At 60.1% G+C, this 110,887-nt stretch carries 95 protein-coding genes, 2 tRNA genes, 5 pseudogenes and 1 riboswitch; of the genes and pseudogenes, 49 read left to right on the top strand and 53 right to left on the bottom strand.

The window, feature by feature from the left end; genetic code table 11:
* Positions 1 to 249 (bottom strand): transposase (locus G442_RS0113815; protein ID WP_154660384.1); only part of this gene is annotated, 249 nt, incomplete at its 3' end.
* Between the two features lie 53 nt (positions 250 to 302).
* Positions 303 to 1,005, bottom strand: a pseudogene (locus tag G442_RS26580) (IS5 family transposase).
* 397 nt (positions 1,006 to 1,402) lie between these two features.
* Here G442_RS26580 and G442_RS26585 point away from each other — a divergent pair.
* From G442_RS26585 to G442_RS26220, 7 genes and pseudogenes are all read left to right on the top strand, one after another.
* Positions 1,403 to 1,924 carry a sigma-70 family RNA polymerase sigma factor gene (locus G442_RS26585; protein ID WP_051292331.1) on the top strand — a complete coding sequence of 174 codons (522 nt, stop codon included), beginning with the start codon at positions 1,403 to 1,405 and terminating at the stop codon, positions 1,922 to 1,924.
* Between the two features lie 14 nt (positions 1,925 to 1,938).
* Complete coding sequence (locus G442_RS0113835) at positions 1,939 to 2,772, top strand: FecR domain-containing protein (RefSeq protein WP_161628370.1); 834 nt, start codon at positions 1,939 to 1,941, stop codon at positions 2,770 to 2,772.
* Between the two features lie 542 nt (positions 2,773 to 3,314).
* The gene (locus G442_RS0113840; protein ID WP_170230083.1) at positions 3,315 to 5,555 is read left to right on the top strand and encodes a TonB-dependent receptor; all 2,241 of its coding nucleotides are present in this window, start codon (positions 3,315 to 3,317) and stop codon (positions 5,553 to 5,555) included.
* A gap of 197 nt (positions 5,556 to 5,752) precedes the next feature.
* Entirely contained in the window at positions 5,753 to 6,628 is an 876-nt protein-coding gene (locus G442_RS22385) for a formylglycine-generating enzyme family protein (RefSeq protein WP_084440609.1), read from the top strand.
* 23 nt (positions 6,629 to 6,651) lie between these two features.
* Positions 6,652 to 8,049, top strand: coding sequence for an arylsulfatase (locus tag G442_RS22390; protein ID WP_051292332.1), 1,398 nt, complete (start codon positions 6,652 to 6,654; stop codon positions 8,047 to 8,049).
* Between the two features lie 52 nt (positions 8,050 to 8,101).
* Positions 8,102 to 8,453 (top strand): annotated as a pseudogene (locus G442_RS0113855) (transposase); the annotation flags it as partial.
* A gap of 86 nt (positions 8,454 to 8,539) precedes the next feature.
* A pseudogene (locus tag G442_RS26220) lies at positions 8,540 to 9,184 on the top strand (IS6 family transposase).
* A gap of 293 nt (positions 9,185 to 9,477) precedes the next feature.
* On the opposite strand, the gene G442_RS24475 reads toward G442_RS26220, so the two are convergent.
* From G442_RS24475 to G442_RS0113890, 5 genes are all read right to left on the bottom strand, one after another.
* Complete coding sequence (locus G442_RS24475) at positions 9,478 to 9,723, bottom strand: HigA family addiction module antitoxin (protein ID WP_084440610.1); 246 nt, start codon at positions 9,721 to 9,723, stop codon at positions 9,478 to 9,480.
* 318 nt (positions 9,724 to 10,041) lie between these two features.
* Complete coding sequence (locus G442_RS0113875) at positions 10,042 to 10,353, bottom strand: CcdB family protein (RefSeq protein ID WP_026398476.1); 312 nt, start codon at positions 10,351 to 10,353, stop codon at positions 10,042 to 10,044.
* A gap of 3 nt (positions 10,354 to 10,356) precedes the next feature.
* Positions 10,357 to 10,617, bottom strand: a complete 261-nt coding sequence (locus G442_RS0113880) for a type II toxin-antitoxin system CcdA family antitoxin (RefSeq protein ID WP_026398477.1) — start codon at positions 10,615 to 10,617, stop codon at positions 10,357 to 10,359.
* A 336-nt stretch (positions 10,618 to 10,953) separates the two neighbouring features.
* Positions 10,954 to 11,670 (bottom strand): NADPH-dependent F420 reductase, encoded by a 717-nt coding sequence (locus G442_RS0113885; protein ID WP_026398478.1) that lies wholly within the window; start codon positions 11,668 to 11,670, stop codon positions 10,954 to 10,956.
* Positions 11,670 to 12,260: a cupin gene (locus tag G442_RS0113890; protein WP_026398479.1), complete on the bottom strand. Its 591-nt coding sequence runs from the start codon at positions 12,258 to 12,260 to the stop codon at positions 11,670 to 11,672. Before G442_RS0113890 ends, G442_RS0113885 begins: the two co-directional genes overlap by 1 nt.
* Before the next feature lie 312 nt (positions 12,261 to 12,572).
* Between G442_RS0113890 and G442_RS0113895 the strand changes: the two genes are divergently transcribed.
* Both G442_RS0113895 and G442_RS24480 read left to right on the top strand, forming a co-directional pair.
* Positions 12,573 to 13,055 carry a hypothetical protein gene (locus G442_RS0113895; protein WP_026398480.1) on the top strand — a complete coding sequence of 161 codons (483 nt, stop codon included), beginning with the start codon at positions 12,573 to 12,575 and terminating at the stop codon, positions 13,053 to 13,055.
* An 85-nt stretch (positions 13,056 to 13,140) separates the two neighbouring features.
* A pseudogene (locus tag G442_RS24480) lies at positions 13,141 to 14,209 on the top strand (IS3 family transposase); the annotation flags it as partial.
* Positions 14,210 to 14,543: 334 nt separating this feature from the next.
* On the opposite strand, the gene fghA reads toward G442_RS24480, so the two are convergent.
* Positions 14,544 to 15,392, bottom strand: coding sequence for an S-formylglutathione hydrolase (fghA, locus tag G442_RS0113905; protein ID WP_026398481.1), 849 nt, complete (start codon positions 15,390 to 15,392; stop codon positions 14,544 to 14,546).
* Between the two features lie 383 nt (positions 15,393 to 15,775).
* On the opposite strand from fghA, the gene G442_RS0113910 reads away from it, so the two are divergent.
* From G442_RS0113910 to G442_RS0113930, 5 genes are all read left to right on the top strand, one after another.
* Positions 15,776 to 16,651: a bestrophin family protein gene (locus G442_RS0113910; RefSeq protein ID WP_026398482.1), complete on the top strand. Its 876-nt coding sequence runs from the start codon at positions 15,776 to 15,778 to the stop codon at positions 16,649 to 16,651.
* A 254-nt stretch (positions 16,652 to 16,905) separates the two neighbouring features.
* Entirely contained in the window at positions 16,906 to 17,496 is a 591-nt protein-coding gene (locus G442_RS0113915; RefSeq protein WP_026398483.1) for a CarD family transcriptional regulator, read from the top strand.
* 18 nt (positions 17,497 to 17,514) lie between these two features.
* A complete protein-coding gene (locus G442_RS22405) occupies positions 17,515 to 19,137 on the top strand; it encodes a tetratricopeptide repeat protein (RefSeq protein ID WP_051292333.1) in 1,623 nt (540 codons plus the stop codon).
* Between the two features lie 203 nt (positions 19,138 to 19,340).
* Entirely contained in the window at positions 19,341 to 20,840 is a 1,500-nt protein-coding gene (locus G442_RS0113925; RefSeq protein ID WP_026398484.1) for a SulP family inorganic anion transporter, read from the top strand.
* Between the two features lie 326 nt (positions 20,841 to 21,166).
* Positions 21,167 to 22,522 (top strand): TadE/TadG family type IV pilus assembly protein, encoded by a 1,356-nt coding sequence (locus G442_RS0113930; protein ID WP_026398485.1) that lies wholly within the window; start codon positions 21,167 to 21,169, stop codon positions 22,520 to 22,522.
* Between the two features lie 221 nt (positions 22,523 to 22,743).
* Here G442_RS0113930 and G442_RS26225 read toward each other — a convergent pair whose 3' ends face one another.
* The 9 genes from G442_RS26225 to G442_RS0113975 all read right to left on the bottom strand — a co-directional run bounded on the left by G442_RS26225 (position 22,744) and on the right by G442_RS0113975 (position 31,844).
* Positions 22,744 to 23,727 carry a hypothetical protein gene (locus tag G442_RS26225; protein WP_051292334.1) on the bottom strand — a complete coding sequence of 328 codons (984 nt, stop codon included), beginning with the start codon at positions 23,725 to 23,727 and terminating at the stop codon, positions 22,744 to 22,746.
* On the bottom strand, positions 23,724 to 24,677 hold the full coding sequence (locus G442_RS0113940) for an MlaD family protein (RefSeq protein WP_026398487.1): 954 nt from the start codon (positions 24,675 to 24,677) through the stop codon (positions 23,724 to 23,726). Before G442_RS0113940 ends, G442_RS26225 begins: the two co-directional genes overlap by 4 nt.
* Entirely contained in the window at positions 24,677 to 25,375 is a 699-nt protein-coding gene (locus G442_RS0113945) for a hypothetical protein (protein ID WP_026398488.1), read from the bottom strand. Before G442_RS0113945 ends, G442_RS0113940 begins: the two co-directional genes overlap by 1 nt.
* A gap of 51 nt (positions 25,376 to 25,426) precedes the next feature.
* Positions 25,427 to 26,374, bottom strand: a complete 948-nt coding sequence (locus G442_RS0113950; protein WP_026398489.1) for an MlaE family ABC transporter permease — start codon at positions 26,372 to 26,374, stop codon at positions 25,427 to 25,429.
* Positions 26,371 to 28,695 carry an adenylate/guanylate cyclase domain-containing protein gene (locus tag G442_RS0113955; RefSeq protein ID WP_026398490.1) on the bottom strand — a complete coding sequence of 775 codons (2,325 nt, stop codon included), beginning with the start codon at positions 28,693 to 28,695 and terminating at the stop codon, positions 26,371 to 26,373. The genes G442_RS0113950 and G442_RS0113955 overlap by 4 nt, the downstream gene beginning before the upstream one ends.
* Before the next feature lie 184 nt (positions 28,696 to 28,879).
* Positions 28,880 to 30,301, bottom strand: a complete 1,422-nt coding sequence (locus G442_RS0113960) for an MATE family efflux transporter (RefSeq protein ID WP_051292335.1) — start codon at positions 30,299 to 30,301, stop codon at positions 28,880 to 28,882.
* 365 nt (positions 30,302 to 30,666) lie between these two features.
* Positions 30,667 to 30,741 (bottom strand) — tRNA-Thr (locus tag G442_RS0113965).
* A gap of 84 nt (positions 30,742 to 30,825) precedes the next feature.
* A complete protein-coding gene (gene dksA, locus G442_RS0113970) occupies positions 30,826 to 31,239 on the bottom strand; it encodes an RNA polymerase-binding protein DksA (RefSeq protein WP_026398492.1) in 414 nt (137 codons plus the stop codon).
* Positions 31,240 to 31,355: 116 nt separating this feature from the next.
* A complete protein-coding gene (locus G442_RS0113975) occupies positions 31,356 to 31,844 on the bottom strand; it encodes a flagellar assembly protein FliX (RefSeq protein ID WP_084440612.1) in 489 nt (162 codons plus the stop codon).
* Between the two features lie 219 nt (positions 31,845 to 32,063).
* Here G442_RS0113975 and G442_RS0113980 point away from each other — a divergent pair, with 219 nt between their 5' ends.
* The 5 genes from G442_RS0113980 (at position 32,064) to G442_RS0114000 (ending at position 37,713) form a co-directional block, all read left to right on the top strand.
* Complete coding sequence (locus G442_RS0113980) at positions 32,064 to 33,158, top strand: flagellar basal body P-ring protein FlgI (RefSeq protein ID WP_051292351.1); 1,095 nt, start codon at positions 32,064 to 32,066, stop codon at positions 33,156 to 33,158.
* Complete coding sequence (locus G442_RS24485; RefSeq protein WP_084440613.1) at positions 33,155 to 33,559, top strand: rod-binding protein; 405 nt, start codon at positions 33,155 to 33,157, stop codon at positions 33,557 to 33,559. The genes G442_RS0113980 and G442_RS24485 overlap by 4 nt, the downstream gene beginning before the upstream one ends.
* The gene (locus tag G442_RS0113990; protein ID WP_026398496.1) at positions 33,552 to 33,953 is read left to right on the top strand and encodes a flagellar protein FlgN; all 402 of its coding nucleotides are present in this window, start codon (positions 33,552 to 33,554) and stop codon (positions 33,951 to 33,953) included. Before G442_RS24485 ends, G442_RS0113990 begins: the two co-directional genes overlap by 8 nt.
* Positions 33,954 to 34,325: 372 nt before the next feature.
* The gene (locus G442_RS0113995; protein WP_026398497.1) at positions 34,326 to 36,752 is read left to right on the top strand and encodes a TonB-dependent receptor; all 2,427 of its coding nucleotides are present in this window, start codon (positions 34,326 to 34,328) and stop codon (positions 36,750 to 36,752) included.
* Positions 36,753 to 37,005: 253 nt separating this feature from the next.
* A complete protein-coding gene (locus tag G442_RS0114000) occupies positions 37,006 to 37,713 on the top strand; it encodes a MarC family protein (protein WP_051292336.1) in 708 nt (235 codons plus the stop codon).
* Positions 37,714 to 37,727: 14 nt separating this feature from the next.
* Here the strand turns inward: G442_RS0114000 and G442_RS0114005 are convergent, their stop codons facing one another.
* Both G442_RS0114005 and G442_RS0114010 read right to left on the bottom strand, forming a co-directional pair.
* The gene (locus G442_RS0114005) at positions 37,728 to 38,309 is read right to left on the bottom strand and encodes a uracil-DNA glycosylase family protein (RefSeq protein WP_026398499.1); all 582 of its coding nucleotides are present in this window, start codon (positions 38,307 to 38,309) and stop codon (positions 37,728 to 37,730) included.
* A gap of 25 nt (positions 38,310 to 38,334) precedes the next feature.
* Positions 38,335 to 39,036, bottom strand: a complete 702-nt coding sequence (locus G442_RS0114010; protein WP_026398500.1) for an NAD-dependent deacylase — start codon at positions 39,034 to 39,036, stop codon at positions 38,335 to 38,337.
* A gap of 250 nt (positions 39,037 to 39,286) precedes the next feature.
* Between G442_RS0114010 and G442_RS0114015 the strand changes: the two genes are divergently transcribed.
* Positions 39,287 to 40,525 (top strand): NAD(P)/FAD-dependent oxidoreductase, encoded by a 1,239-nt coding sequence (locus tag G442_RS0114015; RefSeq protein ID WP_026398501.1) that lies wholly within the window; start codon positions 39,287 to 39,289, stop codon positions 40,523 to 40,525.
* 396 nt (positions 40,526 to 40,921) lie between these two features.
* Positions 40,922 to 42,709 carry a putative bifunctional diguanylate cyclase/phosphodiesterase gene (locus G442_RS22410; RefSeq protein WP_146882504.1) on the top strand — a complete coding sequence of 596 codons (1,788 nt, stop codon included), beginning with the start codon at positions 40,922 to 40,924 and terminating at the stop codon, positions 42,707 to 42,709.
* Between the two features lie 93 nt (positions 42,710 to 42,802).
* On the opposite strand, the gene G442_RS0114025 is transcribed toward G442_RS22410, so the two are convergent.
* Together G442_RS0114025 and G442_RS0114030 are read right to left on the bottom strand one after the other, a co-directional pair.
* Positions 42,803 to 43,753: a homoserine O-succinyltransferase gene (locus G442_RS0114025; RefSeq protein WP_026398502.1), complete on the bottom strand. Its 951-nt coding sequence runs from the start codon at positions 43,751 to 43,753 to the stop codon at positions 42,803 to 42,805.
* A gap of 43 nt (positions 43,754 to 43,796) precedes the next feature.
* A riboswitch (SAM-I-IV-variant riboswitch) is annotated at positions 43,797 to 43,903 on the bottom strand.
* A 322-nt stretch (positions 43,904 to 44,225) separates the two neighbouring features.
* Positions 44,226 to 45,044 (bottom strand): JAB domain-containing protein, encoded by an 819-nt coding sequence (locus G442_RS0114030; RefSeq protein ID WP_026398503.1) that lies wholly within the window; start codon positions 45,042 to 45,044, stop codon positions 44,226 to 44,228.
* 213 nt (positions 45,045 to 45,257) lie between these two features.
* Here G442_RS0114030 and G442_RS0114035 point away from each other — a divergent pair, with 213 nt between their 5' ends.
* The gene (locus tag G442_RS0114035) at positions 45,258 to 46,433 is read left to right on the top strand and encodes a glycosyltransferase family 2 protein (protein ID WP_026398504.1); all 1,176 of its coding nucleotides are present in this window, start codon (positions 45,258 to 45,260) and stop codon (positions 46,431 to 46,433) included.
* 327 nt (positions 46,434 to 46,760) lie between these two features.
* Here G442_RS0114035 and G442_RS0114040 read toward each other — a convergent pair whose 3' ends face one another.
* From G442_RS0114040 to G442_RS26230, 12 genes are all read right to left on the bottom strand, one after another.
* Entirely contained in the window at positions 46,761 to 48,317 is a 1,557-nt protein-coding gene (locus G442_RS0114040) for a SpoVR family protein (protein WP_211229152.1), read from the bottom strand.
* The gene (locus G442_RS0114045; protein WP_026398506.1) at positions 48,314 to 49,627 is read right to left on the bottom strand and encodes a YeaH/YhbH family protein; all 1,314 of its coding nucleotides are present in this window, start codon (positions 49,625 to 49,627) and stop codon (positions 48,314 to 48,316) included. The genes G442_RS0114040 and G442_RS0114045 overlap by 4 nt, the downstream gene beginning before the upstream one ends.
* A gap of 26 nt (positions 49,628 to 49,653) precedes the next feature.
* A complete protein-coding gene (locus G442_RS0114050; protein ID WP_026398507.1) occupies positions 49,654 to 51,600 on the bottom strand; it encodes a PrkA family serine protein kinase in 1,947 nt (648 codons plus the stop codon).
* A gap of 580 nt (positions 51,601 to 52,180) precedes the next feature.
* Positions 52,181 to 53,005, bottom strand: a complete 825-nt coding sequence (locus tag G442_RS22415; RefSeq protein WP_051292339.1) for an MBL fold metallo-hydrolase — start codon at positions 53,003 to 53,005, stop codon at positions 52,181 to 52,183.
* 72 nt (positions 53,006 to 53,077) lie between these two features.
* Entirely contained in the window at positions 53,078 to 53,905 is an 828-nt protein-coding gene (locus tag G442_RS0114065) for a TatD family hydrolase (protein ID WP_026398508.1), read from the bottom strand.
* On the bottom strand, positions 53,902 to 55,449 hold the full coding sequence (gene metG / locus G442_RS0114070; protein WP_026398509.1) for a methionine--tRNA ligase: 1,548 nt from the start codon (positions 55,447 to 55,449) through the stop codon (positions 53,902 to 53,904). Before metG ends, G442_RS0114065 begins: the two co-directional genes overlap by 4 nt.
* Positions 55,450 to 55,702: 253 nt before the next feature.
* Entirely contained in the window at positions 55,703 to 56,710 is a 1,008-nt protein-coding gene (locus tag G442_RS0114075; RefSeq protein ID WP_035376669.1) for a DNA polymerase III subunit delta', read from the bottom strand.
* Between the two features lie 2 nt (positions 56,711 to 56,712).
* Positions 56,713 to 57,372, bottom strand: coding sequence for a dTMP kinase (gene tmk / locus G442_RS0114080; protein ID WP_026398511.1), 660 nt, complete (start codon positions 57,370 to 57,372; stop codon positions 56,713 to 56,715).
* 270 nt (positions 57,373 to 57,642) lie between these two features.
* Positions 57,643 to 58,983 carry a D-alanyl-D-alanine carboxypeptidase family protein gene (locus G442_RS0114085; RefSeq protein WP_035376681.1) on the bottom strand — a complete coding sequence of 447 codons (1,341 nt, stop codon included), beginning with the start codon at positions 58,981 to 58,983 and terminating at the stop codon, positions 57,643 to 57,645.
* A 9-nt stretch (positions 58,984 to 58,992) separates the two neighbouring features.
* Positions 58,993 to 59,862, bottom strand: a complete 870-nt coding sequence (locus G442_RS0114090; RefSeq protein WP_035376682.1) for a septal ring lytic transglycosylase RlpA family protein — start codon at positions 59,860 to 59,862, stop codon at positions 58,993 to 58,995.
* A gap of 74 nt (positions 59,863 to 59,936) precedes the next feature.
* The gene (locus tag G442_RS0114095) at positions 59,937 to 61,004 is read right to left on the bottom strand and encodes a lytic murein transglycosylase (RefSeq protein ID WP_051292340.1); all 1,068 of its coding nucleotides are present in this window, start codon (positions 61,002 to 61,004) and stop codon (positions 59,937 to 59,939) included.
* Positions 61,005 to 61,006: 2 nt separating this feature from the next.
* Entirely contained in the window at positions 61,007 to 61,471 is a 465-nt protein-coding gene (locus G442_RS26230) for a hypothetical protein (protein WP_246789458.1), read from the bottom strand.
* A gap of 198 nt (positions 61,472 to 61,669) precedes the next feature.
* Between G442_RS26230 and G442_RS0114105 the strand changes: the two genes are divergently transcribed.
* Both G442_RS0114105 and G442_RS0114110 read left to right on the top strand, forming a co-directional pair.
* Complete coding sequence (locus G442_RS0114105; RefSeq protein WP_026398516.1) at positions 61,670 to 62,326, top strand: DedA family protein; 657 nt, start codon at positions 61,670 to 61,672, stop codon at positions 62,324 to 62,326.
* Positions 62,327 to 62,369: 43 nt separating this feature from the next.
* Positions 62,370 to 63,551: an ATP-grasp domain-containing protein gene (locus G442_RS0114110; RefSeq protein ID WP_246789459.1), complete on the top strand. Its 1,182-nt coding sequence runs from the start codon at positions 62,370 to 62,372 to the stop codon at positions 63,549 to 63,551.
* A gap of 350 nt (positions 63,552 to 63,901) precedes the next feature.
* On the opposite strand, the gene G442_RS0114115 is transcribed toward G442_RS0114110, so the two are convergent.
* Complete coding sequence (locus G442_RS0114115; RefSeq protein WP_246789460.1) at positions 63,902 to 64,486, bottom strand: MlaD family protein; 585 nt, start codon at positions 64,484 to 64,486, stop codon at positions 63,902 to 63,904.
* Between the two features lie 94 nt (positions 64,487 to 64,580).
* On the opposite strand from G442_RS0114115, the gene G442_RS0114120 reads away from it, so the two are divergent.
* The 3 genes from G442_RS0114120 to G442_RS0114130 all read left to right on the top strand — a co-directional run bounded on the left by G442_RS0114120 (position 64,581) and on the right by G442_RS0114130 (position 67,366).
* On the top strand, positions 64,581 to 65,432 hold the full coding sequence (locus tag G442_RS0114120) for an undecaprenyl-diphosphate phosphatase (RefSeq protein ID WP_026398519.1): 852 nt from the start codon (positions 64,581 to 64,583) through the stop codon (positions 65,430 to 65,432).
* A 225-nt stretch (positions 65,433 to 65,657) separates the two neighbouring features.
* On the top strand, positions 65,658 to 67,232 hold the full coding sequence (locus tag G442_RS0114125) for an amino acid permease (RefSeq protein ID WP_084440615.1): 1,575 nt from the start codon (positions 65,658 to 65,660) through the stop codon (positions 67,230 to 67,232).
* Positions 67,233 to 67,291: 59 nt separating this feature from the next.
* Positions 67,292 to 67,366, top strand: a tRNA-Met gene (locus tag G442_RS0114130).
* Positions 67,367 to 67,388: 22 nt separating this feature from the next.
* Here G442_RS0114130 and G442_RS25180 read toward each other — a convergent pair.
* Positions 67,389 to 67,541: a hypothetical protein gene (locus G442_RS25180; protein WP_154660380.1), complete on the bottom strand. Its 153-nt coding sequence runs from the start codon at positions 67,539 to 67,541 to the stop codon at positions 67,389 to 67,391.
* On the opposite strand from G442_RS25180, the gene G442_RS0114135 reads away from it, so the two are divergent.
* Positions 67,535 to 68,407: a glycosyltransferase family 2 protein gene (locus G442_RS0114135; RefSeq protein ID WP_026398521.1), complete on the top strand. Its 873-nt coding sequence runs from the start codon at positions 67,535 to 67,537 to the stop codon at positions 68,405 to 68,407. The genes G442_RS25180 and G442_RS0114135 overlap by 7 nt on opposite strands.
* A 173-nt stretch (positions 68,408 to 68,580) precedes the next feature.
* On the opposite strand, the gene G442_RS0114140 is transcribed toward G442_RS0114135, so the two are convergent.
* The 8 genes from G442_RS0114140 to G442_RS25585 all read right to left on the bottom strand — a co-directional run bounded on the left by G442_RS0114140 (position 68,581) and on the right by G442_RS25585 (position 77,381).
* Positions 68,581 to 69,510, bottom strand: coding sequence for a LysR family transcriptional regulator (locus tag G442_RS0114140; protein ID WP_026398522.1), 930 nt, complete (start codon positions 69,508 to 69,510; stop codon positions 68,581 to 68,583).
* Entirely contained in the window at positions 69,510 to 70,337 is an 828-nt protein-coding gene (gene xdhC / locus G442_RS0114145) for a xanthine dehydrogenase accessory protein XdhC (RefSeq protein WP_026398523.1), read from the bottom strand. Before xdhC ends, G442_RS0114140 begins: the two co-directional genes overlap by 1 nt.
* Positions 70,330 to 72,711: a xanthine dehydrogenase molybdopterin binding subunit gene (xdhB, locus tag G442_RS0114150; RefSeq protein ID WP_051292341.1), complete on the bottom strand. Its 2,382-nt coding sequence runs from the start codon at positions 72,709 to 72,711 to the stop codon at positions 70,330 to 70,332. Before xdhB ends, xdhC begins: the two co-directional genes overlap by 8 nt.
* Entirely contained in the window at positions 72,704 to 74,185 is a 1,482-nt protein-coding gene (gene xdhA, locus G442_RS22420) for a xanthine dehydrogenase small subunit (RefSeq protein ID WP_051292342.1), read from the bottom strand. The genes xdhB and xdhA overlap by 8 nt, the downstream gene beginning before the upstream one ends.
* Positions 74,186 to 74,313: 128 nt before the next feature.
* Complete coding sequence (locus tag G442_RS0114160; protein ID WP_246789461.1) at positions 74,314 to 75,084, bottom strand: HAD family acid phosphatase; 771 nt, start codon at positions 75,082 to 75,084, stop codon at positions 74,314 to 74,316.
* The gene (hydA, locus tag G442_RS22425; protein WP_051292343.1) at positions 75,081 to 76,517 is read right to left on the bottom strand and encodes a dihydropyrimidinase; all 1,437 of its coding nucleotides are present in this window, start codon (positions 76,515 to 76,517) and stop codon (positions 75,081 to 75,083) included. Before hydA ends, G442_RS0114160 begins: the two co-directional genes overlap by 4 nt.
* Positions 76,518 to 76,797: 280 nt before the next feature.
* On the bottom strand, positions 76,798 to 77,208 hold the full coding sequence (locus G442_RS0114170; protein WP_026398526.1) for a GFA family protein: 411 nt from the start codon (positions 77,206 to 77,208) through the stop codon (positions 76,798 to 76,800).
* A complete protein-coding gene (locus G442_RS25585; protein ID WP_161628372.1) occupies positions 77,205 to 77,381 on the bottom strand; it encodes a hypothetical protein in 177 nt (58 codons plus the stop codon). The genes G442_RS0114170 and G442_RS25585 overlap by 4 nt, the downstream gene beginning before the upstream one ends.
* A 112-nt stretch (positions 77,382 to 77,493) precedes the next feature.
* On the opposite strand from G442_RS25585, the gene ileS reads away from it, so the two are divergent.
* The 12 genes from ileS (at position 77,494) to G442_RS22435 (ending at position 94,080) form a co-directional block, all read left to right on the top strand.
* The gene (ileS, locus tag G442_RS0114180; RefSeq protein ID WP_026398527.1) at positions 77,494 to 80,424 is read left to right on the top strand and encodes an isoleucine--tRNA ligase; all 2,931 of its coding nucleotides are present in this window, start codon (positions 77,494 to 77,496) and stop codon (positions 80,422 to 80,424) included.
* 14 nt (positions 80,425 to 80,438) lie between these two features.
* Positions 80,439 to 80,957, top strand: a complete 519-nt coding sequence (gene lspA / locus G442_RS0114185) for a signal peptidase II (RefSeq protein WP_026398528.1) — start codon at positions 80,439 to 80,441, stop codon at positions 80,955 to 80,957.
* A 42-nt stretch (positions 80,958 to 80,999) separates the two neighbouring features.
* The gene (locus G442_RS0114190; protein ID WP_026398529.1) at positions 81,000 to 81,542 is read left to right on the top strand and encodes a DUF3035 domain-containing protein; all 543 of its coding nucleotides are present in this window, start codon (positions 81,000 to 81,002) and stop codon (positions 81,540 to 81,542) included.
* 250 nt (positions 81,543 to 81,792) lie between these two features.
* Entirely contained in the window at positions 81,793 to 82,725 is a 933-nt protein-coding gene (gene msrP, locus G442_RS0114195; RefSeq protein WP_026398530.1) for a protein-methionine-sulfoxide reductase catalytic subunit MsrP, read from the top strand.
* A 370-nt stretch (positions 82,726 to 83,095) separates the two neighbouring features.
* Positions 83,096 to 83,740, top strand: coding sequence for a protein-methionine-sulfoxide reductase heme-binding subunit MsrQ (msrQ, locus tag G442_RS0114200; RefSeq protein ID WP_026398531.1), 645 nt, complete (start codon positions 83,096 to 83,098; stop codon positions 83,738 to 83,740).
* Positions 83,741 to 83,769: 29 nt separating this feature from the next.
* Positions 83,770 to 85,155 (top strand): amidohydrolase family protein, encoded by a 1,386-nt coding sequence (locus G442_RS0114205; protein ID WP_026398532.1) that lies wholly within the window; start codon positions 83,770 to 83,772, stop codon positions 85,153 to 85,155.
* 338 nt (positions 85,156 to 85,493) lie between these two features.
* Positions 85,494 to 86,201 (top strand): HAD hydrolase-like protein, encoded by a 708-nt coding sequence (locus G442_RS0114210; RefSeq protein ID WP_035376670.1) that lies wholly within the window; start codon positions 85,494 to 85,496, stop codon positions 86,199 to 86,201.
* 224 nt (positions 86,202 to 86,425) lie between these two features.
* Positions 86,426 to 87,520: a branched-chain amino acid aminotransferase gene (locus tag G442_RS0114215; protein ID WP_026398534.1), complete on the top strand. Its 1,095-nt coding sequence runs from the start codon at positions 86,426 to 86,428 to the stop codon at positions 87,518 to 87,520.
* 247 nt (positions 87,521 to 87,767) lie between these two features.
* Positions 87,768 to 89,081 (top strand): aspartate aminotransferase family protein, encoded by a 1,314-nt coding sequence (locus G442_RS0114220; protein ID WP_026398535.1) that lies wholly within the window; start codon positions 87,768 to 87,770, stop codon positions 89,079 to 89,081.
* A 55-nt stretch (positions 89,082 to 89,136) separates the two neighbouring features.
* Entirely contained in the window at positions 89,137 to 91,287 is a 2,151-nt protein-coding gene (locus tag G442_RS22430) for a phosphocholine-specific phospholipase C (protein WP_051292344.1), read from the top strand.
* 232 nt (positions 91,288 to 91,519) lie between these two features.
* Entirely contained in the window at positions 91,520 to 91,723 is a 204-nt protein-coding gene (locus G442_RS25185) for a hypothetical protein (protein WP_154660381.1), read from the top strand.
* 170 nt (positions 91,724 to 91,893) lie between these two features.
* Complete coding sequence (locus tag G442_RS22435) at positions 91,894 to 94,080, top strand: TonB-dependent siderophore receptor (RefSeq protein ID WP_161628373.1); 2,187 nt, start codon at positions 91,894 to 91,896, stop codon at positions 94,078 to 94,080.
* Between the two features lie 128 nt (positions 94,081 to 94,208).
* Here the strand turns inward: G442_RS22435 and G442_RS0114235 are convergent, their stop codons facing one another.
* From G442_RS0114235 to G442_RS0114255, 5 genes are all read right to left on the bottom strand, one after another.
* Positions 94,209 to 95,534: a lactonase family protein gene (locus tag G442_RS0114235; protein ID WP_026398536.1), complete on the bottom strand. Its 1,326-nt coding sequence runs from the start codon at positions 95,532 to 95,534 to the stop codon at positions 94,209 to 94,211.
* Between the two features lie 35 nt (positions 95,535 to 95,569).
* Complete coding sequence (locus G442_RS22440) at positions 95,570 to 96,085, bottom strand: DUF2147 domain-containing protein (protein WP_246789462.1); 516 nt, start codon at positions 96,083 to 96,085, stop codon at positions 95,570 to 95,572.
* Entirely contained in the window at positions 96,066 to 96,533 is a 468-nt protein-coding gene (locus G442_RS0114245) for a DUF1178 family protein (RefSeq protein ID WP_026398537.1), read from the bottom strand. Before G442_RS0114245 ends, G442_RS22440 begins: the two co-directional genes overlap by 20 nt.
* 34 nt (positions 96,534 to 96,567) lie before the next feature.
* The gene (gene grxC, locus G442_RS0114250) at positions 96,568 to 96,828 is read right to left on the bottom strand and encodes a glutaredoxin 3 (protein WP_026398538.1); all 261 of its coding nucleotides are present in this window, start codon (positions 96,826 to 96,828) and stop codon (positions 96,568 to 96,570) included.
* A gap of 167 nt (positions 96,829 to 96,995) precedes the next feature.
* Entirely contained in the window at positions 96,996 to 97,814 is an 819-nt protein-coding gene (locus tag G442_RS0114255; protein ID WP_246789463.1) for a ComF family protein, read from the bottom strand.
* 104 nt (positions 97,815 to 97,918) lie between these two features.
* Between G442_RS0114255 and G442_RS22445 the strand changes: the two genes are divergently transcribed.
* Positions 97,919 to 98,809: a methyltransferase domain-containing protein gene (locus G442_RS22445; RefSeq protein WP_035376671.1), complete on the top strand. Its 891-nt coding sequence runs from the start codon at positions 97,919 to 97,921 to the stop codon at positions 98,807 to 98,809.
* Between the two features lie 59 nt (positions 98,810 to 98,868).
* Here the strand turns inward: G442_RS22445 and G442_RS0114265 are convergent, their stop codons facing one another.
* The gene (locus G442_RS0114265; RefSeq protein WP_026398540.1) at positions 98,869 to 99,258 is read right to left on the bottom strand and encodes a YidB family protein; all 390 of its coding nucleotides are present in this window, start codon (positions 99,256 to 99,258) and stop codon (positions 98,869 to 98,871) included.
* A 351-nt stretch (positions 99,259 to 99,609) separates the two neighbouring features.
* On the opposite strand from G442_RS0114265, the gene map reads away from it, so the two are divergent.
* Positions 99,610 to 100,410, top strand: a complete 801-nt coding sequence (gene map / locus G442_RS22450; protein ID WP_051292347.1) for a type I methionyl aminopeptidase — start codon at positions 99,610 to 99,612, stop codon at positions 100,408 to 100,410.
* Here the strand turns inward: map and G442_RS0114275 are convergent.
* Both G442_RS0114275 and nagA read right to left on the bottom strand, forming a co-directional pair.
* Complete coding sequence (locus tag G442_RS0114275) at positions 100,403 to 101,008, bottom strand: glutathione binding-like protein (RefSeq protein ID WP_026398541.1); 606 nt, start codon at positions 101,006 to 101,008, stop codon at positions 100,403 to 100,405. The genes map and G442_RS0114275 overlap by 8 nt on opposite strands.
* Positions 101,009 to 101,097: 89 nt before the next feature.
* The gene (nagA, locus tag G442_RS0114280) at positions 101,098 to 102,207 is read right to left on the bottom strand and encodes an N-acetylglucosamine-6-phosphate deacetylase (protein WP_026398542.1); all 1,110 of its coding nucleotides are present in this window, start codon (positions 102,205 to 102,207) and stop codon (positions 101,098 to 101,100) included.
* On the opposite strand from nagA, the gene G442_RS25190 reads away from it, so the two are divergent.
* The 5 genes from G442_RS25190 (at position 102,187) to G442_RS22455 (ending at position 105,576) form a co-directional block, all read left to right on the top strand.
* On the top strand, positions 102,187 to 102,345 hold the full coding sequence (locus tag G442_RS25190; protein WP_154660382.1) for a hypothetical protein: 159 nt from the start codon (positions 102,187 to 102,189) through the stop codon (positions 102,343 to 102,345). The two genes, nagA and G442_RS25190, sit on opposite strands and share 21 nt — an antisense overlap.
* Before the next feature lie 273 nt (positions 102,346 to 102,618).
* Positions 102,619 to 103,614, top strand: a complete 996-nt coding sequence (gene galE / locus G442_RS0114290) for a UDP-glucose 4-epimerase GalE (RefSeq protein ID WP_026398543.1) — start codon at positions 102,619 to 102,621, stop codon at positions 103,612 to 103,614.
* On the top strand, positions 103,607 to 104,044 hold the full coding sequence (locus G442_RS0114295) for a cytidine deaminase (protein ID WP_051292348.1): 438 nt from the start codon (positions 103,607 to 103,609) through the stop codon (positions 104,042 to 104,044). Before galE ends, G442_RS0114295 begins: the two co-directional genes overlap by 8 nt.
* A 51-nt stretch (positions 104,045 to 104,095) precedes the next feature.
* Complete coding sequence (locus G442_RS0114300; RefSeq protein WP_246789464.1) at positions 104,096 to 104,818, top strand: trypsin-like serine peptidase; 723 nt, start codon at positions 104,096 to 104,098, stop codon at positions 104,816 to 104,818.
* A gap of 155 nt (positions 104,819 to 104,973) precedes the next feature.
* Positions 104,974 to 105,576 carry an acetate uptake transporter gene (locus tag G442_RS22455; RefSeq protein ID WP_035376672.1) on the top strand — a complete coding sequence of 201 codons (603 nt, stop codon included), beginning with the start codon at positions 104,974 to 104,976 and terminating at the stop codon, positions 105,574 to 105,576.
* A gap of 69 nt (positions 105,577 to 105,645) precedes the next feature.
* Here the strand turns inward: G442_RS22455 and cynS are convergent, their stop codons facing one another.
* A complete protein-coding gene (cynS, locus tag G442_RS0114310) occupies positions 105,646 to 106,101 on the bottom strand; it encodes a cyanase (protein ID WP_035376673.1) in 456 nt (151 codons plus the stop codon).
* 411 nt (positions 106,102 to 106,512) lie between these two features.
* Here cynS and G442_RS24490 point away from each other — a divergent pair.
* A pseudogene (locus tag G442_RS24490) lies at positions 106,513 to 106,747 on the top strand (IS5/IS1182 family transposase); the annotation flags it as partial.
* 52 nt (positions 106,748 to 106,799) lie between these two features.
* Entirely contained in the window at positions 106,800 to 107,321 is a 522-nt protein-coding gene (locus G442_RS25195; RefSeq protein WP_146882502.1) for a hypothetical protein, read from the top strand.
* A 665-nt stretch (positions 107,322 to 107,986) separates the two neighbouring features.
* Here G442_RS25195 and G442_RS22460 read toward each other — a convergent pair.
* The coding region (locus G442_RS22460; RefSeq protein WP_154660383.1) for an autotransporter outer membrane beta-barrel domain-containing protein at positions 107,987 to 110,887 on the bottom strand (2,901 nt) is incomplete at its 5' end.

A 110,887-nucleotide genomic window follows, 5' to 3' on the forward strand; every position in this document is an offset into this window, starting at 1 on the left:
CTTCGCCTGTTCAAACAGAGCCTGCCAGACGCCGAGCTTTGCCCAGCGGATGAAGAGTTGGGCTGCCGTCCACCAGGGGCCGAGTTCAGCAGGAATGGAGCGCCATTTCGCGCCGTTCTGATGGCGCCAGAAAATCGCTGACATGGTCCGTCGCAGATCGCGAGGCGGGGTTTTGCCTTTCGGACGAACCGTCTCGATCAGAGGTTCCCAGATCGACCATGCATCATCGGAAAATACAGACTGTATCATGCTCATGACAAAGAGCTATGCAGTGCGCTCCGTCTTTCAAGACCTAACAGGCCCTAGTTAAGGAGGATGATCACTGAAGTGAACTGCACGGCTGCGAGGAAAGTTGATTTCAGTTTGTCGTAGCGGGTTGCGATAGCGTGGAACTGCTCGAGTTTATTAAAGAATTCTTCGATCACGTTTCGCTCCCTGTAAAGAGCAAAGTCTGTTTCCCGTTGCACCGTCCCGTTTCTTTTGGGCAGGATGACCGGTGTACTTCGACGTTGTGTCAAATGGTCTATCGGACTGCCTGCGTGGTAAATCTTGTCGGCGAGAAAGGCATTAAGCTCGACTTTTTCCAGAAGCGGCTCGGCCTGAGTGATGTCGGCGTCCTGACCCTGTGTGATATCGAGGTCCACCGGGTCCCCAAGCGCATCGCAGGTGACATGGATGTTGTGGTCAGACCGCTCCGGGATCGTTCGATGGCCTGATGCGCCTGGACAATCGTACAGTCGATCATCATGTGTTCATTGTCGTGATCCGCCGCCAGATGACGAAATATCCTCTCGATAACACCACTTTCGCACCAGCGACGCACGCGCCGGTGGACATTCTTCCTGTTGCCGAAGCGCAAAAGAAGATCACGCCACGGTAGCGATACAACACGGCCTCTACGAACAGACGATTATCCGCAGTTGTTCCGCCAACATGGTCTTCACGACGGGGAAGAACGTCTTTTATCTGTTCCCACCGGTCATTGCGCAAGCCATATCGCCGCATCTGTTGCTCCCCTGAAACCGGAGAAACAATCAGAACGGCCAGCCAGAAAGCACAACTCTCACGACACACGCTCAGCGATCAACTGACGGCACGCCGTACGGCTTCACCCCACATAGCAACACAGGAGACTCGGGTCCATAAGGTGAACTTCGCGGCGTGTCTGCCGCGAAATGCCGTCTAATGTGAGGGAGGGCGAATGCGCGTCTGCACAGCTCACCGACGACGCTCCAGAGATTTTAAAAAACACATATTTGTCGTTATATTAATATACTGTATAATGATATCGTATGATAAAAATTAAACTACTATATTAAGTGCATAAATGTATGAGCCCCACTACCTACACACAGGGTGCGTGCGCGTATGCACGTCGCGGCTGCCGTGACGGCTATCCGTTATGACTGAAGGAGCGTTCCGAAGCGTGGAAGGGTCACGCGAACTGGCGGCCCTTTTCAGACAAAATTTCCCGTGGCTCGCACGTTACCTTGGACGCAAGCTCGGAAGCGCCGAACGTGGCGAAGATGCTGCGTCGGAGGTCTTTGCGCGGGTCGCGCGCAGCCGGAACGTTGACACTCTCCTGTCTCCGCGGGCCTACCTTCTTGTTGTCGCGAGGCGCCTGATCGGGGAGCTCCGAGGGCGAGGTATGTTGGAACAAACCTATCTCGAGGCTTTATCCCGCGTACCCGAAACATCCAGCGCTTCACCTGAAGTGGTCGTCAGCCATCTTCAGGAAGTCCGCGCAATCGACGCCGCGCTTGCTACACTGGCACCACGAGCGAGATTGGCCTTCGTAATGCATCGTATGGATGGAAAAACACATGCAGAAATCGCGAAGCACCTAGGGGTTTCGATCAGCATGGTCCGAAAATATATTGCTATATCAGAACAGAAATGCCGTGCAAATTTGAGCGACGCATAGAAGGACTGCCCCCAATGCCCGACAATATACCGTCCCCAGATGCTCTAGATCGCACATTAGCCGAAATGCGGCGACAACTGGGCGCGGCCAAAGTCGGAAAAGCATACGAGCGGCGTATCAACCGTCGCAGCTTTCTGATGAGGACGGCGACAGCAGCCGCGCTCGCAGGCGGCGGAGTATATGTCGCCAGAGACAATGACATCGACTTGCCGGGCATGGGGGCAGACGTTCATACGGCGACCGCACAAATCAGTCGGATTGAGCTCGCCGCGTCGTCACGGATTACCCTGGCGCCGAGAACGGCTGTCGACATCCGTCACGAGCAAGGCGTCTCTCTTGTCCGCCTCAGGCATGGGACCGTTCTGTTTGAACCTGGCGAATCACGACTGTCCGCTGCTATTCGTGTGGAAACACGAATGGGCGCGGTCGAGACGATTTCAGCGCCTTTTCAGGCGAGCGCGTCGTCTCACTCGCTCGCTGTTTCAGCTGCGGACACTCCGGTCGCGGTACACGGTCAGAAGGGGCAATTGGTGCCTATCCCAGCGGGTTGCACGGTCGCAATGTGCCCGTCGGGCATGCTCAGGACTACGTCGCTGTGGGACGATGTGAGAGCGTGGACCGGAGGGGACCTTGTCGTCGAAAGCGGCACGCTTCGCGATATTGTAGTTGGCCTGCGTCCCTACTGGGATGGACACATCGTGATGTCGCCGAGGGCGGCGGACATACCCGCTGCAGGCGTGTTTTCGCTTCTGCAGGTCGACCGCACCCTGGGACAGCTCGGCGCCGACTTCCCAATCCAGATTAGTCACCTGCCGTTCAGGACCGTTCTCCTCACAGCGATATCCTGATCACATAAACACGATATAAATTAGTATATTTATTTTTTTCTCTTTTTGGTGTCAGTTTTTTTATCTCACCACTCTCTATGGTTGAAACAACCTAAACGTGACCGAGAGTGCGGAAAGATATGACAAAAATCAGGCGATGGAATCGGGTCGTCGCATCGCTGATGATAGCAGGGGTAGCCGGGCGGCACGCGCTGGCGGAAACACCGAGGGCTTATCATTTTGCTTTGCCTTCGGCGCCTCTAGCCGAAACACTGATCCGCATTTCGGCGCAGAGTCACTCGCATATAGGCTTCTCACCGACGCTCACAGCGGGCCTTAAGGCCGGTCCAATCCGAGGATTCCTGACCCCATTGCAGGCGGTGAACGCAGCACTGGCGGGAACGAATCTCTCGCCCAGAACACAAGCCGACGGAAGTCTGGCGATCGGGCGGGAGGCTACGACTGCCAAAACCGCGCCCAACCCAGGCCCCGAGCCAGCGGCGCCACAATCTTCCGCAGCCGTGCGCAAGGCCGAGAACGTCGAGCACATAGAGGCCCGCGGAATGCGCTCCACACGCATTCACCTGCAGAACAAGCCTGTCGCCTCTACAACAGTCGACAAGCAGCAGATTGAGCTTAACCAGATCACGAACCTGCAGGAAGCTATACGGCTTCAGCCAAGTGTACAATTTCAGTCGGCGAACCTGCGTAATACAACCATTAACATCAGGGGCCTCGGAGCCGCTTCGACGGGCACAGATGGCCTCGAAAACGGCGCGGCCGTCTACATCGACGGCATATATCAGGCGCGGCCGGGTACCGCGCTTTTTGACATTCCAGAGTTGGAAAGCGTGACCGTTCTTAAGGGACCGCAAGGCACGCTGGGCGGCATCGATACGACGTCGGGAGCAATCCAGATCGAAACGCGACTCCCCTCATTTCGACGCAGAGCGGAGCTGGAAGCGCAGGCGGGAAATTACGGCGAATATATGATCAAGGCCGATTACTCCCAGGCTTTAGGACACTCTGAAAAAGCCGCGTTCAGCGTGGATTATTTCCAGTCTGCTCTCGGTGGGTACGTTAAAAACATTTACACTAACAACACAATTTATGGGTATCTGGATCGTGGCGTGAGAGGGCAACTTCTCCTTCGTCCCGACGATGACGGCAATCTCCAAATTCGTATTGTCGGCGGATATAACCATAACTCCAACAGTATGGGCGTAGGACTTTACAACGGCACAGTCACCCGCTACGGCAACGGAAACCCGATCTCCAGCACCTACATTCAGGCGGCTCAGCGCGTAGGTTACAAGATTCCCACGGCTAACCCTTATGGGTTGGGGACCGATATCAACAGTCAGCAAATGATCCGGTCAGAGGACGCGAACCTGAGCATGCATGCTGACTACAATTTGCACGGCTATACCTTGTCATCCATCTCTGCCGGATCGATATGGAATTTCTATCCAAGCCTGGATTCGGATTCGACGGGTATAGACATTTACGCAGCCAATCAGGCCCAAAATTACCAACGGCAATTCACGCAAGAATTTCGGATCACGTCGCCATCTCATCGCCGGTTCGAGTATAGCGGGGGCCTGTTCTATTTGTGGCAGGAAGTCAAAGACCATTCGCGCAAAACGTATGGTTCGCAGTACGCGGCCTACAGCGCGTCTGCGTCGGCAACTCCGGAATCCATCGCCCTGACGGACAGGGCATTGAACGGGCTAAGCGTCCTCTCCAATGAAAAGCCAACTACGAACGCGTACTCCGCTTACGCCAACGCGACATGGCACGCGTCGCCTCGTCTGGATATAACGGGAGGCTTTCGGTACACATATGAGACAAAAAACGGAAGCTTCCTCCAGTATCTGAATGGCGGAGGAAATGTCACGGGTCTGAATGCCTCGCAAAAAGCAACCGTGCTACAACAGCGCGCCGCACAGCTTGCTGCCGACCCGTATCAGGCATTGAAGCACGACAATGGGCTGGTCTCTGGCCAGATGACGGTCAGTTATCACGTCACTCCCACCCAATTGGTCTATGGCACTTATTCGAGGGGAGAAAAATCCGGAGGCGTGCTCCTGATCGGGCTTGCGTCCAATGTTCCCGCGACTGTCAAATCGGAATATCTAGACAACTATGAGATTGGGTATAAGAGCACTTTCCTGAACGGAAAAATCACTTTCAATGCAGATGCGTTCTGGATGGTGGATCACAATTACCAGACGTCGATAGTCCAGTATAACAACGCGGGTCTCGCGCTGACATACCTCGCCAACGCCAAATCTGCTATTACGCGAGGCTTCGAGGCGGATCTGCGCTACAACCCGACTTCGAATCTCTCCATGTTCGCATCCGCCACTTACGACGACGCATATTATAATTCATTCGCAAGCGCCCCCTGCGCGATAGAGAACTCGTATAATAAATCTTGTAATTTTACAGGCTCTCGCCTGGCTCTCGTTCCAAAATGGGTCGGAGTTCTTGGTTTTGATTATCAGCATGCTGTCGGACATGTCGGAGGCGTCAACCTCATGGCTTACGGCGGCGCGACATACACAATGCAATCCTCGTTCTTCGCCGCCACCAATGATTCAATCTACAGCCGGATTAATGGTTACGCACTGTTGAATCTGACCTTCGGACTTCGTAGCGAAGACCGAAAATGGGACGTCTCTGGCTGGATTCATAACGCCACGGATAAAAAGTACTTCACACTACTGGCTGGAGGTTCACCCCTTACGGCTCAGGTGGGTATGCCGCTCGCATTTGGTGGCACTGTCCGCCTGCGTTTGTGAAAGCGCCATTGTTCATGCCTGAAAGCCAAATAGAGAAACCGGTGAAGCCGTGCTGCTCCCCTACCCGGGACCAGATTACGCCGACGCCGCCACCATCAGTTACTGGTAGGCCGGTAGCCCGTCCCAATGGTGTCAACTGCGGTCGCCCCTCCCAAGAAGGAACGTCGCGCCGAGTTACCGCTTTCGATCCATCCGACATGGCCTTCATTCCGGGAGGCCTTTACGAGATCGGATACGAAGGCTCGCAGGCGCACATTGCGGACGGAGAGGGACCAGTCAGACAGATTGAGATAAACGCCTTCCTCATGGATCGCTTCTGCGTGACCAACCAGGACTTCGCTGTCTTCGTGGCCGCCACCGGTTACAAAACCGAAGCAGAGCGCCTTGGCTGGTCGTTTGTGTTTCACACCGACGTGCGACCTTCCGCCCGTCGCGACGTATTGTCGGCAAGGTTGCCCGGCGCACCCTGGTGGCGCGCAGTTCGCAGCGCCTTCTGGAGACGACCAGAGGGAAGAGGGTCGCACATCACCGGGCGGGAGCGACAGCCCGTCGTGCATGTTTCCTGGAACGATGCGCAGGCTTATGCAGTCTGGAAAGGAAAGCGCCTGCCCACAGAGAGTGAATGGGAGGTCGCCGCCCGGGGTGGATTAAGTGGCGCCGTATACCCGTGGGGCGACGAATTGACGCCTAATGGACACCATCGAAGCAATACCTGGCAGGGAATTTTTCCGGATGCAGATGTAGCCAAGGATGGCTATGCGGGAACCGCGCCTGTGGACGCGTTTGAGCCTAACGGCTACGGGCTGTTCAACATGACCGGGAATGTGTGGGAGTGGTGTTCAGATTTCTGGAGCACAAACTGGCATATGGCTGCAACCGATGCGACGCGAAAAAACCCGCAAGGGCCGAATGACGGGATCGATCACGTCATTCGCGGCGGTTCTTATCTGTGCCACGCTTCCTACTGCAATCGCTACCGTGTCGCCGCAAGGACACGCACTGGGCCCGATAGCTCTTTATGCCATCTTGGCTTTCGCTGTGCTGCCGATGTTGCGAATGCGCACGAAATTTGATGAAAACAATGACTGGAAACTCAATGACGACGCTTACCCGACGCGCACTTTTATCCACCACCGCGCAAGCGACGATGGCGGCGGCGCTTCCATCCATTGCGCACGCCGGTCCTCAGCCGCGGCGACGTCCAAATATAATCTATATCATTGCTGATGATCTCGGTGTTTACGACCTCGGTTGCTATGGTCAAAAGAAGATCCGCACTCCCAATATCGACGCGCTGGCCGCCAACGGCATGCTCTTCAACAGCGCTTACGGCGGCGCCCCGATTTGTTCACCGTCGCGCTGCGCTCTTATGACAGGCAAGAACATGGGTCACTCAACAATTCGCGATAATTTTGCTCTACAGGGCGGGATTATCGGAAAACGCGGAAAAGAGTCTGTTAGACGCATCGGCCTTGCTCCCGGTGAAAAAACGGTGGCGACTGCTATGGCCGAAGCAGGATATATGACCGGATTGGTCGGTAAATGGCATCTTGACGGATACGACCCCAACGCAATCCCCACACGGCACGGTTTTCAGGAGTTTCATGGCTGGTTGACCCAAACGGAAACAACTCAGGGTTACTTTCCAACGCAGTGGTATTCCGGAGAAAAACTGGGGAACATTCCAGAGAACGCCAACGGGAAACAAGCTGTCTATGAAACAGACATATGTACCGATCAGGCTTGTGATTTCATACGCAAGAATCAAAAATCGCCTTTCTTTCTGACCTTAGCTTACAACGCCCCGCACAGTCCGCATATCACCCCCACGACCGGATCCTACGCAGGACATCCGTGGGGCGAGTATGAAAAAAATTATGCAGCAATGATTGAGTTTCTCGATGCCGGCGTCGGCGCCGTGGTGCAGACGGTTCGGGAGGCTGGTCTTGAAAAAGATACCGTGATTTTTGTGTCCTCCGACCACGGTCCTCGGTCGGAACCTACTGCGGAACAAACTGAAGTGGTGGAATTTTTTGATTCGCATGGATCTCTCCGGGGATACAAGCGCGACCTTTACGAAGGGGGAATTCGGGTGCCCTTGATAGTTTCATGGCCGGGGCACATTCGGGCTGGTTCAGTCAGCGATGAGCCGGTTTACCACCCTGATTTCCTGCCGACCGCAGTCGCACTTGCGGGCGACGGTCGTTTGTATCCGGATATGGATGGAGCGGATATCTCTCCAGTTCTTCTCGCTCGTGGGAGAATCGCATCCCGCTATCTCTATTGGGAAACATATGAACCATCTTTTTGGCAAGCTGCGCGACATGGGCGCTGGAAAGCCGTGAAACCTGTCGGGGGAGGAAAAATCCAACTTTTCGATCTTCTTGAGGATCCGTCGGAAATCAAGGATGTGTCGGCAGAAAACTCGGCCATTGTTGAGAGTTTTGTACGTTACTTTAAAGAGTGCCGTGTGGCATCGCCAAATTATATTTAGCAGTTAGCACTACAGTTGCTTTTTGTGTTGAGTTCTGAATCTTTCGGCAACTATGATTCAGGATATGATGAGTGGCGGCGCGTCAGTTGAAGAGACGCTGGGTTTGTGGGCGTCCGGGCTTCGGTCCGCCAGGGAGCGGATCACGCCGTTGTTTACGCAGAAGCGTGTTGCGGCCTCTGCGTGTGCCTGCCTGGACGTTCTGATTGGCTATGAACCACGCAAGACGGGCTGGACGCGAGCGGAAGTCGCAGGAGATCTTGGTCCATGGCGGCAGCAGGCGCTTCTGGGGGGCGGGCACTGATGATGGCGTGCTGGTCATCGATAAGACCGGTTTTCTGAAGAAGGGTCAGGCGTCCTGCGGTGTGGGGCGGCAATATACGGGCTCTGCCGACACGATCACGAACGGTGATGTCACATAAACGCAGGCATGGTAAGCGGGCGGCATGAGCACGACTGCAGCAAGCTATAAACGCATCGTTTTCCACGTGAGTTGATTGCGCATACAGTGTGGCTGTATTTCCGGTTTCCGCTGAGCTTTCGTCTGATCGAAGAGATGCTTCTCGAGCGCGGGATTGTCGTGTCGTATGAGACGATCTGCCGTGGGAGGAGGAAATTCGGTGCGTATTTGCCCGGTCGTTGCGCCGCAAACCCGCCAAACACGGGGATATCTGGCATCCTGACGAAGTCCGTATCGTGATCGGCGGCCAGCCGCACTGGCTGTGGCGTGCTGTCGATCAGGACGGCTACGTTCTTGATGAAATCCCGCAAAGACGACGCAACACGAAAACGGCGAGGCGGCTGCTGACACGGCTTCTCAGGAAGCAGGGCGCCGGACCAGAACGCATGATTACCGACAAACTGAAATCATACGGAACAGCAAAGCGTCAGGCCGTGCCCTATGTGGAACACAGATCTCACAAAGCCTGAGCAACATGGCGGAGAATTCGCATCTGCCCTTGCGAAAGCGCGATCGCGCCATGCAACGGTGCGAGGCTGTCTGCGCTTCGTCGCAGTCTTCTCCGCCGTGCGTAACGCCTTCGTTCCACCAGCCTCAATCAACAACGCCATAGCCCGACATCTGCACCTTCTCAGCGCGTTTGCTCAATGGAATGGCGCGATCGCTCTCCCCGCCTGAAAAATCACTCAAACGCCTTCCAATACCACTCGCCAGTTAACGTGACAGCACCTCACAACGTATATTCGTCCCAAGAAGAATCGAAAACATATTTGCACAGCAGAAAGACTGATGGCAGATAACCGCAAGATATGACCGCTGCGCCCATACATTCATGTCAGCAACCCATATCGCAGCAATTGTCATCTTCTATCTCAAAGAACACGTCTTGAGTGCAATTACAGCGCACCATGATGGGATGACGCCGCTGCATGCAGTGTGGGGATGTTCGACACGTCGACGGCGCGCGCGGCCTACCACTCATCATATGCGGCCTGCATCCGGATCCAGAGACCAGGCCCATTCCCGAAGAGTTTGCCCAAACGCACCCCGACTTCAGGGCTGACCGGCTTGCGCTCGGCGAGAATGTCATAAAGATGCTGCCGGGAAATCCCGAGCAACCGTGCAATCTCGGCTTTGCTCCGCTCTGTGGCGGGAATAACGTCTTCGCGCAGCAATGCGCCTGGATGCGTCGGGCAGCGACTAACGATGCGAGCCATGCTTACCTCTTAATGGTGTTGTTCAAAGTCAAGAACATAGGCGTCGCCGCCTGAGAACTCGAAGGTAATGCACCAGGGCCCGTTTACATGAACGGTATAACGGACCGGTGTATATCCCCTGAGAGCATGAAAATCGAACCCGGGCAGGTTCATGTCTTATGCACTTGTTGACGCATCAAGTGCATCCGGCCGACGCAGAATCCGTTTCTCACACTTTGACATTCAGATGCCGTGAGCAGGAGCCATCCACACCATCTGCTTTACGAAACGCGGTTCGGTAATGCCGTATGACCGAAACGAAGAGCCATACCGGAACTGTCAGGCCCGGCTGACAAGTTCGTCGATCGCGTGCAGTAGTGCATCCCGCTCGGATTCGATTACGAAGCCCAGCAACGGACCCAGTCGGTTCGCCGGCACCGTCGCAAGGTCGAACGGGTTGGCGAAAACCGCCTTCCCTTCCACAGTCATATGTGGGGTCAGAGCGTGATCTGGCGGGGCGCCCGGCGTCAGTCGGACAAGGGGAATGACAACTCGTCCCACACTGCGGTCAAGACGGCTGCTCTGCACCTGAACCACGAACAGAATGTCGCGATTGCGGCCGGGATTAGGGTAGATGGCGAATTGCGGCATGAGTTACAGCGTCGAAAACTCATCACTGAGGAAGCCATGCACGCTGTGTAGGGCATTAACGGCGTCCAGTACACTATTGAGCTGCCTCGCTGCTTCGTCGCGCTGCGAGCGAGCGCTCTGGACATAAGAAGCCAATAATTCCTCGACGGTTCCTGAGACGTTAGGCGTCAGGCTGCGGACCTGAGCAATCAGGTCCGAGTTGAGCGACAGATTGATCGGGCGTCGCGGAGCATTGGTGTCATATGTAGCGTAAGATGAAGTCATCGACGTTCTCCTTATGCGCATAGTATGCGCATAGACCGCTGTGCGCAAATTTTTATCTGCCATGACAGCGCCCGGTTAGCTTCCGCTCTTCAGACACCGAACAGGAGGCGAGACTGTCCAGTTTGAGAGGCGGTAGCCACAATAAGCAGGAACGCTGCGCGGGACTGGTTTTGGTCATCTCTCTCCGATAACCGACCTTCCGATTACCCCCAAAGCCGTAACCGCGACGCGTCAAATTCCGCTAAAAGCCTTTAAACAGGTTTCATTTGCATGCACATCGCCCGGGTCGAGAACCTTGCGGGGATAGAGCTGTGACACCCCCCTGCCGCACGACATCTATGGCTGAGACAACGCCGCTTTCAAGCCAGCAACGTCCTTCTTCACTTCAAAGGCAGGGCCGCCGGGCTGAAACAGGACCGAACTGGCGAGGTCGCCCGTGACGACCGGATCAAATCCCGCGGCCCGCACAAGCCCCGAGACATTGTCTACAGCTGCAGGATCATCCCCTGCGACCGGAATGGCGAGCCTGGGCTCCGCACGATGCGCCTCGGCGCCGAGGGCGCTCATATCAATCGAGTTGAACCCGCGCACGACATGTGCGCCAGGAAAATACCGCTGAGTCGTTGGGCCGGCGCCATCGCGGGCGGCAGTCTCAGCGATCGCTCCATCCCGAAAGGAATAGAAATTGCTTGGATCGAGTAAAGTTTTACCCTTCACCAGCGCACCCAATTTCTGACCAAGCGCGGGGATAGCACGATACGGCACAGCCAGCACAACGACGTCGCCAAACTTCGCCGCCTGCTCCGGCGTGCCAGCAGACGCGAGGGGGCCGAGTTGCACAGCCGCAAGCTTCGCCTCGTCCAGCGAGCGGGCCGAAAGCATTACCGGATATCCAGACCCGATCCACAGGCGCGCAAGCGTCGTACCCACCTGCCCTGCCCCGATCATGCCAATCTTTAGGCGAGGCGGTTCTGCGTGCCCTCGATATGCGAAAGCAAGAATGGCTGCGGCAGATATCATGCCGAGCGCGGTACGGCGTTTTAGGGCTTTCATTAGTATTTCCATAATCTGCTGAGCGCACCGTCCACCCCCTGCACGGGGTCCGACGAAGGAAAAGGCAAACTCGCCAAACGGGTTCGCTGGTCATTGTCAGGCGCTCTCCTGACAATGTCGAATTCCTGACCCGGAGGGTAGGCGCCGACAACTTCGAAGGCCGCATCAGAACCAAGATTCATGTGCCCGACGCCAGCGGGCAGAACAACGATATCTCCTGCCTGTACTTGCACCTCACGCGCCCCGGGGCCGCCAAGAATAAGTCTTGCCGATCCTCCGGAAAATCCCAAAACCTCATGTCCTAGTGTATGATAGTGGTGAAAAGAATAAACGCCATTTCGCCACCGGGGCGGCCATCCGTTAGCCTGAAACAAGACCTCAAATGCGGCCGCAGGATCCTCCCCACCCACCGACATGGCGTTACGATACATGATGACCGGCAATGCCGGATTGTTCGGCACCCAATCATTCGCGCGCAGAATAAAGCTCTCCACGTTCGCCGGTGTCGCCCCGGCGGTCGGTCTGACATGCCCGCCGCCAAGGGAGAGCCCCAGCCCAGCCAGAACCGAATTGAAGGCGCGTCGCTCCATGGCTCATGCTCCTTGCTTGATCCACGCAGTGTTAGTCGTTTTCCGAACGAATTCAACACACCTCGCCATGGCTTATCCAGGTCAGAGCGCCGTCAGCCTGCACGCTCCGACTCATGATCCCGAATTGCTGGCGTGCATCTTATAAGCGCAATGAGCATACCCCACCGAAACAGCACGTTAACACAAGGAATTCATCGAGACTGCTGCCAGTTTGCGATATGTAGCAATCGTTTTCTCAGGCGTGGTCGGATGCGTATTTGACCTCCTGATCATACAATGGAATGTTTCATGTCGGTTTAAACGGAGTTCAGTGTGAAGAATATTTTTCTGGTCGCCGCCATAATCTCTCTTCCGGCATGTACTGAGCAGGCCGCCGTTAATGAACATAACAAAGCATACAAGGAGTGCGACAGAATTCAAAAAAACACTCCCGAAAACTACTATTCACATGCAAAATGTCTCAATAATGCCGATACTATTATGGCGACGAAAGCGGGTTACGATCAATCCGTGATTACGTCTATAAAATCGTCAAGAAACGCAATCGCAAAGAAGTTGGATTCTGGAGCAATCGAAAAAAACCAGGCGCAGGCCGAATTTCAAAAATCTGTTTCAGAAACAATGGACCATGCTGCATCGGATGACGCCAACCTCGGCAAGCAGAGCGCTGAAATAACAATCGGCACCAGCACGAACCTCTCAAAGAGGAATGACACGGCAGGCGACGCTGGCAAAGTTGCCGCCACTCCCGGGGGAGGAGTCGCAGGTGAAGCAGACCAAAATGGCGGCAGCTGACCAGACCCAGCCGAGTGTGGACTTGCTACGGTTTTGTGCCGGTTGACTGGGCGTTTTAAGTTCGCATCGGTGGATATGCGAGACCATGGCGGTGACGCACACAGAAGAATTTCGCCGTGAAGCGGTAAGGATTGCACTTGAGCAGCGGTTCGTCACGGACCCGCGTGGCGGCAGAGTTGGGGATTGGCAAATCAACATTGGGACACTGGGTTTCGCAGTAACGGGCCTCTTATCTGTCAGCGCCTTAGCCGCAGGCCGTCTTGTGCGGGAGAACGAGCGCCTACGCCTAGAGAACCGCGTTCTGCGGGAGAAGAGGGAAATCTTAAAAAAGCCGCGCAGTTTTTCGCGAGCCAAAAGGCATGAGGTTCGCCCTCGTCCGTGAGCATCGCAGCCGTTAGTCGATCGCGAGCCTGTGTCGTGTGTGCGTGTATCGACACGTGGTTATCGCGTGGATTTCCAGGCCCGTTTGCCAACGCCAGCGCACCGATTTGAAGGTTCTGGCGCACATCCGGGAGCATTTTGTCCTGAGCAACTCCACCTATGGTCGTCCTCGGATCACCATGGAACTCACGGAGGCGGGGCTCGATGTCGGCGAATGTCGTGTGGGGCGGCTGATGAAACTCAACGGGATTCGCCGAATGCGCACCAGTCGCCACACGGTCACAACTGACAGCCGTCATTCCCGTGGTGTTGCTGCCAATGTTCTGGACGGCGACTTCCTGGCCCACGCACCCAACCGAGAATGGGCAGGCGATGTCAGCTATATATGGACCACCGAAGGATGACTCTACCTCGCCGTGGTCATCGACCTGTTAAGTCGATGCGTCATTGGCTGGGCGGCAAGCGACCGGATGAAAAAGGATCTCGCTATCCGGGCGCTCGATATGGCGGTGCGACTGCGCGATCCGTCGCGTGGCTGTATTTTCCACTCTGATCGCGGCAGCCAATATTGCTCACACGATTTCCAGAAAAAACTGACGGAATGCTGGATGATGCCAACCATGTCCGGCAAGGGAAACTGCTTTGACAATGCCGCCGTGGAGACCTTCTTCAAAAGTCTGAAGACCAGGTTGCTCTGGCGACAGACATGGCCCACACGGCGTCTTTCATTTCTCGGCAACATCAACCCTCTCGCTTTCGAGGCTAAAGCCGCCGGCGCCGCGATCACGCAGGCGTTCCAGAAGGCGACGCATCTGGCGCGTCGTGATCCCCAGAAGATCAGCCGCCTGTCGTGCGGGATCCGCACAGCACCTCGGCCAGCGCGCCAACCCGGCGCAGATCTCGATCATTCATCAGCACCAGTCCCATGTCCGGCCTCCCAAACCGCACACCCATGGCGATGCCACACTAACGCCAAAACCGGCAGGGAGGACATTTCTATTCGGCCCAAAGAGGACATTTTAATTCGGCGCTAACATTCACGCGTCGAATAATTTAGACTATTACCAACTAAAAGACGTGCGCGACACCGGATTCTGACTACCGAGCTTACGCGGTCAGGATCGCGGCGTGGTGCGTCACGTGATCTTCGATGAAAGACTGTATGAACCAGTACGAGTGGTCATAGCCCTCGTGAAGACGCACGCTCATTGGCTGACCCGCCAATTGGGCGGCTTTCTCGATCTCTTGCGGACGTAATTGAGTGTCGAGAAACTGGTCGGCTACACCCTGATCGATCAGGATCGTATGTGGGTGACGATGGCCTGATGCAATGAGCAACGTAGCATCGTGATCGGCCCAGCCTGAGCGGTTGGCGCCGAGATAAGCCGTGAACGCTTTTTCTCCCCAGGGAACGGCGGCAGGATGAACGATCGGCGCGAAAGCAGAAACCGACTTCCAGAGTCCGGGCGCCCGAAGCGCGTGCACAAGCGCACCGTGTCCACCCATGGAATGCCCCATCAAGCCCAGTCGTTCGCCGTCTATGGGCATGACGGTGGATGTAAGTTCAGGCAGTTCCCGGCTCAGATAACTCCCCATGCGATAATGCGCCCGCCAGGGCGTCTGCGTCGCGTCAAGGTAAAAACCGGCTGCCAGCCCAAGGTCCCAACTGTCTCCCTCCCCTGCGACACCAGCGCCCCGAGGCGAAGTGTCGGGAGCGATGACTGCGAAACCACGCTCTGCAGCGAATCGGATTATTCCTGATTTAGTAAGAAAAGTTTCATGATTGCATGTCAGTCCAGCCAACACGTAGAGCGCAGGAACGCGCTGACCGCTTTGCGCCCGAGACGGAATAAAGGCGCCGAAGCGCGCTACCAGCCCCAACTGGTCCGACTGATGGCTGTAAAATCCGACACGCCCGCCTGCGCAAATATGCTCGGAGTGGGTTGTGAGCGCCATAGTCAGATCTCCCTCTCTGATCGATTCAACATACTACGCAGGAAACCGAGCGATGGCATGCTCAATTATCCGAGCGCCGTGAGGAACATCCAGTTTCCAGGCGAGAACGCCAAACGTTAGGAGCCAATGTTTAGCGTGACCCACGAATGACAAACTATGGCCTGACGCCAGAGACGCGAAAGGCGGCATTGCGAAGGACGCCAGCCTGTGCGAACGCCTTGACCGGGCAGCGGCTTGGAAGCTTGACCTCATCCGTCGCCCCGTAGAGACGAGAGTGCGCGCAGGCCTGATTTCGTGAAATTCTGTCAACACGCGCACGACCAGACGACACTTGAATACGTTAGGGCGTTGATGCAATCGCCCACAGGAGGACGGACAGCGGAATGATCGTCAATAAACGTATCGGTTTAAGCGTGCTGCTACGCGAAAGCATGTGGACGCTTCTAGTGCTTGGCGCGTGGGACTTTCTCGTAGTCATCCTGTTTCAGGTTTTTCATCAGGAGTGGATGGAGCAGCCAGCCCTTCCGATCTCTCTGATCGGATCGGCGATCGCCCTGTTTATGGGCGTTCGCAACAACAGCGCCTACGCAAGATGGTGGGAAGGGCGAGCATTATGGGGCTCCATCACCAACAATAGCCGTTCGCTCGGACGCCAGGCGGGCACTATTCTGGGCGGGCGTGCGGACCTCGTCATGGCGATGGCGGCCTACCCACATGCCTTGCGGCAAGCTCTGGGCAGCGTCGACGCTTCCGAGGACGTGAACCGACTGCTGCCTCAGGACATGGCGGAACGAATAAAAGGCTGGCGCAATCAGCCCAATGGTATCCTCTTCCAGATCGGCCTCGGCGTGACCGAGGAATCCACGAAGCTGGGCATCGACGGGGCTCTGCACGGCCAGATTGATCGCATTCTGTCTGACCTCGCCAATGCACAGGGAGGGCTGGAGCGGATACGCAACACACCCCTGCCCGTCCAGTTTTCGGCGGTTCCAAAAGTGTTGGCGAACGTGTTCTGCATCGTCCTGCCCCTGTCAACGGTACAAACGCTGGGCTGGATCACCCCTCTCGGCTCGTCGCTTGTGGGCCTGCTATTCGTCGTGCTGGACAAGATCGGAGCGGATCTTGAAGATCCTTTCATCGATTCCGTGCATGCCCTTCCGATGGAAGCCATGGCCCGAACGATCGAGATCGACCTGCTGCAGTCCATAAAGGAAACTCCGAAGCCACCCCTCGCCCCCGCAGGCGGAGTACTGCGCTGAGCCCAAGCGGGAATCGCATCGCCCTGCGGACGCTTCGGAGTTTCAAGAGGGACGCCTTCTCCAAAGTTTACGTCAGCAAAGGCGGACGACTAACCTTTGTCCGCCACGGCGCCCACAGGGCCGAAAGAAAGGGGTTTTCAGCTGTTACTGAACTCGCTGCGGAACTGCCGACGTACAGGGAGGACGGGAAGCCCGGTATCCGGTCAGCAGGCCACCCAAGACATGAGCGTGTTTTTGTGCTAGGGACAAGTCCCATGAACACATTCAGATCTCCCCCCAAAGGCGGGGTTACGGACGCCATGGCGCGTACGGCGGCCGCCACCACAGCTGCTCAAGCGAAAACCAAAGTCAAGGACGAAGACCCTTTCAAAGAGGGCGATTCGATTGTCTATGCGGCGCACGGCGTAGGGCGCGTCGATCGCATCGGCGTGGATGAGATCGCGGGAACGCAACTGGAGGTGATCCAGATTTCCTTCCCGGGCAACCAGATGACGCTCCGCATCCCTCTGACGAAGGCTCGGAAAGCTGGCCTGCGGAAGATCGTTTCGCGCGAGATTGTCGACAAGGCGATGGCGATCATCAAGGGCAAGCCGCACGTCAGCAAAGGCATGTGGGCGCGCCGCGCGGTCGCATATCAGGAGAAGATCAACTCGGGCGATCTCGTCCAGATCGCAGAGGTTCTTCGTGATCTTCGCCGCAATGTCGACAGCCTCGACGGCAGCTTCAGCGAACGCAAGCTTTTCGAAGCTGCGCAAGAGCGCTTCGTCGCGGAGGTCGCTGTGCTGGAGAAGAAAGAGCCGGCCGACGTGCTGCAGTCTTTGACGGCGGTCATGAAGGCGGCCTGACGGAGCAATCGGCGCGTCATGACGCGGTCTTCTCCGCCCTCTCCCGAGCATTTGGGGCCCAGCGTCGTCGACGCTATCGTGCGTCGGGCCTACGCCGAAGTTCAGGAGGGTCGCTTCGAAGCGACGCGTGACGCCCTCCTGCCCTATTCAGGGCAGGGCGACCACCGCGTCGATCTGCTGCTCGGGTTCGCATACGCCGGAAGTCGACAATTCGATCTTGCCGCGCCACTGCTTGTCAACGCGGCTTTGGCCAATGTCGGCGCCAAGCATCCCGCCCATGACGTTGTAGAACTTTTCGCACGCTTCGACATGCGGCCGGACGCAGAACGGGCCGTGCGCGCCATGCTCGCCTTGACGCCCGAAGATGCACGCATTCACGACGCGCTGGGCGACGTGCTATGTCAGATGGGGCGTTTTGACGACGCCATCGGCGTTCTCGAACATGGCCTGCGCCTCCGCCCATATAATCCGCTGACGCTCAACCTGATGGCGATCGCCCGTGCGGAGCGCGGAGAGACCGAAACGGCGCTGGCGATGTTCCAGTCCGTGCTCAAACTTACGCCGAATAACGCCAGCGCGCTCTCCAATCTCGCGTGCCTGCTTTCCGCTCTCAACAGGCCGGAGGAAGCGCTGGACCTGTATCGGTCGGCCATCGCCGAAAAGCCGACTGACGCACAGATACGGCTCAACCATTCCGTGGCGCTGCTCAAGGCCGGGCGTTTCGCGCAAGGATGGTCCGAGCACGAGTGGCGCCTCAAGCTGCCGAATCATACCAGCCTCCCGCAAGACAAGCTTCTCCCGCCAATCGGACCAGACGTGGATATTCGGGGGAAGCGCATCCTGATCACGCAGGAGGAAGGGCTGGGCGATACGCTGATGTATCTGCGCTTCATCCCTGCCCTCGCCCGTCGTGGCGCGATCACGCACTTATGGGTACCAGATTCTCTGGAGCATGTGTGTCGGCGTGTGGAAGGAGTCGCCATAGTGCAGGTCGGGGGCGACGTTCCCCCATTCGACTGGCACTGCCCGTTCATAAGCCTGCCGCGCGCGCTGGTGGGAACGCCTGACGCCATGGGCGATCCGGTCCCGTATCTGAGCGCCGATCCGACCAAGGTGGCCGAGAAAAGCCGCCTGCTCCCGCGTAACGGCAAGCTGAATGTCGGTCTGGTGTGGGGCGGATCGCCGCGCCCACATCATACCCCCGCACATATGGTGGACCGGAAACGATCAGCCTCGCTGGCGGCGATGGCCCCGCTGGCTGCCGTAGAGGGCGTCAATCTCATCAGTCTGCAGAAAGGCCCTTACGCCAGGGAGGCGTTCGATCCGCCGGAAGGCATGCGGCTATATGATCCGACTGACGAACTGCATGACATGGACGACACGGCGGCGCTGATGATGGGGCTCGACGTACTGGTGTCTGTGGACACCTCCGTCGTTCATCTGGCGGGCGCATTGGGACGTCGCGTGTTGCTGATGGACCGTTTCGACAATTGTTGGCGATGGTTGTCTGGACGGGAGGACAGTGTCTGGTATCCAGATTTGACGATCATAAGGCAGGATCGTCTGGGCGACTGGTCTCCGGTGGTCGAACGGGTGGGCGTCGCGTTGCGGAAGATGGTCGCAGAGCGTCAGTCTGCGTAAGAGAGGCCGGAGGCTGGACATCGGCTCCGCTGATCGCCTTCGCCCCGCGCGACATGAAAACGAGGGCCATCATCGACTACTCTGTCGTTACAGGCGACATCCATGGACGCAGCCGGCTGGCCGCAGGTTCATTTCATTGTTTTTCATGGTTTTTTATTCGCTCAGGCGCCCCTGAGCGAACAAGGTTCTAAAGGAATTTTGTCATGGCTCTGGCGTCGCTCATGAGCGGCTGGCGCGGTTCGACTGTGTCTCCTGTACGCGAATGTCTGGCCGGAATGGTCGCGACGTTCGCACTGATCCCGGAAGTGATCGCATTTGCGTCGGCCGCAGGCGTCGACCCTTCGGTCGGCCTTTACGCCTCCTTCGTCATCAGCGTGGTCATCGCGTTCGCTGGCGGACGTCCCGCCATGATCTCCGCCGCTGCAGGGTCGGTCGCGCTGGTCGCGGCCGGACTGGTGCATACGCACGGAGTGCAATACCTCTTCGCGGCGACGCTGTTGTGCGGCGCAATCCAGGTGGCCTTCGGCTTGCTGCGGGTCCATGTCCTGATGCGCTTCGTGGCGCGTTCAGTTCGCACGGGATTCGTAAACGCCCTGGCTATCCTGATCTTCTACGCCCAGACACCGCATATGATCGGCGTATCGTGGCAGACATACGCGCTGATCGCGCTGGGTCTCGCGATTATTTATCTCGTGCCCAAGGCATTTACGGCCATACCCTCCCCGCTCATCTGCATCGTGGTTCTTACCGTGATCGTCACGATGTATCCGATGCCGGTGGAGACTGTGGCGGACCTTGGCCGCCTTCCGGACGGCCTACCGACGCCGGGCTTCCCTCACCTCCCCCTGACTTTGCAGACGCTGGGCGTCGTGGCCCCTTACGCGTTCGCTATGGCGATGGTCGGGTTGCTCGAAAGCCTGATGACCGCGCGAGTCGTCGACGACATGACGGGAACGACGTCGAACAAGCGCCGCGAGAGCGTCGGACTTGGGCTGGCCAACTTTGCAGCCGGAGCGTTCGGCGGAATCGGCGGATGCGGGATGATCGGTCAGACAGTAGGCAATGTTCGTTACGGCGGACGGGGACGCCTCTCAACATTGATGGCCGGGGTTTTTCTGCTCGTCCTGATCGTCGCGCTTCGTCCGTTCATCGCTCGCATACCGGTCGCGGCTCTTGTCGCCATCATGATCATGGTGTCGATCAGCACGTTCTCATGGGCGTCGTTGCGTGAATTGGTCGCGCATCCGAAACTGGCGAGCACGGTGATGCTCAGCACCGTTGCAGTCGTGGTCGCAACCAGCGACCTTGCTGCGGGCGTCGCCGTAGGCGTTTTGCTGAGCGGCGTATTCTTCGCTTCCAACGTCTCATCCATGCTTCGCGTGGAAAGGACGCTCGATCCCGTCTCTGGCGCGCGGAAATACGTCGTGCGCGGCGAAATTTTCTTCGCATCAGCAGAGCTTCTGGAGGAATCGATCGATTACGACGATTCTGCCGAACCATCCGGCGCTGCCCCCGCTCCGCCTCGAGATGTCGTTATCGACCTTCGGGGCGCCCATCTTTGGGACATCACATCTGTTGGTTCAGTGGAGACCATCGTGGAGAAACTTCGCGCTCGGGGGCACGGCGTGACATTGCTTGGCCTGAACGAGGCCAGCGAAGCGCTGCTGCGGCGCCACGGGGATGTCGACGCCACAATAGCCTGATTTTGACCCCTCTCCCCTTTCTTCGGGGAGGCATGGCGGGGCGCATCGGTGGATGTCCGCACGTCGCGCTCTTCCATCACCCTTTTTTTACCTTCGGGGCCTACGGCTAGTTCCGAAGGTTTCGCGACATTCGGGCGCAAGCACACTGCGTCGACCCACCATTCGTGAGCCCTTTCTGACCGTTCTATGTCGACCCGGCATCCGTCGGCTCAGCAACTACCGATCGGCCAGCCCAAACTGCGGCAACGAAGTCAGGGTTCATGTCCAAGCGCCGAAATCGTCAACTGCCTAACGGGTTGCATCGCCTCCGGAAATGCGTGTGTGAGATGCTGCTCAGCCTGGCGCGGGCGCGCGGCGGCAATGTCGTCATACTCACCGCGTTCTGCGCATTGCCTGTGATAACGGCGATGGGCGCCGCGATTGATATTTCACGCGTGCGTGGCGCACAGACGTCGCTGCAATCGATCAGCGATGCTGCCGCCCTTGCTGCGGCGAAGAGCGGAAATCTTTCTGTAGCAGCTGCGGAATCTTCCTCCGGCAGGACATCCGACGCACAGGCGGCAGCCTCATCTGCTGCGCAATCTTTTATCAGCGGCAATTATTTGACGTCAGGCCTGATATCTTCCCCGGACCTGAGCATCTCGACAACAGTGAGCGCCGCGAATGTTGTAACGGTGACAATAACCCTGACCTACAACCAGTCATTGTTGTTCGGCTCGATCTTCGGAATCAGCTCGACGCCGGTGACTGTGACATCAACCGCTACGGTCGCTCTCGGCAGTTCCTACTATCAGGTCGTGTTTCTCATCGATGTCTCGAACTCGATGGGGATCGGCGGCACCTCGACCGCGATCGCCGCATTGCAATCGAACAAGCAGATACAATGCGCGTTCGCCTGTCATGACCCCAATTCTTACTCATCCGTCACCACCAACTGCGTAGCGTCGTCAGGAGGCGGCAATCGCCATCATGGGGGCTCATCCAACAGCGCAAGCGTGTGCGACAAACGCGCAATTGCAAAGGCCGCGGGAATTTCCCTGAAAATCGATTATGTTAGTCAGGCTGTCGAAGACTTCATCACTCAGTTGGATGAGTACACCGGAAACGACACCACACATTTTACCGTCGCCATAGATACATTCGGCACGAACTTTACGCAGGCGCTGGCTCCGACGACGAACCTTTCGTCAGCGCTGACCGCCGCCGAGAACATCGACATCGAGACGGTATTGCCATGGGCGACGTACAACTATGGCTACACGTACACCCAGAAAGCTCTCAGCTCAGCTTTGTCATCAATCACGAATGTCGGCGACGGCTCATCTCCGACGAAGATGCGAACATTTCTGGTCTTTTTGTCAGACGGGGCTGAGGACCTCCCCGGCCCTTATGTCGATTACGGGCGGTCGCTGGACGTCGCTTACTCCAGCCAATGCGACGCTTTGAAAAATTCCGGAATCAATATTTTTTCTATATGGGCGCATTACTATCCGATTCCAACAGATTCACAATACTCAACGCTGGTGGCGCCGATCAGTGCGAATCTCGGCCCGACAATGCAGGCTTGCGCGTCCTCTCCCGACCAGTATTTCGAGGCGTCGGACGGCCCCGCGATCCAAAGCGCAGTAAGTTCAAGCTTCGTAGCAATTGCGGCTGCGGTCGGCCTGCATCTTTCAAAGTAGAGATGGCGGCCGCCCCGATCATGAAGCGTCAGATCGGAGGCGGTTTATACCAGGTCGGCGCACGCTGCCCGTGATGATGTTTAGGATGTAGCGTCGTGTGTTCCTGCTCGTCAGAACATGCCGCGGGGAGAAGAGCCACTGCGACCAGCGCGACCAAACACAGCCGCCTTATCGCACCGCTTACCCTCGTCCCAGACGAAGTCAAAATCCAATTGCCGATTTTAAGGGGGGGTAATGTCATCTGTCATCTTCTTCGCGTCGAACGGCTCAAGCGCAAAAGGTATCGCCGCTTCCTGCGAAAGTTGCAACGCGAGAGCGTCCGGAGCCTGGGCGCCATCCGAGCGCGCCGCTACGCTTTGAGCCGCACGCGCCAGCAGAGACGCCGCCACATCGTTATGACCTGCCGCGCGAGCGGCATGGGCTTCGACCACCAAAGCGCGCGCCATAGCGCGATACTCGCCAGTACTCTGGCGCGATGCAACGGACTCAGCAGCCAGAGACATGGCTTCTGATGGCGACGAGGAAAGCGACGCGCGGGCGCGAAGTTCCGCGAGATCCCCTTTTAGAACCGCCGTATGCGGGCGGGGTGCGCTCGCAAGCGTCTGAATACTGGCGGCGAGCGTCCTGATATCGCCTCGATCCGAGGCAATCAGGCCGCCGAGAAAAGCAGCGCGAAGCGCCACGTCATGAATAGAACTCGTACGAGCCTGCGCCGCGCTGCGCGCAGCCTCATCATATCGTCCAAGCCGGTAAAGCGCCGCAGCGCTCACAAGGTTCAGACCTCCTGTGTCCGGGCGGGTAACGCCTGCTTTCCCTTTGGTCCCGCGCTCCGGCGTCACGACGTCAGATGAAGCGCGCAAAGACAACGCCTCGCGCGCTTCGCGCACAGTAGCAAGGGCGTTCTCAGGCTCACCTGCCGCAAGCTGCGTGACAGCCAGATTGAAAGACGCATCTGCGATCGCAGCCGCATCGTCATGGCGCACGGCCAGCCGCGTGGCCATCCGATACTGTTGCTCCGCCACCGAATAACGCTCGATAGCGAGGGCGTTCTGGCCGGAATCCATAGCCTGAACGTATTCGTCATTCTGCTGCTTCACCGTGTCGTCCGGCTGTGCGCCGCCGCATCCCAATAGAGACGACGTCAAAAACAGAGCCGCCACAATCGGGACGCCGACAAACCGCGAGCGGGGGTGAATCGTCCTCATGGGGACACCGTGCGAGCGGGCAGACGGTGTTCCGTGGAAGTCGTGTGGCCACCCAGAAGCCACAAACCGCGCAACTGCTCCGTCAGTTTCTGAAGATTATAGAGCGACATCTGGGCCTGGGTCATCAACGCAGGGAAATCGGCAAGACTTTCATCGACGTTCCTGGCGATTGAAGGCAGACGCGGCGTAGCATTTTTAAGATCGTTGGTCGCCGACTGCACATTCGCCATTGAAGCGTCGGATTTCGCAAGAATGGCCTTCACCTGCTCTTCTTCCGGGCGCAACCGGTTGATGACGTCGTTCAGGGACACGATCGTCGATTCTGCCTGCCTGATCAGCTGGTCATTCGTAAGAAGCTCTCCGACGTTCCCCTTGCCCGCGTGGATATCGGTGACGATGGCGTCGAGTTCGCCCGTCATATGCCGAGCATTGGCGATGGCTGGCATGACCTGCGCCTGAATGTCTTTCAGGGTCTGGGTGATCATATCAGTGGGGCTAGGCTCTGTTGTCGCGTTGATGACCGCGTAATTCCAGTTCATGGGCTCGCCCGAACCGCGCGTCAGATCCAGATAACTGGCGCCGGCCACCACGAACTGCTTTCGAATGACAGCTTGGCTATCGCGGCGGATGAAGGGCTCGACCTGAGGATCGAGATCCACGATCGCATACATCGCCCCCGACGGATTCAACCGGATGGCCCGGATCGTTCCCGCGTGCGCGCCGAGAATCTGCACATCGCCGCCGACCGTAAGCCCGCCCACGCCTGAATTCGGCAGAATGACGCGCAGGCTGGCTGGCGGGCTAAGCCAGTCACTGAGCACGCCCGCCTCGACGACTGCGCCCGCAAACAGCAGGGTGCTGATCAATACGAGCAGCCCGACCCATTCGTCGGCATAACGAAGACGGATGAGAGGGCGGCTTCTGTTCTGCCGTAATCTGATCTGGAACATCAGCGTATCCGTACCGTTAGCAATCCGTCGTCCGCAAGCCGCCACTGGGAGGTCACCGCGCGACGATACTCACGCCACGTCGATGAAGTTCGGCCGAACCAGATAACCGACGCGCCGCGGTCACGCGCCTCGGTCAACGATTCAAGGAATGGCGTCGACAGATCGACCGCAGTGGTTTCAAGGGGATCTTCAAGCAGCAACAACCTTGGTTTTCCAAGAAACCCCCTGACGCAGGTCATGCGAGCCAGATCTGCGTCGGACAATCTTCCCGGCGCATCTACTGGAATGCCCGGAAGTCCGAAACGTTCCCCAAGCCGCACGGCCTCTGCCGTAAGGTCCTCTATGGAACGGTTCGTGTGGTGAAGTTCCTTGAGCATCATCTGCATATGCGCGCCAAACAAGCCGCTCCAGTTTGGACGACGCGTAATGCGCCCGATTCGTCCACGCAGGGCGTTCGCACGGCGGTCACCCAACGCGCTCCAGTCCAGACCAAGAAAACGCACAGTTCCGGCCCGAAGATCGAGCATTCCTGCACACAAATCAGCGAACATGGTGGCTCGTCCCATATCGCGCGTTTCAATGACCATGCACTCGCCCGGCATCAGCCTCATGGTCAGCGGCAACGGCGGCAAAGCCGCGCCTTCCTGCAACAAGGTCGCCCCGGACAACTCCAGCACGGCGCCAACCGTCCGTTTCATGGCGTGCCCAGCCAATTGAGGCGACTCTTCTTGCGACACAGCCGGTCTCCCTCACAATTTCAGGCTGAACAGGACGCTTACGGCCATGACGATCAGCATTCCTCTCGAAAAGCCCCGCGGCAACATTGTCGACACCGTGTCTTCGCTGCTCGCCGTCAGACCGCTGACGCAACAACCGAGCCCCACCAGAAATCCAACGACGATGAACTTCAGCGGGATGAGGATGTAATCGGCTGGCGTCATGGCCGTGACGACGTCGTAAAAAAACGACCAGATGGAGTTAGAAATCGCCCCAGAGGCACGACTGACGACATAACCGGTAGCAAGCGACGCTACGGAGAACAGTATGCCAAGCGTAAAGCCCGACACGGTGAAGGCCAGAGTACGCGGCAGCACCAGTAACAAGAAAGGATCGACGCCTTCCGCCTGCATCGACTTGACCTGCCCGCCGGTCGTAAGCATCCCCAATTCGGTAAGCGCCAGCATCCCGCTGCGTCCGAGCATAAGCACGCCCACCAGAATGGGCGCGATTTCACGTACGATAACGGTCACCAGCAGCGGGCCCGTCATCTTCGACATCCCGGCGAACCCAAGCCAGTAGATAGCCTGCGACACGCCCCCTAACCCGGTCAGCGTGCCAGTGACGAGCGTCGCCACAAGCCCCCCGCCAGCGACCTCACCAAGCGTCGTACGAAATTCGTAACGGACGGTCCGACGCCAGGTGTTAGGACGAACGCTTTCGTGCAGAACGCCCCAAATCGTCCCCAGCATAATCAGGAGAAACCACACCCGATGACGGGTTACGCTGCCGATGAAGGCCAGAAACACCCGTATCTTGCCGGAAAGGGCGTTCTCGTTCGGTTGATTATCGTCGCGAGCGTAATGCGCGACGCACTCCTCGTCAGGACGTTCGGCGCCGCCAGCCGTCCCGGCAAAAGCCTCCCCGTCGCGCTGGCTCCCGCCGTCGGTTGGCGGCGTGTCTGGCTGATCGTCGCTCATCGCCGCGTGGCGAGCACGTAGACGCGCCCAATTCCCGAACCTGGCGCATAGAACGAACCACGGCTGCGGAACAGGTAACGATCGCGCAAGGCCTGATAGACCCGTTCGGTCACCTCAATCGTGCCGACGTCCGGGGCGCCCTGCGCCATCAGCTCAGCCAGAGTGACAGTCTCCCCCCAGAGATTGAACGTTTTAGGTTCCTGCCCCAACTCACCACCCAGAGCCGGACCAAAATCCATCCCGATGCTGAAAATGGGTTCGATATTCGCTGCCGAGAGCAGCATCACGCAGCGCTCACGCAGCGCTAGCGCCGCCTCAGCCAAACGTCTGATCGCACTGGGGTCCGGTTCCGCAGTGCACCCCGCGACGCAGATCAACCTGTGACCAGCCACCTTGACCGAGAAAAGCTCGTGCGTCCGCGCGATATTCTGAACTTCCGTGGCGATCTGGTCGATCAGCTTGAGAAGCGCCTCCGGCCTCTCCCCGCTCTCCATCACCGGATCGCTGAAGGTGATCACCATCACAGCGACGCTGGGAAAGGCGCCCGGCGTCGTCTGGCCGGCCACCACAGGCGGACGCACAAGCGCTTCATCGAACCTTGGCGTGGACAATCCAGCAGGAGCAGGCGCGAGAAGTTCGGACTCACTCGTCACGGCAGTCGTTTCGGCCGCGGCGCCGAACCTGACGGCCGCGAGCGCCGCAACGATGTCGACAAAATAAACCAGATGCGGCGCAAACACGGCGTCCTCGAGCGTCATCATACCTATCACGCCGGAAGCTCCGTGGCTTGTTCCCCGGATCGGATGCACGATCAGAGACGTCGTTCCGGCCTCACGCATCATCAGGCGGGAGAAACCAGCGGTTTTCTGATCCCTGCTGGCCACCGCAACGTTCACCGCTTCGCCCGCATCCAGAAGTTTGAAAAACTCTTCCAACTCATTGCGGGAAAGTTCGAAACCACCGGAATGAGCGTCAAGCGAACTGTCGTAACTGTCGTCGCATATCAACGCCGTTCCATCGTGAAGCAGGCGCCAGATCGCGACCCGCCGGGCATGACTGGTTCTCGCTAACGCCTCGGTCAACGACAGAGGTTCGCTGGCCCCGTCAAAAAGGTCCGGAGTATCAGCCAAACGTTGCAGTGCATCCGCTTCGGAGGCCGTCTGCATTTTCTGCCGCTTCAACTCCCGATTGGCGCGATCGGTCTTTCTGCTCTGATGCGCCAGAAGTCCCGCGAGAATCGCGGCAAGTGCGACAATGATAGCCGAGAACTGGATGCTCTCACGTCCGCTGGTCCGCGCAAATGCAGCGAAGTCGCTTTCCGGCGCGACCATCAGCAAAACCCAGCCATCGGTCGTCGGCAGATTTTCAGCGATGCCTATATAGTTTTTGCCGCCGGACTTGAATGCATGAGATCCAACGCCCCGCACCCGGAAACGGTCATACACCTGCAGAAACGTGGATTGCGTCTTGGGGTCCAGAAGCATCTGAGACGGATCGCCATGGGCGCGAGCGACAATCCGGGAGAAATCGTGCCCGGCGATAATATGCCCGGTGCTGTCCAGGATAATCGCCTTGCCGCTTTTGCCAATCTTGAGGCCATCGATGAACTGGCTCAACAGATTCAGCGACGTATTGATCGCGAACACATACTTGCTGCCGTCAGTTCCCGTGAGTCCGATTGAACTGGTGATGACCAGTTGCTTCGTCGTCTCGTACAATGTCGGCGACGACCATGAAATCTCGTCCTTGCCAATGGCGCTCTTGAACCAACCGCGGTCGCGTGGATCGTAGTGATCGGCGGGATTTTCTTCTGAGCGAAGCAGCTTGCCGTGCTCATCATAAAAATCATGATGGAACACACCGTCCGCACCATCGGCTCCGGGGCGTAATTGGGTGTACTCCATCCCCTTTCCGTGCGGATCCCGCTCGATCAGAATGAAGCCCCCCTTCTCATCCCCCAGGTAAAAAGACTGCAACTGTGGCACCAGGCGGAGCATCGAGCCGCCATAGGCGTAGAATGCGATATCTTTCGACGCCGACCGAGCGTGGCCAATAAAATCCTGCGCGAAGGAAGCGCCTGTCGTCGCCGCAGACAGATACCCCGTCACGTCCTGCACGACATATCGCTGCACTGAGTCGAGCAGATCATGCGTCAGACCCAAAACCCCGGCTCGGGTCGAACGATAGGTATGCAGGCCGATCCCGCCGATGGTGGCAAGGATCAACGCAACGCTGAGGAGGGGTACGCCAATTTGAACGAGGCGTTGTCGGGTTGTCCGGCCGGTCTGTTCAGTCGGATCGACAATCTCGTGCGAGGCCAAGAGTCCGGCTTCCTCTCACTGGGGCGCCTGCTCCTGACGGGGGGCGCAATGGACGTCAGTCGGCGGCAATCTATTCATAACAGGGCCATGCGTCACGCGGTGGTGAACACGGCAGCCCTGCGGTTCACAAGGGAGTCAACGACGAACCATCCCCGAGGTTCGATCGAACATTGGAAACAGTGCGTTACGTAATAGGCGTTAGAGACCGATGACGCCAGCGGATCGCCCAGTAAAGTGCCGTAAAGACGAACATGGCGGAAAAACTGGCCGGATAACCGAACCACACTCCCGACGCGCCATAAAGGTGAGCCGCGATATATCCGGCAGGCAATTCGACGCAGATGATCGCGCCAAGAAGAAGAGCCATCGGCCCAACCGCGTCACCGCTGGCGCGCATGGCGGACCCGAGCACGCCAGCCAGCGCGAGCGGCGTTGCGCTCCACATCACGACACGAAACGCATGTGACGCAAGAGCAACCACATGCGCGTCGGAAGTGAACAGCGACGCGATCAACGCGGGATCCAACGTCACGAACGCCGCAAGCCCTCCGGCCAGCGCTAACGCCACGCAAAAACCGAGGCGCAACACCGCGCGCGCTTCCTTTTCGTCACGCGCCCCAATGGCGTGAGCGGAAAGAACGGAGACAGTGATACCGACCGCCATGCCGGGATATTCAATATAGGTGAGCGTCTGGACGAACAGCCCGTAAGCCGCAGTCATATCGGATCCGAAGCTGTTGATCCTGCCAACCAGAGCGATCTCCGCAACGCCCATTGTCATGATTTCGACCATCGTGGGAAAGCCGAGCAGCAGTATCGGACGAAGCACCCGCCACGGAGCAAAAATTTGCCGCGCCATTTCAAGATCTGGCGCCAACGCATGACGGGACAGCCTGAGCCAGATACCGACAACGATCAGGGCCACGACCCAGCCGATAACGGCCGCCGCCGCGGAACCGGCGACGCCAAGCACGGGCGCTCCGAACCTCCCCTCGATCAGGATGGGCGTCAGCAGGAGCGATGTCAGAATCTGGACGATCATCATCACCAGAGGACGCACGCTGTCGCCAGCGCCCCGAAGGATGATAGCCGTAACCACCAGTAAAATGAGCCCCGGCGCGCCCATCAGAATCGCAGCGGCGTATCGGACCGCATGATCCAGAACGTCCGCAGGAGTCCCAAAAAGGACCAGCAAGGGGCGGATGGAGACCTGACCAAAGACGCAGATCGCGAACCCTAGCGCAAAAGCGACGCCCAGCGCCGCCGACGCGACAGTGCGCGCTTCGCCCTGATCGCCCGCGCCCCAGTTCTGGCCGACCAGAATGCTCGCGCCCGTCCCCAACCCCACGGCGCAGGAGATAAACACGAGAAACATCGGATAGAATGCACTGGCCGCGGCCAGATCATGCGGTCCCAACAGGCGACCGACATAGATATTACCGATTGTCCCCGAAAGCGATTGCAGGACGGTGTCAAAAAGCACGGGCGCCATGAACAGGAAGAAACGCCACGTCAGCCGGCGACCACGCCCCTTGGACGCAGCGATGTCGACGGTGACGTCCCGGGCGAGTTGTTCGTCCAGACCTGTTGGAACGATATCGGTCATGATCTTCCGCCAATGGCCGCAGTCCCGTCACCTGGCGGGCGACCATTCCGATCATCGGCAGCGCTGTCCTGGAGCGTTGAGGCGAGCGGCGTCACGCCCCGGTGAATATCCGATCCGGATACGGCATCTGTAACACATCGTCCATGAGTCTTGCATGTGCATGATGTGATTGATGATTGGGAAGACGACATAGGCAACGCTCGCCCGTGGCCACGGCAATCGAACTCGTATTCGCAGGGTCTCCGGTCGCTTTGCCTGGACGGGCCAGCGACAAACCAAGCAGGCTCAGCCATTTCACTGTGAGTTCCATGCGCCACCCGACACAGAAACTCATATCGATGCAATTAAAATATCTAATGAAATCATGGTGCTGCTGGACAGGATTGAACTGTCGACCTCTCCCTTACCAAGGGAGTGCTCTACCACTGAGCTACAGCAGCGCCGGAGTGAGGGGGTAGCTACAGCCTGTGGCTCTTCGCCGCAACCCTCGAAACCACCGTTTCGGCAGATTTTTTTCGCCGAGGTCAGTCGTCGCGGTGGATTTTCTCCATCCGTTCGTGACGTTCCTGCGCCTCGATCGACAGAGTGGCGATCGGACGTGCGTCAAGGCGTTTCAGGCCGATCGGCTCGCCAGTTTCCTCGCAATAACCGTAGGATCCATTGTCGACGCGTTGCAGCGCCAGATTGATCTTGCCGATCAGCTTGCGCGCCCGGTCACGGGTTCGAAGCTCAAGCGCGCGATCAGTTTCAACGCTGGCGCGGTCTGTGACGTCTGCTTCGTGAATCCCGCCTTCAGACAGGCTGGCCAAGGTGCCTCCGGCCTCCTTGAGCAGGTCGGCCCGCCATTTCAGCAATCTTTGCCGGAAGTATTCAACCTGCAGGGGGTTCATGAATTCTTCGGCTTCGGATGGCGTATAATCCGGAGGAAGTGTGATCATGAGTGGCGTCTCCGCTCATGGGCCGGAAAAAGCCCAATAATGCGCGGCTTATACCCTCGCCTTTCCGCCCCGCCAAGCACGAATCGCACAGAAGGTCCTCAGCGACGAAAGGCGGTTCACTTGCTCGATAACGAAAACGACCCGTCGCTCGTCGGCTCATGAACGCCGGGCGCGCGCAGGCGCGCAGCCCATCGCTCGGCTTTCGCCGCTTCGACAGCGACGCGCACCCGGATCTCTTCAATGACGTCATGCAGGCCTGCCTCCGCGACGGGAGGCGCGCGTTCAAGAAGCCGGTTCAGGGAAGTGAACGCGAAACACACGTCGCCGTCATACAACAAGGCCAGTTGCAGGGACCGAAGCGCGTCGGTGGCGTCCTTTCCCCACGTCATGTCGGCTCGTGTCCTGCTTGCAGGAACTCGCTCATCACCCTGCGCCTCCAGTTCCTGGAGGGCGAGTAGACCCGACGGCGCAAGATTCGTGGAAGAGGCGACGGCCATCTCTTCATTGGGGCCGTCGAGCGTGAATCCCGGGACCACAGATTTCCTCGGGGTGATTTTCCTCCCCGTATAAAGTGGCGCGCGTCCGATAGGATGAAGCGTGGTCATAAAAACTACCCGACTGGCGATCGACGTGACCTGCGACGGCCTTCACTAACCGCTGAAGCGCCTCTCTCCGACATCGTCCGTCCCGTCATGCTCGTTGAGGAATTGTTTGCTCTTCGTCCGCATAGTGTCCTCTGAAAAAGTTGACGAGTGGCAAAAATCGGCATGTTCCTTCCCTTAGGCAAAGCGCAGATTTACCTGACGCCTGCACGGCGTCGCGTAATGGCGGGGTTGATGGTCGGATGGGCCTGTCTCTTCAGCGCTAGCGCGCAGGCCGCGCGGGTTCGCATCAAGGATATTGCCGATTATGAAGGCGTGCGAAGCAACCAGCTTATAGGATACGGGCTTGTCGTCGGCCTCCATGGAACCGGCGACAAGCTGACGAACGTGCTGTTTACCCGCGAAACGCTGATCAGCATGCTCAACCGCCTTGGCGTGAACATCCGCGATCAGGAAATCCAGCTTCAGACGCACGACGTTGCGGCCGTGATGGTGACGGCCGACCTCCCGCCGTTTTCGCATGGCGGCGGGCGAATCGACGTGACCGTTTCCGCAACTGGCGACGCCAGCGATCTTACGGGGGGAACGCTTCTGGTGACGCCATTGATGGCCGCCGATGGCGAGGTCTACGCAGTCGCACAGGGCTCTCTCGCGACCAATGCTTTCGCTGCGAGGGGCGCGGCGGCGTCAATCGTGCACAACATCCCGACCAACGGGCATATCGCCAACGGCGCCATTGTCGAGCGTGAGGTTCCCGTTGACCTTGCGAACAGAAAACTCATTCACCTGTCATTGAGAAACCCGGATTTCACGACCGCGACACGCGTCGCGCAAGTGATCAATGCGGCGTTGCGCGGCGCCGTGGCCTCAGTCGAAGACCCACGCACGATAGCGCTCGATCTCAGCGCCAGAGACCGCATGGAAGCGCTGTATCGGATCGGAGACCTGATGGTCGAACCGGATACGCTCGCCAAAGTCGTCGTCGATGACGCCAGCGGCACAATCGTCATCGGAAACGATGTCCGTATCAGCACTGTCGCAATCGCGCAGGGCAATCTGACAATCCAGGTGACGGAGACGCCTATGGTGTCGCAGCCTGGGCCACTTTCGAACGGCACGACAGCCGTGGTTCCTCGCACGAACATAAACGTCAACAACGGCAACAACGCCAAGTTGGGTGTTTTGCGAAACAGCCCCACTTTGGGAGACCTCGTCGCTGGCCTTAATTCTCTCGGCGTCGGGCCGCGCGACATGATTTCCATTCTTCAGGCCATCAAGGCGGACGGCGCCCTGCAAGCGGATCTGGAAGTTCGATGACCATCATTTCGGCCACCTCCTACGGCGATGCACGTTCGGACAATCGCGGGACGGCGTCCCCTCTGCCCCAATCCGCAAAGGCGCCCACAAATTGGAACGCAGATGAGGCTACTTCCGCCGGAACCCTGCTCCTTCCGGGCTCGGCAGAAGGTCCCGTCGACGCGAAAGCCTGGAAGGCTGCGACCGACTTTGAGGCGATGACGACTGCACAATTTCTTCAACCAATGTTCGCAACAGTGGATGAATCGAAAGAGCTTTTTGGCGGAGGCGCCGGAGAGGCGGCGTTCAAACCAATGTTGATCACCGAAATGGCCAAGGAAATGGAGAAAAGCGGCGGCCTTGGGCTGGCGCGCTCGATCTACCGGCAGATTCTGGCGATGCAGGAAAAAAAAGATGACTGACAATATGCTTGTGGCGATCGAAACTGTTCTTTCGGTGGTCGAGGAAGAGAACGCGAATCTTGCCGCAGGCGATATTCCGGCCGCGACTGCACTGCTGTCAAAGAAAGAGGCCGCACTTGCAGGACTGTCGCGATTAGCTCCAATTTGCGAGCGCGCGGATGGCTCCACTGACGCCTGCTGCGCCGTAGAAGTCTCGGATGCGGTGACACGTCTCAACGACACGCTAGAGCGTAACAAGGAATTGCTGCAACAGGCCATGACAATTCAAAGTTATGTTGTTCGTTTGCTCAGCGACGCTGCGTTGGCGGCTCCGCACTCGACCCATTACGGTCAGAGTGGATCATATATGACGCACGGCCGAGTCTCCGCGAGGGCATTTAGGAGCAATGCGTGACGCCCAAGCGGCTGCTATCTACTTGCTTTGAAATACTGGAAAACTTACATTGAAAATATAACAAGAAATATCTTCGCATACAGTTGATTTACGCCAAACAATAGGAAGAACACTCAGCCCCTACGGGGTAAATAGCTTCAACGGCCTTGTTTATTTCCCGAATAACTCGACCACGAGGCAGGCTTTCGCCGCCTCTTGTGTACCGACCGCTCCCAGAAAGAACAGCGTCACTCGTTCGCATACGCACTGACGCCATAAATCCCCCCGCCGCCCCAACCAGCGTCATAAAACGATCACAGGACTCGTTGCCCCCGCAAATCTATCTTCCGCCGCCGCAGGGGGTATCCCTGGGCGAAAGAGCTGCGGACACCGATGAAATTAACATTAGCGATTACCACGTGCCTTACCGGGGCGGCTGTTTTGTTTGCAACGACTGCGTCTTATGGCCAGAGCCCGACGACGGCGCAGCACAAGGCGAAGCGCTCGACAAACCGAAGCCACGCATATCAGCCTCCGGTGTCGACTCAGCCCAATGATCGTCCAGTCACGACGGCAGCCCACTCTGCGCACCCCGCACCTAACTCATCTGCGTCGCGCGCGGAGGCCGCCGGAAGCGAATCTATCGTTGTGCTCGGTGCTGGCGCATCGAAAGAGACGCAGACCATCAGCCACACCGCGATCCAGCAATATGTCCCCGGCACCAGCCCTTTCAAAGCGTTATCCAAGCTCCCGGGCGTGATGTTCACGTCGTCAGATCCGCTTGGGTCTTACGAGTGGTCGCAGCAGATCATCATTCGAGGCTTTGATCAGAGTCGCCTCGGCTTCACGATGGACGGAATTCCGCTTGGAAACCTCGCCTATGGCAACGACAACGGTCTTTCCATAGGACGCGCACTCCAGACCGAAAACAATGGCCCGGCTACCCTGACCCAGGGCGCAGGATCTATCGGCGTCGCCGCCTCGAACGACCTTGGCGGTGCGTTGCAGTTTACGTCGATCGATCCGACCAAAAAATTTGGAGTCGATGTATCCGGCACAGTAGGTTCAGCCGCAACGTGGCGGACATTTGCCCGCGTCAACAGCGGCGAACTGCCAGGTGGCGGACGGTTTTATGTCTCTTACGATCATCAGGGCGCGAACAAGTGGAAGGGTGACGGCGTCCAGATTCAGGATCAGGCCAACGCCAAATTCATTCAGCCCTTTGGCGAGCACGTAAAACTGACCTTGTTCGGCGACTGGTCCAAGCGCGCAGAGAACGATTATCAGGATCTGTCGCTCTCGATGATCAGACGTTATGGGTACAGACTGGACAATATCACCGGGAACTATTCGCTCGCCAAGCAGATCGGGTCCGCATACCAAAACGGAACGGCGTTTCCGGCTGGGATCGAGAATCAGGACACCACCTATTACAACGCGGCCGGACTTCGTCAGGACGCAATGGGTTATGGCAAGCTCGATTTCGACATCACCGACCGCCTCAAAGGCTCGATCACGGGATACGGTCATACAAACTCCGGCGAAGGCGTCTGGGTGACCCCTTACAACGCCACGCCCGCAGCGCTCGGCGGTTCGCCCCTTTCAGTCCGCACAACGGAATACGATATTCACCGCGCAGGTTTTATCGGTAGCCTGACATACAAAATCGGCAACCATACGATCGAGGGCGGTTTCTGGTTTGAAAACAACAACTTCGAACAGGCTCGCCGGTTCTACCCCCTGGGTCAGAACGGCACGCCTGATTCAATCCATTGGTACAAAGGTAATTCCTTTGAGACCCAATGGCAGAGCGCGTTCAACACCAGGACGTATCAGGTTCATATTGGGGACACCTGGCGCGTCACGCCCAACCTGAAGGTCAATTACGGCTTCAAGTCCCTTATCGTCGATAACAACGCGCGAGCCATGAACGGCAACTATCTGGGCACGCCTCTCGCCACGACCTATCCTTCGGGTTCACTCAACAGCACCAACGGCTTCCTGCCGCAGGTCGGCGTCAATTATCGTATCAATCAGAACAACGAACTTTTCGCAGACTACGCCCGCAACATGGCGGCGTACGACAGCGCCCAGACTTCCGGGCCATTCTCAACAACCACCGCCGGCTTTCATGTCCTCAAAGGAAAGCTGAAACCGGAAATGTCGAACACGGAAGAACTGGGTTATCGCTTCCACAACCGCGTTATTCAGGCGTCAATCACTGGATATTACGTCGAGTTCCAGAACCGTCTGCTGGCAGTAACGCAAGGCGTGGGCATTCAGGGCAACGCGTCGGTTCTCTCCAATGTCGGCGGCGTCACCGCGCGCGGCGTGGATATGGCCTTCAACTGGATATTCGCGCGCAACTGGTCACTGTTCGGGTCATACGCCTTCAATAATTCGTTCTATAATAACAATGTTTATTCCAACGGCGTGATGTCGGCTCGGATCAAGGGCAAAAACGTCGTCGCGATGCCCCGTAACCTCGCCAACCTGCAGCTCGGCTACGACGACGGCGCTATCTGGGGCAACGTGCTGATGCAGTTCCAGGATCGCCGTTACTACACCTACACGAACGACGCGTATGTTCCGGGCAACGTGATCTTCAACCTTAACGTCGGCTACCGCTTCCAGAGCTCCAACTGGTTCCTCCGTGGGCTCGATGCGCAGGTCAACGTCACCAACCTGTTCGACAAGCACTATGTTGCGACCGTTGGCAGCAACGGTTTCGAGAACTCCGATCCTTCGGGCACTTTCCAAACGCTTCAGGCCGGGGCGCCGCGTATGGTGTTCTTCACACTTCGCAAGCACTTCGATTGACCTGCCCATGTTCTTCGGAGCATCCACGCCGGAGAACATGCATCGCTCATCAGCAATGCGCCTCGCGATATCTTTGCGCACTTCCCGTTACCCTCACTTGCGCACCTGATGAATAGCGCTTGCGCGAAACCGACGGCCCGCTACAAATCAACGATCACCTTTTGTAGCGGGCGGACGTGACTATAGGCCGTATGATCGATTTCGAGACTGAGGCGCATCATGCCGTCGGTTGGCGGAGACGCTCGTGGCGGTAATGCCCCACGTTCCTGTTCACCCGGTCGAAACAGCGCTCATCGTGCGGGACAGCTTTCTGCTCGCCTTCCCTGCCCTGTTCTCCATCGTCAATCCACTGGGCGCCTCAATTATCTTCCTGCAGGCGACAGGAGAACGCTCACGCGTAGAGCGCGCCACGATTGCGCGGACTGTGGCTCTTTACTCGTTCGTGCTGCTGCTGGCCTCTGTATGGATAGGCAGCGCCGTGCTGAGCTTTTTCGGCGTCACCATCAATGCGCTGCGCGTCTCGGGCGGCATGGTGGTCGCAGTTCGTGCGTGGGCGATGTTGCAAAGCCCAGAAACAACAGAAGCTCGCCGCGAAAAGCAGGCTCTGGAAGCAGGCCGCCCCATAACCTCTCCACAGTGGAACGACATCGCTTTCTTCCCATTGACCATGCCGTTTACGGTCGGCCCAGGAAGCATCGCCGTGGCGATCACGTTGAGTTCGGGTGACGCCGGATCACATTTTCTATCCTATAGCACTGGAATTTCCCTTGCCGCTGGGGTCGTGGCGATCACTGTCTGGATCGCTTACGCCTATGCCGAACGCCTGACGGAAATTCTCGGCGTCACGGGAACCCGTATTCTCAGCCGCCTCGCAGCTCTGATCCTTCTGTGCATCGGCGTGCAAATCGCGGCCGGCGGCGTCATTGGCTTCGCGCGGGACGTGCTCACGCCACCGGCGTGAAGGATGCAGTCCAGTCAGTCTAGCGCCTGCCTCACCGCTTCGCGCAGCGCCGGCAACACGTCTTCTCCAAACCACGGAGAGCGGCGCTCCCAACCGGTGGTCCGCCAGGACGGATGCGGCAGCGGAAAGTAACGCGGGAGGAAAGAGCGAAAATCCAGCACCCGTGCGGTGACGTTTCCCGGCCCTAAAACATGGTTCTGGGCATAGGCGCCGACCAGCAGCGTCAGACGGATATCGGGCATAAACGCCAGAACCCTGTCACGCCAGAGCGGCGCACATTCCGGCCGTGGCGGCCTGTCGCCGCCACGCGGCAGACGCCCCGGGTAACAGAAACCCATAGGAAGGATCGCGACGCGCCGTACGTCATAAAACATCGCGTTATCCATCTGAAGCCACTCCCTGAGGCGGTCCCCCGATGCATCGGTGAACGACTGTCCGCTCGCGTGCACCTTTGTGCCGGGCGCCTGCCCGGCGATCAGCAGACGCGCAGTGGTCGATACGTGAAGCACCGGGCGCGGACCGAGAGGCAACTCGCCAGCGCACACCGTGCAGGCGCGGATATCCCGCACGAGCGCCTCCAGCGCCGCCTCGCTCACCAGACCACACCTGCAGGGACGTGTGTCATGCAGTCAGAAAATCCCGGACGAAGCGTGGGACTACCTTCGTGGCTGCGCCATAATCCCCCTCGTCGAACAACGCAGCCGCGTCGGACGGGACGAGATTCAGTTCGATGGTATGCGCATGTCCGGACGCCTCCTGCACGAAGCCAGCCGCCGGGTAGACAGTCGCCGATGTGCCAATGGCCACAAACACGTCGCAACAGCGCAGGGCGCGGAGGATGCGCTCCATATGGAGAGGCATTTCTCCAAACCAGACGACGTCGGGGCGGAGCGTCATCTCCTGACACGCCGGACACCGCGTGGTGCGATCGCAGTCGTCGGTCCACTCAGGCGTCACGCCACAGTTCATGCAGCGCAGGCGTAAAAGTTCGCCATGCATATGGATGGGGGCTCGTGATCCGCCGCGTTCATGCAGGTCGTCGATATTCTGGGTAACAAGCAGGAACGCATCCTCCGGCTCGTCGCGGTAAGCGTTCTCAAGCTCCGCCAACGCCTGATGCGCGGCGTTTGGCGAAACGCCGCGCAACTCCTGTCGCCGTTTATTATAGAACGCGTCGACCATAGCTGGATCGCGAAGGAAGCCTTCAGGAGAACACACGTCCTCCAGCTTGACCTGCGACCATATCCCACCGTCATCGCGAAACGTCTCAAGCCCCGATTCCCGGCTGACGCCTGCGCCCGTCAGTATCACGATCCGCTTCATGCACGCGTGTCCGTAGTGATGTCTCTCGCCCGAACGTCGCACGACGAGCATAGACCGCCAACAGCGGCGGCAAGCCTGCGTTCATCGCTTCCTGCGAGGGTGAGGCCTTTCGCCCAGACTTTATCAGTGCGATATCGTTACGAGACGACCTGCTGAGGCGGCGCACCCGATTCGACAGGTCGCGCCTTTCTTTTGTGTTCAAACGCCGGACGCGTGCTGCGCCGCGTCATATCAAGCGGCTGGAGTAAACATGGCGGGTAGAAGCGTACTGGTTCTTGGCGGCGGCATGTGCGGCGTCGGCGTTGCGTGGCATCTGCTGCAACGGGGATTTGAAGTCACCCTCGTCGACCGCCGGGGGCCCGGCGAAGAAACGTCCTACGGGAACGCCTGCCTTATACAGCGTGAGTGCGTCGAGCCGCATGAATTCCCTCACGATATACGGATGCTCGCCCGCATCGGTCTCGGACGTGACAATTCGGCGACGTATCATTGGGACGCGATGCCGGGGCTGGTCAGGCCTCTGGCGCGTTACTGGCTGAACAGCCGACCGGGTCGTTATCGCTCGATCGTCCGCAGCTATGAGGCGCTGATCCGCCATTGCCTGTCCGAACACGCCCCGATGATCGAAGCTGCGGGAGCCGAGGATCTGCTTGCGCGCGTAGGGTTCAAGCAGCTTATTCCGACCGAGGCTGATTTTGACGCCCAGACAACGTCGGCCCGTCGGCTGCAACGGGAGTTCGGAGTCAATTCCGTCGCTCTCGATGCAGATGCTTTGGCTGCCAGCGAACCCGCCTTGCGGGTCAGGATGGCGGGCGCCATTCACTGGACGGATCCGTGGCTAGTTCGCGATCCGGGCGAACTCGTGAAGCGATACGCGGCGCTGTTCGAGCGCGAGGGCGGCAAGATCGTGCAGGGCGACGCTATGACGCTAGCCCGCAAGGGCTCGTCCTGGACTGTCGGCACAGATGCGGGATCGATCGACGCCTCCTCGGCCGTGATAGCTCTGGGCCCCTGGTCAGATCAGTTGATGACGAAGCTGGGATACGACTACCCGCTGTTCATCAAGCGCGGCTACCATCTGCATTACAAACCCGACGTTCGTCTCAACACGCCCGTGATGGATCCGGTCGCTGGCATGGTGGTGGTGCCCGCCAAACGGGGTACGCGCGTCACGACCGGCGCGGAATTCGCAAAACTGGGCGCCGCGCCCTCTCCCAGACAACTCGTCGGCGCTGAAGCGCGCGCGCGCGAACTCTTCGATCTCGGACGAGCGGTAGAAGACGCCCCGTGGCTCGGGAATCGTCCATGCACGCCGGATATGCTGCCTGTCGTCGGCGCAGCGGCTTCCCATCCGGGGTTGTGGCTGCACTTCGGTCACGCGCATCAGGGCTTCACACTCGGCCCGGCTACAGGGCGACTGCTTGCCGAAATGATGAACGGGGAAACGCCTTATATTGATCCCCATCCGTACACACCGTCGCGGTTTTGAGCAGACCGGGCGCGTCGCGATCTGTCGGCGCGCCCGCATTCGGTAGTTTTTCGTTATTTTTTTTGCCGATGTGATTTTAAATTAAGATTTTTACAGGAACGTTGGGTCGAGTTTCTCGACGCACCACTAAAAAACCATTTACAACAAGAAAGTATCAGGCCTCGGCGCCGCCGTGAAGTCGCATCTAGCGGCCAGTCTGCCCAGGGTAAAATTTTACGTATCTTGTCAAGTGCATGCTGCATAGTTCAAAACCCACCCGGAGTTCCCGTTGCTGTCAAAAAAATAGACTTGTCTCAAGCTATCTTTTGACGGCGTCGTCGGCTGAATGTGCATGGAAACTTTCATGGCCAATGGCGACATGAGCCCCTTCATACATCCCAAAAAGAGACCGAACACTTGATTGCAGACCGCTTCAACCGTCGACGCGCTATGGCCGCCAGCGGCAGCCTGAGCGCCGCGACCTCCCACGCAGGAAGCATGCGCCCGGAGGCATCTTCCCGATGGCGCGATGGCGAACGGTTGCAGGCTATGCTCGACACTCTTCCGGTCGCGGTCATGACGGTCGACGCCTCCAATTTCTCCGTGACCTACGCAAACCGCCTGGCGGAGCATTCCCTCGCGACGATTTTCAATGCGCCGGCCGTCGATCCTGGTGGTCTCGTCGGTGCTGGCCTCGACATTCTCTACAGGGACCCCGAGTGGCATAAAGCCCTGTTCGCCGACGCAGCCAACTTGCCGCACAGCGAACGCATCCGCATCGGCTTCGAAGTGATCGACATGCGGGCCACTGCTCTGGAAGACGCGACAGGACGCTATATCGGGCCGATGCTCATGTGGTTCCTCGCCACCCGCGAAGTCGCCGCCGAAGAGAGTATCCTTCTACTCGCGCATTACGATTCCCTGACCGGTTTGCCGAATCGCGCGACCTTCTTTGAACGCATAGAAGAGCGTCTCGCCGTACCTGAGCCAGAATTCGCCCTGCTTTACCTAGATCTGGACGGTTTCAAATTCGTTAACGACTCATATGGGCACGTCGCGGGCGACGATCTGCTCAAGCTCGTCGCGGAACGTCTTATCACGGAAGCCGGACGCCGCAACGCCGTGGTGGCGCGGCTTGGCGGCGACGAATTCGCGCTGATCATCGACGATACGCATCATGAATCCCTGATCGCTTTCGCACGCGCACTGATCGAAACCCTCAGCGCTCCTTATCGGCTGTCATCTGGCGTCGTCGTACAGATCGGAGCCTCCGTCGGCCTCGCGATCGCTCCGGATCATGGCTCAGCCGCCGATGTCCTGATCGCGCACTCCGACATCGCACTTTACAACGCCAAGGCTGCGGGACGCAGAACAGTCAAAATTTTCACCGACGCCATGGCCGAATGCCTTCTCGAACGCGTTCGACTTGAAAACGACCTCCGCGAGGCGCTCGAGACACGCTCCGGCATGTTCGTATTCTACCAACCGATAACGAACCTTGAATCGGGTCAGGTCGTGGCCCGAGAGGCTCTGGTTCGCTGGCATCACGCCCAACGTGGATGGGTATCCCCTGGAGAGTTTATCCCCGTCGCCGAGCAGTGCGGTCTTATCCATCAACTTGGAGAATTCGTTCTGCTCGAAGCGTGCAGAACGGCGCAGACCTGGCCCAACAAGGAGACGGTCGCGGTCAATGTTTCCGCCCGACAATTAGGTCAGGGAACGCTCCTGCCCGTATTGGAACGGGTGCTTACCCAAAGCGGGCTGGAGAATCACCGGCTCGAACTTGAAGTGACCGAGACAGCGCTGCTCAGCGAGGAAATCGACTGCGTGTCGGAGCTTCGGGCAGTGCGCGCCATGGGGGTGCGCGTAGCTCTCGACGATTTCGGAACCGGGTTTTCCTCTCTCTCTCACCTTCGCTCGTTTCCTTTCGACAAGATCAAGATCGACGGTTCGTTCGTGCGAGAAGCCGCTCACCGTCCCGAAAGCGCGGCCATCGTCAATATGATCGCACGACTTGGTCACACGCTCGGCGTGACGACGGTGGCCGAAGGCGTCGAGACGCAGCAACACCTGCAACAAGTGCGCGATGTGGGTTGCGTCGAGGTGCAAGGATATTTTCTCGGGCGTCCAGCGCCTGAGGAGGCCGATGCAAACGCCGTAGCGAACCTGAACTGCGGCGCGCTTTCGCTGGAACGCAGCCTGTAGGATCAAATCGACGGACCGACTCGGAACATCTCAGGCTATAAAGCGGCCCCGTATCCGCGTAGCAATGCTTGCAGATACGCCTACCTGATCGCCTCACGCGCGCCCGGCCATCTCCTGCGAGCGCTGTTCCCGTCCAACAGCTGACAAGTCGAACGGAGTCGTCTGGTAGATATGGTTGATCCAGTTCGCCGCCAACAGGTGCGCATGGCTGCGCCAACTGTTCGACGGTTTACGAGAAGGGTCATTGTTGGGGAAATAATTACAGGGCAGCGCCGTCGCCGGGTCCAACTCCCTGTCCCTGAAATACTCGCTGGCCAACGAGCGGGCGTCATACTCCAGATGGTTGAACATATGGAGCATGCGATGCGGCCGGTTATCGAGCATGCACAGCCCCGTCTCCGCGCTTTCGGCCAGAACCTCGAGACCGCAGGCGGACGGAATGTCCTCGCGTCGCACTTCCGTCCAGCGGGAAACGGGTATCGCCGCCTCGTCAGAGAAGCCCACGAGATACGGAGACGCCGGCGCCAGGATGGCGTGATCGAATATCCCGAACGCCTTTTCCGGCAACAGGTGCTTCGGCATGCCATGGAAATGCCGCGCCGCAGCCTGAGCCGCCCAACAGATTGTCAGCGTGTGATGCACGTTGGTCTGCGTCCAGTCGAAAATCCGCCGCAACTCGTCCCAATACGTCACAGCTTCGAAAGGCAGGCGCTCTACCGGCGCTCCCGTCACGATGAAACCATCGAAACGTTCCTGACGAACGGCGCTCCACGGACGATAGAATGATGTCATGTGATCGGCTGCGGTATGCCGCGACACGTGGCCGGTGATGCTCACAAGGCTTAACTCGACCTGCAAAGGCGTCGCGCCAATAAGCCGCGCAATCTGCGTTTCAGTGCTGATCTTGTTGGGCATGAGATTAAGCAGGCCTATGCGGAGCGGCCGGATATCCTGGCGGATCGCGTCAGTTTCCCCCATGACCATGACGCCCTCCGCCTCCAGAGTGGCGCGGGCCGGGAGATTATCAGGGATCTTTATAGGCATCTTGTCCTGCGTCGTCCTGCTTTTATCTGGACTGACGCTGTGGCGGACTCCGTTTGATTGCCGGCGTGGCCGCATCCTCCCTTTCGGAAGCGCCACCTTGCCCGGACGGCAGGTTGGCGTCGGGCGTCGGCCCAACTCTTGATGTGCCGCCAGTGATAGTGCGCCGGGCCGCGCAGTCAAGCTGCGCCGCCTCTGACGGCGATCATTCATGCGTTCAGCGAATATCTGGAGCCTGACCGATTCATCGTCGGAACACGAAGCGACGCCATATTTATTCGGGCGCTCCCCGTGCGCCCGACGCGTCAACAGCCGTTTGTGCAGCGGATTTGCGTTACGTTTACCGCCGGAGCGAGCCTGCCCCGACAAGATCATTCGCCCGACGAAGACCCCGTTTCGCAAGCATTTTCATGACCGCTCTTCGGGCGGTTTCTCCATGCGACGCCCAGCGGGATGAGAATCGGCCAGTGGGCGTCTACAACAACCCGGCGTCCGAGAAACTAAGCCAACGTCCATTTCCAACGATGATATGATCGCGCACCGTAAGACCAAGCACAGCCGCCGCGGACGTCACCTGTCGCGTCATGGCCACGTCGTCCTGCGACGGGGTCGGGTCGCCGCTCGGGTGGTTGTGGACCAGCACGATGCACACCGCGCCTACCTCCAGTGCCCTTCTCACCACTTCCCTTGGGTAAACTGGTGTGTGGTTGACGGTGCCTCGCGCCTGCGCCTCGTCCGCGATGAGGCGATCGTCCGAGCCGAGGAACAGAACGCGGAACTGCTCTATCGTCTCCCGCGCAAGAACGGCGGAAAGGTAGGCATACAAGCGTTCCCGATTCGACAGGACATCAATGTCCTGCAGCCCGGCGCGATGGACGCGTAGCGCAGCGTCACGCACGACGCACAGGGCTGAAATGAGGTGCGAGCCAACGCCCGCGACAGAACGCAAAGCCTGTTCCGAAGCCGTCAAAACGGCGGCGAGAGAGCCGAAGCGTGACACCAGCGTTCCCGCGAGCGCTTCAGGGCGTTCGTTCCTGGGCATTGCGAGCGAGATTATTGCGGCAAGAGCCGACACGTCGTCCGCTGGTGGCGCTGTATCATCAAGAAGCCGTCTCCACGCTTCGGCAGGAAGCGCAGGTTCGCCGTAGCTGTCGCACGGAGGTGGGACGCGCTCGCTCCACAACGAAGCCTCGGTATTTCCCGAAGGACGCGCGTGGGGAAGATGACCGATGGCGTAATCAGCTTTTTGCGGGGCGATCCGCATATCGGCAAACCCGCCGGCTGTCTTGGTCATGCGGACGCTGGCTCCTGTAACGCACGGGCATTAAGTGTTCAGAAACTTCAGGTGAAACGCAAGCGACCGGGCACCGCGCCGAACACACGGCCGGATCGTATCGTTTTATAGAATATAGCCTGTTTTTAGAAAGCGTGACCAGCGGCGCCGACCATGCAATCTTTCCTCATCATCCCGCGCGCGCCCGTCGCTCTGCAAAACAAGGGAGAGAGAATGTCTCCGCCCAAAATCGACGTCCTTATGTCCGCCTACAACGCTGGACGCTTTATCGAATCGACAATCGACAGCATTCTCGCCCAGACCATCAGGGATTTTCGCCTTATTATCGTCGACGACGGCTCAACGGACGATACGCCGGATATTCTTGAGCGTCTTGCTGCGAAGGATACGCGGATCGTCGTGCTCAGACAGGCGAACGGCGGAATCGTCTCCGCGCTAAACGCCGGCCTCGCGCTTTGCGTCGCGCCGTATCTCGCGCGCCATGACGCGGACGATCTGTCCGACCCGAACCGTTTTGCAATGGAACTCGCCTATCTGGAAAGCAATCCCGACTGCGTCGCCGTATCCGCACGTGCGCGCCATATTGACGCCAATGGCGCCCTGCTCGGCACAGTCTCGACAAGGAAAGATCCAGACAAGGCGGACGCGCGCGCCATCCCTGCGGTGGAGCCTTATATCTTGCAACCGCTTTTGATGGCGCGCCTGGCTGCCGTGAAGGCCGCCGGTGGTTACCGTCTCTTGCAGGTGGCTGAGGACTCCGATCTCTACTGGCGTCTTCGCACCGTTGGGCGGTTGCACAACCTGCAGGATTGCCTCGGCTCCTACAGAATTCACGACGACAGCATTTCGAGTTCCTCGATCGTTCGCGGTCGACAGGCGGCGATGTGGTCGCAGCTTGCCGCGCTCTCGGCGCAACGGCGGTTGGAAAACAGACCGGACATCGATTTTAACGAGACGCTGCTGCGCGGCATCAGCCAGACCGCTTCGCTTCAGGACATGATGACGCTGACCGCTGCACGAACATCGAGCGATGAACGCCGCTGGCTTCGTCTGGCTGTTTCGGCAAAACTTCTAGAACTTTGCTATTACCGGCCTTTCGAGCCTGACGGGACCGACGTTACGTTTATCAGACAGGCGGTTGCGGCAGGACAGACGACCTGCGGGTCCGCCAATTATGGAGCCTTCCAGGAAGCCCTTATGTCGGCTGCGATCCGCATGGCGTTCGCAGGACGTTTCAAAGATGCGTTCCGTTTGGCCGGTTGGAGAAAGGCGCCAACGTTGCTTGCCCGGATCGCGTTCAGGGTCGCCCTGCCCCCTTCGCTGAAGGACCGAATCAAAGCCTTGCTCGGACGCCCCGGCGCGCGACCGGCGGTGGAAGCCGCCGGGTAAGTCGCGTTCGAAACCACCGCAGGAGAGGTCCGTCACTCGAAATATATGATTTATGGGCGCCGGACTATTTTAGACCTTGATAACCGCCGTTCGAGAATCGCGGCGAAAAAGGAGGCCTCGTTTTCAGAAGTGACCGGTCGATCCGTGGTTGAAATTCCGCTGGGACAGCCCAACGATTCAATGTCACTTCACCCGTTTCCGATTCCTTCTCTCATCCAGACGCAACATCAAAGCACGAGGCCCATGCTCGAAGGCAACTCGCCTCCGATGCCGAACAACTGCTTACTCACGTACGGGAACGAGATTCAGCGCCGCAATGCCGCCCAGTCACCCACCAGTCGACGCGTTCGCCTCGTGCGACGCCAGAACCTTGCCGCTCGGCGCGTCGATTTCGTCCAGAACGACCCGATAGCCCCAAAGATTGGCCAACCCCCTCAACGTAAGCTTCATATCGTCTTCAGCCAGCAACTGCCCGCTCCTGGTCCTGTGTTCGAGGCGAAGGGTACGGTCTCCAAGGATATCGACATCCACGATTTCAAGCTCGGCATAGAATGTGGACGGGTCGTATGACGCGGCGACAGTCCTCCTTATGTCGCGATAGCCATGTTCGTCGTGAATGGCGTCGACCAGCAGATAAGGTTCCCGGGTATCGTCCAGAAGGCGGAACATGCGGAATTCGCGCATGACGCGTGGCGACAGAAACTGCAGCACGAAGCTTTCGTCCCGATATTCCGCCCAGGCGTGCCGCAACGTTCCTAGGGGATCGCCATTACCCGCGATGTCCGGGCTCCAGCGCCGGTCCTCCTCGGTCGGGTCGACGCAAACACGCGCGATGTCCTTCATCATCGCGAAGCCGAGCGCATACGGGTTGAAACTGGTTGATCCCTGCTCATAACCCGGTTGGGTGATCACGTTCGTAGTCGAATGAATCGCCTCCATGAACGCAGCGTCATCGATACGGCCAAGTTCATGCAGACGAGTCATGATCCGGTCATGAACCCAGGTCGCGCAGCCTTCGTTCATCAACTTGAGTTGCGGTTGAGGGTAAAAATACTGCGAGATCAACCGCACGATACGGATGATCTCGCGCTCCCACGCCGCCAACCTCGGAGCGTGTTTTTCAAGGAAATACAGTATGTTTTCTTCGGGCAGTCCAAATTTCCGACGCAGGGCGTCGCGCTCGTGCTCACGCGGCGGGGCGGCGCCTTCCGAAACAGGAAGGGTGCGCCAGAGATCGTTGTAAGACCGGTCCTCATGCGCGCGCCGCTCTCGGGCGCGGTCCTGCTCCGCCCGCAAGTCGATCCGCCTGGCGCCGCTGTGCCGATGCACGCCCTGATTCTGCAACGCGTGCGCGGCGTCAAGAATGCGCTCTACCGCCTCCTGCCCATGCGCTTCCTCGCAGCGCGCGATATAACCGCGTGCGAACTCCAGATAGTTCAGAATCTGCGACGGATCCGTCCATTCCTGAAAAAGCCGGTTGTTTTTGAAGAAATGATTATGGCCGAAGGCCGCGTGCGCGATGACCAGCGCCTGCATCGTCGCGCTGTTCTCCTCCATCAGATAGCTGATGCAGGGGTTGGAGTTGATCACCACCTCGTAAGCCAGTCCCATCAGGCCGCGCCGATAGGCATTTTCGTGGCTGACGAAGCGCTTCCCGTGCGACCAGTGCTGATAGGTCAGCGGCATGCCGCTGGTGGTGTAGACATCAAGCATCTGCTCGGACGTGATGATCTCGATCCGGTTGGGGAAAACGTCGAGGCCCAACTCTTTTTCGGCTATTTCCTCGATGGCGTCATAGCAGTCGCGGATAATGCGGAAATTCCATTCCGCTCCCTGATACAGCAACCCTTTACCGCCCGTCGCCTTCTCCATCGCTCCACTCATGCGCCAGCCCCCTGCGTTGCAGGACGTCGTGCGAACAACTCCCGGAAAACCGGGAATATCTCCTTGCGATCAGAAACCTGTCGGATCGCAAGATGCTCATTCCGCGCCGCGATCCCGCGATAGGTGCGCCACAGATCGGTGTCGCCCCTGATGATCGCCCCTGATCCCATCACTTCGATGTAGGCGTAGTACTGCACGAGCGGCAGCACTCCACTTTCCAGAAGCTCAGCTGTCCTTGGCGTGTCGGAGGTGGAATTGTCGCCATCGGACGCCTGAGCGACATAGATGTTCCAGTGCTGCGACAGATATCGCGCTTTCTGCACCCGGAGCAATTCTTCCAGCGCCGTCGAGACCACAGTGCCACCGGTTCTTGGGTCGTTGAAGAACGTTTCCTCATCGACCTCTTCAGCTGTTTCCGCGTGGCGGATGAACACGACGTCAAGCGTCTTGTAACGTTTCTCGAGAAACACGTGCAGCAGCAGGAAGAACTGCTTCGCCAGATCCTTCATCCGTTCCGTCATCGAGCCCGAGACGTCCATGACGCAGAACATCACGGCCCGCGTCGAAGGCTTTGGCGTTTGCGCAAACCGCCTGTAGCGCAAATCGACAGGATCGACCCACGGGATGCGGTTCAGCCGCTGCCGCAGCACGCTTCGCCGTTCCCTCAGCACCTCGAGTTCATCAACGTCGGCGGCTGAGAGCGGGCGGCTCTCCTCGAGGGCGGCGATACGCGCCTCGATTTCGATCAACTCCTCCGGTTTCGGACGTCCGAGGCCAATACGACGCGCCATCGAGTAACGCATGGTGCGCCCGAGATCGAGTTGCGATGGGGAGCCATCGTTACTCAGACCCGCGCGGCTCGGCGCCGTTACCTCTGTCGTCGCAATCTCTCGTTTCACCAGATCAGGCAGTTCGAGGTCGCCGAAGAAAAGGTCCAGAAACTCATCACGTGACAAGAGGAACCGGTAACTGTCTTCCCCCCCACCTTCGTCGCTGGCGTTGCCGCCTCCCGAGCCACCCTTGCCAGAGCCTCCTGGCGGCCTGCGAATCTTGTCTCCACGGGAAAATTCGTGGTTGCCCGACAGGACGATGTTGCGAGACCCCGACGTAAAAATACGATGAAAGCTGGGCTCATGCAGCGCATCAGCTGGAATCGACACAGCGCTTCCCTGCCCGGCCTCCCTGATTTTCCCATTCGCAACAGCGTCGCGAACGGCGCGTTGCACCGCATCCCGCGCCCTTGTCAGAGCGCGTCTTCTATTTTCCAGATGTTTACCGTGCGGGTTCGAGCGTCTGTCGATGATTTCCAAGGGGCATGACCTTCCGAAAGCGACACTCAGGCAGATTGCTTCACGCGCATATACCATTCGACCAGACGTCGGACCTGCCGCTCCGTGTAACCACGCGCCACCATACGCTCGACGAACTCGTCGTGTTTTCGTTCGGTCTCCCCGTCTTTCTTCGATCCAAAACTGATGACAGGCAGAAGATCTTCCACCTGGCTAAACATACGCTTCTCGATCACGTCACGGATTTTTTCATAGGAAGTCCACGACGGGTTCCGCCCCCCGTTCGACGCCCGCGCGCGAAGCGAAAACTTCACGACTTCATTACGAAAATCCTTCGGGTTGGCGATTCCCGCAGGTTTTTCAATCTTCGTCAGTTCTGCATTAAGAAGATCGCGATTGAGCATCTGCCCGGTGTCCGGGTCCTTGAAATCCTGGTCTTCTATCCACGCGTCGGCATAGTCGAGATACCGGTCAAAAAGGTTCTGTCCGTAGTCGTTGTAGCTTTCCAGGTAGGCCTTCTGGATTTCGTTGCCAAGAAATTCCGCGTAACGGCCAGCCAGTTCCGATTTGAGCGTCGCGAGATAGTTCGCCTCCACCTCCGCCGGAAACTGCTCCCGTCTGACCGCATGCTCCAGCACGTACATCAGATGCACCGGGTCGGCCGATATCTCGGTCGAGTCATGATTGAACGTTGCGGAGAGCACCTTGTAGGCGAAGCGCGTCGAAATGCCGTCCATGCCTTCGTCGACGCCTGCGGAGTCCCGATATTCCTGCATAGTGCGGGCCTTGGGATCCGTCTCGCGGATGTTCTCTCCGTCATAGACGCGCATCTTCGCATATTGTGTGGAATTCGGATGAGATTTCAGACGCGAGAGAACCGCGAACCGCGCGAGCATATCGAGCGTATTCGGCGCGAGAGGAGCCTCACTGAGCGCAGACGACGTGATCAGCTTCTCGTAAATCTTCGACTCTTCCATCACTCGCAGGCAGTAGGGCACCTTGATGACGCAGACACGGTCAAGGAACGCCTCGTTCGTGCGGTTGTTACGGAAGGTCTGCCACTCCGCCTCATTCGAGTGCGCCAGGATAACGCCTGTGAAGGGAATGGAGCCGATATTCTCTGTGCCGACATAGTTCCCCTCCTGCGTCGCCGTCAGCAGGGGATGAAGCATCTTGATCGGCGCCTTGAACATCTCCACGAATTCGAGGACGCCCTGATTGGCGCGGTTGAGTCCCCCGGAAAAGCTGTAGGCGTCGGGATCGTTCTGGCTGAAATGCTCCAACTGCCGGATATCGACTTTGCCGACCAATGCCGAGACGTCCTGGTTGTTGTCGTCCCCCGGCTCGGTCTTGGCTATGCCGATCTGCCTCAGCTTGGACGGATGCAGCTTTACGACCGTGAAGCGCGAAAGGTCGCCGTCGAATTCCTCAAGCCGTTTCAACGCCCAGGGGCTGGCGATTCCCGTCAGCACCCGCCGGGGAATGCCATAATCCCGCTCGAGCGCCTCTCCCATCGAGAAGGGGTCGAACAGACCTAGCGGACTCTCGAACACCGGGCTGAGATGCCTACCGGCTTTCAGGATGTAGATGGGTTCGCGCTCCATCAGGGTCTTGACCCGCTCGCCCAAAGACGACTTGCCGCCCCCGACCGGGCCAAGCAGATAGAGAATCTGCTTCCGCTCCTCCAACCCCTGCGCTGCGTGGCGGAAGAAGCCGACAATCTGCTCGATCGTCTCTTCCATGCCGTAAAAATCTTCGAAGGCCGGATACACGCGCACCGTGCGGTTCATAAAGATGCGGGACAGACGCACGTCGCGGGAGGTGTCGACCATCTCCGGTTCGCCGATCGCCTTGAGCATGCGCTCGGCGGCGCTGGCGTAGCAGGAAGGATCGTCGCGGCAGAGTTCCAGATAGTCTGAAAGGCTCATTTCAGTCTCGCGATGGCGGTCGCGCATCGCAGTGGCGAGAGAGAAAACGTTCGACACAGAAGCCATCAATATCGATCTCCGCGAGGGCGGATGACACTGTTCATGTCATCGCGCCGAATAAGAACGGTGGTCCAGAATCTCCTGTCCTGCGCGCGGCGCGGCGCAACATGTCCTGTCGTGCTGTTTCGTTCGGGGCGAGCCAGACGGGCTTTCCTCCGCTCGGCCTTCGGCGCGCTTGCCGCCTGCGTCGGCCTGTTTCTCCCTTTCCATGTTCGCCATGAAGACATTATGAAAAGCGCTCGGACGATCTTGTCTTTATGAGCAAAAACAGGCAAACGATCCGGTTCGATCTGACCTTTGTGTGGTCACGCTATCGAAACCCCGCCGCCATTTTCAAGAAAAATCGCGAACGCCCCTTGCGGGTCACAAGATAATTCGGCGCGAACGTCGAGTATTCGGCTTAAAATTCAAAGGCTTGATAATTATTCATCCGGTCCCCGCTCTTGGGGGCCGCGTATCTTGCGAGTCGCGGAACATGTGGGCGGACGAAACGGGAGTCGGCAAGCCTGACCGCCGCTTTCAAGCTCCACGCGCCGCTCCCGTCTTCATGGCTGCGGCGCCTGTCAGGCCCTGGCGTCAGACGCCATCATTCCACGTCAGGACGTTGCGGCGACAGCGCTCCGCCTTCCACTGAGAAGGTCATTCCGTCGAAAGCCGCTTCGATTCCGTCGGGCAGTTCACGCTGCATCCACGCCCAATCCATGGCAGTTCCAAGATGCGTGAGAATCGTGCGCCGAGGGCGGATACGTGCCGCCCATTCTACAACACGCTCGAGCCAGCCATGGGCGGAGTGCGGCTTGAGCTGGAAGCAATCCACCATCCAGGTGTCGACGCCTTCAAGAAGCGTCAGGACATCATCCGTAAAAGAAGCAACATCTGTGCAGTAAGCAAACGAGCCGCAGCGGAAGCCCAGTGAGTTCAGCTTTCCATGATCCTGCTCGAACACGGTCAGCGAAAGTCCTGCTATGTCCAGAACCTGCCCGGCCATGATTGGCCGCGCCACGACGCCCGGCCGGAAGAAATCTTTCGTGGTCCATGGTCGGAATGCGTAATCGAAGCGCGTCCGCACCTCATCCAGCGTCGCCGAAGTTCCAAATGCCTCGATCGCCCGCCCGGCGGCCCAGTTAAGCGGCCTCACGTCGTCCAGACCCGCGATATGATCAGCGTGGGCGTGCGTGTAGAAAATCGCGTCGATGACGCCAATTCCATTCGCCAGCAGCTGGGCGCGTAAATCCGGACCGGTATCGACCAGTATGCGCCGTCCATCCGGCCCGGTCAGGACGATGGATGATCTCGTCCTGCGGTTCCGCGGTTCAGCAGGATCGCAGGAACCCCACTCACCACGCCCATCTGGCCCTCCGATCTGCGGCACGCCCGACGAGCCTCCGCACCCAAGAACCGCGATGTTCAACCGTATGCTCACCGCGCCTTCCGTCCGTCAGTCACACATACGTCCTCTTCGCAAAATTTGATGGCGTCGCTTTTAAGGCGCCGGTCGTCGAGCTTTGGTGAACAGGCGATGAAAATTCGCGGTCGTGACGTCCGCGAAGGCCGCAGGCTCGAGCCCGACCGTATCCGCCACCGTCGCGGCAGTGAAGGCGACGTAAGATGGCTCATTACGTTTCCCACGCTTCGGCGCCGGCGCGAGATACGGAGAATCCGTCTCCACCAGCAGGCGATCGTGCGGCACGATACGCGCGATGTCGCGCAGTTCCGAAGACTTCGGGAATGTCGCGATTCCCGAAAAACTCAGATAGCCGCCAAGAGCGAGCGCCCTGCCCGCCAGATCCGGCCCGGACGCAAAGCAGTGCAGCAGGAACGGAAAAGCGCCGCGCGTCTCCGTCTCGTCCTCCAGAACCGCTGCGACGTCGTCGTCAGCCTGACGCGCGTGAATGACCAGCGGCAGGCCGGCCAGACGAGCGGCGTGGATATGCGCCCGGAAACTCGCTTGCTGAAGCGGGCGCATCTCCGGCGCCCCATGAAAATAATCGAGCCCACTTTCCCCGATCGCCACGACTTCCGGCGCGTCGGCGAGTTCCGCTATCCGCGCGGCTTCTGGCGTCTCTTCTTCATCCACATGGTCCGGATGCGTGCCGATCGAGCACCAGATCGCGAGGTCAGGTCGGGAGTGACGGGTCAGCGCCTTCTGCTCATGTTGGAGAGACAGCCGCGTGCCGATCGTCACCATGCCGTCCAGCCCGGCTTCCCGTGCGCGATCCAGCAGCAAAGGCAGTTCCTCGTCCGAAAAATGATCGAGGTGACAATGCGAGTCTATCAAGCCCGCAGTATGACCCGTCCCCTGAGCCGTCATTGGGCAGTTCCTGCTTCAGGCTCGACGAAGCGCGGGAAAATACCTTCGGGCTTCGGAAGAACGCGGCCGCCCGGAAGCGGCGCATCCAGCGCGGCAAGCGTCCGCTCATCCGTCGTGACGCCAAGCTGGGTCAGCATCTTGTCCATGCTGTCCGGCATATATGGCTGCAGGACCGTCGCGATGACGCGCAGGGCGTCGGCCAGAACGCGAAGGACCGCTTCCATTCTCACCGGGTCGGTCTTCTTCAGAGCCCACGGCGCCTGATGGTCGATGTAGGCGTTGCAGGCGCGGATCAGCTTCCACGTTTCCTCCAGCGCGTCCGTAAGGGCGATGCGGCCGATCTGCTCCGCCATCACCGACGGCAAGATCGATGCCTGGCCGAACAGATGCGTATCCGCTTCCGTAAGCGGGCCGCGTTCCGGCAGGACGCCGCCGCAATTGCGTGCGATCAGCGACAGCGTCCGCTGCGCCAGATTGCCTAGGTCGTTGGCCAGCTCAACGTTCATTCTGGATATCAGGGAACGTCTGGAAAGGTCTGAATCTCCACCGAAAGGCACTTCGCGAATCAGGAAGAACCGCACTGCATCGAGACCGAACTCCGCGACAAGATCACGCGGGTCGATCACGTTGCCCACGGACTTGCTCATCTTCTCGCCCTCGACCGTCCACCAGCCGTTCGAGAACACCATCGACGGAAGATCGATCCCGGCGGCCATCAGGAAGGCGGGCCAGTAAACCGTATGGAAACGGGCGATGTCCTTGCCGACCATGTGCAGGTTCGCGGGCCAGAACACCATGCGGGGCGCCGACGTATCGGGATACCCCAGGGCAGTCAGGTAATTGGCGAGAGCGTCGAACCACACATACATGACGTGGTCTTCGTCGCCCGGCACCGGCACACCCCATTTGAAGCTGGTGCGGCTGATCGACAGGTCGCGAAGGCCCTGCTTCACGAAGCTGACAATCTCGTTCTTCCGTCCGACGGGACCGATAAATTGCGGATGCTTGTCGTATAGCTCCAGCAGTCGGTCCTGATACGCTGACAGCCGGAAGAAATAGGATGGTTCGCGCATCCATTCGACCGGCGCGCCAGATGGGGCGACCTTCGTTCCGTCAGGTCGCGTGACCAGTTCGTCTTCGCCGTAAAATGCCTCGTCGCGCAGGGCGTACCAGCCCTCGTACGCTCCAAGATAGATATCTCCGCCGGCGGCGACTTTCTCCCACAACGCCTGCGCTCCCGCCTTGTGGCGGGGCTCCGTCGTACGAATGAAGTCGTCGTAAGAGATTCCCATGACGTCGGCGACCGCGCGGAACTCGGCGGCGAAGCGGTCCGTGAACGCCTGCGGATCTTCCCCGGCGGCCAGAGCGGCCTGCTCGACCTTCTGACCGTGTTCGTCCGTGCCAGTCAGGAAAAACACGTCCTTGCCGGAAAGACGGTTGAAGCGCGCGACGATGTCGGCGGCGATCGATGTGTAGGCGTGGCCGATATGGGGCGCGCCATTCACATAGTAGATCGGGGTGGTCACATAGAAACGGCCGCTCATGTCTGCTCTTGGCTTCCCGGTTGCTTTGGTCGATGGGTTACGTGCGAGGCGAGGCGATTCGCCGGACCTGCTGCATGTTTGTCGATAAAAGTCACTCATACCGGATGCAGACGCCTCTCGCGAGGCCCGGCGGCATGTTCTCCATGCAGCCGCCGTCTTCAGACGACGGTTCAGCTGTCAGCTCAACAGATTACCACCGCATTCCATCCCCCATGGACAGCGCAGACGCCCGGAGACCGCCCACTCGTCGCAACTAGCGCCCGCCAGCGACAGACAGCGCCTCGATGACCGCTTCATGCTTATCCAGATTAAAGCGTTCCGTCTCCGATCGGATGCGGCCCACATTCGTCCAGCGTTCAGCCAGCGCCGCGCTTTCCTCCAGCCGTCCGGCCCGCCGCGTCGCCGCCGCCAGAACGTCCGCCAGAAGCGTGAAGAAAAGCGGGAATCCCACGTCGCTGCGGGCTATTCCCTCTGCAACGTCGAGCATCCGCGCGACGCTCATGCCAGCCAACGCTTCCTGAGCGACACCAGCCAACGCACCGCCTTTGTCAGCAAGCAACGCGATCGCGCGCCCCGGCGATCCCTGCGCGAGCGGGAGCACGCGCTCGATCTCGGACGGCTCAGCATCGCTCGCCTCGCGCATCAGAACGGCGCGCACCGACGCCTCGTCCAACGGCGGCACAGTCAACGTCCGGCACCTGCTGCGAATAGTGGGCAGGAGGCGGCCCGGCGTCGCACAGGTAAGCAGCAGAATCGCCCGATTGGGCGGTTCCTCAAGCACCTTAAGCAGCGCGTTCGCCGCGTTGCGGTTCATCGCGTCGACGTTGTCGACCAACACCACCCGCCACCCGCCCTCGGCGGCCGTGCGATGGAGAAAGGCGCCAATCGGCCGAATCTCATCGGCGACGATTTCACCACGAAAACGTTGCTTTTTCTCGTCGTAGCTGCGGCCGATGGCCAGAAGGTCCGGGTGGGAGCCCGCCGTCACCTGCCTGCCCGCCGAAGACGCCGCATCTTCCGCGTTCAGCAGGATTCGGGCCATGCGAAAGGCCAGAGCCGCCTTGCCTACGCCCTCCGGTCCGGTCAGCAACCAGGCGTGATGAAGCCTGCCGGTCGTAAACGCATTTCTGAAGGCGCTCAGGCTGGCCTCATGTCCCGTCAGGGACAGAGAAGCTCTTCGCGCCTTGTCGAGCGGGCGCTCTTCCGTCGCTATCGGAGCCGCGCTGGCGGCCCTGGACCGCGAACCTCTGGGCGCGGCCATCTCTACCGCGCCTTCAGAAAAGATTCGATCCGACTGGCGACGGCGGCGGTGATGGTCTCCGGGCTGTCGGCGTCGGAGGATACGCGAAGAAAACGCCCCGGCTCCGACGAAGCGACTGCGGCGAATCCCTCCGCCACCCGCAAGTGAAAAGACGGATCAGCCTGCTCGTAACGATCGAGAGTCGCCACACCGCCGGTTACGGCCGCCGCACGGGCCTCGATCCGGCGACGCCCTATGGCTGGAGCGACTTCAAACAGGATAGTGATATCCGGGACGAGTCCAACCTCGCGGCTCAGACGCGCGATAAGCGCGAGGACGTCCGGATCGGCGCGTCCCTGCCCATATCCTTGGTACGCCATCGTTGAGTCAAAAAAACGATCGCACAAAACGATCCGTCCCGCCTCGATCGCCGGACGGATCACGTTGTCGACGTGATCACAGCGAGCCGCGAAATGGGCCATGATTTCAGCACGCAACGAAAACGCGACGCCGCCGAACAACAGCAGTTCCCGCAACGCCTCGGCCGCAGGCGAACCGCCGGGTTCCCGGGTCGTCAGCACGTCATATCCCATGCGGGTCAGCACCGGGGCCAAAGCGCGAAGCTGCGTAGACTTGCCCGCGCCTTCGCCTCCTTCGAGTGTGATGAAAGCGCCCCGCGTCATTGCTGCTCCATTACCCACCGCACCATCGAGGCGAAGTTTGTTCAGTTTTTGTCGCCGCCTTTGCAGAGCGATCGAATGAGTAGAGGAAAATTGTTGATAAATTGATTTAAAAACAATTTTTTACAAATTTTTCTTCATAAAAAAATTAGCCGGGTGCAACGCCAACGGAAAGAGCCGACGGCAAATGGGACTATTGTAAGCCGCCCTACATGGCGTGATTTTTTATTTCAAAAACAACGCCATGCATAACTACACCCTGGTTACGTCTCTTCAGTGTCCGCCCAATCCCAGGCGATAAGCGACACGCCCGCCAAAACCGAGCTTCCTCGTGCCATCGCTTGCGATCAGTGGAACGGAGAGAGACGTCGCCGCAGGCGGTTGGGGGGCGATCGGCGCCACGCCACCCGCAGCTGGCGCCGGGCTCGGCGCTGGCGGAACTGCCGCTGGAGCGCCTGCGATCGTCACGGTCAGGCGTCCGATCTCCTGCCCCGCCGCAACCGGCGCGATCAACGGGGATGAATAATCCACGCCGACCTGAACGCGAGATTGCCAGCCATGAGGCAGAACCATGGTGACGTCACGCGCCACAGCGACCGGCACGGTTCTCGCTTCGCCCATCCAGACCGGCGCCTGATCTACGATCTGTCCCTTACGGACGATCGTCGCGGTCTCAAAATTCGCGAACGCCCACGACAACAGGCGTTCTCCCTCATGCGCGCGCTCATTCGAAGAGGCCATGCCGTTCAACGCCATGACGACGCGACGATCGCCACGAAGTGAGGACGCGCAAAGCCCAAAGCCGCCAGCGTCGGTGTGTCCGGTCTTCAACCCGTCGGCCAGGCCCTTGTCGACCAGAACGTTACGGTTGCCCTGACTTATCTTGTTGAACTTAAAATCTTTTTCTGAAAAATAATGGTAATACTGCGGAAAATCCCTGATCAGATGCGTCGCAATGGTGGAAACGTCTCTCGCGGACATGTAGTGGCCTTCAGCAGGCCAGCCGGTCGAGTTCATGAAGTGGCTGTTGGTCATGCCGAGCTTCGCGGCGGTGTCGTTCATCAGCGCGACGAACTGCTCCTCCGACCCCGAAATACCCTCCGCCAGCACGATGCACGCGTCGTTGCCCGACTGGATGAGCATTCCCTGAATCAGTTCCTCGACCGCCACGCTTTCGCCGAGCGGCACGAACATCTTCGAACCCTGCATACGCCAGGCGCGCTCGCTGACCGGCAGGGACTGGTCAAGCTTCAGCCTGCCGGACTGCAGCATTCCGAACACGACATAGGCGGTCATCATCTTGGTGAGGGACGACGGCGGCATCCGCTCGTCCGCCGCCTTCTCCATCAACACGATGCCGGAATTGAAGTCGACGATGCACACCCAGCGGGCGACGGTGTCCACCGGCCCAATTGGCGTCGTCGCAGGCGGACCGCCCGCTGCAACGGCAGCAGCGTCGTCATCGCCTGCCTTCGACGCTGCGGGCTTGTGCGCAGCATGACCGCCACGACGCGGGTGCGCGGCCAAAGCCGCTTCAAGGTTTCCAGAAACGCCGGAAACGCCACCGGCAAGGGCGGCTGCGCCGCTGGCGAGAAGTATGCGTCGGGTCTGCACGTTCAAATCCTATTCGACGACGATATGAGCGCCGGTTAACCCGATCGCCAGTGCGCGGTCCAGAGCAGCGTCCGCCTCGTCCACCCCGTTGAAGGGGCCGACGCGCACCGTCCAGGCCGGACCGCTTCCGGCTGAACTGGGCCACACGGTTCCCCCGGCGCGAATCGCCTCCATCGAGGCGTAACGCCGCTGGGTGAAACGTCCAGTCTCTACCCATAGTCCACCGGGGCGTGGAAATCCCTGCCGATATGACACAGGAAAACGAGGCAAGGCGATTACGCCCGCCACAGCGGCCTCAGACGCGCCAGCCCTCGGGTCGGCAGGCGCAACGCCAGACAGAGACCTCCCCGGCGGCGGCAGGTCTTGCCGCGTTACGGTCGTGACTGGCGCCGCCTGCAACGCCAGCATGGGGCCGCCCGGCAGCGTTTCGGCGTATCCTCGACTTGACGCCTCGATCTCTTCCACTTCCACGCGCGCAAGCCCGGCGCCCATGCCCAGAGCCGCCGCCGCGCGAGGCGTGAGCGAGATCAGTCGTCCCCGTCTGGCTGGACCACGATCATCGAGGCGCACGTCGATCTCACGCCCATTTTCCAGATTGCGGACAGTGACGTCCACCGGCAGTTGCAGCGTCGGGTGCGACCCCGCCATCGCCTGCGGATCGTAGACCTCGCCGTCGGCGGTTGTCCCCGCGGGGCGGGTCCCCGCGTCCACCACGGCGAGCCCCGTTTCCCGATAGGAAAATTCTTCACGCGGATACCGCCAGAGGCCGTCCGCCTGATAGGCCGCGCCCACGACGTAGTGCGGATGCGCGATCGGCGGCGGCGAGACTTGGCGGCAGGAAACCAGACCAAGCGCCGACGCGCCAAGTGCGCTGCTCAACGTCAGGCTCCCCGCGCCTCGCCTCACGGCTTGTCGGGGCGCACCTGGCGCCCGACGCACGGCGCCAGCGGAAATCATGTCGTCATCAGGCCCATCAGACCGACGCCCAGTGCGTAATAGTCTGAGGGGTTGTAGCGGCGAATCACATCGAAATTATGATAAACCATGAACGCCTCGCCGCCCGGCCCGTCAGGCCGCACGATAGCGCCAGTCACATCTTCGTGCGAAAAACGGCCGCCGTCCTGACGCCGCACTCCAGCCGCCATCCATTGAGCCAGCGAACGCTTATGCTCGCGCCCAATGTCCGCCTGCTGCAACGTGTCCGGCGCCTGAACCGGCTGCCCCCACGGTTCGCCAGACAGCCAGCCACAGCGTGAAAGGTAGTTTGCGATAGACGCCAAAACGTCGGGCACGCTTGTCCAGATATTTGCAGGACCATTGCTACCGAAAGAATGAGCGTAGCTCAGATAGGCGCTGGGCATGAATTGCGGCTGCCCCATCGCCCCGGCGTAACTTCCAACCATGCCGGATGGCGGGATGCCACGTTCATTCAGTATTTTCAGCGCCTTGAGCAACTCAGATCGGAAAAACGCAGCGCGGCGCCCGTCGAAGGCAAGCGTCGCAAGAGCGTCGATGACATTGAAATGGCCGGTCAGCTTTCCGTAGTAGGACTCAAGCCCCCAAATTCCCATAATGGGCGTCTCGTCCACGCTGAAGCGCGCGGAAACCTGGCTGATCAGCGCCCGATTTGTCGCGTAGGCTGCTTTTCCGGCGTCTATTTTTCCGGTGCTGAGCACTTTGGCTCGATACTGCGCCCAGGTAAGCGTGAACTCCGGCTGATGGCGATCGAGCTCCAACACCTTCGCATTCGGTCGTTGCGTCAGCGCCAGCGCTTCGGTCACCAGCGACGACGACAGGCCCATGCCGACCGCCTGGCTGTGGACCCCGGCAAGAAATGCGTCGTAAGCGCCCGCACCGCTGGGCGCCGCCGCGCGATGAGCGACTGCCCGCGCAAAAACCGGTCGAGGCGCGACAGACAGAGCCGCCACGCCGCCCAGCAGAGCGCGCGAAACAGCCCGCCGTTCGATCTGCTTACGTGTTCCGGCTTGCGCTGACGCGTTGAGAGGCTCGGACGTGGACATCGTCAGTTCTCTTCCGGACGAAGGATGCGGCGTTCACAGACGCCATACATGATGAAATGAACGAAGGGATTGAGCTGCGCCGCGAGCACGTCGGGATTCGCTTCCAGATACGCGTTGCAGTCGAAATGCGGGTTTGGGTTCCGCCCTTCCCGCCAGCCGCACTCCATGAAATGCGTCGCGGGATCGACACCAGCGGCCGCAACGTCAGGGTAGGCCGCCGCGTACCATTCTCGGTCGAAGTAGAACAACGCGGTGGGCGTTCCGTCACGCATCGCACCGGGCGCTGGCGAACCCTCGTCGGCAGCAGGCGCAACGCGCTTGCCGCCGAATGCGGCCGGAACGCCTTTTCCACGCGACGTTCCCGGTTTCGGATCGAGTTTTGTGGTTGACGGCTTCTGCTTGAGGGCCCGGGCGGCGGAAGCGCGTGTAGAGGGGCGAGATGAGGTTCTGGATGTAGCGGATTTCAAAACATGATCCTGTCGCTGCATTGCTCAGCACGCCACCATGCAAGGCGCGCGCACCCGCTCTGTGTCCCCAGATTTATGGCGGAAGCGCGGCGACGCAGCAAGGGAGCGCACGGATCACGCGAGGGATCTGCCTCACGCTCTGCTCAGGCGCCCCGGCGGCGATTGGCCAGCGAACGCCCGATCGTGCAAAGAGCGCGCATGTCGCTTCCTTCCCTTTCTTCCTGGCTGGCCGTTTCTGTCCACGACCCTGCGTTGCAGGCAGTGGCGATTCTACTGGCGACTTTCATCCTTGAGGACGGCGCGACCTTGCTTACGGCGATCGCTGTTGGCGACGGCCTTATCGCGTGGCCGCTCGCTCTTTCGGCGCTATACGTGGGAATCATCATCGGCGACGCCGGTCTTTACGGGCTTGGCCGCCTGGCCGCTTTCTGGCCGCCCGCACGGCGTTGGGCGCCTGCGGAAAAGACTCGTCAGATGCCAGTGACCACCGATGATTCAGGCGGGTGGTCGGCCCAGATCAAAAGGCGATTCGCTCCCACCGCCCCGGAAGGTGGAGCTCTCTGGTGGCGCGGAGCCGCGTTGTTCCGGGTGGTGTTCATCTGCCGGTTCATTCCCGGAACGCGTCTTCCCGTCTACACGGCGTCCGGGTTCTTCGGCGCAGGGTTCCTCATCTTCATGCTGGCGACCGCAATCGCCACGCTGTTTTGGACAAGCGCGCTGTTTGCGCTATCGCTTCACGTCGGCAGACCCCTACTCGACGCACTGGGGGCATGGCGCTGGCTCGGCGTCATTGGTTTTCTTGCCGCGATTGTTTTTGTCGGCCGGCATATTTCTGGCGGCGGAAAACACGCCTGACGACGAGAACCTCGACCGATCGAAACACGATACGGATTTGCTCATGACCTTTATGCCCCGCGCGCCCCGTGATTTCGCAGCCTCTTCCGACGTTCCTGATTACGGCGTTTTGGCTACCCGCGCGTTGCAGGGCAAAGCGTCGCCAAAACACGAGAGTCGGTCGGCGGCAACTCGTGAAGCTGGCGGACCGGTCAGCTTTTTCGAGTTCTGGCCCGGCTGGCTGTTTTATACGCCCATCGTCGCCTACTGGATCATGATGGGTTTGCGTTATCGCGATTTTGGCCTGCCTACGGCGGCCAATCCGCGGATCGCGACTGGCGGGCTGTGCGGAGAGAGCAAGACATCCATTCTGGACATGGCCGGCCCTGTCGCACGTCCGTGGATCGCACCCTACGTCATTCTCGACACGGATTCTGAGGATCTAAAACGCGCCGAGACCGCTCTGGCGGCGGCGTCCCTTAGCTTGCCCGTGGTGGTGAAGCCCGACATCGGATGCAACGGAACCGGGGTCAAGCTCGTGCGAACGCGGAAAGCGTTGGCCGACGCGCTGGCGGCTTTTCCTCGTGGAGTGCGTCTGATCATCCAGCGGCTGATTCCTTACGAGCACGAAGCCGGGCTGTTCTACATTCGACATCCCGACGAGCCGACCGGACGCATCAGTTCCATCACCTACAAGGACGTGCCGTTTCTCACAGGCGACGGGGTTTCGACAGTCGAACAGTTACTGCTCTCCGATCCGCGCACACGCCTGGTGCCGCATCTTTATCGCGAACGCCTGTCCGAGCGCCTGACTGAAGTGTTGCCTCAGGGCGCAGGGCTTCCCCTGGTGTTCACCGGCAATCACTGCAAGGGATCTGTGTTCCGCAACGGCGCAACCGACATCACGCCTGCGCTCGTGGCCGCGCTCGACCGGATCATGACCGACATTCCTGACTTTCACTTCGGGCGTGTAGATGTGAAATTTGAGTCAGTAGAAGCACTCCGCCGGGGCGAGGGCTTCGAAATCATCGAGATCAACGGTGTCGGTTCAGAAGCGACGCATATATGGGACGCCGCCACCACGTTGCGGGAGGCCTACGCCACGCAGTTTCACCACTACGGCGAGAGTTTTCGGATTGGCGCGAAGAAGAAACGAGCCGGCTGGAAATCCTGTTCGGTCAGAGAAGGCGTAAGGCTGTGGCGCGAACAGCGACGCCTGATGCGCTCCTACCCACTTAATGACTGACTGTAATCAACTGGTTTTATTGAAAAATATACTTACCAGTTCCGTGCTTGAAGAGCCTCTGAACATTGCGGCGCGGCCTGCTCGTGGTGACTCATTCGACCTCCCGTTCGCTTAATTTTTTCTTTCAAAATATATACGCAAAACATTGATTTTAAATGATTTTAACTTTTACAGCTTAATGATCAGAAGTGCGCCTAAGACTCACTTTACTCCCCGAGAGGGGTGGAAGAGCCGATTCAGACACTTTCAACTTCGCGTTTTCTCATACAAAAGGCGATACAGAATATTATTCATGATAAATTAATTAACTAAGGGATTTTCTTTAGACACCAGTTCATTTCATTTTCAGGTTAATCCGGCAAACCGCCGTTACCAAAAATGTAATTGCTCACCTGCTGCTCGAGACTCATAGGCTCGCGTGTATTGCCAAGCACGTCCCCCGCCTTGGTCAATACGGAGGAAGCGCCCGGTTCGATGATCAATGCGTTGTCGCCCGACATCGTGGCGCTGCCTACGGAGAGCGTGCTGTCTGTCGGGAAATGCAAACGGTCGTCAACCTCAAACGCCACCTCCGCCATTGCGCTGGCCGGATTGAGGCGAATCGTATCGACGCGACCCACAGGAACGCCGGAAATCATCACATCCGCCCCGGGGGCAAGACCATTCGCCGAAATGAAGCGGGCAGAGAGAGGGTAACGTTTCGCGCCGAAGCCAGTCTGCAGGCCATGCGCGTACAAGGCGAATCCAGCGGTAAGCGCGATCACTGCCGTGCTGAACAGCAGCGGACCGCCTTTTCTGCGTATCGCCATGAGATGTCGTCCCCTCGTCAAACCGACGCCAGCGCGTCTCACGGCGGAGTAAGCGTGAGCGCCCCCTTCGCCGTCAAGCGTCGCACCGTCCAGAATCGGCGCGCCGACAGGTATCGCTCCCTTCAAGGGCGGTCTAATACTTATGCCCGGCGGTCCTGCACGGAAGCGCCCCGGCGCGTCCACGCCGTGTCCATTAGCCCCTCACAAACCGGATTGCCGCATGACGCTGATACAGGCCCTCGTGATCGCTATTCTCCAGGGGGCGACGGAGCTCTTCCCTGTCAGCAGTCTCGGGCATGCGGTTCTGCTTCCCGCGCTTCTTCACTGGCCCTTCAACGAAAACGACGAGACTTTCCTCCCGTTCCTCGTGATGCTCCATCTAGGGACCTCGGTCGCGCTGTTCGTGTTCTTCTGGCGTGACTGGGCAGCGATTTTCCGCGGCCTTTTCGGGTTCGACAACGCGCAGCGACGGGTGGAGAGCCTCAAGATCATCATGTTGCTGGTCATCGCCACAATCCCGGCGATCATCGTGGGCGGCCTGTTCGATCATCTTCTGAAGCATCTGTTCGGCGCGCCTATGGCCGCTGCGGGCTTTCTCGTGCTGAACGGATTGCTGCTGCTGTCCGTCGAGCGCCTGCGCGGCCGGATTGGCGCAGATATCTCGGATCGCCCCATCGCCAGCCTGACCTCGCGCGACGCGCTGATCATCGGCTGCTTCCAATGCCTGGCCCTGTTCCCGGGCCTCTCCCGCTCCGGCGCGACGATCGCGGGCGGCCTGCTGCGTGGCCTGCATCATGACGTAGCGGCGCGTTTCTCATTCCTGATGGCCGAGCCGGTTATCCTAGCGGCGACGGCGCATCAGGTGATGAAGATGCGCCACATGACCATCAGCCACGAGCAGATACAGATCGGTCTGATCGCGGCGATCGTCTCCGGAATCACCGCACTGATCAGCACGGCCGCGCTGATGCGGTATTTCCGCAATCACGACAACTGGGCGCTCGCGCCGTTCGCCTATTACTGCATCGCGGTCGGTCTGGGCGCGCTGGCGATACTCGGCGGCGCGCTGTAAGACCGGCCACGCCGCGCAACGGCGACGCTTTCGCCCGCCCGCTTCCCCTGGCGTGGCGTTGGGCAGCGTCGTTCTTCGTTTGCACGTTTGTTCCTGTAGGATAACGTTCCGATGGAGCGCGGCGGCGACGTCGTGCGTGCGGGGCTGACTCCAGTTCCCGTGATTGATGCGGCCGCCACCCTGTAAGCGGCGCTCTCGCGCATAGATGGAGACAAGTCGACGACCATGCCCAGCCCACAGCCCGGCCTGCGGTCCGACGGCGCGCCCGCCTCGCCGACCGACAAGAGTTTTTTCACCCGGGGCGCGCTCCGGAAGTCGGTCGAGACGATTGAAAGGGAGAACGAGAGTCACGGCCTTCGCCGCAGCCTCGGCCCCGTGCAGCTGACCATGCTTGGCGTCGGTTCGACCATCGGAGCGGGCATCTATGTGATGACCGGCACGGCCGCCGCCAATTACGCCGGACCGGCCATCCTCCTGTCTTTCGTCATAGCGGGCCTCGCCTGCCTGTTTACGGCGCTGTCCTATGGCGAACTGGCTTCGGCAATGCCGGTCTCCGGATCCGCCTACAGCTACGCCTATGTCTCGTTGGGCGAACGTGCGGCGTGGTGGGTCGGCTGGCTGCTGCTACTGGAATACGGAATCTCCTGCGCTGGCGTAGCGTCAGGCTTTTCAGGCTACGCCGTCAGTCTTCTCGGCGATCTGGGCGTCCATGTGCCCGCCGCCCTGCATACGACGCTCATCCAGACGACGATGACCCCAGCCGGGATGCGCGCCTCCGTGGGGCAGCACATCGATCTTGTCGGCGCAGGCGTGGTTCTGTTTGTCACTGTGTTTCTGGTGATGGGTGTCGAGGAATCGGTGCGCATCAACACGGCGATCGTCATTCTGAAGGTCGGCGTGTTGCTGATTTTCATGATCGTCGGCCTTCGCGCCATCCACCCGGCTTATTGGACGCCCTTCATCCCGCCGTCGGAAGGATCATTTCATTACGGAATTCCCGGCATTTTCCGCGCAGCCTCCATCATCTTCTTCGCCTATGTCGGCTTCGAAGCCGTCTCGACGGCCTCCTCCGAAGCGCGAAACCCGCGCCGAGACATTCCGATTGGCGTTATCGGGTCTCTGTTGATCTGCACCGTCGTTTACATCTGCGTCGCGGCCGTGCTGATCGGTGTGGTGCCATGGAGAACACTGGACGTCGCAGACCCGCTGGCGCTCGCAGTCGACGCGATTGGTTGGCCGTGGCTGGCGCTTCTCGTGAAAGTAGGCGCGGTGATCGGACTGTGCTCCGTCCTGTTCGGGCTGCTGTACGGCCAGAGCCGGATTTTCTTTACGATCGCCCGTGACGGGTTGCTGCCCCCCGCCTTCTGCATCCTGCATCCCCGCTTCCGCACCCCGTGGAAGGGCGCGATCATTCTTGGCGCGACCGTGGCGCTCGCGACGGCCTTTCTTCCGATCGACATCATCAGCGATCTGGTGAGCATCGGCACGGCGTCCGCCTTTGGCGTGGTGTGCCTGACCGTCATATGGGACCGGAACGCACGTCCCGACGCGATTCGGCCATTTCGGGTGCCGCTGGGCGGCGTCCGGATTCGCGGCGTGTGGATCGGCATTGCGCCTGCTCTTGGCATAGCTTTCTGCCTGATCATGGTCGGGCCGCTGTTCATCGATGTGGTGAGGGATCTGCTCGCGGGGAATCCGACGCCTGCGATTCTCCTTACCTGCTATTTCGCGTTGGGCGCCGGAATTTACCGCTATTACGGGCTGAAACACTCGCATCTTCGGGCTTCGGCGACGTCATGAAGCCTCTGCGCCTTGACTTGGCCGGGCCACGCGGATAGTTCACCCACCACCGGCGCGATGGCGGCGTAGCTCAGCGGTAGAGCAGGGGAATCATAATCCCTTGGTCGGCGGTTCAAATCCGTCCGCCGCTACCATCGGCCGGGAATTTCTTAAATTTCAGACGACTATTTCAACCAATGTCGAGCCATCGCGGCTTGACGGCTGAGCGTCGCGTCCCTTTGCTCGGTGAGCCGGGGCGATCAATTGCGGGAACGTGGCGGCGGACGCGGCAGGCGTCGAAACAGCGCGCAGCAGGCGGTCCCATGTCATCACGGTCTCCCCTCGCTATCGTCACCATGACCTATAATGAAGGCGACCTGGTCTCTGTCTGGCGCCGTCATTACGCGGCGCAGGTCGGGGATGCCCGATGTTACGTCATCGATCACGGCTCGACCGATGGAAGCGTTTCCGATCTGGGAGATGTGAACGTCGTGCGCATCCCCCGATCGCCGCAGGATGACAAGATGCGAGGAGGGTTCCTCTCCTGCTTCTGCGCCTCTTTGCTGTGCTGGTACGACGCGGTGGTCTACGTCGACATTGATGAATTGCTGGTAGCTGACCCCGCGCGATACAACTCACTACTCAGCTACGCCGCGTCCGTGGAGCGGGACGGCATCAGAACCGCCATAGGCTTCGACGTCATCCACCCGTCCAGCGAAGAGCCGACGATGGACTGGAGCCGCCCGGTCAGCGAACAGCGTCGGTGGCTGCGGTTTTCAAGCGCCATGTGCAAACCCGTTCTGATTCGCCAGCCTGTGTCATGGGCGCCGGGTTTCCACTGCATCGACGCGCCCCCGCGCTTCGACAATCTCTATCTCTTTCACCTTCGTTACGCCGACCGCGACGCCGGGCTGGCGCGTCTGGCCCGCACGCGCACACAGCCATGGAAACGACATGACGCCGGGATGCACCAGCGCATGGCGGATGATCGCTGGGACGCCATGCTTTCCGGTATGGCGGGGCTGGAACGTCGTGACGACATTGTTCTGGGAGAGAACGATCCGGCCCTGCGCGAATGGCTTGCGCGCGTGATGGAGAGCGCAAAGTCCCGAACTGAAGAACTTTACAAGATCGATCTGCACCTTTCTGGCGACGCTCTCTGGCGGCTGCCGGACCGATTTGTCGGGACGTTTTAGGATACCGTCCGATCGGATGAAATGGACGGGGTGGATCGATTTCCCCGCAACGAAGAGGCGGTTCCGCCCGTTTGCGGGATGAACCCGCCATCACAATCTGCCTTATTGCGGCAGAGGCCTCGGACGCCATTAAAGAGCACTGCGGGCAAACTACCTAGCGGAACCAGTTCTCCCTACGACACCCCTCCGGCGGTTTCCTCCAACGCCTCTCGCATCTCTTCCACAAGACTTTCAAGCGCCGGAGGCAACCAGCGGGCTTCCCGGACATAGACGCCCAGATCAGTCACCGCGTTCGCATCGTCCAGAGGCACATGCACCAGCCCGGTGTCGCCCGGCTCCAGCGCCAGAGGCGACTGGAACGCGATCCCCGCGCCCGCCGCCGCCATCCGGTTCATCAACTCAATCGAACCCGTCTCCAGCACCACGTCCAGTTTGTCCCAGTAAGGCCGAAGAAGCGGCTGCAGAACCCATTGCAGCGAAAGAGAGCGTGACGGAAGGATCAGGCGATGCGTGACGCATTCCGCCATCGTCACCGCCGCCTTCCCCGCGATCGGATGGCCAACGGGAGCCAGAACGCCCAGAGGGAAATTGACTCTTGCGACCGGCATGAGGTCGTTCGTCGGCGGCATCGAGAAGGCCACCCCCAGATCAGTCCGCCCCTGCGCGAGCGCGTCGGCAATCATGTCAGGCGCCCCGGGCTCTACATGAAGGTTGACGCCGGGATGACGCGTCATCATGCGCTGGAGCACACGCACGAGCAGGCCGCCCATAACCCCGGACACGGCCATGATCCTGATGCTCCCGGCCCTCGCGCCCCTGAGCGCAGCAAGGCGTTCGTCGGTGCGCGTGGCGTCCTGAACGACCGTGACGATATGGCGGGCGACAAGTTCCCCGGCCGCCGTCAGGGCCATGCCGCCCGGCAACCGATCGAACAGCGGCGCGCCGATCTCCGCCTCCATCTGCCCCAGCTGCCGCGTCAACGCGGACGGCGTCACGTTGAGTTGGCGGGCGGCCTCGCGAATGGAACCGTGCTCACGCACGGCGTCAAAATACAAAAGCGCCCGGTCATGCAACCGCAGCACGCGTCCAAGACGCCAGTCCATTACAACGCTCTCTCCAAAAGTTGGGCGTGCAGCAGGCGTTCGACGATTTCGGCGGTGACAAGGGCCGCGATCACTTCGGGCCGCTTGTCGCGCACGCCGCGATCGCCGATCGGACAGACCAGCGTTACGATACGCTCGTCAGACAGGCCGATTTCGCGAAAACTGCTTTCGAACTGACGGCGTTTCGTCACCGAACCGATCATGCCGACATAGGCGAAATCTCCACGCTCAAGTAGCGCCGCGACGATCAACGCGTCCAGAGCATGGCTGTGCGTGAGCACGAGGGCGCCTGAACCCGAGGGCGCGTCAGCGACGATGCGTTCCCAGTCGCCAGTGTCCTCGATTTCCACGCCTTGAGGAATAGTTCCGAATTCCTCAGACCGTGAGTCCGCCCAGATCAGGCGCAGAGGCAGCGCCGACAATGATGACGCCAGCGCACGACCGACATGGCCCGCCCCGAAAAGGATCAGCGTGGGACGCCGCGCACGTTCCTGCAGGAGCGAGCGTTCGAGCGCATCAAAACCGTTCGCGTCGAGCCGTTCGATGCGCAGATCGACGCGCCCGCCGCAGCACTGTCCGATTTCCGGTCCCAGAGGCACAGACAACGTCCTTGGTCCCACGTCGGAACAGAGCGCCTCTCGCGCCGCGCTCGTCGCGCGCCACTCCAGCTCGCCGCCGCCAATGGTGCCGCTTGTGGAGTCAGCGTTCACCAGCATGAAGGCTCCGGCCTCGCGCGGCGATGAGCCCTGCGCTCGCATGATGGTCACACAGGCGACCGGACGGCTGGCGTCCCGCCAGCGGCGCAGCGCTGCGAGTTGCTCATCCATCTGAAGGCGCGGAAGCCGGGCGGGAGGCCGCGACCTCCCGCAATCTGGCGGCGCAACGCAGGATCATCTCGGGCGTAGCTGGCGCGTCGAGGCGCGGGCATGTGCGGTAATCGTCGATGCTGGCCAGCGCGTCAGAAATCGCATGCAGGACAGAGAAACCATGCACGAACGGGGGTTCGCCCACTGCCTTGGAGCGGAAGATCGTCTCCTCGCGGTTGGGGGCTTCGTCGAGCAGCCTTACGTTGAAGATGCGAGGGCGATCGGAACAGCCGGGGATCTTGTAAGTGCTCGGCGCATGCGTCCGCAGGCGGCCGGAGGCGTCCCACACCAGTTCCTCGGTCGTCAGCCAGCCCGCGCCCTGCACGAACGCGCCCTCCACCTGTCCTATGTCTATGGCCGGATTGAGCGATCGACCCGCGTCGTGAAGGATATCGACCCGCTCGATCCGCATCTCCCCGGTCAACAGATCGACCGCGACCTCCGAACAGGCAGCGCCATAGGCGAAGTAAAGAAAAGGGCGGCCGCGGCCGGTGTCCTGATCCCAGTGAATTTTCGGCGTTTTGTAAAAACCGGTGGAGGACAGGGAAATCCGTGCGAAGTAAGCCGCTTTCACGAGTTCTGGAAACGGGATGGTGCGATCGCCGACGCTGACGCCGTTCGCGCCGAACGTGACGGCGTCTTCGGCGACTTTCCATTTTTCAGCGGCGAACGCGACCAGGCGCGTCTTGATCCGCGTGACCGCATCAAGCACCGCCATTCCGTTGAGGTCCGCGCCCGACGACGCCGCCGTGGCGGAGGTGTTCGGAACCTTGCCGGTGTTGGTCGCTGTGATGCGCACGCGCGACGCGTCGAGCGCCAGTTCGCGCATGACGACCTGCGTCATCTTCGTATGGAGCCCCTGCCCCATCTCGCACCCGCCATGGTTCACCTGCACGGATCCATCCGTGTAGATATGCACCAGCGCGCCGGCCTGATTGTAATGCGTGGCGGTGAACGCGATGCCGAACTTGACCGGAGTCAGTGCGAGTCCACGCCTGATGAAGCGGCTGCCGGAATTGAAGCGTCGCGCCTCCTGCTTTCTTTCAAAATACTCGCAGTCTTTTGCAAGCGCTTTCATGATGTCGGCTGCGATCGAGTCCTCGACCTGCATATGATACGGCGTGACGTCGCGCGGCGTCCCGGACTCATAGACGTTGCGCAGACGCACTTCGAGCGGATCAAGGCCGGTGGCGTACGCGATTTCCTCAATCACCCGCTCCGCGCCGCCAATGCCCTGCGGCCCGCCGAAGCCGCGATAGGCGGTGTTCGACTGCGTGTTGGTGCGCAGCGGCAGGGAGCGCAGCCGCACATCGGGATAGTAATAGGCGTTATCAGCATGAAACAGAGCACGGTCCGTCACCGGCCCTGACAGATCAGCCGACCAGCCGCAACGTGCGGCCAGTGTCATGTCTACGGCGCGTATCCGGCCATCGTCGTCAAAGCCGACGTCGTATTCAATGTGAAAATCGTGCCGCTTGCCGGTTGACATCATGTCGTCGTCCCGGTCGAGGCGCATCTTGGCAGGTCTGCCAGTCAGAGACGCCGCCAGCGCCGCGAGGCAGGCGACGGCGTTAGCCTGCGTCTCCTTTCCGCCGAAGCCCCCGCCCATCCGGCGGACCTCGACCGTCACCAGCGCACTCGGCAAATCGAGGACGTGGGTGATCATCACCTGCGTTTCAGTCGGGTGCTGGGTGGAGGACCAGACGCGCATCTCCCCGTCTTCGCCGGGGATCGCCATTGCGGCCTGCCCTTCGAGGTAGAAATGCTCCTGCCCACCCATCGTAATCTCGCCCGAGAGACGACGTGGGGCTTCGTTCAGGCCTTGCTCTACATCACCGCGACGCATGGTCAGAGAGCGCCAGACAAGATCCCCACCCGCCGCCTTCGCCTGTGCAATGTCCAGCACGGGCGGCTCTCGCTCGTATTCGATTTTGGCGAGCCTCGCCGCCGAACGCGCCTGCGCACGCGTCTGCGCGACAACGGCGAACAGCAACTGCCCACAAAACGACACGTCTTCGCTGGTCAGCAGCGGTTCGTCGTGTTTGCCGACGGGGCTTACGTCGTTCTCGCCGGGTATGTCGGCGGCGGTCAGCACCCGCACGACACCCGGCGCCGCGCGCACGGCGTCGAGATCCATCGACAGAATGCGTCCGCGCGCCACGGTGGACAGGCCCGGCGCTAGATGCAGCACGCCCTTTGGCTCGGGCAGATCGTCGATATAGGCGGCGGCGCCCGCCACATGCAGTTCCGCGCTTTCATGCCGCAGAGAATGCGAGGCCCGTCCCTGCGGCTGGTCCACCGTTTTATCTTTTACGATGATGTCGCCTTCAGGCATCGACGGCCTCCGCCGCGGAAGTGTAGACGGAAACGCGCTCCCCGCCGGTCGTCTCGACGTGAAAACGGGTCAGAAGATTTCGTGCAACTTCGAGGCGATACCAGGCGCTTGCGCGCATGTCGCTCAGCGGCGTGAAGTCCTGCGCCAGCGCTTCCCGCGCCTTCCCCAGCGCAGCCTCGTCCCATGGACGGCCCAGAAGCGCAGCCTCCGCAGCAGCAGCCCGCTTGGGGGTCCCCGCCATGCCGCCGAACGCGAGGCGAACATCGTTGACCACGCCGCATTCAATACGCAGGGAAAATCCCGCCATTACAGCCGAAATATCCTGATCGAAGCGTTTGGAGACTTTATATCCGGCAAACAGGGTTCCGGGCTCCGGAAGCGGGATAAAAACGCCTTCGACGAATTCGCCGGGCGCGCGATCCTGCACGCCGTAATCAACGAAAAAGCTTTCCAGCTGAATCCGCCGACGCGCATCGCCCCGGCGCAGCAGAAGCTGCGCACCGGCTGCGATCAGAAGCGGAGGACCGTCCCCGATGGGTGATCCATTCGCGATATTGCCGCACACAGTGCCAGAGTTTCGCACAGGCCGGGCGCCGATCCGTCGGATCGTCTCGCGCATTCCCGGCTGGAGCGCGCACAGCGCGTCCTCCGCCCGGCTCCACGTGACGGCGGCGCCGAGCGTGACGCCCGCTTCCGTCCATTCGATCCGATTAAGGTCGGGCGTCTGACCGATGAAAACCACATGCGGCAGCGCGCGACCCTGTTTGGTCACCCACAGGCCGACATCCGTGGCGCCCGCCACGATCCGCGCGTCCGAGGTCGCAGCCATGACCGCCGCCAGTTCGTCGGAGGACACCGGAATTGTGACGCGCCCTTCCGCTCCCTCCAGACTTGCGCCCAGCCCGTCCGTGAGCGTGCTGAGGCGTTGCGCGATATCGGCCTCGATAGCGTCGAACCGGTCCGGGCCTGCGTCCAGCGCCTGCCGCATGGCGCGGACGATCGGCGCGTAGCCGGTGCAGCGGCAAAGATTTCCGGCCAGCGCATCGTCAATCTCGGCGTCAGTCGGCGGGCGATCCATCGACGCGGCGCGTTTGCGGAATGCGACCATCGACATGACGAATCCCGGCGTGCAGAAGCCGCATTGCGATCCATGCTGTTCAACCATCGCCGCCTGAACCGGGTGCAGCGCGCCGGCGGGGTCGCGCAAATCCTCAACGGTGTAGACCTGCGCACCGTCCAGCATCGGCAGGAACTGGATGCAGGCGTTGACCGCGTTCCACTGAGGCGCGCCGTCATCAGGCGACAGGCGCACCACAAGGATTGTACAGGCGCCGCAATCGCCTTCGTTACAGCCTTCCTTGGTTCCCTTGCGACCGCGCGTCTCACGCAGCCAGTCCAGCGCGGTCACGGTCGGCCCGACGTCACGCAACGTGATCAGTTCGTCGCCGAGCCAGAACCTGATGGCGTCCCGCATACATCCCCCCTCACATGCACGAAACCAGACTGACTGCAGCGCACGCCCCAAGCGCTCCCCATCCCCCCGGATGAAACGCCTGCGCCGTCCGCCGCTCGGAGGCGCTCCCGAGCCGATTTCGAAACGATCTATCGCACCCTATAGAACGGGTTGGGAAGCAGGAAAGTCTTCTCGGCATGACCACCCGCGAGATCGGACGGCTGGTCACCGATATTCGCAATGATCGTATATCCCTGCGCTTCGATCGACTCGCGAACCGGCGTTTTATAGTCTGCGGCGGAGGCGACTTTCATGGCGTTCGGCTTGAGATAAAGCGCCGCGAAGTCACGATATCCGGCGTTTAGCAGGTTAGCCGTGGTCGATTTCCGCTCAACCTCGCGCCGTCCCGTCACAAAGAACACCGCCACATTGGCGGCTCGCGCCGCCTGATAGAGCGCGAGCATAGGCGGCAACGCCTTCGCCTTACCAGAAAGCTCCCACGCCTCCGCGCCGCAGGGACCGGCGGGAAGAGCGTCGCACGACCCTTTGGGGAAATAACCGAAATCGTCAGCCTTGGTCATGGGCCAGTTCGAGAGCGACGTTTCGTCGATGTCGAGCACGATGGCGGGCTTGCTGGCGCGCGGCGCCTCTTCCTGCACCCAGGCGCGCGCGGCGTCCGCGACAACCCCGACGTCCTTCAGGTAACGGCCGCTGTTGTAGTAATCGAGCGCCGCGATCTTGGCGTCGCCGACATTGGCGGGCTGCTCAAGGGGCGGCTGCGCAGGCGCCTGAACGGAAGACGCGACAGGCGGCGTCACGGTGGGGGCGACGCTGCTCGGGGCGCAGGCGGAGAGCGGACCGATAGCGCACGCGGCAAGAAGCGCCGCCGCGCGCAACGACGCGCCGGACACGCGGCTCACGCCACCACCAGCGGGTCGCGCGCCGCGGCGCGCAGCGTGGACGCCGTCATGTCCGCATTACCGCACGGACGCTCCATATACCGTCCTGCGCCACGCACGGCGCGAAGATCGCCATCGCTCCACGCCAGAACGCCGCGAGTAATTGTATGTCGCGCAAGGCCCGTCACAGTCATTCCTTCAAAAACATTGTAGTCCACGTTCTGATGATGGGTAGCCGCCGATATCGTGCGGCTTCCCTCCGGGTCCCACAACACAAGATCGGCGTCCGCGCCAACGGCGATCACCCCTTTACGCGGATGCATGTTGAATATCCGCGCCGTGTTCGTCGAGGTTACGGCGACGAATTCCTGCGGCGTCAGGCGGCCGGTTCGCACGCCGTGATGCCAAAGCACGCTCATGCGGTCCTCGATACCCGGCGTTCCGTTCGGAATTTTCGTGAAATCGCTCTCGCCTTTCCGCTTGGCGCCTTCACAGAAACAGCAATGATCGGTCGCTGTCGTCTGCAACGTGCCGGAGGCGAGGCCCGCCCATAGCGCGTCGAGATGATGGCGAGGCCGAAAGGGCGGGCTCATCACGTGGCGGGCCGAGGACAGCCAGTCGTCGGTTTTGTAGACGCTGTCGTCGATCACCAGATGCTGGGCCAGAACCTCCCCGTACACGCGCTGCCCGCGCGCGCGCGCTTCGGCAATGGCTCTGGTCGCGTCCTCGGTCGAGACATGAACGATATAGACGGGCGCTCCATGTACCCCCGCGATGGCGATGACGCGCTGCGCCGCCTCGCCTTCGACCAGCGGCGGTCGGGAGGCCGCGTGCGACGCCGGCCCCGTAAGCCCGCGAGAGAGCAGGTCAGCCTGCAGCCAAGCCACAGCCTCCCCGTTCTCCGCGTGGATGTTGCACAGTGCGCCGAGTTCGAACGCGCGGGCGAGCGAACGCATCAGCACGCCGTCATCGACCATCAACGCGCCCTTGTAGGCCATAAAATGCTTGAACGACGACACGCCGTGATCGCGCACCAGCTCGCCCATCTCCTCGCTGACGCGCTCGTCCCAATGGGTGACGGCGACGTGGAAGCCGTAATCCGCCGCCGCTTTCTCGGCCTTGGCCCGCCACGCGCGCCAGGCGTCAATCAGGGAGCCGCCCTGCTCCGGGATCACGAAGTCGATGATGGAGGTCGTGCCGCCGGCAAGCCCCGCCGCCGTGCCGGTGAAGAAGTCGTCGGACGCGACCTCCCCCATGAACGGCATTTCCATATGGGTGTGCGGGTCGATCCCGCCCGGCATGACCAGCAGGCCGCCCGCGTCGAGAACCTGCGCGCCGGTTGGAATCTCCAGACAGGGCCCAACCGAAAGTATCGCGCCGTCGTCGCCACAGAGCACGTCCGCAGGCTGCGACGAGTCCGCCGTAATCACCGTTCCGCCCCGAACCAGCAGCATGTGGCCTCTCTCCCCTGTTCCGGGTGAGTGTGCCGTCGTGTGACGAGGGGATTCAAGGGGGGCGAGCCATCAGCTTTCGGACGAGAGCCTCGGTTTGACCATTCGCGAAATGCTGCCCCATGCGAAGGGCTGCGCAATCCACACCTGCGCTGCATCAGCGTAGCCATTCAGTGCAGGTGTCGCGACGCTCGTCATACAAACCGCCGTCCGAGGACGACTGGCTAGGTTCGGAACAACCTGCGCAGTAACCCTCATTAACAAATAGGAATGTAAGCGGCGGTTATGCCGCCCCTTTCTCGAAACGCGCGACCTTCTCCAGAGTCGGAAGCCAGGACAGCTTGTCCTTGCAGTAAAGCTCCACTGACGGCGGAAAATCGCCCGGATGCTCCAGCGTGCCCGCCTTGATGATCGCCAGATGGCTCATCGACGGAACTTCGCTGCGGATGGGAGAGCCGCAATTTGTGCAGAAATGGCGCGTCACCATATTTCCGCTGTCGCCCCGCGTATCGTGGCTCCCGGTTTCGCCGTGCTGCCGGTAATCTTCGGCCTTGAAAATCACGACGTGGGAAAAAGAGCTTCCTGTCTGCTTCTGGCAATCTGTGCAGTTGCACAGCCCTGAAACCAACGGTTCCCCTGTAATCTCGTAGGTAATCGCGCCGCAAAGGCATTGGCCGGTGATGTGGGTGCTCATATCGTCAATCGCTCCGACGCCACGACGCATGCGGATATTCGCACCGACGCGCTCCGGGACGCCTGCGTGGCCCGACGTCCTGCGCCGACCCGCAGCATAAGCGTGATTCCGGGCGAACGGGAAATCCCCGCGCGCGTCCCGCGCTGCGGACCGTCGCCTTGACCGCGGGTCATGGACCTTCGCATAACACCACTCTTCGATGGGGCGCCTATCCCTCGCCTCGCCGCTCCTTGACGTTCCCGCCCGTTGGCGTTTCGCCGACCCTCACGACAGATGGCCCAGACGATGACCGAGTCCCGAGACAAGAAGCCCGACGCCGCCCGCCCGAACGGGAACGCCGCGCCTGACATTTACCGGGAGACGGTTTTTCTGCCGGTCACGTCCTTTCCGATGCGCGGCAACCTGCCGACGCGCGAGCCGGATCTGCTGGCGCGCTGGGACGCGCTGGAGCTTGATCGGAAGATCGCCGACGCGGCCAAAGGCAGGCCTGTTTTCACGCTGCATGACGGACCGCCCTACGCCAACGGTCATCTCCATATCGGCCACGCGCTGAACAAGATTCTCAAGGACGTGATCAACCGCAGCCACCGTATGTCGGGCTACGCGGTGCATTACGTTCCGGGCTGGGACTGTCACGGGCTTCCGATCGAATGGAAGATCGAGGAAGAATATCGCAAGGCGAAGAAGGACAAGGACGCGGTTCCGGTCCTGCAGTTCCGCGCCGAATGTCGCGAATGGGCCGGGCGCTGGCTCGACGTGCAGATGGCGGAATTCAAGCGTCTCGGCGTGCAAGCCGAATGGGCGCGACGCTACGCCACGATGGATTTCTCGTCCGAAGCCGCGATCGTGGGCGAGATCGGGCAGTTCCTGCTGAACGGCGGGCTGTATCGCGGCCTGCGTCCGGTCATGTGGAGCCCGGTTGAAAAGACCGCTCTGGCGGACGCGGAAATCGAGTACCACGACCACACCTCGACGACCATTTTCGTCGCGTTTCCGTTCATCAAGGATCCCACGGCGGCGGGCGCGCTCGACGGCGTGTCTGCGGTTATCTGGACGACCACGCCGTGGACCATCCCGGCCAACCGCGCCATCGCCTATGGCCCGGAGATCACCTACGTCGTCCTGCGCGTTGACGAGACGACGCCCGAGGCGAAGCTTGAGGCCGGGGCAAAGATTCTGGTCGCGGAGGAACTGGTCAGTTCCGTTTGCAGTGCAGCCGGAATCCTGACGCACCACATTCTCTACACCCTGCCGGGAGAGGCTCTGGCGGGCGCGCAATGCGCCCACCCGCTGCGCGGCGACGGCTATGATTTCGACGTGCCGCTGCTGCCGGGCGATTTCGTCACGACCGACGCGGGCACGGGCCTCGTCCATATGGCGCCGTCGCATGGCGAGGACGACTTCATCGTCTCCGTCGCGCACGGGATCGAAGTGCCTGAGCTGGTGATGGACGACGGCCGTTACGCGCCGCACACGCCGCTGTTCGCGGGCGGCCACGTCTTCAAGGCCGCCGATCCGGTGTGCGAGGCGCTGTCGGCGGCGATGGAGCGCGCCAATCAGGCGGTCGACGCCCCCGCCGGTCTGGTGGCCCGTGGGACGCTTGTTCATTCCTACCCGCATTCGTGGCGTTCACGCACGCCGGTCATCTACCGCGCGACCCCGCAATGGTTCATCCGCATGGACGGCGAAGGCGAACTCCGTGTTTCCGCGCTGAAGGCGCTGGAGGACGTGACCTTTGTGCCGGAGCAGTCCCGCAACCGTCTGACGTCGATGGTCGAGAGCCGCCCGGACTGGTGCATCTCGCGCCAGCGCGCCTGGGGCGTGCCAATCGCCGTGTTCGTGGAGAAGGCGACCGGGCAGGTCCTGCGCGACCCGGAAGTGATGCAGCGCATTGTCGTGGCCTTCCGCGCGGAAGGCGCCGACGCGTGGTACAAGGACGAGCCGAAGCGTTTCCTGGGCAACGCCTACAATGCTGACGATTACGAGCAGGTATTCGATATCGTCGATGTCTGGTTCGAGAGCGGATCGACCCACTCCTTCGTGCTGGGCTCGGACGAGTTGCAGTTCCCTGCGGACCTGTATCTGGAAGGCTCCGACCAGCATCGCGGCTGGTTCCAGTCCTCGTTGCTGGAAAGCGTCGGGACGCGCGGCATCTCGCCTTTCAAGGCTCTGGTGACCAACGGCTTCGTTCTGGACGAGCATGGTCGCAAGATGTCGAAGTCGCTCGGCAACGTCGTCGCCCCGCAGGACGTCAACGACACCCTCGGCGCGGATATCCTGCGCCTGTGGGTGATGAATTCCGACACCAACGAAGATCTCCGCATCGGCAAGGAAATTCTCAAGCAGCAGGGTGAACTGTACCGCCGTCTCCGCAACACCCTTCGCTGGCTTCTCGGCGCGCTGGAGGGTTTCTCCGACGCGGAGACCGTGCCTTACGCCGAGTTGCCCGAGCTTGAACGCTGGGTGCTGCACCGTCTGACCGAACTGGGCGGCCTGATTGCCCGGGCAGTAGAGACGCATGAGTGGGTCGGCGTATATCCCGCACTGCACGGCTTCTGCACCACCGACCTGTCGGCGTTTTATTTCGACGTTCGCAAGGACGCGCTGTATTGCGACGCCATCGACAGCCATCGCCGACGCGCGACCCGCACGGTGCTCGACATCCTGCATCGCTGTCTCGCGACGTGGCTCGCGCCGGTGCTGGTGTTCACGGCCGACGACGCCTGGACGGCGCGGTTCGGCGAGCAGACGAGCGTGCATCTCGAACAGTTCCCGGACCTTCCGGGCGAGTGGCACAACCCGGAGCTTGGCGAGCGTTGGGTCACACTGCGCGCCGTGCGTCGCGTGATCACGACGGAAATCGAGGAAGCGCGCCGAAGCGGTCTGGTGGGTTCTTCCTTGCAGGCTCAGGTGGAGTTGCCGCTTTCCGAAGCCGAAGCGGGCGCGTTCGCGGGCGTCGACTGGAGCGATCTCGCCATTGTCTCCCATACGGAAGTGTCCGTAGTTCCGGGCGCGGCGTCGGTTTACCTCGCCCCGCTCACCGCCGACATCGACGCCGGAGCGCCCCACGGGCCGCCGCTGGTCACCCCGGCGGTCGGCGAGAAATGCGCGCGTTGCTGGCGGGTTCTGCCTGAGGTTGGCAAGACTGCCGCCCATCCGACCCTTTGCTTCCGCTGCGCCAGCGTCGTCGAAGGCCGGACGGGCGCCTGCCAGTGACGACGATCGAAACGATGACAAAAGCGACTGAGGCCGACATCCGGCAAGGCTCTCGCGCGCCGCTGGCGCTCGGGCTTCTCACCGCGATGATCGTCCTCTCCGCCGATCAACTCAGCAAGTATTGGATCCTGTATGGGTTCCATCTGCCGGACAGGGGATCGGTCCCGATCCTGCCGGGGCTGAACTTCACGATGGTATGGAACACTGCCGTGACGTTCGGCATGTTCTCCCGCGCGGGCGCGTCGGGACGCATCATCTTCTCTGTGGTTGCGCTGGTCATTGTTGGCGGTCTGATGATGTGGATGGCCCGGTCGCGTCGTCCGTTGATCACTTGTGCGGTCGGGGCGATCGCCGGCGGAGCGATCGGCAACGTTATCGACCGGTTACGCTATGGCGCCGTTGTGGATTTTATTCACCTACACGCCGCCGGATGGTCATGGTATGTGTTCAACGTCGCTGACTCGGCGATCGTTTGCAGCGTCGCTGCGCTGATCGTCGACGGGCTTCTCCAGGATGGACGGAAGACCGGCTGACGGCCGCAAACCTGTTGCGGGTGACTAGGTAATGGGGCGTTTATGGTGCGAGTAAATTCGGCTCTTCTGTCTACGGTCGGCGTCGCGGGTCTGGCGATCTCGCTGTCCGGATGCTCCGGTGCGGACGTAAGCCGCGCCTTCGGGCTGGAGCGCAGCGTTCCAGACGAATACACCGTCACCACGCGTTCCCCCCTGTCGATGCCGCCGTCAAGCGAACTGGCGCCGCCCTCCACCGGTGCGTCGCGTCCGCAGGACGAGAGCGAGCGGTTGCAGGCTCTGGAAACCCTCTCCCCCGACGTGGCGCTCCATGGCTCTTCGGGCAGCGGCAGCGAAGGCCAGAGTCTTCTGATCAGCGAGGCCGGAGCATCCTCGACCCAGCCGAATCAGGGCGAACTGGGCGCAGCCGGCGACAAAAGTTACGTTGACCAACTGCTGTTCTGGAAGGGCGGCGGCGCAGGCGGCGTTGTCGACGGCGAATCCGAAAACAGGCGCCTGAAAGCCAACGCAGCTCTCGGCAACCCTCCGACGCAGGGCGCCACGCCGACACAGCACGAAAAGAAATCCAAGTTTATGGGCATATTCTGACCGTAGAATCAGGATCAGGCCCCTTTCCTGTTTTCGGCGGAAAGGTTGCTTAAAAACCTCCCCCGCCTGGCAAAGCGCGACGCGTAACAGACGCTTTTGGGTTGCGGCATTCACCCTCCGCCAAACGTCTTACCGAAATCCTGCCGTTTTTTTACTTGCGGCGGGACGTTCTTCCCCACAGCCTTGCGACGAACCAGCGACGATGCGCGCGCCAATTCGGGCGCTTTCTCGTTCGCACAGAGCAGACTGCATGGCTTCTTCTTTCCCTGAACCACGTCCCAGTGAAATCACGCCCCGGCACGCGTATCTTCGACGGCGGAGCCTGTTGGCCGCTGCCGGGTTACTCGGCGGTTCTCAAATCGCGAGCGCCGCGGGTCTTTCCGTGCATCCGGGCCCATTCAATGCGTCCGAGCCTCTGACGCCGCGAGAGGACGTGACGCACTACAACAATTTCTATGAATTTGGGTTGGACAAAGCCGATCCCGCACGCCTCTCCGGCGGGTTTCAGCCTCGCCCATGGACGTTGACGATCGACGGCGCAGTCGCTAGGCCTCTGACGCTGGACGTAGATACGCTGATCGCAGGCGGCGCCCTGGAAAGCCGCGTCTACCGGATGCGCTGCGTAGAGGCGTGGTCAATGGTGATTCCATGGGACGGCGTGCCTCTGGCCGATATTCTGCGTAAGGCAGAACCGCAGGGATCAGCCAAGTATGTGGCGTTTCAATCCGTGGTCCGTCCAGACCAAATGCCCGGCCAGAGAGGCGGACTTGGGTCTCTCGACTGGCCCTATGTCGAGGGGTTGCGGCTGGACGAGGCGATGAACCCGTTGTCGTTTCTGGCGCTTGGCCTGTACGGCGACCTGTTGCCAAATCAGAACGGGGCGCCGCTCCGCCTTGTGACGCCATGGAAATACGGCTTCAAAGGCATAAAATCGATCACGAGAATCACGCTGGTCTCGGAAATGCCGCCGACGACGTGGAATCGTATGGCGTCTAACGAGTATGGATTTTACGCGAACGTGAATCCTGAGGTCGATCATCCCCGCTGGAGTCAGGCTAGCGAACGGATTATTGGCAGCGGCGGCTTCTTTGGCGAAACGCGCAAGCCAACACAGATGTTCAACGGTTACGGGGCGCAGGTCGCGCAGCTTTACGCAGGCATGGATCTCCGGAAATTCTATTAACGTGCCAGACGTATTCCGCTTGAGCCGCCGATGCGCCAGATCCGTTTTGAGGCCCTCCAACCCGTCCTGCGGCTGGGTAACGCTCCTTCCTTGCAGCCTTGGGTGAGATTACAAGCCCACTGTTTGGCTCCATGAGTCCTGCAGGCGGCTTCCGGGCTTGACCTGATCAGGAAAGATTGCGTTTTTTCGTTCATGTAATGCAATCGCCGAATAATCTTGAGACAGATGCGAACCAACATGCTCTCCACTGTAACGAACTGGCCAATTGCGTCGGCCGAGCCAACGATATTCGGACGGACGTAAGGGCGATGCGCGTCAAGCGAGGCAGATCAGAAAATACCTTTCCCGCCCCCTTTCGATCAGGCGCGGCATGAGCCCGCTGTCTGTTCGCGGCGGCCCATCGTCATCCCTGAAACGATGGCTAAAATCTCCGGCCGCACGCTGGACGCTCTATTTCGTTGCGCTTTGTCCTGCAGCATGGTGGTTCTGGCTGGGCGCACAAAACAGGCTGGGCGCAGATCCTGTCCGGGCGTTCGAGGAATTTCTCGGCCTCTGGGCCTACAGATTTCTTCTGGCAAGTCTTCTGATCACGCCATTGCGTATCGCCTTCAGCATCAACTTGATCGTTTATCGTCGGGTTCTGGGGCTGTTATGCTTTTCCTACGCAGTCATGCATGTGCTCGCTTATCTGGCGCTGGACCTGCGATTTGATTTTCGCATTTTCGGCGACGACATAACGAAACGTCCGTTCCTCGTTTTCGGAATGCTGACGCTCCTCTGCCTGTCGCCGCTAGCGCTCACATCGACGAACGGAGCGATCCGGCGCTTGGGCCGAAACTGGAAAAAACTGCATCGTCTCGCTTATGTGGCGCTTGTGACCGCATCGGTTCACTTTCTCATGGCGTTCAAGACATGGCACACGGATGCGGCTCTGTTCGTGGCGTTCGGGATGTTTTTATTGATCTTTCGGGGCGTCCGCTCGTTTCAAAACCCAAAGAGACGTCGTGTCGCCTGACGCGTGATGATCGCAAGGAACTGGCATTCATGAAATCACTGACTTTCCGGGCTGTTTGCCTGACCTCGCTCTCGCTGCTTGCTGCCGGGTGCGCGCATGAAGAGGCAACAAGTTCCAATCAGACCTTTTTCGAGCATGTTTCCGTCATCGACGGTTCAGGCGCCGCCGCGCAACCGAATATGACCGTAATCATGCAGGACGGAAAAATTGTTTCGGTCACGCCCGACGCATCGGCGACGCCACCGGCTGGCGCCACCATCGTCGACCTGACAGGCAAAACCATGATTCCCGGCCTGGTCTCCGATCATGTGCATGTCGGGTTGTACGAGGGAACCGACGTAGGCTCGAAGCATTTCACGCGCAACGTAATCCTCCGCCAGTTGCAGCAGTATGAACGTTACGGCGTGACCACAGTCGTCGCACTCGGCGTCACACGCTCGCCACTGTTCGACGATCTGCGGCGCGAGCAGCATGCGGAGCAGAATCCGGGCGCCGATCTGTTTGGTGTGGATCAGGGCATAGGCGTCCCCGGCGGCGCTCCTCCCGCTGCGATGATGCATGTGGACGACGAACAGGTTCTACGGCCTGCAACGCCTGAGGCCGCTCGCGCCGCCGTCGACAAAATGGCGTCGGAAGGGACTGATCTGGTCAAGATCTGGGTGGACACCTTCACGAACGGAGTGGCTGGCAAGGCGCCGATGCCTGTCATGTCGCCAGACGTCGTAAAGGCGGTGATCACGCGTTCGCACGAGCATGATTTGCGGGTCGCCGCCCATATCCATGATCTGCACTACGCCAGGGAGATGGTCGCCGACCATGCAGACATACTGGCTCACGGGGTGCGTGACACCGCAGTCGACGCGGCGCTTATCAACGCCATGAAAAGTGGTGGGGTATGGTATATCCCCACCATCAGCCTTGATGAATCCATCTATTTCTACGCTGATAACCCCGATATCCTGTCTGACCCCGAACTGACGCATGGCTTGAGTTCGGAACTGAGGAATCGCTTCGCGGATGCGGGGTGGAGGAAAAAGACGCTCGCCGATCCGCAAACCGCAGCGGCGCGCAAGGCGGTCGTGATGAATGAACACAACCTGTTTACCTTGTACACTGCGGGCGTGAATATTGGCTTTGGCACGGATTCGGGCGCAACGCCGTTGCGGATACCTGGATACGCCGAACATCGCGAACTGCGTCTTCTTGTTCAGGCCGGATTGACGCCGGTTCAGGCTCTGACGCTGGCTACGGGGCAAGCCGCTGCTCTCATGCATCTTAGTGATCGCGGCGTGCTGGCGGCGGGCAAGCGAGCGGACTTTGTGATCCTGGACGCCGATCCCAGCAACGATATCGGCGCCGTGGATCGCATTTCTCAAGTGTGGCGCGGGGGGCGGCAGATGTCGCTTACGCAGTAATTTTCACCAACGTATGACTGGCGAGGGCTTCTGCCTCTTACGCAAGGAGCCTCGCTATCGCGACGGACGACACGGTCAGCAAGTCCAACCCGAAGAAAACGCGCCGACTGCCCAAACCCGGCGGGCTCGCAGGTAATTCCCGCGCATCCTGCATCGTAGAAACCGGGCACACGGCGCCGATGTGGCGCGCAATGCCGCGTGTTATCGCAGCCCGCCACTCAATTTCACGCTTCAATCTCCCCGAAGCGCAAGCTAGCGGCCATGAATCGCCATCGCAGGACCTGAGCGCTATGCTTCTCCCTTGTTCACGACTGATTGCCAGAAAACGAGGTTCATGAATGAAGCGTGACGACACGGTGCGGACGCAGACAGCGGTTCTCTTTGATCTCGACGGTACAATCGTCGACTCCCGCACCGGAATAATTGATAGCCTGCACGGAACGTTGCGCGACCTCGGCCATGAACCAGACCCTTCGCATGACCTGACCTGGGTGGTCGGACCGCCGCTACGAGACCTGATCGGCGAAATTCTCAATCATTATGGCGACGATCGCTGCGACGAGGCCATGGCCTTCTATCGCGCCCGTTACGAGGCCGAGGGGATGTTCCGGACGCCCGTTTTTTCAGGGATGCGTGAGGCGATCGACGTCATTGGTTCGCATGGACGTCGATTGTTCATCGCGACATCCAAGCCGATACATCTCGCCCGCGCTATCCTGGAGCAGCACGGGCTATTGAGCCGGTTCGAGCATGTGTACGGCGCCCGGCCCGACGATAGCGGCGCGGAGAAGCCCGAGTTGATCGCCGCCGCCCTTCATGAGCAGGGACTGGACAAGCGCCGCGTCGTCATGATCGGCGATCGTCGCTTCGACATCAGCGGCGCCCATGCGAACGGGGTGCGCGGTCTGGGCGTGTCGTGGGGATATGGCGGTCAGACCGAGCTTGAAGACGCAGGGGCCGAAGGGATCGTCGATCATCCAGACGATCTGCCCGCGGCGGTTGAGCAGCACCTGCACGCTGCCGGTCTCCATCTCCACGACGCTTGATCAGCCCTTCTGGCGTTTCCCCTGCGTATCGGGTCTGCCCGATTTGCATGGAGCGTCTTGCTGAACATGCAAATTGGCGCTCATCTGTCGGCCCCGTCGCGCTCCCTTGTGCGCAGGAGGCGAAGCGGGGCGACCTAATAACGAAGACTGACGCGTAAAAGCTATCGCGCGGCAGAAACAACACGATGCCGGAACCTTTTCGGGTCGATAACGGGAGACAGAACGTGAGCAGCGCCGAGGGATTAAAGTTCACTATCCATCCGCATCCGAACGCTACGCCTGCGGCGCGGCGCGCCGAGCTGATGGCCGATCCGGCGTTTGGACGTGTCGCGACCGATCACATGGTCGTCGTAAAATACAAGGATGGCGTCGGCTGGCACGATGCGGAAGTCCTGCCGCGCGGCCCGATTACCCTCGATCCGTCGGCGGCGGTTCTGCACTACGCCCAGGAAATTTTTGAAGGCATGAAGGCGTTCCGCACCAAGGACGGCGGCGCCGCGATTTTCCGCCCCGAAGCCAACGCCCGCCGCTTCCGCGCCTCGGCCGAGCGTATGGCGATGCCGCAGATTCCCGAGGAACTGTTTCTCGAGGCGGTCAATCAGCTTGTGCGCGCAGATCGTGACTGGATTCCAGAAGGCGAGAACGCCAGCCTCTATATCCGCCCGTTCATGTTCGCCAACGACGCGTTCCTCGGCGTCAAGCCGGCGTCGGAATATCTGTTCATGGTGATCGCCTCCCCCGTCGGAGCGTATTTCAGCGCAGGCGCCGTGACCGTATGGGTCTCCGAGACCTATACGCGCGCAGCCCCCGGCGGCACGGGCGCCGCGAAATGTGGCGGCAATTACGCAGCCAGCCTGCTCGCTCAGGCGGAGGCGAAAGCCCAGGGCTGCGATCAGGTCGTGTTCCTCGACGCCGTGAAGCATACGGATGTCGAGGAAATGGGCGGAATGAACGTGTTTTTCGTTTTCGAAGACGGTTCACTGGTCACGCCTCCCCTCTCCGGCACCATCCTGCCCGGCATCACGCGTGACAGCGTCATCACTCTCGCGCGTGAGAAAGGACTGACCGTTCGGGAAGAAGCCTACTCGATCGAGCAGTGGCTGGCCGACGCCCGGTCCGGTCGTATGACGGAAGCGTTCGCCTGCGGCACGGCGGCGGCGATCTCGCCCATCGGCGTCGTCAAAACGCGCGAGGGAGAGGCCCGCATCGGCTCCGGCACCGCGGCCGGGCAAATCACCGGCGCGCTCCGCACCGCTCTTGTCGACACGCAGCGCGGTCGCTCCGCGGATGCGCACGGCTGGGTAAGTCAAGTTTTCTGACCGACGCAATCACCCTCAGGAACGCGAGCGGCCCCTGCGTTCCTGAGGCAGTGAAATACATAATACGTTACCAATACGAACCGTCCGGACATCTCGACCTTTCGCCCGATCGTCGCTTATCGTGACCGTGTCCTCCCCGGATTGAATCGTGACGGAGGACGCCGCGGCAAGGAGTTCATGACGCGGCTGAAGACTTTTCCATCAGGCCGGGGCGATCCTGTGACCGGCCAACCGACCAGGGTGCGCGATGCTGTCGACCAATCAGGATGCCTATTTCATGCCGTTCACTGCGAACCGGCAGTTTCGCAAGACGCCGCGCATGTTGGTCGGCGCGGACGGCATGTATTACACGGATGATGCAGGCAACCAGGTGCTGGACGGCTGCGCTGGTCTCTGGTGCGTCAACGCCGGGCACCGTCCTCGTCGCGTAGTCGAGGCGCTCCACAAAGTCGTCGACACAGTGGATTTCGTCCCCAACTTCCAGATCGGCTACCCGCTGGCGTTCGAGGCTGCGTCACGCGTCGCAGCACTCGCGCCGGGCGACCTGAACCACGTATTCTTCTGTAATTCGGGCTCAGAAGCCGGAGATACGGCGCTAAAGATCGCCCTCGCCTATCATCGCCTGCGTGGCGAGGGATCGCGCACGCGATTGATCGGCCGCGAACGCAGTTATCACGGAGTGGGTTTCGGCGGCATGTCTGTCGGCGGCATCGGCTCGAATCGCAAGATTTATGGCCCGCTTTTGCCAGGCGTCGACCACCTGCCCCACACCCATGACCTGTCCCGCAACGCGTTCTCACGCGGGCAACCGGAATTCGGCGCAGAATATGCCGACGCGCTGGAGAGGATCGTCGCTCTTCACGACCCGTCCACGATCGCAGCCGTGATCGTGGAACCCATGTCCGGATCGACCGGGGTGCTGGTGCCTCCTGTGGGGTATTTGCAGAGACTCCGTGAGATATGCACGAAGTATGGAATCCTCCTGATATTCGACGAGGTGATTACCGGCTTTGGACGCCTCGGGGGCTCCTGCTTCGCAGCCGAAAGTCTGGGCGTGATTCCGGATATCATCACTTGCGCCAAAGGTCTGACGAACGGAACGGTGCCTATGGGCGCGGCCATCCTGCGCGATCATGTGTTCGAGGCGTTCATGCAGGGACCGGAAAACGGCATCGACATTCCTCATGGCTATACCTATTCGGGTCACCCGCTCGCGGTCGCAGCGTGTCTGGCGACGCTCGACACCTATCGTGAGGAAAACCTGTTCGAACGCGCAGCGGAAATCGCGCCGTATTTCGAAGAGGCTGTGCATTCCCTGAACGGGCTGCCGCATGTGGTGGATATCCGCAACATCGGCCTTGTCGCGGGCGTAGAACTTGAGCCACGCGCCGTCGCTCCGGGGACCCGCGCCTACGATGTGTTCCATCGCGCGTTCCATGAAGGGCTACTGCTGCGCTACACGGGCGACATCATCGCACTCTCGCCGCCACTGATCATCACGAAGTCGCAGATTGACGAAACCTTCGAAAAGCTGGGCAAGCTGATCCGGGAGGTCGCCTGATCTCCCACGCGGCATCGACGGCGCAAGCTCCGCGCACTTCGCCGATGGCGTCCCAATGACGGGGGCGTTCGGGAAGTCCTTGAGCGGTCGCAGGGCGGTGTTGCAGGGGTTGAGCGCAGCAGCGCTCTCCACGAGTTTTGAACGCGGCGTCCGCCGCGCCATGGCCTTGCCCGCATACCGCCGCACACATTCGATCGCGGATGTCGGGCACGTCGTCATCCTGATGCAATCGGGACGGTCGTTCGATCATTATTTCGGCGCGCTTCAGGGCGTACGCGGCTTCAACGACCCGCATCCTGCGCGCCTTTCATCGGGCGCCGCCATCTGGGCTCAGCCTGATGGCGGCGGCGGCGCGCTTCCTTTTCGTCCTGATGAACCGGATCTGGGCGCTCGTGCGCTCACGCGCCCTCCCGATGATTGGGAGGCCATGCAGCACGCCGCCGGGTACGGCCACTGGAGCGATTGGGCTCAGGCCAGAGACGCCGCCAGCATGGCGCATATGCTCCGCGACGACATCCCGTATCACTACGCACTGGCGGACGCCTTCACGATCTGTGACGCTTACTATTCGTCCGTTTTGGGGCCGGGCGGTCCAAACCGGTCCTGCATGTGGAGCGGCTGGGTCGGCAACGACGGCAGGGACGGTGGGCCGATGCTGGACGACGCGGGCGACGGCTACTCGTGGCGAACCTGCCCCGAACGTCTGGACATGGTTGGAGTGTCGTGGCGCGTCTATCAGGATGCCGGGCAAGGGCTGACTGCAAAAGGTCGCTGGGGCGCATCTTCCAACGCCTTTGTCGGCAATGGCGGCGAGAACACCCTGCTCCGTTTCAAGCGATTTCAGGCGGCAGCGGATGGGACGCCTATCGCCCGCGCCGCCCGAAGCGGCGCCCATGCTGGCGATGGAAACGCGCTGCTCGCCGATTTAGAAGCCGATGTCAGGAGTGGCTTACTGCCACAGGTTTCCTGGATCGTCGCTCCGGAAGCGTATTCCGAACGCGCGGACTGGCCTGCAAATTACGGAGCCTGGTACGCGGGACGCATCCTCGATATCCTGACTTCCAATCCTGAAATCTGGGGACGTACGGCTCTATTCCTGACATACGATGGAAGCGGCGGATTTTTCGACCATGTAGTCCCGCCGCTCCCCCCGTTCGACGCCACGCGTGGCGCCTCCACGATTGCGGCGGACGACGAATTTTTTCGAGGGTCCGCCAAATTCGCGGCCGGTCCTTACGGCTTGGGGCCGCGTGTGCCCATGCTGGTCATTTCGCCCTGGAGCCGCGGCGGATGGGTAAATTCGCAGGTGTTCGATCACACTTCGCTCATCCGTTTTCTCGAACGGCGGTTCGACATGGGCGGATCGGCCTTTGTGGAGGATAACATTACGCCCTGGAGGCGCGCTGTCGCGGGAGATTTGACGTCTGCGTTCGACTTTTCGTCTGCCGATCACAAATATCCGGCATTGCCGTCCACGGCATCATTCGCCCCGAAGAATCACGACCGCCGGGATGTTCCATCCCCCCGCCCCTCGGACCTCCAGCGAATGCCCGAGCAGGAAACCGGGACACGTCCGGCGCGCGCCCTCCCCTACGATCTGCATGTTTCAGCGACGCCGCACCGCCGTAGCGACACGTTGTCGCTCAACTTCGAAAACAATGGTGAATCTGGTGCCGTTTTTCAGTTGCGCGATGGCCTCGGCTTCTCGTCTCCACGCTTCTACACGGTTACAGGCGGTCAGAATCTGCGCGCCTCGTGGGATGGTTTGCAGGAACGGGCCTACGATGTAGCGGTTCATGGGCCGAACGGATTTTACCGCTCGTTCAAGGGAGCTTTCGCCGATGCGTCGGCAGCGCAGGTAGGCGTCGCCACGAAGACCGACCGTGACCACCATTCGCTGGTGGTGATCCTGACTAATCATGGTGGTCGGCGCGCGCATATGTTGCTGACCGACATCTACACTGGCGTTTCCGTCCAGCATGTTATTCCGCCGCATGAAGCAAAGAGCGTAAGTGTCTCTGTCGTCGACACCAGTGGGTGGTATGATCTGAAGATCGGCGAGGTCGAGGATCGCTCGTATGAAACGGTGTTGGCCGGGCATGTCGAAGACGGCCACCCCAGCAACACGGATCCTGGCATGGGCAAGGTGCTCGGAGCGCGACCTCCACCCGGCGGCCCGTTTGGCGACGCGATGCGTAAGTCCTGAAGCTGGCGAACGCGGATAACCATTCGCTCCTGTCGACCACACTGCCGTTCGGGGCTTGAGCCTCCGTGATTGCATTGTTTCGCGCGCTTTGCGTTCTCTCTACGCTACGAATGATCGGGCTCCCTGAAATCGGTTGAACCTGCCTTGAGGTCCTCCAGAACGCCGGAGGACCTGATCAGACCGGGATCCGGCCGATTGCCGAAACCTCCGACAACCGCATGGTCAGGGGATCATGCGGCTACAGGTGGCGCATGTCGCTGTTCGAGGCCGCACGAACTGGCGGCATTGGGGACGGCGCCCCAATCCTGTCGAAGCAGTATCGCTGTCGAACGTTCTCGTCATGAATGCCGCACAAGACAAGACCGCTTCAGCGACGCCTTCACCCCGCGCCGCAACGTCGGCGTGGTCGTCTTGCCGATTCAGGCGTCAGGCTTAGCTTCGTCATATTATGTTGCGAATCACTATCACTTGCAATAATAACTCGGGGCCGTTTTTGGCGGATGACTCCTTTGCGACGGTCACAAAATGCAAAAGAAGCCGATGCTCGCTCTCAGATTTTCCCTGCATGTAAAGACGGTTCAAAAATTTCTCCTCAGCAGCGCAGCCATGACCGGACTTATGGCCGGTCACGCACAAGCCTCCCATGTCGGGTACGTCCGTGCACGCGCCCCTCAACAGGTCGTCGGCAAAACGGCGGCGCCCCTTTCCCCATCAGGCACAAGCAGCAAAACTTCGCGCCCCCCGCTTCACGGCGTCCCAGCAGTCGCAAAACCCGAGAACATTAATGTTCTCGGCCGCCGCATGGTCGCAACCAACGCGTCGGCGGGCACGAAGACCGACACTCCGCTTCTGGAGACGACACAAAGCGTATCGGTCGTCACCCGCGCCTTCATGACGGAACGTCTGGTGCAATCAATCGGCGAGGCGCTGCGCTACGCGCGGGGCGTCAATCCGGATACCTATGGCGCGGACTCCCGCTTCGACTGGATCCGCATCCGCGGCTTCGATGTTACGACGTATGGTATGTACCTCGATGGCATGCGTCTTACCGCAGGCACGACCGGCCCCGTTCAGGAGCAATATGGGCTGGACCGTGTAGAGGTGCTGAATGGACCGTCCTCGGTGCTCTACGGGCAGGCGGCGCCGGGTGGGTTGGTAAACATGGTCAGCAAGAAGCCAAGTTCCACGCCGTATCATGAACTGCAGTTCGTCGCCGGTTCCTGGGCGCGATACCAGGGGCAGTTCGACATGACCGGATCTATCCCGGGAACCGGGGGATCAGTGGACGGGCGCGTTGTCGGGCTGGTGCGCGACGCGGACACTCAGGTCCGTTATGTGAAGGACAACCGCATCTATGTTGCGCCCTCTTTTACCTGGCACATCACCCCGAAGGACGATTTCACCTTCCTGTCGTCTTATCTGCATGATCATACGTCAGGGGATCAGTTCTATCCAGCCTATGGGACGGCGCTTTACAATCCGAATGGAAAGCTGAGCACATCCAGCTTCCTTGGATCACCTGATCTCGACAAGTGGGATCGGAACCAATACGCGATCGGCTTTCTTTACGAACATCGTTTCAACAGCAATTGGCGCTTTCAGCAGAGCTTCCGATATCTCGGGCTCGATCTGAACTGGTCGCAGGCCTACAGCACCAGCCTGAGCGCAGACATGATCCATATAAACCGTCTTGCATTTCGTGAGGTGGCGTCTGGGCAATTATACACGTCCGACAGTCGTCTTGTCGGTCATATTCATACCCGTCCAGTGGATCAGACCGTATTACTCGGATTCGATTATTCTCGTTACGATCTTGCTCAGGATTATGGTTACACGACCGGCACGCAGCTCAATATTTTCAATCCGGTCTATACAATCCAGCCCGCCATTAAAATGACGACCCACATCGTCCAGCAATCAGAACAAAAAGGACTTTATTTTCAAGATCAAATCAAAATCACGGACCGCATTCTGGTGAACCTCGGCGGGCGTTACGACTGGACGAATACTGCGACCTTGACCACGACCAGTTCGAGCGCAGTCACAAGTGGCCAGAACAACGGAGTTTTCACCTATCGCGGGGGCATCGGTTATCTTTTCCCATTCGGCCTCATGGCTTACGCGTCGTATGCACGCTCTTTCCAGCCGGTTACGGGCGTCAATTTCTATGGGCAGGCTTTCAAGCCGACCTACGGCAAACAGGTGGAGGTCGGCGCGAAATATCAGCCGAAGGATAAGTCGAGCTTCCTGACGGCTTCTCTCTTTGACCTTACTCAGACGAATGTGAGCCAGACCGATCCATCAAACGCGCTGAACACGATCCAGACCGGAGAAATCCGCGTCAAAGGTTTTGAAACCTCTGCGAACGTCAGCCTTGGATCAGGATTCGACCTTGTCTTCGCCTATACGTATCTTGATCCGGTTATACGTAAATCCACCATAGGTCAGAACGGTAAGCGCCCGACTCTTATCCCACGTAATACCGTCTCTCTATGGGGCGACTATCAGATGCAGCCCGGACTGGCGCCTGCTTTGACCGGCCTGGGTGTTGGCATGGGGATGAGATATATCGGCAACATAGAAGGCGACAACAACGATACGTTCGCAACACCGGCTGTCACCCTCTTCGACGCCGCCGTCCACTATGATTTTGGACGAAGCAACCGGTGGCGCATCGGACTGAATATCAACAACCTGTTTGACAAGACCTATGTCGCCAGTTGCTCGGGAACGACGACATGTTATTATGGGCAGCGTAGGCAAGTGCTCGGTAGCGTTCGCGCAAGCTGGTAGCGCTCACCCGCGATAAGCCGTTTCACGTCACAACGCCCGCCAACGAAGAACGCGCCCGTATTCCCAGGGGAACGCAGGCGCGTCTCGCGGCAAGAAATTTTAACCTGCTCGCCTTGTGAAAGGCGCCCTCAGGCCTTGGTGGTCGTAAACGCGAAAGCCGTAGGCGTTCCAACGGGCGTAAACGTCCAGGTGAAATCCAGCGCGCCTGTCGTCGGATCGACCTTGAACGAGGTGATCGAATCACTGCGCTGGTTGGCGACGAAAAGGAATTTCGCAGCGGGATCGAAGCTCAGCGACCGTCCGTAATCCGCACGCGCCCACACCTCGTCCAGAAGCGCCAGAGAACGATCGGGCTTGACGCCGAACACAGCTATGGAGTTGCCCAGACGGTTCGTGACGTAAAGGAATTTTCCGTTCGGATGCAGCATGATTCCAGCGGCGATGGTGCTGCCTCGGAAATGCGACGTGACGGTGGAGATGCTCTGACGTGGCGAGATCGCGCCGGTGTCGGTGTCATAATCCGCGACGACCACGCGGGAATTCTGCTCGCCCAGAATGTAGATCGTCTTTCCGTCCGGGCTGAAGCAGAAATGCCGAGGCGCCGAGCCCGGCTCCATTGCGTGAAACGGTATTTTCGCGGGCGTCAGCGTTCCGTGGTCGGGATCGAGCGTGAACACGTAGATACGATCGAGCCCGGCGTCGGCGACAAGGACGAAACGTCCCGCCACATCGGCCTGCACCATGTGCGCATGGGCGCCGGAATGGTCGCTGACAGCGTAATTTCCGGGAGGGTTGTCCTTCGCCCGCTCAGGCATGCGCGGCCCGGAGTTCTTCACGAGGGCCGTTCGCTCGCCAAGGCTTCCATCGTCCTTGATTCGAATGACGGCGACGCTGCCACTGGAATAATTGGCGACCAGCAGAAAGCGGCCGGACGGATGAACGCTCAGATGCGCCGGATTGGCGCCTGCCGACGTCACGGTGTTCAGCTTCGTCAGCACGCCGGTGTGCGGATCGATGGAGAACGCCGTCGCCGCCCCGCTGTCCTTGTTCGCCCCGTAATCTTCCAGTTCGTTGCAGGCGTAAAGAAAGCGGCGATCATGGGAGAGCGCGAGGAACGACGGATTGTCGGTGTCTTCGAACACGGAAAGATGGGTCAGCACGCCGTTGTCCGGATTCATCTCGAACAACGTCACGCCCTTCGCGTTGGCTTCCGGCGGCCCGTGCTTCGTGTAACCCCCAACGTAGCACAACACACGCTCTCCGCTTGACTGCGCCGCTGCGGCTTCTGGCGTAGTCTTGGGCAGCGCTCCTGCGGGCAAGGGTTCGGCGGGAGGCGTCGGCGGAGGCGCCGCAGGTTTCGGAGCTGCCGCCGATGCACGCCATGCGGCGCCAGCGACCCCAGCGGCGACAAGTGATGAGCCGAGGACCCGACGGCTGATATTCCAGTTTTCCATTGTTCTTCCTTATTGACCTGTCTGGCACGCGTAATTCAGGGGTTTTCCGGCAACTTGCAGGCGGCCCCTATTGGTCCAGAGTAACGTGTCCATGTCTGCGTTTGACCGAAGAGGGGTATACCCACGTAACCACGCAGCTTCATCACATTCGGGCGCGGCGACCAGATTTGCGCGTCATAGGTTTTGTCGGAGTCCGGGTCGAGAATATGCCCCTCCCATCGGCCGGACGCGTCGTCGCCTGGTCTGAAATCCGTCAACATTGTCAGGCCGCACTCGGACTGACCGTGCTTGCCACGCGGAATCTCAGGGCCGTCGTACTGCATCCCGACAAGGGCGCCACAGATCGTATCGCCGCAACTGCGGATACTGAACACGCCGTCATGCTTCTCACTCAGCCACAGCCCCCCAAGCGTTCCGGGGTCGAGCGGCGCAGCCGTTGGCGTGGCGTTGGCGACCTCTTGCTGTGCGCTGGCGGAGGATACGTCTGCCGCCGCAAGCGCGAAAAGGGCGAACGTCGCGCGCCGGAAATTATCAGCCGTCAGAGCGTGCAACCCACGGGATGCTTTGGAATGGGACGCCCTCATCTTCCAGCTCTTCGCGTTGTTCATCGGACATGCTGCCATAGATCGCCCGCTCATCAGCTTCCTTGCGGTGCATACGCAACGCTTCATCTGCGAAACTGTCGCCAACATGCTCCGCATTTGTCTCGACCTCGCGGCGCAGACGTTGCAGGGCGGCAAGCAACGCGTCCGGGATCGCGCCTGTTGCGTGGCCGGACGCCTGAACTTCACCCGAGCCAGGAGACGGCATGGCGGCCTGAGGGGCGCGAGACGGGGCCGTGACGACCGACGGCGCCATCAGCGCCCGCACGACGTCGCTCGCGCCGCATTGCGGGCAGGAAAGAAGGCCGCGCGCCGCCTGATCGTCGAAGGCTGTCGAGTTACGGAACCACCCTTCGAATTCATGACCGGCTGCGCACCGCAGCTGATAATGAATCACCGCCCCGCACTCCCGCGCAATCCCCCCATGGCGCTCAGGCCTGACCGAGCAAAGGATCGAGCGCCCCACGCCGCTCCAGGGAGAAAAGATCGTCGCAGCCGCCAATCCCCTGCCCGTCGATGAAAATTTGCGGAACAGTGGTCTGTCCGCCTGAACGCTGTATGGCCGTCTCACGCTCCGGCGTTCCCCGGGGAGCATTGATTTCGGTGAATGCAACGCCCTTGTGCTCGAGCAAGGCGACGGCGCGGTGGCAGAAGGGGCAACCCGGCTGCGTGTAAATCTCTACGCTAGGCATCGTAACTCCGGCATTTTCTCGCCCCGACGCATCTGTCGGCGCTTCAGCGCGCGTGTCGTTCGACATCGCGTCTGGCCATACGTCGGAACGAGCGATCTGCTTTACACCATACCCTGTCTTGCGCCTCTGTCACAGGCGCCATGCATATGACGCGTAACGAGCGGATCTTACAGCCGTTCGTCCAGCCATGCGGGCGCATCCGCGTCCTCGGTTTCAGGGCGTAGCGTGCGAGCTGCGGCCAGAATCCCGACGCTCGCAGCGCCTGCAGCCAACAGCACGGCGCTGCATGCTGAAGCCGTCGCCCCGGTCGTCAGCACGTCATCGACCAGAACCACTCTGCGGCCCGCCAGCAAGGCCTGCCGCTTAGGGTTGATCGTAATGGCTTCGGTCATTTCCCGTGCCCGCGCGGCAGCGGAAAACCCGACAAGGCGAGCCGTAGCGCGCGGGCGCCGAAGAGCGTCGACCAGCGCCGGAACGCCGGACATTCGGCTGACGGCTCGGGCCAACAGCGCGGCCTGATTGTAGCGGCGCTGGAGCAAACGACGCCAATGCACGGGCACCGGTGCGAGCAGATCGGCGTCCGCCAGCATATCAGCCCCCGCTCGCGCCATTTGCCGCGCGAGGAAGGCTGCGTTCTGCGTCTGATCAGCGTATTTCAATGCGAGAATCAAATCCCGCGAGGCGTCGTCGTAGACATAGGCCGCCCTGGCCTGCGACCAGACCGGGGGCCGACGCTCGCAGCGAACGCAGCATGACGTCGCCCCAAGATGGGAGTCTGCGGCCAAAGGGACGCCACAACGGTCGCAGCGTGGCGCACCGATCAGACGCAGCCGCGTGAAGCAGTCAGGGCAGAGCGCCCCCGCGCGATCGACCTCCGTGCCGCAACTCGCGCAGGTCGGCGGCAGGACCAGATCGAGCGCGAATCGTCCGACCGAGCGGGCGCCGCGCATCAGAGCGCCCCCAGCGGCAGATTCCATTATCGGCATCAACGCTCTCCTGCAGGCCCGCAAGTCGACACTCAGCGCTCATACCCTCAGCGCGCCTCTTATCCTCTTGGCACAGACGCGGAGCGCGCGCACATGGTGGCTTCATGGACGAAGATCATCTCATTTTCGACCGTCGGGCCGTCCGCCTGCATCGGGATCGAGCTTCCGCGACGCTTGGCGGCGTGTCGCCTGTTCTGCAGGAGACCGCCGAAAGGTTGCTCGAACGGCTGGACGACGTCACGCGCAGCTTCTCCCATGCGCTCGACATCGGCGGTCGTGGCGCGGTCGCCACGGGCCTGAAGGCGCGCGGCGTCGCGGTCACAAGTTGCGATCTTTCACCCCGTATGGCGAGCCTGGCGGGTCCTGGCTCCGTCTGCGCTGACGAGGAGGTCCTGCCGTTCGCGCCAGCTTCGTTCGATCTCGTCGTAGCCAATCTCTCGCTGCACTGGGTGAACGACCTTCCGGGCGCTCTGGCGCAGATACGGCATGTCCTGAAGCCCGACGGCCTGTTTCTCGCCAGCATGCCGGTCCTGCCGACATTATCAGGCCTTCGGGAGACGCTCGCCGAAACCGAACTCGCGTTGCGCGACGGCGTATCGGCGCGGGTGTCGCCGTTTCCGGCCCTTCGGGACTGCGCAGCGTTGCTGCAACGCACAGGTTTCGCATTGCCGGTCGTCGACGCCGATACACTGGATCTGCGATACCGCACGGCGCTGGCGTTGCTGAAGGATCTGCGGGCGGCGGGCGAAACCAATGCCGTGCGGCTGCGCGATCACAGAACGCCGCCGCTGGCTCTTTTCCCCGCCGCGCTCGCGGCGTTGCAGGCACGAACGCCTGAGGGAGACAGTCTCTCCGTGCCTCTGCACATGGCCGTGATGAGCGCCTGGGCGCCTGCCGCCAGCCAGCCCAAGCCTCTGGCGCCGGGGCAGTTCAGCACGTCCTTGCATGATGTTTTTGGCGATGCGGCAAGCGCTGCACCGAAAAACGGGAAATGAGAGCAACTTTCTCCGGCTGAAATTTCCGGTTCAACTTCCGCCAGCGCGCGTTCCGGGCCTCACGCCTCTGCGGCGTCAGCCGCCGGAGCAGCGGCGTCTTCGGCGCGAGCGCGGGCCGCCATGCGCTCGACGGCGACCGGCAGCGTCTTCGCAATAAGTGGCAGCAGAGGCGCAAGCGGCAATCCAGTGCAACTGGCGATAAATTTGGCCTGATCAGAAGTCAGCAGGCGCTGGACTTCTTCAACCGTCAAAGGCTCCGCCGGCTGGCCGTTCGCCCAACACCGGGCCTTCTCGCCAAGTCTGACTTTCTCGCACTGCTGGACGATATGCTCGACACCCGCCTTTCCGTGCTCTGACGCCAACATTTTACGCACGGCTTCAGCCACCGCGTCGTTGTTGGTTACACTGTTCAGAGCCTTGTCCTTAAGGCCTTTCAGAAATCCGCTCATACGCCATGCTCCCTGTCAGCATGGTATGCGCGCCATGCCTGCTCTAATGTAATACGGCTACCAATTCCCGACACAGACATACCAGTCAACGTTAAAACAAAACCGTACATCCACATGGGGCTGCACGAATTTTTATTACAACAATACAAAACTACCGTTAATTTAATATTCTGCCAAAAGATACTGTTGTCTTTGGCTCATTGCCAGCGCGATAACCCTGATCAGACCCTAATCGCTCTGTCATCTCGACAGATGACGTCACCGGGCCGAAAGTCCAATCGACGAATCAGTGAGTCGTGGGCGTCAATCGCCTGCGTCGCCTGCCCTATTCCAAAACGACGACAGAGAATCATGCGAGATATCGTTATCCACACAGAAGCCGACTTCGCCGCCATGAGGTTAGCGGGGAACCTCGCCGCTGCGGCGCTCGACATGATCGGCGAACATGTAGGCGAAGGCGTCACTACTGCTGAACTGGATCGCATCTGCCACGAATTCGTCGTCGCGAACGGCGGCATACCGGCGTCCCTTGGGTATATGGGCTACAGTCACGCAACCTGCATCTCGGTGAACGAGGAGGTCTGTCACGGGATACCCGGCTCGCGAACTCTTTCGACAGGCGACATACTGAACATCGACCTCGCCGTCATCGTCGATGGCTGGCACGGCGATACGAGCCGTATGTACGCCGTCGGCAATATCAGTTCGCAGGCCACGCGGCTGATCAAGGCGACGTATGAAGCCATGATGGCGGGGATCAAATTAATTCGCCCGGGAGCAAGACTCGGCGAAATCGGCTGGGCCATGGAAAAATGCGCGCGGTCTGCACGGTTCGCCGTTGTGCGGGATTTTTGCGGACACGGCGTTGGGCGCGTGTATCACGCAGCGCCGGACGTGCTGAACTACGGGCGGCCTGGACGGGGCGCGGTGCTGCGCCCGGGTATGTTCCTGACGGTCGAGCCGATCCTGAACGTTGGCGGCGACGGCGTCGAAATTCTCGAGGACGGCTGGACTGCCGTAACCGAGGATGGCGGCCTGTCCGCCCAATGGGAACACACGGTCGCGGTTACGGAGACCGGATTCGAGATATTCACCCTTTCCGCCTGGGAGAAGCGCGCTGCGTCCTCCCAGACGATTCAGGCTGTCAGATAAGCCCCTCGGCCTTCAAGGCAGCAATGACCGCCGGTCTGGCGCCGACACGATCCCTGAATGCCTCGGCCGTAGCGAAGCGGGAAATGTCGAAGGATTTGGCGCGCGCCCAGTTCAGGATTACGAACGCGTAGGCGTCCGGCTGCGTGAACGTCTCGCCCAGGATGTAAGGCGCTCCAGGCTTCAGAAAAGCCTCAAACTGCGTAAGGCGCAGTTCAATTTTGGCGGCGCCTGCGGCCTTCGCCTCCTCCGTGGGATTCGGCGCGAACAGCGCGCTCATCGCGTTGTGCAGATCCCCGCAAAAGCCCAGAGCTTCCTGAAGGCGCGCACGCTCCATGGAACCGTAAGCAGGCTTGAACGCCGCAACATCGCTGTGGTCTCCAAGATACTGCATGATCGCGGCGTTCTGGGTAAGGACGACGCCTGGCTCGATTTCAAGCGCTCCAACCGCGCCACGAGGATTGATCTTCAGGAAGTCCTGCCCGGTTTCCGTGGTCTTCGCCCGGAGATCGACTTTCTCAATAGTGAACGGCGCGCCGATCTCTTTGAGAATGATGTGAGGCGCGAGCGAGCACGCTCCGGGACTATAATACAGCTTCATTTCGGTCTCTATCCTTGCGGAACAGCTTTCCTACCCGTCAGGAAAGGCGGCGAATGGATACGGCAAGACTGCGCGTAGCGCCATCAGTCTCAGGTCGTGCGCATACCGCGAACGTGCGTTTCCTGCACAGCGAAGTCCTCATCCATCACGACGAAATCGGCCCGCAGCCCCGGCGCGATTCGGCCACGGTCATGCAGCCCTAGGTAACGCGCCGCGTTGCCGCTCACCAAGGCGGCGGCGCGGGGCAGCGACATGCCACCGGTCGTCACCGCATTGCGGAAAGCGACGTCGAGGGTGAGGACGCTGCCCGCAAGCGATCCGTCGGGAAGACGCACGACGCCATCACGGATCATGACCGCCTGCCCGCCCAACGTGCTCTCCCCTTCCGGGCCGCCCGCGCCGCGCATGGCGTCGGTCACGAACAGCAGGCGCCCGGGCATGTTGCGTTCGACCAGCCTGAAAGTCGCCGGATGGACGTGATGCGTGTCGAAAATCATCTCGCCATAGGCGGCGTCACTGCAGATCAACGCCGTGACCGGACCGGGGCGACGGCCTTCTATCGGCGACATGGCATTGAACATGTGTGTCGCGCCGGGGACGCCGCCCGCCGCGCAGATCGTGCAAATGGCGCGTGCGGCGCCTTCGTAATCGGTCGTGGTGTGTCCCAGACTGACCCGCACTCCCGCGCGCGAAAATCTGCCGATCGCGTCTTCCGCGTGGTCCAGTTCAGGAGCCAGCGTCACCACCTTTACGACGCCCGTGGACAGGGCCTCTTCGACCAGCGCCGGCTCAGGGGCGACGGCGAATGGCGGCTGCGCGCCCAGTTTGTGAGGACTGACGAATGGGCCTTCGAGATGGGCGCCATAAATGTCTGGACCGTTCTCGACGCCCTGCGCCCTCACCTCCGCGACAGCGCGCAGCGCCGACATGACATCGTCCCAGGGGCGCGTGATGGTCGTCGGCAGGATGGTGGTCGTGCCGTGCGCAAGATGGAATCGCGAAAGGCGGCGGATCGCGTCCGGCCCGTCCATTGTGTCCGCGCCGTCGCCGCCGTGTACGTGTCCATCGATGAATCCCGGAAGAATCAACCGACGCGGCGCAGCCGGAAACGGTTCGATCGAGCGAATGACGGAGTCGTAAGTCACGCGTGCCGGAAGCACCTGATCCGGGAGTACGACATGCCCTTCGATGGTCGTCATGGCGGCGCTTTCGTTCCTGTGCTCGTGCTGTCGCAACAGCGGTCGTTCGTGCTGCGGTCGCAGCATGTGCGTTGCGGTTACACCACAGCGTTCGCGGTATTGGAATATCGGCTGCGAACCACGCTCCGCCGTTCGTAGCCGTTCGTTCGATTTTTGTTTTGCCGGGAACTGACGCCGTGTTCGCCTCGCCCGGCAAAGGGCATGACACCGCTCCGGGCTCGTGCTTCTATAAAATCATGAATTGTTACGGGGGCGGTGGGACGGCGACGTTTCCTTCGCGCCGGTGACGCCCGCTTTTTCGGCAACGGAGACAGCCCAGTCACAGGCGAGCGGATCGGCGATAGCGCGCCGATACATGCGCTCTACCTTGGCGGGGTGGAGTCACCGCCGCCAATGGAGAAATCGACACCGATGACCCCTTCCCGCTTTTTGGTTACAGGCGGCGCCGGCTATGTCGGCAGTCACGTCGTTCTCGCCCTGCTGGACGCCGGTCACGAAGTCGTCGTCTTCGACAGCCTGCGTACCGGCCATCGCGCGGCGGTACCGCCGCAGGTGCGCTTCGTTCACGGCGACCTCGCCGATCTGCCCCTGCTCGACAGCGTTCTTGCGGACGGTCCCTGGGATGGCGTCCTGCATTTCGCAGCCCTTTCCCTTGTCGGGGAAAGCATGGCGCAACCGCTGATGTATATGTCCGCTAACGGCGCGCTGGGTTTCAACCTGATCGATGCCTGCGTGCGGCACGGGGTCAAGCGCTTCGTGTTCTCCTCCACCGCAGCCCTGTTCGGTTCGGCGGGCGACGCGCCAATCGACGAGAACACTAACATCGACCCGGGCTCGCCTTACGGCGAGAGCAAACTGGTGGTCGAGCGAGCGCTCTACTGGGCCGACAAGATTCATGGACTGCGCAGCGCCTGCCTGCGCTATTTCAACGCGGCGGGATCCGATCCGCTAGGACGCGCGGGCGAGGACCATCGTCCGGAAACGCATCTCATCCCCCTCGTCATCGATGCGGCGCTTGGACGGCGGGACGCCCTGACGCTGTTCGGACAGGACTACCCAACGCCGGATGGAAGCTGCATCCGCGATTACATCCACGTCTCCGATCTGGCGCAGGCGCATCTCGCCGTGTTGCCGTTGCTCAAGGAGCGTAGCGTCACCTTCAACGTCGGCACCGGACGCGGCGCCTCGAATCTCGAAGTCATTCGCAGTGTGGAGCGCGTCAGTGGTCTGACCGTGCCGTGGAACCTTGGCGCACGACGTCCCGGCGACCCGGCCAGCCTTGTGGCGAGCCCTGCCCTGCTGATGCGCGAAACCGGCTGGCGTCCAGAATACACCGAACTGGACAAGACGGTCGCAACCGCCCTCGCATGGCGGCAGGATCATCCGGTAGGTTATGGCGATGAGTGAACATTCATCGACCGACAACTCCGATGCCGGATCGACGCTCGATGCTCTGATACGCGGGGCCGTCGCGATCAGGGATCGGGCGTATGCCCCCTACTCCCGCTTTCACGTCGGCGCGGCCCTGCGATGTGATGACGGCCGCATTTTCGTCGGCTGCAACGTCGAGAACGCGGCTTACCCCGAAGGCGTCTGCGCCGAAGCGGGCGCCATTTCGGCCATGGTGGCGAATGGTGGGCGGCGGATCGTCGAAGCCGTCGTCTGCGGCGGCGACGGCGCGCCCTGCCCGCCTTGCGGCGGTTGTCGGCAGAAGCTCAGGGAGTTCGGGGCCGCGACGTTGAACGTCACAATGGTCGACGGTTCGGGACGTGTGCTGCTTGTCCGCAGTCTGGCGGAACTGCTTCCCGACAGTTTTGGCCCTGAAAATCTGAGCTGAAGAAACTACATATTTTTCTTACGTTTTACATTAATCAGGACTTCAGCTGCGGTGCCGAAGCGACGATATCTGGCGGCGTTTTTGATGGGAATGATGCTCGCGGTCTCACCCCATCCCGCCCACGCAGCGCCTGCTCTCCCCGGCGTCGGCGCCTCCGACGCCCGCAGCATCGTCAATCCCGACACACCCCCGTGGAGCGCTCTGGGGCGGGTGCAGACAGCGCTCGGCGGCCGCTGCACCGGGTTTCTGATTGCGCCCAACGTCGTGGAAACAGCGGCGCACTGCCTCTACCTTCCCAAAACGGGGCGCTACATTCAGCCCGGAGACGTGCATTTCCTGCGCGCCTATAGTCGCGGACGTTACGCCGCGCATGCCCGTGTCGGGCGTTTCCTCGTGCCGCCGGGCTACGATCCGCGAAATGAGGCGACGACGGCGGCCTACGACCGCGCCACCCTGTTTCTCGACGCACCTGTCGCAGACAAGCAGCAAACGCTGGAAGTGGCGCAGGCTCTGCCAGAGCCTGAGACGCCTGTGGCAATAGGCGGTTACGAACAGGACTATCAGGAAATCCTGATCCGCGACCAAAACTGCCACGTTACGGCCATCGTTTCAGATCAGGCAGGACGCCCAATGATTGCACATGATTGTGCGGCTACACGAGGCAGCAGCGGCGCGCCGGTCCTGACGCGTCAAGGCGATCATTGGGTAGCGCTCGGAATTCAGGCCTTGGCCAATCCCGGACGCGGGGGCGTCGCCGCACCGCTGTCACAGTGACCCGCAGGGCGTGCGCTATTTTGTGAACGCCACAATTCAAATAGAAGTTATCTCATCCGTTGATAAATTAGGGCGAAAGGCAGAAGAATGGGCAAGCGCCCGTGGATGCTCTGAATAGTCGGGTCACACGAGATGCGCCGCCGGAGTATCGGGTCATGAAACCCCTCGCCAACCCCGCGCCGCTTGGCCTTGCCGCCTTCGGAATGACGACCATTCTGCTCAATCTTTGCAACGCGGGTTTCCTGCCGCTGAACTCATCGGTGCTGGCTATGGGCCTCGTCTTCGGAGGCGCCGCGCAGATTTGCGCCGGGCTGCTGGAATACCCCAAGGGCAATACGTTCGGGCTGACGGCCTTTACTTCGTACGGCGCCTTCTGGATTTCTCTCGTCGCGCTGATTTTCATAGCGAAGCTCGGGCTCGCCGCAGCGGCCACCGCGCCTGCAATGGCGGCGTACCTTGCTGTATGGGGCGTCTTCACAGCGTTCATGTTCATCGGAACCTTGCGCGCCAACCGGGTCCTGCAATTTGTCTTCGCGTCTTTGACGGTCCTGTTTTTCCTTCTCGCTGCGGGAGAAGCCACAGGCAATGTCGCGATCACCCGTTTCGCAGGGTTCGAGGGCCTGATCTGCGGCGCATCGGCGCTATATCTCGCGATGGCCGAGGTGATCGAGGAACAACTAGGCCGCGCAGTTCTTCCTGTGGGAGCGCCTCCCAAGGGGGCGACCCTGCATCTGGCCGCTGAACGAGCGGCAGCCTGAACGGCCCGGCGCCGCGTCGGCACAGGTTCGACGCGGCCACATTGGCATCCGTGGGTAAAAACTCTTCCTTCAGAACGCTTTGTAAGGAAGAAATTTCCCGCTCATGTTCAGGCTGACCCTGTCGCCCGCGGGGTTGGCCTCTCGCGCAATTTCAAATTTGAAATCGATGGCGCTCATGATGCCGTCGCCGAATTCCTCGTGAATGAGTTCTTTGATCGCCGGTCCGAAAACGCTGACAATTTCATGCAGGCGGTAGAGCAAAGGATCGGCTGGCGGCGCGCCGGAAAGCGAGCCTTTTGACGGCGGAATCTGAAGCCATGGCAACGCAGTCTCGTCGAGATCAAACAGCGCGACAATCTTCCCGGCTTGCTCTGAAGTGAACGCCATCTGCCCGAGACAGGCAGCGACCGTCCATTCCTTGCTCTGCTCGACGGCTGTGGCGACATCGCACCAACTGACGCCTTTGGCGACGCGGGCTGCGATGATCGCGCCAGTGACATCCTCCCTGCATTTGAACACAGTCATTTCAATATCCTCCCTCCCCTGTTGTCGGTCCGGCTGGGAGACCGACATATGGAGTGTAGCGCATGATAGACGACGAGGTTGGCGGTGAAATTCTTTGATATTCACACGTCTCACAAACATGCCGCTTTTTTTCGGGGAGCGGTCTGTCCGCTTCGAAGCAAAAAATTGAGAACGGACGTCTTCGTCAATGTCGGTGCGGGCAGTCGGGAGAGTAAATGAACGTGCCTCTGTTCCTGCTCTACTTGCGAACGAATTCGGGTTAGTGCCATAGTGAACTGCCGCTTCGGGTCCATAACTGAAACAATCGTCGTTTTGGACAATCAGAAACCCAAACAGGTCGTTGTCCTTTCCCCACGACAAAACCCTCTTGAGGCTCTTGTCGGAACGCATTGAGCATGATCTCGATAAGCTGCGTTCGCTGGCATGGGAAAATGGACGGTTGAAATCATCAGGCGATCAGACACAATGAAGGGCTTTGAAATCCTGCCTCGCCGTTGGGCCGTCGAACGAACATCCGCACGCCCTGGTCGCTGCAGGCGACTGGCTAAAGGCTGGGAAAAAATCCGTCGCTTCGTCAACCGCAGGGGCTTTGATCGTCTCAACCTGCATGCTCACACGACGGGCCGTGAGGCATTCTCAGTGTTGAAAAACTTTCGAATCAGGCACCAAGAGGCGACGTAATCGAAAGGAAGAGTAATATGCGGGGTCGGTTGCGAGCAGATTATAAACTGGTGAATGCGGTTGGTCCTGATGAAGAGAGGAAGAATAAAAGTGAATTCATGTCATTTCTGTCAAAATTTAAAGATATAAAAAGCATCAATTTAACAGATGATTTTTCACAGATGCTCGATATAGAATTTGAACATACATCTACTCGGAGCGAGATATCGCGGCCTGAGTTTTTTACTGAATATAGGGGGCGGATAAAATCTTTGACAACAAATTTTGTCACAGTAAGATACTTTATCCTGCGAAACGATTTAAATATCACCAACAAATTGAGAATATCTTTAGATAGCCGTTACATAAACATAACATGTGAAGACGTTGCGCAATTGTTTGATGCCACGTTGGCGCAAAATCCAATGAAACTATTTAATCCGATGGTTACATTTGAGCTTCATTCATTGAATTTTCTAAATGGGATAAAAATGACAATGCAAAGAAGGCACGAAATTCCGTTTATATCCATTATTCACATGTCAGCGAAATCACCATGAATTCAATTTCCGTTACTGCCATTCAAAAGCTATTATCGCCTCTTTCGGCGTTTTATACCCGTTATCCACTCGAACAAATCGGCTCGCCAAAGGAGAATGTCGGTTCATCAATGGGCTGGAGGTCGAGGTGTCGCCAATGCTCAAGGCGATCGAATGGCGAAACCAGCTTGGGTAGAGAGTTGATCTGGTAACGGGCCTCTTGAGGCCGGGTGCGCGGCGCTGCGTTCGCCTGGGTAGAATATAGTCGTTTGGCCGCCGAGCACTGCGCCACGCGGGGATAGGCATAGACCAACGTTCGCACTCGTGCGTTGATGTCCGCTCTCTGGAATCGAAGATTGAGCCCGCAAGGTCTGCGAAGAGCCCACTGCCGTCCGCCTCCTTTCCGGGAGCAGCCTAACAGGCCTCACAGCACCTTGAACAAGCGAGAGATGGGGCGTTCGAAATACCCAATCATGACTTCTTCTACTGAAGCATGACCAATGGGTTGTAATTCCAATCAGAGCAAAACAAGATTTTTCTAGAGCCTCCCAATGAATTTTCTGTCTAGTTTCAAAAAATTCATCTAGTTCTGTGGAGATTCGTACGAATCACGACCAGAAATGCCAACAATAATTCTATAATTGGCGTTTCGCATTCATTGCGAACACTCACAACGAGTCCTGAGCCTAGAACGTGTAGCTGAGACGTGCGCGGATGCCGTTATCGATGGTTTTGACTCCATACTGGCCCACATAAGAAAGACCCAAATCCATTCGGTCTGTCGCCTTCAAGCTAAAACCCGCATTGACAATGGCGGCATCAGCGGCAAGCGGAACGCCCGCGATGTCCATATCGCCGTTTCCTGCGGCCGCGAACATCTCGTGCGTCGTCGACGTCGTCAATCCAAATGCGTGTCGATACCCCATCATGACAACTGGAGAAATTACCGTCGCACCAGTCTTGAATGTAGAGGACGCGCGGAACCCAAACGTTGAGAAGGTAACGCCTGTGTCGATCTTGCTTCCCTTTAACGCGTCGAGGCCGCCATGTTCGGTGAAACTGTTGGCCATCATGTTGACGTAGGCGACGTTTGCGAACGGCTCGAACGCCACATGTCGACCGCGCATCTTGTAACCAACCTCCGCAAATGCCTGCGACGTTCCGCCCAGATAACTGCTCGTCAACTGATTTCCCTGATATCCTTGGAAGCTGACGGTTCGCCGGGTGCTCAGCATATTCCAGGTGTAGGACGCGCCGAGGTTCAGATACAGCTTCCCCCAGTGATTACCGCCATAAATGCCAAGCGTCGCATTGTTGCTGTGACCGGAAGAGGCTCTGCCACTGCTCGTAGTAAAGGTGGATCTGCCATATCCGACAAGAGCGCCAATACGCCCCGTCTCCCCGATGGGAGCGTCAACACCCATCACGAAACCCGCCGTGGTGTGATTCATCGTGGCGGCGTTTCCGTCGCCAAAATTCCGACCAAGGCTGCCGTAAGCCTCGCCCCAGAATACAGGCCGGTCTGTATAGCATTTGCCGCTATCGGGTTTTCCGTGAGCGGTGGCCGTGCGGATCGTGCTGTCTACAAAAGTTCCATCGCAGTCAGCTGACGCCAGACGATCCAGAGCAGCTTCACGGATGAAAAAACTGTCTTCAATCATGGCTGTTCGCGCCGACGCGTGAATTTCGCCAGACAATGCGTCCAGTCCCTTCCGCACATCGGCGCCGTTCAGTTTTTCCATCGCCTGCGCCGCCGGATTGCTTGACGGCAGATAATCCATGCCGCCTCCGGTTTGCGCCTGATTGCGCGTCCCGGCGGGTTGTGAAAAGCTCACGTCGTTCCTCTGCAGAAGAAGATCAACGTCATTAGCGGAATAATACAGACCTGGAGACAGGAACGTATAAGCGCTGGTCAGATTCGTGATCAGGGTATCGTACCGACCATTGACGCCATTAGTTGTGGAGACAAGAGTATAGACCTGCCCGTATTGCAGGTCTCCGCCACTCGCGAGTGAAAAGTTGACAGTTCCTCCAGAAAGGTTCGCAACGCCAGCGACTTTCAAAAGATCGCTTTCCATCTGCTGATACGTTACGCCATTGATCGTCTGGGCGCCTCCGGCCGTCTGCGCCACGCCATCAGAATCCAGAACGGATCCTTTCGACATGCTGAGATCGCCGTTCACCGTCAAAACGCCAATAGATCCCTGTCCGGCGGGCGCGATTATGCCGCCTGACGCAACCGACGCAGTTCCGACGGTCCCAATGCCCGACAGGGTCGCCCCGGCCTGCACCGTGACTGCAGACGCTGCCAGAGAACCGTTCACCGCCAGATCGCCCGCATTGATCGATGTCGTTCCGGCGAAGCCAGAATCATCACGATCAATATAAACCCTGCCGTTGCCCGACTTCGTGAACGAGCCATCGCCCGTCAGATCGTTGGAAAGTTCTCCATCGGAGTTCTGGTCCACGACCAAAGCGGCGGCGTTTGCGATCGCGCCCGAACCAAAGGAGCTGGTCGTGCCAACCAGCGTTCCCGCCTGAATTGAGGTTCCGCCGGTGTAGGCATTATTTGCGGTCAGGATGGTGGTTCCGGAACCCTGTTGAACGAGGCTGCCTGTTCCATCGATAATCTGGGACAGCGTCAGCGTGTTGCTGTGGTTCACGTTGAGTGAGCCGTCATTGTGGATTGCGGAGCTGCCAGCTATGCCGCCGGTCGTTCCGCCATCCCCAAGCCGCAACGTGCCCGAGGAAATCGTTGTCGCCCCCGTGTAGGCATTGTCCCCCGTCAGCGTTTCCGTTCCACCAGCAACAGTCAGGCCGCCCGAACCGGACATAACGCCGGAATAGATGTCCGCAGCGTTCGCCAGGGTCAGCGTTCCGGCCAAAACGCCATTGGCTGAGCCAGACAGGGAGCCCGCCGTCGCATTGCTGGCGGTCACGTTGAACGACCCGCCATCGGCGGCCAGCACGCCGCCAATCGTGTCGCCGTCCAGTGTGAGGGAGCCCGCATTGTTCGTCACGCCGCCACTGACTACATTTTGCTGCCCCAGCGTCATCGTGCCGCTGTTCACGGCGCTCGCCAGCGTGCCGCCCGAAGCTGCAAGCGTGGCGCCCGAAGCGTTTGTCACAGCCCCCGCCGTGCTGTTCGTCAGCGTGACTGTGCCCGCGTTGTTAGTCACGTCGGCCAGCGCGCCGTCCTCAGCCGTCAGCGCGCCGGTGTTGGTGGTCAGGCCGCCAACCGTTCCGCCATTGACGTCCGTCGTTCCGGCCGTCGCAAGCGCACCGGCGACAGCGCCAGTCAGGTTGAGGCCGGCGCCAGACGCTACAGTCGTAGCACCCGTATAAGTATTATCGCCTGCAAGGGTTTCTGTTCCCCCGGAAACCACCACGCCGCCCGAACCGGACGCGACGCCTGAGTAGGTATTGCCAAACGCGCTGTTAGCGTTCGTCAAGATCAGCGTATTGCCGCCCAGGGAGATTGCCCCGCTCCCGTCCAGAGACTTTATCGAAGAAGAACCCGACGTAACGCCCGAGATGTCGAACGCGGCATTGTCATGCACGCCGCTGGACTGAGCCAGTGAACCCAC

The organism is Acetobacter nitrogenifigens DSM 23921 = NBRC 105050 (assembly GCF_000429165.1).
Classification (GTDB): Bacteria; Pseudomonadota; Alphaproteobacteria; order Acetobacterales; family Acetobacteraceae; genus Acetobacter; species Acetobacter nitrogenifigens.

Excerpts from the sequence above, each read along its gene's own strand:
- G442_RS0114275 (WP_026398541.1), bottom strand. The coding sequence starts at position 101,008 with ATGAAGCTGTATTATAGTCCCGGAGCGTGCTCGCTCGCGCCTCACATC.
- G442_RS0114220 (WP_026398535.1), top strand. The coding sequence starts at position 87,768 with ATGCTGTCGACCAATCAGGATGCCTATTTCATGCCGTTCACTGCGAAC.
- G442_RS0113940 (WP_026398487.1), bottom strand. The coding sequence starts at position 24,677 with ATGTTCCAGATCAGATTACGGCAGAACAGAAGCCGCCCTCTCATCCGT.
- G442_RS0114035 (WP_026398504.1), top strand. The coding sequence starts at position 45,258 with ATGTCTCCGCCCAAAATCGACGTCCTTATGTCCGCCTACAACGCTGGA.
- G442_RS0113890 (WP_026398479.1), bottom strand. The coding sequence starts at position 12,260 with ATGGAGCGACGCGCCTTCAATTCGGTTCTGGCTGGGCTGGGGCTCTCC.
- G442_RS22445 (WP_035376671.1), top strand. The coding sequence starts at position 97,919 with ATGGACGAAGATCATCTCATTTTCGACCGTCGGGCCGTCCGCCTGCAT.
- G442_RS0114135 (WP_026398521.1), top strand. The coding sequence starts at position 67,535 with ATGTCATCACGGTCTCCCCTCGCTATCGTCACCATGACCTATAATGAA.
- ileS (WP_026398527.1), top strand. The coding sequence starts at position 77,494 with ATGACCGAGTCCCGAGACAAGAAGCCCGACGCCGCCCGCCCGAACGGG.
- G442_RS25585 (WP_161628372.1), bottom strand. The coding sequence starts at position 77,381 with ATGACCCGCGGTCAAGGCGACGGTCCGCAGCGCGGGACGCGCGCGGGG.
- G442_RS0113885 (WP_026398478.1), bottom strand. The coding sequence starts at position 11,670 with ATGAAAGCCCTAAAACGCCGTACCGCGCTCGGCATGATATCTGCCGCA.
- xdhC (WP_026398523.1), bottom strand. The coding sequence starts at position 70,337 with ATGGATGAGCAACTCGCAGCGCTGCGCCGCTGGCGGGACGCCAGCCGT.
- G442_RS0114025 (WP_026398502.1), bottom strand. The coding sequence starts at position 43,753 with ATGCCTATAAAGATCCCTGATAATCTCCCGGCCCGCGCCACTCTGGAG.
- G442_RS0113980 (WP_051292351.1), top strand. The coding sequence starts at position 32,064 with ATGGCGGGGTTGATGGTCGGATGGGCCTGTCTCTTCAGCGCTAGCGCG.
- G442_RS0113950 (WP_026398489.1), bottom strand. The coding sequence starts at position 26,374 with ATGAGCGACGATCAGCCAGACACGCCGCCAACCGACGGCGGGAGCCAG.
- G442_RS0114125 (WP_084440615.1), top strand. The coding sequence starts at position 65,658 with ATGCCCAGCCCACAGCCCGGCCTGCGGTCCGACGGCGCGCCCGCCTCG.
- G442_RS24485 (WP_084440613.1), top strand. The coding sequence starts at position 33,155 with ATGACCATCATTTCGGCCACCTCCTACGGCGATGCACGTTCGGACAAT.
- xdhB (WP_051292341.1), bottom strand. The coding sequence starts at position 72,711 with ATGCCTGAAGGCGACATCATCGTAAAAGATAAAACGGTGGACCAGCCG.
- G442_RS0114030 (WP_026398503.1), bottom strand. The coding sequence starts at position 45,044 with ATGACCAAGACAGCCGGCGGGTTTGCCGATATGCGGATCGCCCCGCAA.
- grxC (WP_026398538.1), bottom strand. The coding sequence starts at position 96,828 with ATGCCTAGCGTAGAGATTTACACGCAGCCGGGTTGCCCCTTCTGCCAC.
- G442_RS0114050 (WP_026398507.1), bottom strand. The coding sequence starts at position 51,600 with ATGGCTTCTGTGTCGAACGTTTTCTCTCTCGCCACTGCGATGCGCGAC.
- G442_RS0114295 (WP_051292348.1), top strand. The coding sequence starts at position 103,607 with ATGAGTGAACATTCATCGACCGACAACTCCGATGCCGGATCGACGCTC.
- G442_RS0114205 (WP_026398532.1), top strand. The coding sequence starts at position 83,770 with ATGAAATCACTGACTTTCCGGGCTGTTTGCCTGACCTCGCTCTCGCTG.
- G442_RS0113915 (WP_026398483.1), top strand. The coding sequence starts at position 16,906 with ATGAACACATTCAGATCTCCCCCCAAAGGCGGGGTTACGGACGCCATG.
- G442_RS0114105 (WP_026398516.1), top strand. The coding sequence starts at position 61,670 with ATGTCGCTTCCTTCCCTTTCTTCCTGGCTGGCCGTTTCTGTCCACGAC.
- G442_RS25185 (WP_154660381.1), top strand. The coding sequence starts at position 91,520 with ATGCGGCTACAGGTGGCGCATGTCGCTGTTCGAGGCCGCACGAACTGG.
- G442_RS0113840 (WP_170230083.1), top strand. The coding sequence starts at position 3,315 with ATGCGCTCCACACGCATTCACCTGCAGAACAAGCCTGTCGCCTCTACA.
- G442_RS22455 (WP_035376672.1), top strand. The coding sequence starts at position 104,974 with ATGAAACCCCTCGCCAACCCCGCGCCGCTTGGCCTTGCCGCCTTCGGA.
- G442_RS22390 (WP_051292332.1), top strand. The coding sequence starts at position 6,652 with ATGACGACGCTTACCCGACGCGCACTTTTATCCACCACCGCGCAAGCG.
- G442_RS0114110 (WP_246789459.1), top strand. The coding sequence starts at position 62,370 with ATGACCTTTATGCCCCGCGCGCCCCGTGATTTCGCAGCCTCTTCCGAC.
- G442_RS0113910 (WP_026398482.1), top strand. The coding sequence starts at position 15,776 with ATGATCGTCAATAAACGTATCGGTTTAAGCGTGCTGCTACGCGAAAGC.
- G442_RS0114265 (WP_026398540.1), bottom strand. The coding sequence starts at position 99,258 with ATGAGCGGATTTCTGAAAGGCCTTAAGGACAAGGCTCTGAACAGTGTA.
- G442_RS22430 (WP_051292344.1), top strand. The coding sequence starts at position 89,137 with ATGACGGGGGCGTTCGGGAAGTCCTTGAGCGGTCGCAGGGCGGTGTTG.
- G442_RS0113975 (WP_084440612.1), bottom strand. The coding sequence starts at position 31,844 with ATGACCACGCTTCATCCTATCGGACGCGCGCCACTTTATACGGGGAGG.
- map (WP_051292347.1), top strand. The coding sequence starts at position 99,610 with ATGCGAGATATCGTTATCCACACAGAAGCCGACTTCGCCGCCATGAGG.
- nagA (WP_026398542.1), bottom strand. The coding sequence starts at position 102,207 with ATGACGACCATCGAAGGGCATGTCGTACTCCCGGATCAGGTGCTTCCG.
- metG (WP_026398509.1), bottom strand. The coding sequence starts at position 55,449 with ATGAGCGGCCGTTTCTATGTGACCACCCCGATCTACTATGTGAATGGC.
- fghA (WP_026398481.1), bottom strand. The coding sequence starts at position 15,392 with ATGGCGCTCACAACCCACTCCGAGCATATTTGCGCAGGCGGGCGTGTC.
- G442_RS24475 (WP_084440610.1), bottom strand. The coding sequence starts at position 9,723 with ATGGCTCGCATCGTTAGTCGCTGCCCGACGCATCCAGGCGCATTGCTG.
- cynS (WP_035376673.1), bottom strand. The coding sequence starts at position 106,101 with ATGACTGTGTTCAAATGCAGGGAGGATGTCACTGGCGCGATCATCGCA.
- galE (WP_026398543.1), top strand. The coding sequence starts at position 102,619 with ATGACCCCTTCCCGCTTTTTGGTTACAGGCGGCGCCGGCTATGTCGGC.
- G442_RS0113925 (WP_026398484.1), top strand. The coding sequence starts at position 19,341 with ATGGCTCTGGCGTCGCTCATGAGCGGCTGGCGCGGTTCGACTGTGTCT.
- msrQ (WP_026398531.1), top strand. The coding sequence starts at position 83,096 with ATGAGCCCGCTGTCTGTTCGCGGCGGCCCATCGTCATCCCTGAAACGA.
- G442_RS0113945 (WP_026398488.1), bottom strand. The coding sequence starts at position 25,375 with ATGAAACGGACGGTTGGCGCCGTGCTGGAGTTGTCCGGGGCGACCTTG.
- hydA (WP_051292343.1), bottom strand. The coding sequence starts at position 76,517 with ATGCTGCTGGTTCGGGGCGGAACGGTGATTACGGCGGACTCGTCGCAG.
- G442_RS0114255 (WP_246789463.1), bottom strand. The coding sequence starts at position 97,814 with ATGCCGATAATGGAATCTGCCGCTGGGGGCGCTCTGATGCGCGGCGCC.
- xdhA (WP_051292342.1), bottom strand. The coding sequence starts at position 74,185 with ATGCGGGACGCCATCAGGTTCTGGCTCGGCGACGAACTGATCACGTTG.
- G442_RS0114095 (WP_051292340.1), bottom strand. The coding sequence starts at position 61,004 with ATGTCCACGTCCGAGCCTCTCAACGCGTCAGCGCAAGCCGGAACACGT.
- G442_RS0114000 (WP_051292336.1), top strand. The coding sequence starts at position 37,006 with ATGCCCCACGTTCCTGTTCACCCGGTCGAAACAGCGCTCATCGTGCGG.
- G442_RS0113835 (WP_161628370.1), top strand. The coding sequence starts at position 1,939 with ATGCCCGACAATATACCGTCCCCAGATGCTCTAGATCGCACATTAGCC.
- tmk (WP_026398511.1), bottom strand. The coding sequence starts at position 57,372 with ATGACGCGGGGCGCTTTCATCACACTCGAAGGAGGCGAAGGCGCGGGC.
- G442_RS22405 (WP_051292333.1), top strand. The coding sequence starts at position 17,515 with ATGACGCGGTCTTCTCCGCCCTCTCCCGAGCATTTGGGGCCCAGCGTC.
- G442_RS0114235 (WP_026398536.1), bottom strand. The coding sequence starts at position 95,534 with ATGGAAAACTGGAATATCAGCCGTCGGGTCCTCGGCTCATCACTTGTC.
- G442_RS0114140 (WP_026398522.1), bottom strand. The coding sequence starts at position 69,510 with ATGGACTGGCGTCTTGGACGCGTGCTGCGGTTGCATGACCGGGCGCTT.
- G442_RS0114040 (WP_211229152.1), bottom strand. The coding sequence starts at position 48,317 with ATGAGTGGAGCGATGGAGAAGGCGACGGGCGGTAAAGGGTTGCTGTAT.
- G442_RS22435 (WP_161628373.1), top strand. The coding sequence starts at position 91,894 with ATGACCGGACTTATGGCCGGTCACGCACAAGCCTCCCATGTCGGGTAC.
- G442_RS0114010 (WP_026398500.1), bottom strand. The coding sequence starts at position 39,036 with ATGAAGCGGATCGTGATACTGACGGGCGCAGGCGTCAGCCGGGAATCG.
- G442_RS26585 (WP_051292331.1), top strand. The coding sequence starts at position 1,403 with ATGACTGAAGGAGCGTTCCGAAGCGTGGAAGGGTCACGCGAACTGGCG.
- G442_RS22385 (WP_084440609.1), top strand. The coding sequence starts at position 5,753 with ATGGCCTTCATTCCGGGAGGCCTTTACGAGATCGGATACGAAGGCTCG.
- G442_RS0113930 (WP_026398485.1), top strand. The coding sequence starts at position 21,167 with ATGCTGCTCAGCCTGGCGCGGGCGCGCGGCGGCAATGTCGTCATACTC.
- msrP (WP_026398530.1), top strand. The coding sequence starts at position 81,793 with ATGGCTTCTTCTTTCCCTGAACCACGTCCCAGTGAAATCACGCCCCGG.
- G442_RS0114190 (WP_026398529.1), top strand. The coding sequence starts at position 81,000 with ATGGTGCGAGTAAATTCGGCTCTTCTGTCTACGGTCGGCGTCGCGGGT.
- G442_RS0114065 (WP_026398508.1), bottom strand. The coding sequence starts at position 53,905 with ATGACGGCTCAGGGGACGGGTCATACTGCGGGCTTGATAGACTCGCAT.
- lspA (WP_026398528.1), top strand. The coding sequence starts at position 80,439 with ATGACAAAAGCGACTGAGGCCGACATCCGGCAAGGCTCTCGCGCGCCG.
- G442_RS0113960 (WP_051292335.1), bottom strand. The coding sequence starts at position 30,301 with ATGACCGATATCGTTCCAACAGGTCTGGACGAACAACTCGCCCGGGAC.
- G442_RS0113875 (WP_026398476.1), bottom strand. The coding sequence starts at position 10,353 with ATGCCGCAATTCGCCATCTACCCTAATCCCGGCCGCAATCGCGACATT.
- G442_RS0113880 (WP_026398477.1), bottom strand. The coding sequence starts at position 10,617 with ATGACTTCATCTTACGCTACATATGACACCAATGCTCCGCGACGCCCG.
- G442_RS0114210 (WP_035376670.1), top strand. The coding sequence starts at position 85,494 with ATGAAGCGTGACGACACGGTGCGGACGCAGACAGCGGTTCTCTTTGAT.
- G442_RS0114170 (WP_026398526.1), bottom strand. The coding sequence starts at position 77,208 with ATGAGCACCCACATCACCGGCCAATGCCTTTGCGGCGCGATTACCTAC.
- G442_RS25180 (WP_154660380.1), bottom strand. The coding sequence starts at position 67,541 with ATGACATGGGACCGCCTGCTGCGCGCTGTTTCGACGCCTGCCGCGTCC.
- G442_RS0114075 (WP_035376669.1), bottom strand. The coding sequence starts at position 56,710 with ATGGCCGCGCCCAGAGGTTCGCGGTCCAGGGCCGCCAGCGCGGCTCCG.
- dksA (WP_026398492.1), bottom strand. The coding sequence starts at position 31,239 with ATGATCACACTTCCTCCGGATTATACGCCATCCGAAGCCGAAGAATTC.
- G442_RS0114015 (WP_026398501.1), top strand. The coding sequence starts at position 39,287 with ATGGCGGGTAGAAGCGTACTGGTTCTTGGCGGCGGCATGTGCGGCGTC.
- G442_RS25190 (WP_154660382.1), top strand. The coding sequence starts at position 102,187 with ATGCCCTTCGATGGTCGTCATGGCGGCGCTTTCGTTCCTGTGCTCGTG.
- G442_RS26225 (WP_051292334.1), bottom strand. The coding sequence starts at position 23,727 with ATGAGGACGATTCACCCCCGCTCGCGGTTTGTCGGCGTCCCGATTGTG.
- G442_RS0113990 (WP_026398496.1), top strand. The coding sequence starts at position 33,552 with ATGACTGACAATATGCTTGTGGCGATCGAAACTGTTCTTTCGGTGGTC.
- G442_RS25195 (WP_146882502.1), top strand. The coding sequence starts at position 106,800 with ATGCGGGGTCGGTTGCGAGCAGATTATAAACTGGTGAATGCGGTTGGT.
- G442_RS0114120 (WP_026398519.1), top strand. The coding sequence starts at position 64,581 with ATGACGCTGATACAGGCCCTCGTGATCGCTATTCTCCAGGGGGCGACG.
- G442_RS0113995 (WP_026398497.1), top strand. The coding sequence starts at position 34,326 with ATGAAATTAACATTAGCGATTACCACGTGCCTTACCGGGGCGGCTGTT.